This is a genomic window from Ornithinimicrobium humiphilum (assembly GCF_006716885.1).
GTDB classification, from domain to species: Bacteria; Actinomycetota; Actinomycetes; order Actinomycetales; family Dermatophilaceae; genus Ornithinicoccus; species Ornithinicoccus humiphilus.
The window spans coordinates 802,230-915,150 of the sequence record NZ_VFPU01000001.1 but is presented as its reverse complement, the minus strand read 5'-3'; the positions used below and the strand labels follow the sequence as shown (position 1 = coordinate 915,150).

Here is a 112,921-nt window from a genome sequence, read left to right as displayed (position 1 = left end):
AGGCCGAGCCGGCCGTGATCGTGCCGTCCTTGCGGAACGCCGGGCGCAGCGCCGCGAGCGACTCGACGGTCGTCTGGGCGCGGATGCCCTCGTCGGCGCGGAAGACCACCGGGTCGCCCTTGCGCTGCGGGATCTCGACCGGGACGACCTCGTCGTCCATCAGGCCCTGCTCCCACGCCGTGGCCGCCAGCTGGTGGCTGCGCGCGGCGAAGGCGTCCTGCTCCTCGCGGGTGAAGGCGCGGTCGGCGACGTTGGCGTCCTCGGTGAGGTTGCCCATGGCCTGGTCGGTGAAGGCGTCCCAGAGGCCGTCGTAGGCCATGTGGTCGCGCACCGTGACGTCGCCGTACTTGTAGCCCTGGCGCGACTTCTCGAGCAGGTGCGGGGCGTTGCTCATCGACTCCTGGCCGCCGGCGACGACGATCTCGACCTCGCCCGCGCGGACGAGCTGGTCGGCGAGCGCGATGGCGTTGATGCCCGAGAGGCAGACCTTGTTGATGGTCAGCGCGGGGACGTCCATGGGGATGCCGCCCTTGACGGCGGCCTGGCGGGCGGGGATCTGCCCGGCGCCGGCGGTGAGGACCTGGCCCATGATCACGTAGTCGACCTGGTCGCCCGAGATCCCGGCCTTGTCCAGGGCGCCCTTGATCGCGACGCCACCCAGGTCGGCGGCGCTCAGCCCGGACAGCGACCCGAGCATCTTGCCCATCGGGGTGCGGGCTCCGGCGACGATGACGGAGGTGGTGCGGTCGGTGCTCATGGCTGTCCTCCAGCGGCAGTGGTGGGAGCGGGGTTCTCCGGCCATCGTAGTGCGGCTGCGGAGCGCTCCCGACCACGGGAGGGAGGGGCGCGCGGCTTCCCCCACGTCAGCCGCCGTGCACCACCGAGCCGTCCAGCACGGTGGCCGAGACCGACATGCCCAGCAGCACCGAGGCCAGCTCCGCGGAGCCCGCGCCGGGCGGTCCCAGCGGGTCGACGTCGAGGAGCACGAGGTCGCCCGGCGCGCCCGGTGCCACCCGACGGCCGTCGACCGAGGCGGCGAGCGCCTCGCGCGGCGAGAGCTGCTGCTCGGGATGCCAGGACGGTCCGTCGACGGGCCCGCGGTGCACGGCGGTGGCCATCGCCAGCCAGGGGTCGAGCGCCGCCACCGGGGCGTCGGAGCCGAGCGCCAGCTCGATGCCGGCGTCGAGCATGCTCCGCAGCGCGAACGACCGGTGGGTGCGGTCGGGCCAGCACTGCTCCGTGACCGGGCGGTCGTCGAGGAGGTGGGCCGGCTGCACGCTGGCCCGGACCGGCAGCCGCGCCCAGCGCGGGAGGTCGGCGAGGTCGATCAGCTGGGCGTGCTCGACGGAGCCGGTCGCCCCGGTGGCCTCGAAGGCGTCGAGCACGGCCGCGCACGCGGCGTCGCCGATCGCGTGGAGGGCGGCGTGCAGCCCACCCTCGGTGGCCCGGCGCAGCAGCTCGACGAGCTGGTCGGCCGGCACGTTGGGGGCGCCGCTGGGGTGCGTCAGCTCCGCGGCGTCGGCGTAGGGCTGGCAGCACCAGGCGGTGCGGGTGTTGAGGGAGCCGTCCGTGATGACCTTGAACGGGCCCAGCGCCACCAGGCCGTCGGTCGCCCGGACCGGGTCACCGGTGCGCGCCCCCGCGGCCAGCACGTCGTCGAGCCCCTCGGGGTAGACGCCGGTGCGCACCCGCAGCGGCGGGGTCGACCCGGCTGTCCGCGCACGCCACTGCTCCCAGGGCCGACCGAACTCCAGGTCGACGATGCCCACGATCCCGCGCGCGAGGGCGTCGGCGACGGCACCGGCCACCGCGTGCTCCGCCTCCTCGGACGCGCCGGGCAGCTCGCGGAGCCGGTCGTAGAGAGGGAACCACTCCCCCTCGGACACGACCCCCTCGACCTGCGGGCCGCCGAGCAGCCGGAGGGCCGCCGAGCTGAGCCAGCCGTGGTGGGCGTCGCCGCTGATGAGCGCCACCGGCACGTCCCCGACGACGGCGTCGAGCGCCGCCACGGTCGCGGGCTGCGGCCAGCGCCCGCTGCGGTGGCCGTAGCCGACGAGGACACCGGTCGCCCCGACCCCCTCCGCCAGCCGGGCCGCGACCCGGTCGAGGACCTCGTGCGCCGACGCGGTGCCGGACGTGTCGAGCCGGGCCCGCACCAGGCCCCACTGGGTCATGTGCACGTGCTGGTCCCACAGGCCTGGGACCGCCCAGCGGCCCTGCCCGTCGAGCTCCGGGACGGCACCGCCCGAGGTCGCCCCGGCCCGGTCCTGCGCCTCGTCCCCGACCGCCGTGACCACGCCGTCCCGCACGAGCACGTCGACCGGTTCGGTGGATGCGCCGGGGGCGTCGTCGAGGGGCACCAGGCGCACGTCGCGCACGAGCAGGTCGGCCATGCTGCGCACTGTAGACCTGCGCCCGGGGCCGCCCTCCGGTGCCCGGGCGACACCGTGCGGCCCCACTCCCGCGGTGTCGGGGATCGGCCCTAGGCTGACCGCATGAGCGCTACCCCTGGCACCGGCACCGAGTCCACCGTCCTCGACGACCTGCAGCCGCTGCTGCTCGGCGTCGACCACGTCGGCATCGCCGTGCCCGACCTCGACGCCGCCCTCGCCTTCCACACCGAGGTGCTCGGCAACCGGCTCGTCCACGAGGAGGTCAACGCCGAGCAGGGGGTGCGCGAGGCGATGGTCGCGGTGGGCCCCGAGGACGGCGAGGGCCGCACGCTGCTCCAGCTGCTGGCGCCGACCGGCCCGGAGTCGACGATCGCCAGGTTCATCGACCGCTCCGGCCCCGGCCTGCAGCAGCTCGCCTACCGCGTGGCCGACGTCGAGAAGGCCTCGCAGGTCCTGCGCGACCGCGGCCTGCGCCTGCTCTACGACGAGCCCCGACGTGGCACCGCCGGGTCCCGCATCAACTTCATCCACCCCAAGGACGCGGGCGGCGTCCTCGTCGAGCTCGTGGAGCCCGCCGAGTGACCTCCTCCGACGTCGGCCGGGCCAGCCCGGCCGGGCCCGGCGCGGGCGAGGGCGCCGGGGTCGGGCCCGCGGCGGGTGCCGACGGGCCGCACGAGCCCGCGGCCTCGCAGGAGCCGGGCGCGCCCGTCACCGACGGTCCGCCGACCGGGGGGACCGGCCCCGCGCCGGCCGGGTCGCGCGGCGCCCACGCCGAGCCCGGGACCGGGGCGGCCGACGACGCGTCCGAGGAGCTGGCGGCGGGGGGCAGGTGGGGCCGCCTCTCCCCCGTCCGCGGCGCCCGCGCGGGCCGCGCGGCGGTCCAGCGCTGGCAGGACTACCGCGAGCGCCAGCTCACGCTGCTCGCCGAGAGCAACCGGCTGCAGCGGGAGCTGCGCGAGCAGGTGCGGGCCACCCCGCCCGCGAACGCCCCGGCAGGACAGCCCCTCGACCAGCCGGCCGCCCGGGCTCCGTGGTTCGCGTCCTCGCCCTTCTACGTCGGCTTCAGCTTCGCGCTCGGGGCGCTGCTGGCCTGGGTGCTGGTCCAGAACCTCACCCGCCTGACGTCGGTCTTCACCTTCCTGCTCGTCGCCCTCTTCGCCACGCTGGCGCTGGAGCCCGTGGTGCAGTGGCTGGCCCGGCGCGGCTTCGGCAGACCGGGCGCGGTCGTGGTCGTCTTCCTCGGCCTGGTCGGGGTCCTCACGGCCATCGGGATGCTCGTGGTCCCGCCCATCGCCTCGCAGGCCGCCACGCTCGTCGACCGGGCCCCGGAGCTGGTCCAGCAGCTCGCCGACGACCCGTGGATCGCCGACCTCGACGCGCAGTACGGCGTCACCGAGCGGATCACCGCCGAGGTCGAGCGGCTCGCCACCGACGGCGCCACGATCTCGACGATCTTCGGCGGCGTCCTCGGTGCCGCGGGCTGGGTCGCCGGGAGCCTGGTGGGCGTCCTGACGTCCGTCATCCTCACCCTCTACCTGCTGGTCACGCTCCCGCGGGCCAAGGACGCGGCCTACCACCTGCTCCCGCGCAGCCGCCGCGACCGGGTGAGCGCCATCGCCGAGGAGATCATGCGGCGGGTCGGGGGCTACGCCCTCGGCCAGACCGCGGTCGCGACGATCAACGCCATCTGCTCCTGGGTGATGATGCGGATCCTCGGCGTCCCCTTCCCCGAGACGCTCGCGGTGCTCGTCGGTCTGCTGGGCCTCATCCCGCTGGTCGGTGCCACGATGGGCGCGCTCGTGGTCGCGCTCGCGGCGCTGACGGTGAGCCCGACGACGGCGCTCATCGTGCTCGTCTACTACGTCATCTACCAGCAGTTCGAGAACTACGTCATCGTGCCCAACATCATGCGGCGGACGGTCTCGGTGCCGGGGGCGGTGACCGTGGTCGCCGTGCTCATGGGCGGCACGCTGCTCGGCGTGCTCGGCGCGCTCATCGCCATCCCGGTCGCGGCCGGCCTGCTCCTCATCTACCACGAGGTGCTGGTGCCGCGGCAGGAGCGGCTCTAGGCCTGCTCCTCCTCCGCGCCGTGGGGCCGTGTGGCCGTCAGGCCCACGAGCCGCCGGGCCGGCGCCGCTCGCGCGCGGCCCAGCAGACCGTGTGCCAGTGGCGCCGGTTGTCGACCTGGTGCATCGCGTCGGCGGGCCAGACGACGGTGTGCGCCACGTCGGCGCCCACCTCGCCCTGGCAGCCCGGGCACCGGTAGACCCGGCCCGTGTCGTTCGGGCGCACCTGGCGCGCCGCCCACACCTGCCCGGCCCAGCGCACCTCGACGGGTGCGCCGGGGTCGCGCCGCAGCGGGGGTGGGCCGCCTGACGCCCCCTTCCCCCGGACCGGCCGGCCCGAGCGCCGGGGACGGTTGGAACGTCCCACGGGGACCGTCAGGAGGTGAAGGGCCGGTCCAGGATGACGTGCTCGACCAGCAGCGGGGACGGCTCGACCGCCTCGCGCGGCAGGCCCGCGCTGCCCGAGGACAGCTCCTCGCACACCGCCAGCACCTCGTCGGCGCCGATCGCGTCGATCATCGCGAACGGGCCGGCCGGGTAGCCCAGGCCGTACTGCAGCGCGGTGTCGATGTCCTCGACGTCGGCGTAGCCCTCGTCGAGCATCCGGACGGCGTCGTTGAGGTGCGGCACGAGCAGGGCGTCGACGACGAGGCCGGCGCGGTCGCGGCAGACCACCGGCTCGGCGCCGACCTTGGTGACCAGCTCGCGCAGCACGGCGACCGCCGCGTCGTCGGTCGCGGTCGTGCGGCCGATCTCGATGACCTGGCCGTTGCCGGTGGGGGCGTGCACGCGCATCACCAGGGTGCGCTCCGGGCGGCCGGACAGCGCGCCCAGGGCGACCGCCGCCGCGCTGTTGACGGTGGCCAGGACCGTGTCGGGGCCGGTGATCTCGCCGAGCTCGGCGAAGAGGTCGTCGATGTCGCGGCCGGGGATCTCGAGCTCGTCGTCGTCCTCGAGGTCGTCGAGGTCGACCTCGGCCTCGAGGTCCTGCGCCTCGATGACGACGCCGACGCCGGCCAGGGCCGCGAGCGCGTCGGAGTCGTCGGCCTCGGAGACGTGGACCACGGCATACCCGCCGTTCTCCAGACGCTCGACGAGCTCCTCGGCGAGCGCGCCGTCGCCGACGACACCCACGGAGGTGACCCCGGACGGGGCGGCCTCGGCCGGGGTGAGCTCGTCGGGCACGACCTGGCCGCTGCCCGGCTTGGCGTAGGTGTAGAAGCCGCGGCCGCTCTTGCGACCGAGCAGGCCGGCGGTGACCATCCGGCCGAGCATCGCGCTCGGGGCGTGCATCGGCGAGCGGGTGTGGCCGTAGATGACCTCGCCGATGTGGTGGCAGACGTCGAGACCGACGAGGTCGACGAGGGTGAGGGGACCCATCGGCAGGCCGGCGCCGACACGCATCGCGGTGTCGAGGTCCTCGCGGGAGACGTGGCCCTGCTCGAGCATCCGCAGCGCGGAGGTGAAGTAGCCGAAGAGGAGGTAGTTGGCGACGAAGCCGGCGCGGTCGCCGACGACCACGGGCTTCTTGCCCAGGCGGCGCGAGAGCTCGACGACGCCGTCGACGACGGCCTGGTCGCTGCGCACCGTGGTGATGACCTCGACCAGCTTGAGCACCGGGGCCGGGTTGAAGAAGTGCATGCCGACGACGCGCTCCGGGTGGGCGGTGCCGGCGGCGATCTCGGTGATCGACAGGCTGGAGGTGTTGGAGGCCAGGACGGCGTCCTGCGCGACGATGCCGTCGAGCGTGCCGAAGACGTCGTGCTTGATCGACATGACCTCCGGCACGGCCTCGACGACGAGGTCCGCCTCTGCGAGGTCGTTCAGGTCGGTGCTGATGGTGATCCGGCCCAGGATCTCGGCCTGGCCGGCCTCGTCGAGCTTGCCCCGGGCGACGGCGCGGTCGGTGGAGGCCTGCAGGATCGCGCGACCGCGGTCGGCGAACTCCTGCGTGGTCTCGACGCCGACGACGGTCAGGCCGCCGCGGGCGAAGACCTCCACGATGCCGGCACCCATGGTGCCCAGTCCGATGACGCCGACGGTGCTGATCTCACGCATGCCCCGATCCTGCCAGACCGCCCCACCGCCCGTGGCGCGGGGCCCGGCCCCCACCGGGGTTAGGGTGGCCCGCGTGCGTGTCGTGATCGCCCGCTGCTCCGTCGACTACCAGGGGGCCCTGGAGGCCCACCTGCCGTTGGCGACCCGTCTCCTCATGGTCAAGGCGGACGGGTCGGTGCTGGTCCACTCCGACGGCGGCTCCTACAAGCCGCTGAACTGGATGGCCCCGCCGTGCTCGATGGCCGAGGTCGAGCCCGACGAGATGGAGCGGCAGGAGGGTGTCGAGGCGGTCTGGCTGGTCCAGCACGCCAAGCGCGACGACCTGCTCCGCATCCGCCTGCACGAGGTGCTCTCCGACAGCTCCCACGAGCTCGGGGTGGACCCGGGCCTGGTCAAGGACGGCGTCGAGGCGCAGCTCCAGGCGCTGCTGGCCGAGCACATCTCCACCCTCGGCGAGGGCTACACCCTGCTGCGCCGCGAGTACCCCACGGCCATCGGCCCGGTCGACATCCTGTGCAAGGACGCCACCGGGGCGACCGTCGCCGTCGAGATCAAGCGCCGCGGGGACATCGACGGCGTCGAGCAGCTGACGCGCTATCTCGAGCTGCTCAACCGCGACCCCCACCTGGCGCCCGTCCAGGGCGTCTTCGCCGCCCAGGTCATCAAGCCGCAGGCGCGGGTGCTGGCGACCGACCGCGGCATCCGCTGCGTGACGCTCGACTACGAGGCGCTGCGGGGTCGCGACGACGCGGAGTCCCGCCTCTTCTAGGAGCCTCCGCTCGCCCGGGACAGCGGCACGGGCTCTGGGGCAGGATGGGGACATGGTCCGTCGCGCCGCGATCGCCGCCCCGAACGCCCACGCCACGAGCGCGGCCGAGCAGGCGCTGGCCGCGGGCGGCACGGCCGTGGACGCCGCCATCGCCGCGATGGTCAGCGCGACGATCACCGAACCGGGCATCGTGGCGCCGCTGGGTGGCTGCTACCTCAACGTCTGGCCCGTCGACGGCGACCCGGTCGTGATCGACGCCAACGTCGAGATGCCCGGGCGTGACCAGCCCGGGGAGCGCTTCGGCGCCGGGCTGATCGAGGTGCGCTCCGACTACGGCGGCGGCATGACGACCTACGTCGGCCCCGGCTCGGTCGCGACGCCGGGCATGTTCGCCGGGATGGGCATGGCGCACGAGCGCTACGGCGCGGCGCCCTGGTCCGCCCTGCTGCAGCCGGCCGCCGACACGGCGCGCGCCGGCTTCGCGCTGAGCCGCACCGCGCAGTCCTACCTCGTGCTCGTCGCCGACACGATCCTGGCCTGGGACCCGGCCACCCGCGCCCTGCTCACCGTCGACGGCGCCGCCCCCGAGGTCGGGCACCCGGTCCGCGACGAGGCCCTCGCCTCCTCCCTGGAGCAGATCGGCGCCGAGGGGTGGCAGACCGTCTACACCGGCGACATCGCCCGTCGCATCGTCGAGGACATGCGCGAGCGCGGCGGCCTGCTCGGCGCGACCGACCTCACGGCATACCGGGCGGTGGCGCGTCCCGCCCTCCGCAGCCGCCTGGGGCACTGGGACCTCGCCTGCAACCCGCCGCCGTCGATCGGTGGACCGGTGCTCACGGCCATCCTGCGGCTGCTGCACGCCAGCGACAGCGAGATCACCCCGGCGCGCGCGGCGACCGTGATGAAGGACGTGCTCGACATCCGCCTGGACCGGATCGACACGGCCGCCGATCTCGCCGCGGCGGGTGCCGAGCTGCTCGACACCCTCCACACCATCGGCGCCACGGGCCTGCCCACGTCCGCGTCGACCGCGCACGTCTCGGTCGTCGACGAGTCGGGCATGGCGTGCGCGCTCACCGCCTCGGCGGGCTACGGGTCGGGCATGACCATCGCCGGCACCGGCCTGACCGCCAACAACGCGCTCGGCGAGCTGGAGCTCAACCGTCTGGGGCTGCACGCGCTCGCGCCGGGCACCCGCCTGGCGTCCAACATGGCCCCCACCACCGCGCGCCTCGAGGACGGCACGGTGCTGGCCATCGGCACCCCGGGCGCCGACCGCATCACGACGGCGCTGGCGCAGGTCATCATCCACGTCGCCCGGCACGGCGAGAGCCTGCAGACCGCCATCGACCGGCCACGGATGCACCCGCGGCGGCTGGAGGACGGCACCGACCGGATCGAGCACGAGCAGGACGAGGTCCTCGCCGCGAGCCTGGACGCCGCCGGCCTCCCCCGGCACGAGCACCCGCCGCAGTCGATGTACTTCGGCGGCGTCGGGGGCGCCCTGCTGCGCCCCGACGGCACCCTGGAGGCGGGCGCCGACCCGCGCCGGGCGGCGGCCACGCTCGTCACCTGAGCGGTCGGGTCGCTCCGGCACGCGCGGCGGCGCACCGCTGCCTACGGTGGAGCGATGAGCCAGAGCGAGCACGACAGCAACGAGGTCCAGCAGGCCAAGCAGGAGGCCGCCGAGCACGTGGTGCAGCGGGTGGAGTCCTGGCAGGACGGCGCCGAGGAGGAGACCGTCCGCGAGGAGCTCGCCGAGGGTATGGAGAAGGCCGGGATCGAGGTCGACGACGCCGATCTCCGCGAGACGGCCGAGCAGATCCACGCCACCGGGTCGGCGGACGACACCCCCGAGCCGCGCTGAGGCACCTCCCGCCGGGCCCCGTCATCGTGCGGGGCGCCCCGGCGGCCAGCCGGACGCCGGTCGGTGGCACCATGCCTGCATGGTCAACCTCACCCGGATCTACACGCGCACCGGCGACGACGGCACGACGGGGCTCGGCGACAACGGCCGCACCTCCAAGAACGACCCACGTCTGGTGGCGTACGCCGACAGCGACGAGACCAACTCCCTCATCGGGGTGGCCGTCGCCGCGGGCGGGCTCCCGGAGGAGATGGTCGCCACGCTGACCCGCATCCAGAACGACCTCTTCGACGTCGGCGCCGACCTGTCGATGCCGCTGCGCTCCAGCTACGACTGGGAGCCGCTGCGGGTGAAGGCGGAGTGGATCGACGAGCTCGAGGCCGACTGCGACCACTACAACGAGCAGCTGGAGCCGCTGCGCTCCTTCATCCTGCCGGGCGGGACCCTCGGCTCCGCCCACCTGCACGTCGCCCGCACCGTGGCGCGGCGGGCCGAGCGCGCCGCCTGGGCGGCCCTGGAGGCGCACGGCGACCAGCCCGCCGCCGAGGACGCCCCGCGCGGCGAGGGCGGCGTCAACCCGCTGGCGGCGAAATACCTCAACCGCCTCTCCGACCTGCTCTTCATCCTCGCCCGCGTGGCCAACCTGGGCACGGAGGGCGACGTGCTGTGGAAGCCGGGCGGCGGCCGCGTCGAGGCTCCCGAGAAGCGGCGCCGACGCTCCGCCTCGACCGACGAGGCGTAGGCCTCAGCGCTCGCCGGTGTAGATGCCGGTGAGCCGGAACCTCATACCCGGCTCCTCGAGCTCCTCGAGGGCGTGGGCGGTCCAGCCCGCGGTGCGCGCGGTGGCGAAGAGGGCCGGGCCGGCGTCGCGGGGCAGGCCCTCCACGACCGTCCAGAGCGCGAGCGGGAGGTCGACCGTCATCGGCCAGCCCCGCCGCTCGAGGAGCTCTCCGCGGACGAGGTCGACGGCATCGGTCACGGCCCGGTCAGCCCGGGCCGTCACCCGCCGGTAGAGCTCCTCCGCCCGCGGATCGACGTGCTGGTAGACACGGTGACCGAAGCCGATCGGCGGTCGGTCGGACGCGAGCGCCTGCCCGAGCACCGCGTGCGGGTCGTCCAGCGCCTCGCGCACCCAGCCGACCGCGGTCGCGGGCGCCATGGCGTGCAGCGGGCTGTCGGCGGTGGCGAGCGCGGCCAGGAGCGCGGAGTAGAGGTCGGCACCGCCGGAGACGGCGACACGGAGCGCGGTGGTCGAGACCGCCATGTCGTGGTCGGCGAGCAGCACGAGCGCGGCCTCCACGTCGGCGACGTCCGGGGCGCCGAGGCCGGCTGCAAGAGCCTCCGCGACCGAGCCGCCCGGTGGGCCGCCGAGCCCCGCGAGCATGAACCCCTGGCTGCGCTCCCCCGCCTGCACGACGGCCTCGGGGCGCCGGTCGTGCCGCCCGGGGTCGGTCGCGCCGGCGACGAGCACCGCGTGCTTGAGCCGGTCCAGCACCCCGGTGCGCGGCGGCAGCGCCTGCCGCAGGCGCTCCAGGGTCGCCCGCGAGCTCTCCCCCGGCTCCCGCGCCTGCGCCGCGTCCGTCGCCCACAGCAGCGCGCACACCTCCTCGAAGGAGGCGGTGCGCGACAGCTCGACGGCGTCACGTCCGCGGTAGGACAGCCGGTCGCCCTCGATGCGGGTCAACTGGGTGCGGACCTCGACGGGGTCGCCGGTGGCGCGGCGTGCCGGGCGTGAGAGGCCGCCGCGCAGCGCCTGGACGGCCGCCGCGTCGAAGAGGCTGCCGCCCGGGCCACCCCGCCGGACGGGCTCGAGCAGGCCGCGGCTGACGTAGGCGTAGACCGTCTCGACCTTGACCCCGAGCAGGCCGGCGACCTGGGCGGTGGTGAGGGTGGCGGCGGGGCGGCTCATCGCACCGCCGGGGTATGCCGTGCCGTCGGGGTGGTCGGACAGCGGCCGGGCCCCCTCCCGGGGCGGGAAACCACGACACATATTGATCGGATCAACGTTGACACGCCATCAACACTAGCGCGACGCTGATCGACATGGAACAGACACTTCTCGCCCCCGCCGGTCTCAAGGGCGTCGTGGTCGCCGACACCACGACCGGGGACGTGCGCGGCTCGGAGGGCTTCTACCACTACCGGCAGTACTCCGCGGTCGAGCTGGCGAGGACCCGCTCGTTCGAGGACGTGTGCCACCTCATGCTCGAGGGCGAGCTGCCCGACCCCGAACGCTCGCGCGCCTTCGCCGCCCGCCTGGCGGACGCGGCCGGCCTGCCGGCCGGGCTCGAGGCGCTGCTTCCCGCGATCGCGCGGTCCGGCCCGGACCGCGCCTCGCTCGCCCGGCTCCGCACCGCGGTCTCCCACCTGGGCGCGATCGAGGGCTTCGCGCCGACCTGGGGCGCCGACCCCGAGCAGGTCCGCGCCGACGTGCTGCGCCTCGTCGGGTCGGTCCCGACGATCCAGGCCGCGCTGCACCGGCTGCGGCGGGGCGAGCAGCCGCTGGCCCCGCGCCCCGAGCTGGGCGCGGCCGGCAGCTGGCTGTGGATGCTGAGCGGGCGCGAGCCGGAGCCCGCGCACCGGAACGCCATCACGGCATACCTGACGAGCACCGTCGACCACGGCTTCAGCGCGTCGACGTTCACCGCCCGCGTGGTGACCTCCTCCGGCAGCGACGTCGCCTCCGCGGTCGTCGGGGCCATCGGGACCTTCGCCGGGCCGCTGCACGGCGGCGCCCCCGATCGGGCGCTCGACGCGCTCGACGAGATCGGGACCCCCGACCGGGCGCGCGACTGGGTGCGCGAGCGGGTGGCCGCCGGCGACCGGATCATGGGCTTCGGGCACGCCGTCTACCGGACGATGGACCCGCGGGCGGCGATGCTGCGCGAGATCGCGCTCGAGCTCGGCGGGCCGCTGGTGGACCTCGCCGTGCAGGTGGAGGCCGAGGTCGTCTCGGCGCTGGCCGAGCTGAAGCCGGGCCGGGAGCTGCACACCAACGTGGAGTACTACGCGGGCGTGGTCATGGAGCGGTGCGGGATCCCGCGGGAGATGTTCACCCCGACCTTCGCCACGGCGCGGATCGTCGGGTGGGGCGCGCACATCCTCGAGCAGACGACGAGCCCGCGGATCTTCCGCCCCTCGGCCCGCTACACGGGGCCGGAGGCGCCGGCGCCGGTGCCCGTGGGCTGAGCGCGTCGGGAACGATCGCGACCGCCGTCCTGGCGCGAACCCGCTCGGGGAGACGGCTGGGAAATCGCTCGGGAGACGGGAGAGGGCCCTCGGGAGACTGTGTCTCTGCGGGGGCCTCAGGCGACGTTGCTCATCCAGCCCGGTGGGACGGCCTCCACCCAGGCGCGCAGCGCGGTGTAGTGCTGCTCGTCGAGGGCGAGGTCGAAGGTGGAGCTGCCGTAGCTGACGGGCACCTCGATGAGGCCCTCACGGCCGATCTCGCGGGCGGCGGTGCCGGTGACCGTGGTGGCGACGCCGAGGTCGAGGTTGCCGCGGATCCACGGACCCGCGGAAAGACCGCCCGGCCCGCGGAGGGCCAGACGGTCTTCGGTGAAGCGGAGCGTGCCGCGGCGCCAGGCACCCTCGGACGGGGTGCCGCGGTAGGCCACGGGCATCGGCGGACAGACGAGGCCCTGGTCGCCGAAGCGACGGAACATGGCCAGCCCCAGGCCCAGGATCACCAGCGCGCCGACGGCGGCCAGGATCACGAGGACGAGGCTCTGCGACATGGTGCCTCAGGCGGTGGGGGCGGAGGCCAGGCCGGCGGCGTCGACGTTGTCGGCGACGATGACCACGCGGTCGTGGTCGACCGACAGGAAGCCGCTGTCGATGGTGACGGTCTCGGTGCCACCGCCGGTGGCGATGCGGACGTCGCCGGTGACGAGGACGCCGAGGAGCGGCGTGTGACCCGGGAGGATGCCGAGCTCGCCCTCGATGCTGCGGGCGCTGACCATGGAGGCCTCGCCCTCCCAGACCTTGCGGTCCGCGGCGACCAGCTCGACCTTCAGTGCACTCACGTCGGTGTTGTCCTCTCGGGTGTTCGGCCAGACGGTCCCTCCAGTCTAGCGGTCCCGCGAGGCGCGACCGGACCCCTCCGGGGCGGGCGCGCGACCACCCGTCAGGCCAGCCCGAGGGCCGCGGCCTCCTCCCACAGCTCGGCCCGCACGCGAGGGTGCGCGGCGTGGTCGATGAGGGTGGCGGCCTGCTCCTTCTCGCTGCGGCCGAAGAGCGGGGCCACGCCCTGCTCGGTCACGATCGCAGAGGCCTGGAAGGAGGTCACCGGCTCGTCGAGCAGCGGCACGATGGAGGAGACGTCGGCCTTGGGGTGCCAGGACCGCAGCGCCAGGATCGCCTGTCCGTCCGGGGAGTGCAGGGCGCCGACGATGAAGTCGGTCTGCCCGCCGAAGCCGCTGTGGATCCGGGCGTCGATGCGCGAGGCGTTGGCCTGCCCGAAGAGGTCCACCTCCAGCGCCGTGTTGATCGACGTCATGGCGCGCTGCCGCGCGATGAGGGCGGGGTCGTTGGTGCGCTCGGTGCGCAGCAGGTGCACGCGGTGGTTGCCGTCGAGCCAGTCGTAGAGGTCCTGCGAGCCGAAGAGGAAGGACGTCGTCAGCGGATGCTCGGTGTCGAGCGCGCCGGCCGCGTCGAGAGCGAGCACGCCGTCGGAGAACATCTCCGTCCAGAGCCGCAGCCCGCGGTGGCCCGTGAGGGCGGCCAGGACGGCGTCCGGGACCGCCCCGATGCCCATCTGCAGGGTGGCGCCCTGCGGGACCATCGCCGCGACGCGCTCGCCGATCGTGCGCACGTCGTCACCGAGCGGGGGCGACGGGGGCGGGGTGGGCAGCGGGGTGCTGGTCTCGATGGCCAGGTCCACGTGCTCGATCGGCACGAGGGCGTCGCCGTGGGTGTAGGGCATCTTGTCGTTGATCAGCGCCACGACCAGCCCGCCCTGCTCGCGGCAGGCCTCGATCGCCGCCGGGAGGATGTTGACCTCGATGCCGAGCGAGAGCACGCCGTCACGCGGCGGGGCGCAGTGCAGCAGCACCACGTCCACCGGCAGGGTCCGGGCGAAGAGGACCGGCACCAGGGAGAGGCGGGACGGCACGTAGCGCAGGCCCGGGTGACGGCGCTGACCCGCCCCCACGAAGCTCGTCTCGATGACGACGCCCTCGCGCTCGGGCAGGCCGGGCGGCCCGTTGAGGCAGTTGAGCACGTAGCTCTCCACGTGCTCGTCGACGATGCGCACGAGCTCCCACGGGAGGCTGTGGTTCCCCGACGCGACGACGCGCGGGTTCTCGGGCAGACGGCGGAGGGCGGCCGCCAGGGCGGCCTCGTCGACGGTCATCACGAGATCCATTGTGCTACGACCGGGCGTAGGACGGGGAATCGGGTGGACGCCTGGCGCGGCGCACTCGTGGGCCGGTTGGCGACGCGCCGGTCCAGGTGCGCAGGTCTGTCGGTGTTCGAACATATGATCGAGGTATGCAGCAGCCGTTGGGGACGGTGCGGCCGCCGAGGGGGACGGAGTCGGCGGCCGGTCACTCCTGGCTGCAGGCGGACCGGCCCGACCGCGGGTGGGTCGCGGCGGACCTTCCGGTTGACGTAAGCCGGCCGGAGCTGGTGCAGGACGACCTCGTCGTGGAGTCCCTCGGGTGGATCTCCCGGGCGGTGTCGGATCTGGAGCGGTCCCGGTTGGTGATGGCCACGGAGGCCGTGGACCGGGGGTTGCACCTGGCCGAGGGGTTCTCGGTGGTGGACTGGCTCGCGCTGAAGTGCCCCGACCTGGAGCGGCGGGCGCTGATGGACCTGGCCCGTTTGGCGCAGGCCGGTCGTGAGCCGGTGCACGCACCGTTGATCGAACGCGTCAAGTCCGGTGACATGAGCTTGGCGCGGGCGGCGAGGCTGCACCGGGCCCTGCAACGGGTCCGGCCGGGCCTGCCGCCGGAGGAGTACGCCGCCGCGGTCGAGCTGCTCGCCGACGCCGGGTCCGACCCGGTGTTCGACGACAAGGACATCGGCAGGATCGTGGACCGGCTCGTCGCGTCCTGCGTGGACGAGCGGGACCACGAGGCGAAGGCCCGCAAGAAGCACGCCATGCGCGGGATCCACGAGTCGAGCCTGGCGGACGGGTCGGTGAAGCGGTGGATCATCACCTTCGGCGACGACGCCGACTACGAAGCCGCCAAGGCCATCATCGACTCCCCGCTCGCAGCGCCGGCGTCGAAGGAGGAGCAGGACGCCACGGGCGAGCTGGATCTGCGGACGGCGACCCAGCGGAAGTACGACGCGTTCCTGACCGTGCTCCGCCGTGGTGTCGCGGGGACCGCCGGTCAGCCGACCACCCCGAAGGCCACCCTGATGGTGACGCTCGACTTCGAGACGCTCAAGCGGCAGCTGTCCGAGACCGGTGGCCACCTGCCCGGTGTCGGCTCGACCCTGGCGGGGACCCCGGTGCGGGCGGAGGCGATCCGCAAGCTGGCCTGTGAGGCCGACATCATCCCCGTCGTCCTCGGCGGACCAAGCGAGATCCTGGACCAGGGCCGCCGCAAGCGCCTCGTCACCCCCGCACAGCGCGTCAGGTTGGCCGCTCGGGACCGGGGGTGCACGATTCCGGGGTGCACCGTGCCCGCGACCTGGTGCGACGCCCACCACGTCGTGCCCTGGGCGATGGGCGGGCGATCAGACCTGAGCAACTACGCCCTGTTGTGTCCGAGGCACCACACGTTCGTGCACGACCGCAACCTGACGGCGACCGTGACCGAGCTCGGGGTGAGGTGGCACCTGAGATGACCACGCCCCGAGCCCGGCCCCAACCGGCCGGGCGCTGAGGCATGTCCGACGCGCCCCGCAACGCTCACCAGCGGCGTGCGCGTCCTCGCCCCTCCCCCGGGACGCCGAAGGGCCGGCGGTCGTCGACCGCCGGCCCTTCGTCATACCTGTGTCAGGTGCTCAGCTGTTCTTCTCCAGCTCGGCGGCCTGGCGCTCGACGTCGTCGAGGCCACCGCACATGAAGAAGGCCTGCTCGGGCACGTGGTCGTACTCGCCGTCCGCGACCTTGGTGAAGGCCTCGATCGTGTCGGCCAGCGGGACCGTCGAACCCTCGATGCCGGTGAACTGCTTGGCGACGTAGGTGTTCTGCGACAGGAAGCGCTGGATACGACGGGCGCGACCGACGAGGATCTTGTCCTCCTCGGAGAGCTCGTCGATACCGAGGATCGCGATGATGTCCTGCAGCTCCTTGTAGCGCTGGAGGATCGACTTGATCCGGACCGCGGTGTCGTAGTGCTCGCGGGTGATGTAGCGCGGGTCGAGGATCCGGCTGGTCGAGGCCAGCGGGTCCACGGCCGGGTAGATACCCATCGAGGCGATCGGGCGGGAGAGCTCGGTCGTCGCGTCCAGGTGGGCGAAGGTGGTCGCCGGGGCCGGGTCGGTGTAGTCGTCGGCCGGCACGTAGATCGCCTGCATCGAGGTGATCGAGTGACCACGGGTCGAGGTGATGCGCTCCTGGAGCATGCCCATCTCGTCGGCCAGGTTGGGCTGGTAGCCCACCGCGGACGGCATACGGCCGAGGAGGGTGGAGACCTCCGAGCCCGCCTGGGTGAAGCGGAAGATGTTGTCGATGAAGAGCAGCACGTCCTGCTTCTGGACGTCACGGAAGTACTCCGCCATCGTCAGCGCGGACAGCGCGACGCGCAGACGGGTGCCCGGCGGCTCGTCCATCTGGCCGAAGACGAGGGCGGTCTGGCCGAGAACGCCGGCCTCCTCCATCTCGACGATGAGGTCGTTGCCCTCACGGGTGCGCTCGCCGACACCGGCGAACACCGACACACCACCGTGGTCGCGGGCGACACGGGCGATCATCTCCTGGATGAGCACCGTCTTGCCCACGCCGGCGCCGCCGAACAGGCCGATCTTGCCACCCTGCACGTAGGGCGTCAGCAGGTCGATGACCTTGATGCCGGTCTCGAACATCTGGGTCTTGGACTCCAGCTGGTCGAAGGCCGGCGCCTGGCGGTGGATGCCCCAGCGCTCGGTGACCTCGAGGGTCTCGCCCTCGGGGAGGTCGAGGACGTCACCGGTCGCGTTGAAGACGTGGCCGAGGGTCACGTCGCCGACGGGGACCATGATCGGGCCGCCGGTGTCCTGCACCGCCGCGCCGCGGACGAGGCCGTCGGTCGGCTGGAGCGAGATCGCGCGGACCATGTTGTCGCCGATGTCCTGGGCGACCTCGAGGTTGATGGTGCTCGTGCGGTCACCGATGGTGACCTCGGTCTTGAGCAGGTTGTAGAGCGCGGGCATCTGCCCGGGCGGGAACTCGACGTCGACGACCGGGCCGATGATCCGGGCCAGGCGACCCACGCCGCCCTGCGTCTGCTCCTGCACCGGAGCGTCAGTGGTAGCAGTCATGATGTCAGTGCTTCCTTCTCACTTGGCGTCGGCGAGGGCGCTCGCGCCGCCCACGATTTCGCTGATCTCTTGGGTGATCTCGGCCTGGCGAGCCTGGTTGGCCAGCCGGGTGTAGGTCTTGATGAGCTCCTCGGCGTTGTCCGTCGCCGACTTCATCGCCCGCTGGCGGGCGGCGAGCTCGGAGGCGGACGCCTGCAGCAGCGCGTTCCAGATGCGGGACGTCACGTACTTCGGCAGGAGCGCGTCGAGGACCGCAGGACCGTCCGGCTCGAACTCGTAGAGCGGGTAGATGTCCTCGTCGGTCACCGGCGAGTCGTCCTCGACGACCTCCAGGGGCAGCAGGCGCACGACCTGCACCTCCTGGGTCACCATGTTGACGAACCGGGTGGAGACGATGTGGAGCTCGTCCACGCCGCCGTTCTCGGAGCCCGCGATGAAGTCGGCGGTGAGCCGCTCGGCGATCTCGCGCGCCACCTCGAAGGTGGGGGCGTCGGAGAAGCCCGACCAGGACTGCTCGAAGTCACGCCCGCGGAAGCGGTAGTAGCCCTCGGCCTTGCGCCCGGTGAGGTAGGGCACCATCTCCTTGCCCTCGTCCTCGACCAGCAGCTCGCGCAGCTGCTCGGTGCGCTTGAGCACGTTGCCCGAGTAGGCACCGGCCAGGCCGCGGTCGCTGGTGATGATCAGGACGCCGGCGCGCTTGACGTTCTCGCGCTCGGTGGTCAGCGGGTGGTCCACGTCGGAGTAGCTGGCGACCGCCGACACCGCGCGGGTGATCGCGTTGGCGTACGGGGTCGTCTGGGCCACGCGCTGGCGGGCCTTGACCACGCGCGAGGCGGCGATGAGCTCCATCGCCCGCGTGATCTTCTTCGTCGACTGGACGGACCGGCTGCGCTGGCGGTACTCCCGCTGCTGCGCTCCCATATCTCGCCTCTCTTGTTCGGCTGGAGTCGTTGGTGGTGTCGGTGCTGGCCGTCGGGTATGCCGTCAGGCCCTCGGGAAAGGTGCCCGTCCGGGTGGGCGCGGGGCGCCCGCGCCCACCCGGCTCACGGCATACCTTGCGGTGATCAGCGGCGACGGACCTTGATCTGCTCCTGGTCGACGTCCTCTTCCGCCAGGCCGTCGATGTTCTCGAAGTCCTCGTCGGAGCCGGCCTTGACCTCGTGGCTGTCGTCCGCGCGGAACTCCTGCTTGAAGGCCTTCATGGCGTCGAGCAGGGTCGCCTCGGTGTCGTCACCGAGCTTGCCGCTCTCGCGGATGCCGTCGAGCAGGGCCTGCTGGTTGCGGCGCAGGTAGTCGATCCACTCGGCCTCGAAGCGGCGCACGTCGGAGACGGGCACCTCGTCGATGTGGCCGTTGGTGCCCGCCCAGATGACGGCGACCTGCTCCTCGACCGGGACCGGGGAGGACTGCGGCTGCTTGAGCAGCTCGACCATGCGGGCACCGCGCTCGAGCTGCGCCTTGGACGCGGCGTCGAGGTCGGAGGCGAACATCGCGAAGGCCTCCATCTCGCGGAACTGCGCGAGGTCGACCTTCAGACGGCCGGAGACCGACTTCATCGCCTTGATCTGCGCGGCACCACCGACGCGGGACACGGAGACACCCACGTCGATCGCCGGGCGGACGTTGGAGTTGAACAGGTCCGCCTGCAGGTAGATCTGGCCGTCGGTGATCGAGATGACGTTGGTCGGGATGTACGCCGAGACGTCACCGGCCTTGGTCTCGATGATCGGCAGACCGGTCATGGAGCCGGCGCCGAGCTCGTCGGACAGCTTCGCGCAACGCTCGAGGAGCCGCGAGTGCAGGTAGAAGACGTCGCCCGGGTAGGCCTCGCGGCCCGGCGGACGGCGCAGCAGCAGCGACACGGAGCGGTAGGCCTCGGCCTGCTTGGACAGGTCGTCGAAGACGATGAGGACGTGCTTGCCCTGGTACATCCAGTGCTGGCCGATGGCCGAGCCGGTGTAGGGGGCTAGGTACTTGAAGCCCGCCGCGTCCGAGGCCGGGGCCGCCACGATCGTGGTGTACTCCAGCGCGCCGTTCTCCTCGAGGGTGCCGCGCACGCCGGCGATGGTCGAGCCCTTCTGACCGATCGCGACGTAGATGCAGCGCACCTGCTTGTTCGGGTCGCCGGACTCCCAGTTGGCCTTCTGGTTCAGGATCGTGTCGACCGCGACCGTGGTCTTGCCGGTCTGGCGGTCACCGATGATCAGCTGACGCTGACCACGGCCGACCGGGATCATCGCGTCGATCGCCTTGATGCCGGTCTGCAGCGGCTCGTGGACCGACTTGCGGGCCATGACGCCGGGAGCCTGCAGCTCCAGCGCACGGCGGCCCTCGGTCTGGATCTCGCCCAGGCCGTCGATCGGGTTGCCCAGCGGGTCGACGACGCGGCCCAGGTAGCCGTCGCCGACGGCCACGGACAGGACCTCACCGGTGCGGCGCACCGGCTGGCCCTCCTCGAGGCCGGAGAAGTCGCCCAGGACGATGACACCGACCTCGTGCACGTCGAGGTTCAGCGCCAGACCCAGCGTGCCGTCCTCGAACTGCAGCAGCTCGTTGGTCATGACCGAGGGCAGGCCCTCGATGTGGGCGATGCCGTCGCTGGCGTCGACCACGCGCCCGACCTCCTCGCGGGAGGCGGCGCTCGGCTCGTAGGACTGGACGAACTGGTCCAGTGCGTCGCGGATCTCTTCCGGACGGATCGAAAGCTCCGTCATGTCTCTTCTCCTCGTCGTCGGTCCGTGCTCGTCATCTGCGGACCAGTGGCTGGGGTGGGGTATGCGGTGGGGGTGCCGGGGGGTGTGGTGCTCAGCTGGTCATCCGCCGGCGGGCGTCGGCCAGCCGGTGGCGGACCGTGCCGTCGATGACCTCGTCGCCGATCTCCACCCGGATGCCACCGACGACGTCCTCGTCGATGACCACGTTGGTGTGGACCTGGCGGCCGTACTGCGCGCTGAGCGTGCGTGCCAGCCGGTCGTGCTGCTCGGGGGTGAGCGGCACCGCGCTGACGACGGTGGCCGTGACCTGGTCCTGGCGGGCAGCCGCCTGCTCCAGGTAGGCCTTCAGCGCGTGGTCGAAGCGGCGCCCGCGGGTGCTGGCGACCGCCATCTTGGCCAGGCGGACCGTCTCCGGCGCCGTCTTGACCGACAGCAGCCGGTCGACGAGCGTCGCCTTGCTGCCCGCGTCGGCGCGCCGGTTGCTCAGCGCGGCCTGCAGGTCGGGCGTCGCCTCGACGATCCGACCGAAACGGAACAGCTCGTCCTCGACCTGGCCCAGACGGCCGAGGCCCTGGGCGTGGGCGAGGTTGGCCTCGACGGCCAGCTGCTCGAGCGCGCTGACCAGGTCAGCGGGCTCGGGCCAGCGCTGGGCGACGACGGCCCGGACGACCGCCAGGGCCTCGTCGTGGATCTTGCCCGAGAGCAGACGCTCGGCCAGCGCGGCCTTGTCCTGCCCCTCGCGGGACGGGTCCCCGAGGTTGCGGCGCAGCACCGGGTTGGCGTCCACGGTCGTGGCCACCGCCCACAGCTCCTCCGCCAGGCGGGTCCCGTCGCCGGCCTGCAGCACCTGCTCGAGGGCCGAGGCGGCCTCCTGGTAGGCCCTGCGGTAGCCGGTGTTCACAGGGAACCCTGCTCGCCGTTCGCGCCCAGCTTCTCCGGGCGGACCGAGCCGGCCTCGAGGTCGGCCAGGAAGCGGTCGACGATCCCGCGCTGACGGGCCTCCTCCTCCAGCGACTCCCCGACGATCTTGCTCGCCAGGGCCGTGGAGATCTCGCCCACCTCACCACGCAGCTGGACCAGGGCCTGCTGACGCTCGGCCTCGATCTGCTTGTGGGCCGTCTCGGTGATGCGAGCGGCCTCGGCCTGCGCCTGGCCCCGCATCTCCGCGACGATCTGGGCACCCTGCTCCTTGGCCTGCTCGCGGATGCGAGCGGCCTCGGCGCGGGCCTCGCCCAGCTGGTCCTCGTACTGCTTCTTCGCGGCAGCCGCCTCGGCCTGGGCCTGCTCGGCAGCCTGCATCCCGCCCTCGATCGCGGCCGTGCGCTCGGCGTAGACCTTCTCGAGGCTGGGCACGATCTTCTTCGCGACGAAGAAGTAGAACAGGCCGAAGACGATCAGACCGAAGACGAGCTCCGGCAGGTAGGGCAGGATCGGGACGGCGTCCTCCCCGGCGCCCATCGGCTGGGCCTGCTCGGCTGCCTTCAGGACGCCCGACGCGATCGTGGTGTAGTCCACGCGCGGCTCCTCACGTATACGTGTTCCCTGCGCGGCCGGTCAGGCCGGGAGCGCAGCGGAACTGGTCTGGAATGGGCGGAAGCGGCGTCGTCAGCTGACGAAGAACGCGATGAAGAAGAGGACCAGGCCGAAGATGGCCAGCGCCTCGGCGAGCGCGAAGCCCAGGATGGCGATCGGCTGCAGCTTGCCCTGCGCCTCGGGCTGGCGGGCGACGCCGTTGATGTAGGCAGCGAAGATCAGACCCACGGCGATGGCCGGGCCGATGGCGGACACGCCGTAGCCGAGAAGGGTGATGTCACCAGTCACGTCGAATCTCTTTCTGTGTGATGTCCCGGCGAGGCGGCGCCACGCCGGAGGCTTCGTAGCTATTCAGTTGTGGGGTCGGGCGTCGCGGCCGGGGCCGCGGGAGCGGGATCCGCTCAGTGCTCGTCCGCCAGGGCGCCACCGATGTAGGAGGCGGCCAGGAGGGCGAAGACGTAGGCCTGGAGGAACTGGACCAGGCCCTCGAAGGCGGTCAGCGCGACGCCGAGGATCCACGCGGGGATCGCGACGGCCATGAGCGCCGGGTCGTAGGTCTTGAAGAGGTACCAGCCGCCGATGATGAAGACCACCAGCAGCATGTGGCCGGCGAACATGTTGCCGAAGAGTCGCAGGGCCAGCGTGAGCGGCCGCGTGATGAAGAAGGTGATCAGCTCGAGCAGCAGGATGAACGGCTTGATCCAGCCGGGGAGACCGCCCGGGAGCAGCGAGCCGAGGTACTTGCCCACGCCGCCCTGCTTGCGGATGCCCACCCAGTGGTAGACCACGTACACGATGAGCGTCAGGGCGATCGGGAAGCCGACGCGCGCCATCGTGGGGTTCTGGAACGGCGGGATGATGCCGAACAGGTTGTTGAGCAGGATGAAGGTGAACAGCGAGAAGATGAACGGCACGAAGGGCAGGAAGTCCTTGCTGCCGATCATGTCGCGGGCCACGCCGTTGCGGGCGAAGTTGTAGACCTGCTCGGTCACCCACTGGCTCTTCGACGGCACGATGGCCGCGCGGCGGGTGGTCAGCCACAGCCAGGCCATGAGGACCACGGTGGCGATGGCCAGCAGCAGCATCGGCCGGGTGAAGTAGTAGTCCGTGCCCGGGATGGCGAACAGGGGCTGCCAGAAGTCACCCGGCGTGGGCGGGAAGTGGGAATCCTCGGCCATCGGCACGATCAGCCCAGCGGCCGTAGCGGTCGCGCTCACGCGTACTCCTTCTCACAGGTTTCGACGGGTGTCGGGGCGAGCTCCCCAGCAGGGAAGGACGCCGATGGCTCCGAACGGCACACGGACGTCATGACCTACCGTACCGGAGCCAGATCACGTACAAGGACAGCACCATCCCCACGACGACCCCCACCGGCATGACGAACCAGGTGTCGAGCAGCCGGTCCAGCAGGAACCCCAGCCCGCCGAAGGTCAGCGGGCCGGCGAGGAGGTAGGCGATCACGGCGTTGCCGAGGTCGGTCTGCCGGGCCATGCCGGGGACGTCGGCCTCGGAGCCGCCGTAGGGGGACGGGACGGGGGTGGGACGCTCGACCGAGGGGTCGGGCGCCTCGTCGCGGGGCTGCTCGCTCATCGGGTCTCCCCCGGGAGGGTGACGTCGAGGGGCGTGCGGATCCGCAGGTAGCCGACGACCAGGCCGGCCTGGAAGACCATACCGACGAGGATGAAGGCGATCGCCAGCGGGACCACCTCGAGCCAGGTCGTCTGGCCGAGCGACCAGATGACGGCGGCGAGGGCCGCGAGCTGGAGCACGAAGACGCCGAAGGCACCGGCCATCGTCGAGGCCGTGGGGCCGGTGAGGACGCCCTTGATGCCGACCACGCCGAGGACGAAGACCACGACGGAGAGCACGGCGCCCAGGAGCGCCGAGACGGCAGCCCAGGGGCCGGCGGCGGCCCACGTCAGCAGCGGCACGAGGACCACCAGGGGGGCGCTCGGGACCAGGCCGCCCAGCAGCATCGAACGCAGCGGCGTCCGCCGCGGGCGCGTCGGTGCGGGGGAGGTCATGCAGAGGGCTCCTCGGGTCGGCGGGCAGCGCTTGTGAAAGTTATCACAAGGTCTGTCCGTCCGGCGAAACCGCAGGTGGGGAGGCCCTCGGCCCACCCTGCCAGGGCCGCCGCGTGAGCACGATCGCGACCACGAGGAGCAGCAGGATGCCGATGCCCGAGACCCACGCGGGGAGGTAGGCGAAGGACACCGAGCCGACCGCGATGAGGGCGGCCCAGAGGTAGAGGAGGAGCACCGCCCGGCGGTGGCTGTGGCCGATGTCGAGCATGCGGTGGTGCAGGTGGCCGCGGTCGGGCTTCCAGGGCAGCTGACCGGCGCGGGTGCGGCGCAGCACCGCCAGGACCATGTCGACGAAGGGCAGCCCCAGGATGGCGACCGGGATCGCCAGCGGCAGCAGCAGCGCGGCCGCGGCGGAGGCGCTGGCGAGCGAGGAGCTCGGGTCGACCGAGCCCGTCATCGAGATCGTGGCCGCGGCCAGCAGCAGGCCCAGCAGCAGCGCCCCCGCGTCGCCCATGAAGAGGCGGGCGGGGTGGAAGTTGTGCGGCAAGAAGCCCGCGCACACTCCGATGAGCGCCGCGCTGATGAAGGTGGCCATCGAGAAGACGTTGGGCGGGTCGAAGTTGGCGCTCACCAGGTAGGACCAGCCGAAGAAGGCCGAGGCCGCGATGAGGACCACCCCGGCCGCGAGCCCGTCGAGGCCGTCGATGAAGTTGACGGCGTTGGTCGAGATGACGACGACGAGGATCGTCAGCGTCACCATGACCGGCTCGGGCAGCACCGTGACCCCGCCGATGGGCAGGGAGAGCAGCTGGACGCCGAAGAACGCCATGACGCCGCCGGCGATGACCTGCCCGGCGAGCTTGGTCATCCAGTCCAGCTCGCGGATGTCGTCGAGCGCGCCCAGGAGGGTGATGATCGCGGCGGCGAGCAGCACGCCCCAGAGCTGGGGCGAGGAGTCGAAGAGCTGTCCGAGATAGGGCAGCTGCTCCCCCAGCGCCACGGCGGCGGCGAAGCCCACGAGCATGGCGACGCCGCCCAGGCGCGGGATCGGCACCGTGTGCACGTCCCGGTCGCGGACGGCGGTGATGGCGCCGGTGGCGAGGGCGAGGCGCCGGACCAGCGGGGTCGCCAGGTAGGTCACGACCGCCGCGGTCAGCAGCACCAGTAGGAACTCGCGCACGTCGCCTCTCCTGCCGTCCGCCCCGCCGGTGCGCGCCCCGACCCGCGGGGCGCGCTCCGGACGTCAGGCCTGGGCCGGCTCCGGATAGGCCGGGTGGGCGGTCATCAGCTCGGTGACCTGCGCCCGGATCTCGACGGCCACCGGGTGGTCCGGGGTGCCGTCGGTCTCGGTGACCGCGCGGTGGATGAGGTCGGCGATGACGCGCATCTCCTCGGTCCCCATGCCCTGGGTGGTCACCGAGGGGCTGCCGACACGGATGCCGGAGGCCACGTTGGGCTTCTCGGGGTCGAACGGGATGGCGTTCTTGTTGAGCACGATGCCGGCCGCGTCGCAGCGGGCCTCGGCGTCGATGCCGGTGACGCCGACGCCGCGCAGGTCGTGCAGCGACAGGTGGGTGTCGGTGCCGCCGGTGATGGGGCGGATGCCCTTCTCCCCCAGCGACTGCGCCAGCACGGCGGCGTTCTCGACGACCTGGCGCGCGTAGTCCTGGTAGGCCGGGGTGGCGCACTCGGCGAAGTTGACCGCCTTGCCCGCGACGCCGTGCATGAGCGGACCGCCCTGCATCATCGGGAAGACCGCGCGGTCGATCTTCTTGGCGTGCTCCTCCTTGCACACGATCGCGCCGCCGCGGGGGCCGCGCAGCACCTTGTGGGTGGTGAAGGAGACGACGTCGGCCCAGGGCACCGGCGAGGGGATGGCCTTGCCCGCGACGAGACCGATGAAGTGGGCCGCGTCGACCCAGAAGATCGCGCCGACCTCGTCGGCGATGGCGCGGAAGCGCTCGAAGTCGATGAGGCGCGGGATGGCCGAGCCGCCCGCGAGGATGATCTTGGGGCGGTGCTCCTTGGCAAGCGCCTCGACCTGGTCGTAGTCGATGTCCTCGGTCTCGGGGTGCACGCCGTAGTGGACGGCGTTGAACCACTTGCCGGAGAAGCTCACCTTGAACCCGTGCGTGAGGTGGCCGCCGTGGTCGAGCGACATCGCCAGCACGGTGTCGCCGGGCGAGGCGAAGGCGCCGTAGACGGCCTGGTTGGCGCTGGCGCCGGAGTGCGGCTGGACGTTGGCGTGGTCGGCGCCGAAGAGGGCCTTGGCCCGCTCGATCGCCAGCTTCTCGACCTTGTCGACCTCCGAGCAGCCGCCGTAGTAGCGCGCGTCCGGATAGCCCTCGGCGTACTTGTTGGACAGCGTCGAGCCCAGGGCCGCGAGCACGGCGGGGCTGGTCTGGTTCTCGCTCGCGATGAGCTGCAGGCCGCTGCGCTGGCGGTCGAGCTCGGAGACGAGCAGCTCGGCGATCTCGGGGTCCTGCTCCAGCAGGGCCCCGAAGCTCGGGCCGTAGTAGGTGTCAGGGTTCACCGGGGTGGTCATGGGAGCCACTCTAGGGGGTGGTCGGGGCCGCGCCGTCAGGGCGTCAGGGTGCGCACGGAGCCCGGCGGGACGGTCACGCCGCTGGGCACCACGCTGCCGACGAGACGGGCTGGCTCCCGGCCCGTGGCGCCCTCGTCTCCAGGCTCCTCGTCGGTGTCCTGCGCCTGCTCGTCGACGTGCGCCTCGACCGCTGCCGCGTGCGCGGCAGCGGCCGCCTCGGGGCTGTCGTGCAGGACGGTCGTGCCGATCACCTGACGGAGCTGGTCGGCGCCCAGCGCGCCGTGGCGCAGCACGACCGCCTCCTCGCCGGTGCAGTCCACGATGGTCGAGGGCAGCCCGCCGGTGCGGGGACCGTCGTCGAGGTAGACGCTCACCGCTCCCCCGAGCTGGTCCAGGGCCTCCCGGCCGGTGGTCGCGGCCGGGCGCCCCGTGACGTTGGCGCTCGTCACGGCCATCGGGCCGACGTCGGCCAGCAGCTGCAGCGCGACCTGGTCGTCGGGCATCCGCAGCGCGACGGTGCCGTTGGTCTCCCCCAGGTCCCACTGGAGCGAGGGCTGGGCCTTGAGCACGACGGTGAGCGGCCCGGGCCAGAACTGGCGCATGAGGATGCGGGCGTACATGGGGACGTCCACGGCGAGGCCGTCGACGGTCCGCGGGTTGGGCACGAGCACGGGCGGGGGCATGTCCCGGCCCCGGTGCTTGGCGGCCAGCACCATGGCGACGGCCACCACGTCGAAGGCGTCGGCACCGACGCCGTAGACGGTGTCGGTGGGCAGCACGACCACCTTGCCGTCGCGCACCGCGGCCGCGGCGGCCTCGACCGCCTCCGTGCGGGCCTGCGGGTCGGTGCAGTCGTACAGCCTGTCCTGCAGCGACGGCGCGGCGCCATCGGCCATGGGGGCTCCTCCTCGGGTGTCCTGCTCCTCGTCCGGTCCGCCGACCGGTCCGGGGACCAGTCTGTCATTGCGGGCCGGAAGTGCCGTCCTCGGTCGCAACCTTGGACAGGGGGTGTCCGTTGAGGTTGCAGGCCTGTCCTGGCTCCGCAAGAGTTCTCTCACGCCGGCGGCGCACAAGCGCCGACGACCCCTGAAGGAGAGTGACTCATGCGCGGAAGCGGACTGATCTGGACGATCGTGGGCATCCTGCTCATCATCGCCTTGCTGATCTGGATCTTCTGAGGGCTTTCGCCCCAGTTCACACACGGGTCCGCCCCGGGTGCCGCAGGGCACCCGGGGCGGACCCGCGTCCGGACCCGGCGGTCAGGCGCGGACGGCGCGCGTGACGCGCGGCAGGCCCGCGAGGTCGCGGTGGTCCTCCACCTCGCGCCACGCCCCCTGGGCGGCCAGCAGCGCCGGCAGCGCCTCGCCCTGGACGTCGGCGTGCTCCATGAGCAGCACCCCGCCCGGCCGCAGCAGCTCGGCCGCGCGGGCGGCCACCTCGACCGGCACCGTCAGCCCGTCCTCGCCCCCGCCGTAGAGCGCCAGCGAGGGGTCGTGCTCGCGCACCTCGACGTCGATCGGCACGGCGTCCGGCGGGATGTAGGGCGGGTTGCTCGTCACGACGTCGACCTGCCCCAGCCAGTCGCCGAAGGCGTCCTGCGCGCGACCGAGGCGCAGCTCCACCCCCGAGCCGGCCGCCTCCACGTTGCGCGAGGCGTAGGCGTGCGCCTCCTCCGACAGCTCGACGGCCCCCACCCGGGCGTCGGGTCGCGCGCGGGCGACGGCCAGCGCGATCGCGCCGCTGCCGGTGCACAGGTCGACGACCGTGGGCCCCTCGCGTCCGTCCAGCGCGCGGAGCGCGAGCCCGACGAGCACCTCGGTCTCGGGCCGGGGCACGAAGACGCCCGGCCCGACGTGAAGGTCGACCCCACCGAAGTGGGCCGAGCCCGTCAGGTGCTGCAGCGGCACCCGGCGGCGACGGCGCTCCACCAGCTCGAGGTAGGCCGTTCGCGTCTCCTCGGGCAGCTCCTCGCCGAGGATGCGGGCCCGCCGGAGGTCACCGAGCTCACGGCCGCTGGCGTGGGCGAGCAGCAGCTCGGCGTCCACGGCCGGGCTGGCGACCCCGGCGCCGGAGAGCGTCGCGGTGGCGGACCGCAGGACCTGGTCGATCCTCACGCGCCGTCCAGACCGGCCAGCCGGGCGGCCTCGTCGGCGTCGACGGCCGACTGCACGACCGGGTCGAGGTCGCCGTCGAGCACCTGGTCGAGGTTGTAGGCCTTGTAGCCGGTGCGGTGGTCGGCGATGCGGTTCTCGGGGAAGTTGTAGGTGCGGATGCGCTCGCTGCGGTCGACGGTGCGGACCTGGCTGCGGCGCTGCTCGCTCGCCGCCGCCTCGGCCTCCTCGACCGCCATCTGGTGCAGCCGGGCGCGGAGCACGCGGAGCGCGGACTCCTTGTTCTGCAGCTGCGACTTCTCGTTCTGGCAGGAGACGACGAGACCGGTCGGCAGGTGCGTGATGCGCACGGCGGAGTCGGTGGTGTTGACCGACTGCCCGCCCGGGCCGGAGGAACGGAAGACGTCGATCTTGAGGTCGTGGGGGTCGAGCTCCACCTCGGCGGGGTCGTCGATGTCGGGCATGACGAGCACCCCGGCCGCGGAGGTGTGGATCCGGCCCTGGCTCTCGGTGACCGGCACGCGCTGCACACGGTGCACGCCGCCCTCGTACTTGAGCCGGGCCCACGGCGCCTCGCCCGGAGCCGGCGTGCCGGTGGCCGAGATCGAGACTCGGGCGTCCTTGTAGCCGCCGAGGTCCGACGGCGTGCCGTCGAGCACCTCGGCGCGCCAGCCACGGCGCTCGGCGTAGCGGAGGTACATCCGCAGCAGGTCGCCGGCGAAGAGCGCCGACTCCTCGCCGCCCTCCCCCGCCTTGACCTCGAGGATGACGTCGCGGTCGTCGTCGGGGTCGCGGGGCACGAGCTGGCGGCGCAGCACCTCGGTGGCGGCGGCCGCGGCCTCCTCCAGCGCGGGGATCTCCTCGGCGAAGGACGGGTCGTCGGCGGCGAGCTCGCGGGCGGCCTCGAGGTCGTCGGTGGCGCGCTCCCACGCACGGTAGGCCGCCACGGTGGGCGACAGCGCGGCATACCTCTTGTTGAGGCGCTTGAGCGCCGTCGGGTCCGCGTGCACCGCGGGGTCGGCGAGCTGCCGCTCGATCTCGGCGTGCTCGTCGAGGAGCGGGCGGGCCGACCCGAAGGGTGAGGTGCTCACGCCATACCTCTTTCGCTGCGTGCCCGTCGGAGGGCGGGGCGTCGTGGGGGAAGGTGCGGGAAAAGGCGAACGCCGGCCCCGTGACGATGTCACGGGGCCGGCGTCGGAAGACTTACTTGCCGGCCTTCTTGCCGTAGCGCTCCTGGAAGCGGGCGACACGACCACCGGTGTCCAGGATCTTCTGCTTGCCCGTGTAGAACGGGTGGCAGCTGGAGCACACGTCGGCGCTGATCTTGCCCGAGGTCGAAGTGCTGCGGGTCGTGAACGTCGCGCCGCAGGTGCAGGTCACCTGGGTCTCGACGTACGCCGGGTGGATGTCCTTCTTCATGATTCTCCTAGGGTGGTGGTTCCCCCGGGTCGGCAGCGCCGGGTGCGCGCCGTGAACCGGTGGGCCAACTGGGACATTCTGCCAAACCGGCGGCGGGGCGGCAAAATTCCGCACCCGCCGCCGATGGAGCAGCTGGTCAGTCCTCGTCGTCCAGGCGGGCCGAGGCGGTCTGCTGGACCTGGGTGAGGAACTCGTAGTTGTGGCGGGTCTTCTTGAGCCGGTCGATGAGCAGCTCGATGCCCTGCTGCTGGTCGAGGGCGGAGAGCACCCGGCGCAGCTTCCACATGATCTTGAGCTCCTCGCCGCTCATGAGGATCTCCTCACGACGGGTGCCCGAGGCGTTGACGTCGACCGCGGGGAAGGTGCGGCGGTCGGCGAGCTGGCGCGAGAGCCGCAGCTCCATGTTGCCGGTGCCCTTGAACTCCTCGAAGATCACCTCGTCCATCTTGGAGCCGGTCTCGACCAGCGCCGTGGCGAGGATGGTCAGCGAGCCGCCGTTCTCGATGTTGCGCGCCGCGCCGAAGAACTTCTTGGGCGGGTAGAGCGCCGAGGAGTCGACGCCGCCGGAGAGGATGCGGCCCGAGGCCGGGGCGGAGAGGTTGTAGGCGCGGCCCAGGCGGGTGATGCCGTCGAGCAGCACCACGACGTCCTGGCCCAGCTCGACGAGGCGCTTGGCCCGCTCGATCGCCAGCTCGGCCACGATCGTGTGGTCGGTCGCCGGGCGGTCGAAGGTCGAGGCGATGACCTCGCCCTTGACGCTGCGCTGGAAGTCCGTGACCTCCTCCGGACGCTCGTCCACGAGGACGATCATCAGGTGGACCTCGGGGTTGTTCGTCGTGATCGCGTTGGCGATGGCCTGCATGATCATCGTCTTGCCCGCCTTGGGCGGGGAGACGATCAGGCCGCGCTGGCCCTTGCCGATCGGGGCGACCAGGTCGATGACCCGGGTGGTGAGGTTCTTCTGGTCGGTCTCCAGCCGCAGGCGCTCCTGCGGGTAGAGCGGGGTCAGCCGGGAGAACTCGGGGCGGTTGCGCGCCGCCTCCGGGGGCTGGCCGTTGACGCTGTCCAGGCGCACCAGGGCGCTGAACTTGCCGCGGTCGCGCTTGTTGCCGGTCGCGGAGACGGTGTGCTGGTTGTGCCCGTCGTCCTCGGGAGCCTTGATGACACCGGTGACGGCGTCACCCTTGCGCAGGCCGTGCTTGCGCACGATGCTCATCGGCACGTAGACGTCGGTCGGGCCCGGCAGGTAACCGGTGGTCCGGATGAAGGCGTAGCTGTCGAGCAGGTCGAGCACGCCGCCGACCGGCACGAGCACGTCCTCGTCGGAGTAGCCCTCGTCGTCGTCGCGCTGCGAGCCGCCCGAGGTGCCGTTGGGGGCGTCGCTGCCGCGCCCGCGCTTGCGGTCACGGCTGCGCTGGCGGTTGCGACGGCGACGACCGCCGCGCTCGCCGTCCTCGTCGTCGCCCTGCTGGTCACCGTGCTGCTGGCCGCCCTGCGTGCGCTCCTGCTGACGGGCGTCCTGCTCGGCGCGGCGGTCCTGGCGCTCGGCGCGGTCCTGCTGGCCCTGCTCGCCGCGGTCCTGACGGTCCTGGCGGCCCTGACGCTCGCCGCGGTCCTGCTGCGGGGCGCGCTCGCCACGCTCCTGCTGCGGGGCGCGCTCGGCGCGCTCTCGGACCTCGGCCTGCGCGGCGGTCTCGGCCTGCGGCGCGGCGGCCTGCTCACGACCCTCGGCGCTGCGGGGAGCACCGGCGTGGGAGCCGGCGCGCCGGGTGCGACGGGTGCGCCCCTCTCGCTCGGCCTGCGCACGGTCGAGGGCGGCCTCCAGGCCGCTCGCCGGGTCGGCCCCCGGGGCGGGGGTCTCGGCGCGGGCCGGCTCGGCGGCCGGCGCGGTCTTCGTCTCGGGCGCCTCGGCCGGGGCGGCGTCGGTGCCGGCCCGCTCGGAGGTGCGGGCCGGGGCCGTCCGCGGGGCCGCGGCCGGAGCAGCAGCGCCGCCGCCCCGACGCTCGCGGATGGCCGAGACGAGGTCGGCCTTGCGCATCTTCGCGTTGACGGCGATACCCATGCTGCTGGCGAGCTGCTGCAGCTCGGCGAGGCGCAGGGTGCTGAGCGAACCGGTCTTGGTCGCTGCAGACTCGGTGATCTCGGTCACGTGGTTGTCCTTCCCCCTCGACCGACCGCTGGCCGGACTCACGGGGTTCTCGGGGTGATGGTCCGGTGTCTCGACGACGACCGGAGGTGACGTGCCACGGACGGACAGGCTCGACGGCCAGCACAGAAACGGGACGTCGGGCGTCGACTCGCGGTCCGTGGGGGTGGAGTGCTCCGGAACCGACCGCCACCGGCGGCCGCCCATGCTCACGGGAGCGTGCCCAACATAACACGGAGCCCCCGCCGCGCCACACCCCCCACCAGCGCGTCGAGGGCCTCCCGTGCTAGCGCACGCGGGCCGCGCGCACGATGTCGCCGAGCACCGCCGAGGCGGTCGCGTCGCCACCCGCGCCGGCGCCGTGCAGGCGCAGCGTCCCGGCGGAGCGGGCCTCGACGATGAGCACGTTGGCCCCCTCGCGGGCCTGGGCCAGCGGGTCGTCCTGCGGAAGCGCGACCGGACGCACCGCGACCTCGACCCGGTCTCCCCCGCCGGCGGAGGACCGCCAGGCCGAGGCGACGAGCTTGATGACCGTGCCGTTGGCCGCGGCCTGCTCGAAGTCGGTGTCGGTGAGGTGGGTGATGCCCTGGCGCTGCACGTCGTCGAGCGTGACGGGCAGGCCCCACGCGGTGCGGGCCAGGAGCACGATCTTGGCCGCGGCGTCGAGGCCCTCGAGGTCCTCGGTCGGGTCGGCCTCGAGGTAGCCCAGCTCGCCGGCCTGGCGCACCGCGTCCTCGAAGGGCACGCCCTTGCGCGCGACGAGGTCGAGCACGTAGTTGGTGGAGCCGTTGACGATGCCGGAGATCGAGGCGATCTCGTCGCCGGCCAGGCTCTCGCGCACGACCGCCATCACCGGGACGGCGGCCATGACCGCCGCCTCGTAGTGCAGGTCGGTGCCGTGCTCGGCGGCGAGCGCGTGCAGCTCGGGCCCCTGCTGGGCGATCAGCTGCTTGTTGGCGGTGACCACGGGCACGCCGCGGACCAGCGCGCGCTCGATCAGGGAGCGGGCGGGCTCCAGCCCGCCCATGACCTCCACGACCAGGTCGGCGCCGTCGACCAGGGCGACGGCGTCGTCGGTGATCAGCGCCGGGTCGACGCCGTCGCGGACGCGGGAGGTGTCGCGGACGGCGACACCCACCAGCTCGAGGGGACGCCCGACCCGCGCCGCGAGCAGCTCGGCACGCTCGCCGAGCAGGCGCGCGACGGCGGCACCGACGGTGCCGCCGCCCAGCAGCGCCACGCGCAGCGGGGCGGAGACGTCGGTCGTGGCGGTGTGGGACGTGGGCTGGGGCGTGGGCACGGGCGCGCTCCGGTCGTCGTCGGGGTGGGAGGTCGGGGTCGGCGTCACATGCGCTCGGGCGCGGACACGCCGAGCAGCTGCAGACCGTTGGCGAGCACCTGGCGGGTGGCGTCGTTGAGCCACAGACGCGTGCGGTGGAGGTCGGTGATCTCCTCGTCGGCGGTCGTGGGCCGGACGCGGCACTCGTCGTACCACTTGTGGAAGTGGCCGGCGAGCTCCTCGAGGTAGCGGGCGACCCGGTGCGGCTCGCGCAGCTGGGCGGCCTGGGCGACGATCCGGGGGAAGTCGCCGAGGGTGGCGAGCAGGGCCGCCTCGGTCTCGTGCTGCAGCAGCGACGGGTCGAAGCCGTCCTCGCGGCGCACGCCGTCCTCGCCCGCGAGCCGCGCGACGTTGCAGGTGCGCGCGTGGGCGTACTGGACGTAGAACACCGGGTTGTCGTTGGAGCGCTTGCGGAGCTCCTCGCCGTCGAGGTCGAGCGGGGTGTCCGCGGGGAAGCGCGCCAGGGAGTAGCGGACCGGGTCGGTGCCGATCCACTCGATGAGGTCGGAGAGGAAGACCGCGTTGCCGCGGCGCTTGCCCATCCGCTCGCCGCTGATGTTGATCAGCTGGCCGATGAGGACCTCGATGTTCTTCTCCGGGTCGTCGCCCGCGCAGGCGGCGATCGCCTTGAGCCGGCCGACGTAGCCGTGGTGGTCCGCGCCGAGCATGTAGATCTTCTCGGGGAAGCCGCGGTCCTTCTTGTCGAGGTAGTAGGCGGCGTCGGCCGCGAAGTAGGTGGGCTCGCCGTTGGCGCGGATGAGCACGCGGTCCTTGTCGTCGCCGAAGTCGGTGGTGCGCAGCCACACCGCGCCGTCCTGGTCGAAGACGTGGCCCTGCTCGCGCAGCCGGGCGACGGCCTCCTCGACCTTGCCGCCCTCGTGCAGGCGGGACTCGGGCATCCACACGTCGAACTCGACGTTGAAGGCGCGCAGCGTGTCCTTGATCTGCTCGAGCATCCAGGCGTAGCCGAGCTCGCGGGCGACGGAGACGCGCTCCTCCTCCGGCAGCTCGAGCACGTCGGGGCGCTCGGCCAGCAGGCGCTCGGCCAGCGGGACGACGTACTCGCCCGGGTAGCCGCCCTCGGGGATCTCGTCGCCGGTGGCGCGCGCCAGGATCGAGCGCGCGAACTTGCCCATCTGCGCACCGTGGTCGTTGATGTAGTGCTCGGTCGTCACCGAGGCACCGCTGGCGCGCAGCAGCCGGCCCAGGGCGTCACCCAGGGCGGCCCACCGGGTGTGACCGATGTGGGGCGGGCCGGTCGGGTTGGCGGAGACGAACTCGAGGTTGACGACGTGCCCGGCGAGGGTGTCGTTGGTGCCGAAGCGCTGGCCCTCCTCCACGATCGTGCGGGCCAGGCTGCCCGCGGACGCGGCGTCGAGGGTGATGTTGAGGAAGCCGGGCCCGGCCACGTCGACGGCGGCCACACCGGGCACCTGGCGCAGGCGCTCGGCGAGCTGCTCGGCGAGCTGGCGCGGCGGCATACCCGCGCCCTTGGCGAGCTGGAGGGCGACGTTGGTCGCCCAGTCACCGTGCTCGCGGCTGCGCGGACGCTCCACCCGGACGGCGCCCCGGTCGGGCACGGGAACGGCGAGACCGTCGGAGGCGGCCTCCGTCAGGACTGCGTGGATGGCGTCGGCGAGCTGCTCGGGGGTCACCCCGCAAGTCTAGTTGCCCGCAACGGTGCCCTCGGACGGGGCGTTCTGCCCCACCCGCGTCGGCTGCTACAGTTTGTCGCTGTTGCCCCCGTAGCTCAGGGGATAGAGCACCGCCCTCCGGAGGCGGGAGCGCAGGTTCGAATCCTGCCGGGGGCGCCTCTCGAGGGCCGCCGTCCGCACCAGCGGGCGGCGGCCCTCTCGCTCGTCCGGGGCCCGCCCCGTCCCGGTGCGACGCGGGTCTCCGTCGCGCGACGGAGACCCGATCTCCCACCGGGGTGGGATGTGGCCGGTGGGGCCCGGCTGGTTGACTGCCGCCCATGACCGACGCTCGCGAGGGCGGCACCGGCATCAGCGTCCGAGGTCTCACGAAGACCTTCGGGCCGCTCCGGGCCGTCGACGACCTGACCTTCGAGGTCCGGCCCGGAAGGGTGACCGGATTCCTCGGGCCCAACGGGGCCGGCAAGACCACGACCCTGCGCATGGTGCTGGGCCTGATCCGCCCGACCTCCGGCGAGACGCTCATCGGGGGCCGGCGCTACGCCGACCTCGAGAACCCGATGCGGGTGGTCGGCTCGGCCCTGGAGGCCACCGGCTTCCACCCGGGCCGCTCCGGCCGCGACCACCTGCGCGTGCTGGCCGCCACCCACGGCATCCCCGACAGCCGCGTCGACGAGCTGCTCGAGCTCGTCGGCATCCCGGCGGCCGCCCGCAAGCGCGCCGGCGCCTACTCCATGGGTATGCGGCAGCGCCTCGGCCTGGCCGCGGGGCTGCTCGGCGACCCCGAGGTGCTCGTCCTCGACGAGCCGGCCAACGGCCTGGACCCCGAGGGCATCCGCTGGATGCGCGGGTTCCTGCGCCACCTGGCGCACGAGCAGGGCCGCACCGTCGTCATCAGCTCCCACCTCCTCTCCGAGGTCGAGCAGACCGTCGATGACGTCGTGATCATCGCCAACGGCCACCTGGTGCGCCAGGGCACGATGGACGAGCTGCACGGCGACCCGGCCGTCCTCGTCCGGACGCCCGACGCGCCCCGGCTCGCGGAGGCGCTGCGCACCGCGGGCCTGACCGCGCAGGCCGGCGACGCCCCGGGCACGCTGCGGGTGCTCACCGCCGACCCGGCCCGCGTCGGCGACGTCGCGCTCGCCGCCGGCCAGCCGGTCCACGAGCTGCGCCCGCTGCGCACCGACCTCGAGCGACTCTTTCTCGAGCTCACCGAGGCCCCGGAGCACAGCAACCGCAACCGCCAGACCGCACCGCCGCCCGCCGGGACCCCGCACGAGCTGTCGGGGCCGGCCACCTCCGAGGAGGCTCCCCGATGACCGGGCTCGTCCGCTCCGAGCTGCTCAAGTCGTTCTCCACCCGGATGGCGTGGGGCATGCCGCTGGCGCAGTTCATCCTCGCCGCGGTCTTCGCCGCCATCACCGGGGCCTTCCTGCTCTTCGTCGAGATGCCCGGCGCCGACGGCCAGCTGGTCCCGGGTCGCGAGCTGTTCGACGACACCGTGCTGACGCGGATGATCTACACCGGCGGCCTGCAGGTGGGCTACCTGCTCGCGATGGTGCTCGGCATCCTCACCATGGGCTCGGAGTACCGGCACAAGACCCTCACCGCCACCTTCCTGGCCTCCCCCCGGCGGGGCCGCGTGGTCGCCTCCAAGATCGTGGCGCTGTCCATCGTCGTCGTTCTCAACGGGCTGGCGCACGTGCTCGGTGCGGTGGTGGGTGGCGGCATACCCCTGCTCATCGCGGGCGTCCCGCTCTTCCCGGAGCCGCTCGACCTCGGCACGGTGCTGCTGCGCCTGCTGCTCGTCCTCGTCCTGTGGGGCCTCATGGGTCTGGGCCTCGGCGTCCTGCTGCCCAACCAGGTGGTGGCGCTCTTCGTCGGCGTCGCCTTCGCCTTCCTCGTCGAGCCGCTCCTCAGCCTCGGCATCACCTTCGTCGACGCGCTCGCCGACGCCGCCCGGTTCTTCCCGAGCCAGGCGAGCACCGCGGCGCTCAGCGTCTTCGAGGGCATCGACCCGGCGGCGGCGCAGACCATGGGCTTCAACCCCGACCAGCTCTCCTGGTGGGTCGCGTCCCTCACGCTGCTCGTCTACGCGGCGGTGATGACCGTCATCGGGTGGGTGCTGACCGCCCGCCGCGACGTGACCTGACCTGGGTCGTGGGGGCCTCCCGGCCCCCTCCGGACGACCGGGGGGACGGCAGCGCGACGTGCCGTCCCCCCGTCGCCCGACCGAGCCGGGCAGGGGCTAGGCTTGACAGGGGTGCAGTGTCGATGTCTGCACCTGAGGCAGCCCCCCGGATGTGAGAGTAGGCGCAAACCCAGTGGCCAACCCCCCGAGCGACAACACCCTCGCGGACTTCGGAGCCAACGAGTGGCTCGTCGAGGAGATGCGAGAGCGCTTCGATCAGGACCCCGGGTCGGTCGACCCGGCCTGGCGCAGCTTCTTCGAGGGGGGTGCCCCCAGCGACAACGGTCGCGCCAGCACCCCCGCGCCGGCCGCCGAGCGACGACCGGACCCGACGCCGGCAGCCGCGGACAAGATCCGCACCGCTCCCCCGCGCGCCAAGGTGGGTCAGGCACCCCTGCGCCAGGCGTCCCCGGCGACGTCCGCCGCGCCGAAGGCCGAGACCGACACCAAGGCCGTGGAGGCGCGCACCGCGTCGCGCCCGCAGGCCGCCAAGTCGGCCCCCACCGCCGCTCCCTCCTCCAGCACGCCCTCGAAGCCCGCGGCCAAGAGCTCTGCTCCGGCCAAGGAGGCCCCGATGACCCGTGACGCCCCGTCCCCGAAGAAGACGGGCCCGCAGACCGACGTGACCCTCACCCCGCTGCGCGGCGCGACCGCCCGGGTGGTCACCAACATGGAGGCCAGCCTGGAGGTGCCCACCGCCACCAGCGCCCGCAACCTCCCGGCCAAGCTGCTCATCGACAACCGCACGGTCATCAACAACCACCTGGCCCGCTCCCGGGGCGGCAAGGTGTCCTTCACGCACATCATCGGCTACGCCATGGTCAAGGCCCTGCGCGCGATGCCGGAGATGAACAACGGCTTCACCACCACCGAGGACGGCAAGCCGGCCCTCGTGGTGCCGGCGCACGTCAACCTCGGCCTGGCCATCGACGTGCCCAAGCCCGACGGCACCCGCCAGCTCCTCGTGCCGAGCATCAAGAGCGCCGAGACGATGAGCTTCCACGAGTTCTGGTCGGCCTACGAGAAGATCGTCCGCAAGGCGCGTGACAACAAGCTCACGATCGAGGACTTCCAGGGCACCACGATCTCGCTGACCAACCCCGGCGGCATCGGCACCCTGCACTCCGTGCCGCGCCTGATGAAGGGCCAGGGCACGATCATCGGCGTCGGCGCGCTGGACTACCCCGCCGAGTGGCAGGGCGCCGCCCCCGAGCGCATCGCGCTCGCCGGCGTCAGCAAGATCCTCACGCTGACCTCGACCTACGACCACCGCATCATCCAGGGTGCGCAGTCGGGCGAGTTCCTGCGCCAGATGCACCAGCTGCTGCTGGGCGCCGACGGCTTCTACGACGAGATCTTCACCTCGCTGCGGATCCCCTACCAGCCCATCCGCTGGAACCCCGACATCGCCGCCACCCACGACGACGACATCTCCAAGGCCAGCCGCATCCAGGAGCTCATCCACGCCTACCGCGTGCGCGGGCACCTCATGGCCGACACCGACCCGCTGGAGTACGTCCAGCGGAGCCACCCCGACCTGGAGATCGAGAACCACGGCCTGACGCTGTGGGACCTCGACCGCGAGGTCCCGACGGGCGGCTTCGGCGGCAAGAAGCGCCTCACGCTGCGCCAGATCCTGGGCATCCTGCGCGACTCCTACTGCCGCACCATCGGCGTGGAGTACATGCACATCCAGAACCCCGAGGAGCGGGCCTGGTTCCAGGAGAAGCTCGAGGTCCCGTTCCAGAAGCCGACCCCGGCCGAGCAGCTGCGCATCCTGCGCCGCCTCAACGCCGCAGAGGCCTTCGAGACCTTCCTGCAGACCAAGTTCGTCGGCCAGAAGCGCTTCAGCCTCGAGGGCGGCGAGTCCGTCATCGCGCTGCTCGACCGCATCCTGAGCAACGCCGCCGAGGAGGGCCTCGCCGAGGTCACCATCGGTATGCCGCACCGCGGCCGCCTCAACGTCCTCGCCAACCTCGCGGGCAAGTCCTACGGGCAGATCTTCCGCGAGTTCGAGGGCAAGTCGGCCCCCGGCTCGGTCCAGGGCTCCGGCGACGTGAAGTACCACCTCGGCACCGAGGGCGAGTTCCACAGCGAGGAGGGCAAGAGCACGCGGGTCTACCTCGCCGCCAACCCCTCGCACCTGGAGGCCGTCAACCCGGTCCTGGAGGGCATCACCCGCGCCAAGCACGACCGCCTCAAGCTGCAGCAGGAGGACGGCGACCAGGACTACTCGGTGCTGCCCGTGCTCATGCACGGCGACGCCGCCTTCGCCGGCCAGGGGGTGGTGCTGGAGACGCTGCAGATGTCGCAGCTGCCCGGCTACCGCACCGGCGGCACGATCCACGTGATCATCAACAACCAGGTCGGCTTCACCACCTCGCCCTACAACTCGCGCTCCTCGGTCTACTGCACCGACGTGGCCCGGACCGTGCAGGCGCCGGTCTTCCACGTCAACGGCGACGACCCCGAGGCCGTCGTCCGCGTGGCCGAGCTGGCCTACCAGTACCGCCAGCGCTTCCACAAGGACGTCGCGATCGACCTCGTGTGCTACCGCCGCCGCGGTCACAACGAGGGCGACGACCCCTCGATGACCCAGCCGCTGATGTACGACCTCATCGAGGCCAAGCGCTCGGTCCGCAAGCTCTACACCGAGTCCCTCATCGGTCGTGGCGACATCACGATCGAGGAGGCCGAGGCCGCGCTGCGCGACTACCAGAAGCAGCTGGAGCAGGTCTTCGTCGAGACCAAGAAGGCGCTCAAGGGCGAGGGTGACGGCACCCACGGCCTGGAGCGCCCCCAGGCCCAGGACGAGGGCGACATGGCGACCCGCCAGCGCCCGACGGCCATCAGCGAGGAGACCCTGCACCGGATCGGCGACGCCTTCGCGGCGGTGCCGGACGGCTTCACGGTCCACCCCAAGCTGGCCAAGCTGCTCACCACCCGCGCGCAGATGGTGCGCGAGGGCGGCATCGACTGGGGCATGGGCGAGCTGCTCGCCTTCGGCTCGCTCGTGCTCGAGGGCACCCCGGTCCGCCTCTCCGGCCAGGACTCGCGCCGCGGCACCTTCGTCCAGCGCCACGCCGTCCTGACCGACAACGTCACCGCGGCCAGCTGGACCCCGCTGCACCACCTCTCCGAGGACCAGGCGTCCTTCGAGGTCTACGACTCGCTGCTCTCCGAGTACGCCGTGATGGGCTTCGAGTACGGCTACTCCGTGGAGCGCACCGACGCCCTCGTGCTCTGGGAGGCGCAGTTCGGCGACTTCGCCAACGGCGCCCAGACCGTGGTCGACGAGTTCATCTCCTCCTCGGAGCAGAAGTGGGACCAGCGCTCCAGCGTCGTGCTGCTGCTGCCGCACGGCTACGAGGGCCAGGGCCCCGACCACTCCTCCGCGCGCATCGAGCGCTACCTGCAGCTGTGCGCCGAGGACAACATGCGGGTCGCCTACCCCTCGACCCCGGCGTCCTACTTCCACCTGCTGCGCGCCCACGCGGTGGCCCGCCCGCGGCGTCCGCTCATCGTCTTCACCCCGAAGGCCATGCTGCGGCTCAAGGCGGCGGCCTCCAGCCCGGAGGACTTCACCACCGGCACCTTCGAGCCGGTCCTGCCCGACACCGTCGAGCTGGACAAGGGCAAGGTCGACCGCGTGCTCCTGGCCTCCAGCAAGCTGGTCTGGGATCTCGAGGACGAGCGCCGCATGCGTGAGGACGACCGGACCGCGATCCTCCGCGTCGAGCAGCTCTACCCGCTGCCCGGCGCGCAGATCGCGGCGCTGACCAAGCAGTACCCGAACGCCGAGCTGGTCTGGGTCCAGAACGAGCCGAAGAACCAGGGTGCGTGGCCGTTCATGGCGCTCAACCTGCCCGAGGCGCTGGCCCACCACGGCGAGGAGCGGCCGCTGCGCGTCGTCTCCCGCCCGGCGTCGGCCTCGCCGTCGACCGGCTCCGCCAAGGTGCACGCGGTCGAGCAGGAGGCGCTGCACGAGGAGGCCTTCAGCCGCCGCTGAGGCCGACCGACAGGTCTGAGACCGGAAGGGCTCCCCGCTCGGCGGGGAGCCCTTCCGGCGTTACCGGGGGAGGTGCCCGGGGTATGCGGTGCCCCGGCGCCTGCGCGTGGGCACGGGCGCCGCGGAGCGGCCCGACGACCACCCAGCAGGACGGCTCGTCGACGCGGGGGTCTGCCGTCAGCCCTTGCCGTCGCCCGCCTGCCAGGGGGCGACCCACACCTCGGCGCTGCGGACCACGTCCCAGCCGTCGAGGCCGGGCAGCAGCACGACCTCGACTCCCCCGCCCACCCCCAGCCGCAGCTCCTGCTCCGCGTCGAGGTCGGCGGCCGCACCCCACGAGGGCCACCAGGCCTGGGTGCGGGCCGCCTCCCCCGGAGCCAGCTCGACCGGGTCCGGCTCGACGTGGTCGCCGGCGGGCTGCGTGCTGGCGGGGTGGACGTTCAGGGCCAGGTCGACACCCTCGGACAGCAGCTGCACCGACGGCCAGCCCTCCACCCGGCAGGTGCGCGAGCCGACGTTGACCGCGGTGATCGTGGTCGCCACGTCGTGACCACCGGGCTCCGGGGTGCTGGCGACCGTCTCGAGCTCGTCGGGATGGCACAGGTCGCCGAAGGTCGGGCTGGCGGGCGCCGGCGGCTCGGTCGGGGGCTCGGGCGCAGCCGGTGCCTCCGGGGCCGCCGGGACCGGTTCCTGGGCGGCGACCTGCGGGCCGGGAAGGGCCGCCTCGAGGAACGGCCAGGCCGTCTGGACGGCGGTGGCGGTCGCCAGTCCCGTGAGCGCGACGCACAGCGCGGCCGTCCCCAGCCGCCGCGTGCCCGACCAACGGACCGCCAGCACCGCGGTGGCGAGCGCACCGGCCTCGAGGACCGAGCGGGACGGGAGGAGGCTCGCCAGCTCCCCGGTCCGACCCATGGCGATCCGGGTCCAGGGCTCGGCCGCCAGGAGGGCCGCGACGGCCCCCACGACGAGCGCTCCTCGGCGACGTCCCCCGCCCAGCCACCGGTGCACCCCGGCTGCGGTGCTGAGGGCGACGAGCGCGCTCAGGACCAGCGCGAGGACGAAGAGCTCGCGGTCGCGGACCAGCACCTGCTGCTGGAGCTGGCCCAGGCCGGGGAGCAGCAGGAGCGCGACGGTGGCTGCCACCGCGGCCTCGGGGACCGGCCCCAGGCGCCCCTGCCGCACGGGCCGTCGGTCGCGTGGCGCCCGCCCCCACCGGTGGGTGTCGTGGTCCAGCCGCAGCATCGGCGCGTCGACCTCGGTCGGGCCCGACAACGGCGGCCTGGCCCGTCCGTCCGGATCCTCCGGCGTCCCCCCAGGAATGGTCACCCCGTCATCCGAGCAGAGCCGGCTGGGAGTTCGCCACGACCGTCCGGCGCGCGCCACCCCCAGGGGTCCTCATCTCGGCCCCCGCCGCGTCACTTCCGTCACGGCACGACGATAGAGCGGCCCTGGATGCGCCCGGCGTCGAGCAGGGCGTAGGCCTCCGGGGCCTCCTCGAGGGAGAACCGCCTGGTCACGGCGCGTCTCACGTCGAAGGCGCCCTCGGCCGCGAGCCGCACCACCTCCGGCAGGTCGCGACGGGTGCGGGCGCCGAACGAGCCGGTGATCGTGATACCCCGGCGCACCATCGCCGTGATGGGGATGGCGGCGGTGGCGGCACCCGCGGCGATGCCCACGACGACGAGCCGGCCGCCCTCCCGCAGCAGCGAGAACGCCAGCTCGACCGTCTCGGGGCGGCCGAGCACCTCGAGCACGATCTCGGCCCCGTCACCCCCGGTCGCCTCGAGCACCGCCTCCCGCGCGTCGGACGTCGTCGAGTTGACGGTGACGGTCGCGCCGAGGCCACGAGCGGCCTCGAGCTTGGCGTCGTCGACGTCGACCGCGACGATCGGGTCGGCAGCGAGGTGGCGGGCGAGCTGGACGATGCTCGACCCCACGCCGCCGACCGCCACGACCGCGACCGAACGGCCGGCCAGGTCGGTGCCGGCCCGGGCCAGGGCGCCGTAGGCGGTGAAGGCCGCGCAGCCGAGCACCGCCGACTCCTTCAGGGGCAGGCTCTCGGGCAGGCGAGCGAGGGCGCTCACCGGCACGACGGCGTGCTCGGCGAGCCCGGCCATGGAGTACATCGACAGCCGCGATCCGTCGGCGCGCGTCAGCCGCGACGTGCCGTCGAGCAGGTTGCCGCGCAGCCGGTTCTCGGCGAAGAAGGTCTCGCACATGTCGTCGCGACCGTCCTGGCACTGCCGGCAGGTGCCGCACGGCATGATGAACGCCCCGACGACCCGGTCGCCGACCCCGAGCGTGTCGACGCCCTCCCCCAGCTCCTCGACGTGGCCGGAGATCTCGTGCCCCAGGACGCCGGGTGCCGGGAAGGCGACCTCGCCCTTCAGCACGTGCAGGTCGGTGTGGCAGACCCCCGTGGCGGCGATCCGCACCAGGGCCTCACCGGGCCCCGGGCTCGGTGTCGGCACCTCCTCGACCGTCATCGGCGTCCCAGGTCCGTCCCACACCACAGCCCTCATGTCCGCCATCGTGGCACGTCAGGGGCCCGGCGCGCCGAGAGTCGTGCCAGGGTGGGCACCATGGACGACCGGCAGCTCCTCGCGTGGACCACCGAGCACCGCCTGCTCTTCGCCGACACGGTCGACGCGCTCGGCGAGGAGCACGCCGGTGACCCCACGCTGTGCGAGGGGTGGGACGTGCGCATGCTGGCCGGGCACATGCTGCAGCCGATCCGCGTCCCGTCGTGGCGCTTCCTCCTGACGGCCGCCCGGCTGCGCTCGATGGCCCGGGCCTGCGACGTGATCGCCGCCCGGCTCTCCGACCGTCCCCTGGCCGAGGTCGCGGCGGAGCTGCGGGAGAAGGCAGGAGTGGAGAACACGCCGTGGTACATCGGTGCGGCCGGCCCCTACGCCGACACCTGCATCCACCTGCGCGACCTGGCCCACCCGCAGGGCCTCGACGTCACGGTGCCCGTCGAGCGCTGGGTCGCCGTGCTCGACATCCTCGTCTCGCCACGGGGCCAGGCGTCCTTCCTGCCCCGCACGGGTTTCCTCGACGGCCTGCGCTGGACGGCCACCGACACCGACTGGGTCTGGGGCGAGGGTCCCGTCGTCGAGGGCACCGCCGAGACGCTGGCGATGGTCATGAGCGGGCGCACGGCCTACCTGGGGGACGTGCGGGGCGAGGGTGCCGAGCCGCTGGGGCGGCGGGCGATCGCCTAGCTCGCGGCGCGGAAGGTGTCGCGGTAGCGCGCGGGCGTCGAGCCCACCTGCCGCCGGAAGTGCTCGCGCAGCTGGGTCGCCGAGCCGTAGCCGACCCGCGCGCTGATCCGCTCGATCGACAGGTCGGTCTGCTCGAGCAGCTCCTGCGCAAGGCGGATCCGCTGTGCGGTGACCCACCGCAGCGGCGTGGTGCCGACCTCCTCCAGGAAACGCCGGGTCAGCTGGCGCGAGCTCATCCCGGCGTGCCGGGCGAGAGCGGCGACGTCGAGCGGCTCGTCGAGGTGGGCCGCGGCCCAGTCGAGGGTCTGGGCCAGCCCGGTGGCGGGTGACGGGGCGACCGGGCGGGGGACGTACTGCAGCTGGCCGCCGTGGCGCTGCGGCGGGGCGACCATCCTGCGGGCGATGGTCGCGGCGGCCGTCGAGCCGAGCTCGCGGCGCACCAGGTGCAGGCACGCGTCGACGGCCGCGCCGGTGCCGGCCGTCGTCACCACGTCGCCGAGGTCGATGTAGATCTCGTCGGCCGTCACGTCGACGTCGGGATGGGCGGCCGCGAGGTCGTCCGCGTAGAGCCAGTGGGTGGTGGCGCGACGCCCGGACAACAGCCCGGCCTCGGCGACGAGGAAGGCGCCGGAGCACAGGGCCAGGACCACCGCGCCGGCGGCGTGCGCCGCCCGCAGCGCCTCGAGCTCGGCGGCGGTCGCGGGATGGGGCAACGTGGCGGAGACGACGACGAGGTCGGCCCCCTCCAGCCCGTCGAGGCCGTGCGTGGCCGTGACGGACAGGCCCGAGCGGTGCTTGGTGTCCACGGGCCCGGGGCCGCTCGCCGCGCACACCCGGTAGTCGATGGCGGGCAGCCCCGCCGCGGTGCGGTCGATGCCGAAGACCTCGGCGGTGACGCCAAGCTCGAAGAGGGACGCGCGCTCGCGGACCAGGACGGCGACGGTGCTCAGGGGCATTCCGTCATGATGGCACGAATCCGTCGATAGATGTCATTTCAGACACTCACGGTCGATCCGCGTGCGGCACGAGAGTCGGAGCGTGACCCTGACACGCGCCTCGTCCTCTCCCTCCGCCACCGCCTCGCGCGGCGGCCTCGGTCGTGCCGGCGGTGTGGCCGCCGGCCTCTCCTCCGTCGTCGGCGCCGGATTGGTCGGCCTGCCGGCCGCGCTGCTCGTCGAGACGCGCGACGCCGCCGTCGTCACCTGGCTGGTCGCCGTCGCTCTCTGCCTGCCGATGATCGTGCTCTTCCGCGACACCGTGCGGCACTCGCCGGGCAGCTCGGACCCGCTGCGCACGACCGTCGCCGCCGGCCTGGGCCGGCGGTGGGGCGACACCGTGCCGCTGATGTTCGGGATGGTCGTCGTCGTGGGGCTGCCGGTCAACGCCGTGGTCGGCGCCCGCAGCCTGGTGGTCGCGACCGGGGTGGACGTGCCCGAGACCGCGCTCGTCGCCGCGATCCTCGCCACCGCCGTCGTCACCAACCTGGTCGGTGCCACGGCCGGAGCCCGGGTGCAGCAGGTCGGGGTGGTCGTCCTCGGCGTGGTCCTCGTCGGCCTCGTCGGGTGGGCGGCGGTGCACGCACCGGAGCCGGTCGACGTCATACCGTCCACGGCGACGCTGCCGGCGGTGCCGGCGGGCGTGCTGCTGGCCTTCTGGGCGTTCGTCGGCTTCGAGAACCTCACCTTCCTGGCTCGCGACCTGCGCTCGCCCCGGCGCGACTTCCTGCCCGTCGCGCTCATCACGCTCGCGCTGCTGACGACGCTGGCCGTCGGCCTGACGGTCGCGGTCGCACTGTCCACCCCGACGGCCGAGGTGGACCCCGTCACGGGCGTGGTCGACGCTGCGGCCAGGCTGCCGCTCGGCCGGGGCGTGGCCCTGGTCGTGGCCGCCGGCGTCGCCGTGGCCATCCTGCTCAACGCCCTCGCCTGGGTGCGCGGCGTCGCGCTCGTCCTGCGGGCCGCGGCCGCCGAGCGGCTGCTGCCGGGCTGGTTCGCCGGCACCGACCCCGCCGTCCCGCACCGCACGATCCTGCTGCTCACGGCCGGCTTCACCGTGACGGTCTCGGTGCTGCACCGCTGGCCGGACCTGGTCGTCGACCTGCTGGCCGCGGCGAGCGCCGTCTTCGTGGTGATCTACGCGGTCTGCATCGTCGCCTACGCCCGCGCGCGAGGTCCGCGCGGCTGGGCGCTGGCCAACCTCGCCCTGCTGCCGATCCTGCTGTGGTCGCTGGTCGACTCCGGCCCCCGCGCGCTCTACGCGGTCGTGGTGCTGGGCGTGGCGCTCGCCGTCACCCGCTGGCGCCGGAGCGGCTCAGCTCCAGCGGACCTTGGCGTGGCTGCGCCAGACCTGGTCGAGGACGCCGTCGGGGTCGTCGACCGAGCCCGGGGCGGCGCGGTTCCACACGGCGAGGTAGAGCCCGACGGGCGAGCCGGCGATGGGCGAGCCGAGCTCCTCCCCGTCGCGAGTCGTGGAGACGGCACCGTCCTCGGCGACCTGGACCGTCCAGGACCGGTCGGCGGCGCGGAGCGTGACGTCGAGCGGGCCCACCCCTGCGAAGCGTGACCGGCCGCGGGTAACGAAGCCGGTGAGCATCTCGTCGATCCCGTCCAGGGCCACCGCCTCCTCGATCCACGGGACGTCGTCGGGGGCCGGGGCCCGACCGAGCCGGGCGGCCACCGCGTCGGCGGCGTGGATCGTGGTCTCGTGGCACTGCCGGCGGGCCCAGAAGAACCGCGGCCGCGGGGCGTCCTTGAGGAAGACGTCGGCCTGCACGTCGTCGGGCACGGCGCGCAGCGTCTCCTCGAGGGCCGCCGCCCCCTCGCGCAGCCAGGACACCGGGTCGTCGACCTCCTGGCCCTCGGCGTTCCACGACGGCGGGTGGCACTCCTCCCCCCTCAGGTTGGCCCGCGCCCACCGGTGCACCATCCCCTGGTGAGCGACCAGCGAGCGCACGGTCCAGCGCGGGCAGGTCGGGACGTCGGCGTCCGGCCCGGCGGCGGAAGCCGCGTCGGCGAAGGCGTCGACCGCCGCGCGCAGGCCCTCGAGGTGCTCGTCCACGGTGCGGTGCTGCATACCCCTGATCCTGGCAGGAACGGGTGACGAGCGGTGTCCGCGACGCCTCGCGGCGCGCCGACGTGTGCGCGCCCGGAGCGCGCGGCAGGATCGGGGGCATGGCGCTCGAGATCCCCTGTCCCGCGTGCGGCACCCAGATGTATGCCGAGCACGCCCACAACCGCTGCCCTCGCTGCCGCTACGTCGAGCCGTGCTGCGACGGGGCGCCGATCGGTGCGTGCGAGGTGTCGGCGCAGCGGACGACCGACCCCTACCTCGAGGTGCGCTGACGTGCTGACCACGACGTTCACGGTGCGGACCGGCGGCGAGGAGGTCGTCGTCGACCTGACGCGGCGGTGCGAGGAGTTCGTCGCCGGGCAGGGAGACGGGCTGCTGCACGTGTTCGTCCCGCACGCCACGGCCGGCCTCGCGATCATCGAGACCGGCGCCGGTTCGGACGACGACCTGCTGGCCGCGCTCGACGACCTGCTGCCCGCCGACGGCCGGTGGCGGCACGCCCACGGCTCGCGCGGGCACGGTCGCTCGCACGTGATGCCGGCGCTGATCCCGCCCTACGCCACGTTGCCGGTCGACGGCGGCCGGCTGGCGCTGGGCACCTGGCAGAGCATCTGCCTCGTCGACCTCAACGTCGACAACGCCGAGCGGACGGTGCGGCTGGACCTCCTGGCCGGCTGAGAGGCACCCGTCGCGCGCATGTCCCTCTGGTTCATCGAGGCCAAGCCCACCGGCGCTCGCTACGTCGCACGTCGCGAGGGGAACAGCTATGCCTGGGTAGGCCTGCGGGGATCAGCCCCACCACCGGTGGACCTCGTCGAGGTCGGCCGCTGGGTCACGGATCTTGGCCTTAATGACCCGTCCGGTGACCGGTGGCGCACACGCATCGGCAGCGCTCCGGGGGATCGGGCAGGAGTGCCGGTGTGTCCGGCCCTGCTCGACAAGTACGCGGAGGCAGACGGCGGGCCCGGCTAGCGAAGGACGCGAAGCGGCACCAGCTCGCCCTCCTGGCCGTCCCAGGCCTCCCGTTTCACCTGGAGAGGCCCGCCGCCCTCGGTTTCACTGGCTGGATGACGACCGCAGCAGTGCTCCGTGACCACACGCTCGACCTCGTCCTCAAGGGCTATACCTTCGCCTCCGAGGCCCGATCCCGCTCCGACGACCCGCGCAAGGGCTCGCGGCTCCTGCTCCGGGCCCTCGGCCGGGGAGCGCTCCTCGTGCGGGGCGAGCAGGGCGTCGAGCTCTTCTACGACGACGCCAGGATGCAACGCCGTGGCGCGATGCCGGCGTTCGTCGGGGGCGGCCTCTTCGGGAAGGGCTCGGTCCACGGGCTGGACGACGAGGCGCACCGCAACCGCAAGGCGCTCTTCGTCCGGGCGCTCATGGACCCCGGCGCGGTGGACGCGCTCCTGGAGGGCAGCGCCCGCGAGTGGACCGAGACGATCCAGGAGCGGTGGCTCTCGGGCGGGAGCCGTTCGGTCTACGACGTCTCCGTCGAGGTCTACGGCCGATCGCTGCTGCGCTGGGCCGGCGTGGAGGCCGACCGCGAGACCCTGACGCGGCTGGCCCGGGACGAGGCCGCCATCGTCGACGGCTTCGCCGTGCTCGGCCCGGCCTGGCTGCGCACCCAGGTGGCGCGACGCCGGTGCGACGCGTGGTTCGCCGACCTGGTGCGTCGCGCGCGGGCCGGCGAGATCACCCCGGCCCCGGGGACCGCCTTCGACCTGGTCCTCCAGCACCGCGAGCTCGACGGCCAGCCGCTCGAGGACCACCTCGCGGGCGTCGAGCTGCAGAACGCCGTCCGGCCCGGCATCGCGGTCTGCCGCTTCGCCGCGTTCGCGGCGCTGGCGATGCACGAGCACCCGGAGTGGCGCGAGCGTGTCTACGCCGAGACCCGTGAGCGCGGCACCACCACCGGCGGCCCCCTCGCCGTCGCCTTCGCCGAGGAGGTCCGCCGCTACTACCCCTTCGTGCCGCTGCTGCCGGCGGTCGCCCGGCACGACCTCGAGTTCGAGGGCGAGCACCTCTCGGCGGGCGACCGCGTCCTGCTCGACATCTACGGCACCAACCGCGACGAGCGGCACTGGCAGGCGCCGGACACCTTCGACCCCGAGCGCTTCCTGGGCACGGGCGAGGTCTTCGCCGAGTACTTCGTGCCCCAGGGCGGCGGTCGCCCCGAGACCGGCCACCGCTGCCCGGGCGAGATGATCACCGTCGGGCTGCTGGCGCAGACGGTTGCCGAGCTGTCCCGGCTCGACGCGGAGGTCGCGCGCGACGGCCTGGACTGGTCGATCCACCGGCTGCCCACCGCTCCCCGCAACGGCGTGCTGCTGTCTCAGGTGCGACGCCGGGAGGGCTGAGACCGAGGGTGCCGGGCAGGCGGACGGTCGTCAGGCCGTCCCGCCCGGCACCAGCCGCGTGGGCAGCACCTCGGAGGCGGCCTCCTCGCGTCGCATGAGCCGCAGCAGGAGCTCGGTGGCGCGGACCGCCATCTCCGAGACCGGGTTGGTGACGGTCGTCAACGGCGGCCGGGTCATCCCCGCGGCCGCCGAGGCGTCGAAGCCGACGAGCGCGACGTCCTCGGGCACCCGGCGCCCGGCGGCGACGAGCTCGGACATCGCCGCCGCGGCCATGAGGTCGGAGGCGACGAAGAGGCCGTCGAGGTCGGGCGCCCGCTCCAGCAGCGCGCGCACCGCCCGGGCCCCACCCTCGGCGGTGAAGTCGCCGACCTCCACGAGATCGGTGGGCAGCCCGGCGGCCGCGAGCTCCTCGCTCCAGCCCTGGTGACGGTCGATACCGGCCGCCATGTCCAGCGGGCCCGTGACCGTGCCGATCCGATGGCAGCCGCGCTCCACGAGCCGGCGCGCGGCCAGCCGCCCGCCCTCGCAGTTGTCGACGTCGACGTAGACGAAGGTGTCGGCACCGGTCAGCGGACGGCCGACGAAGACGGTCGGCAGGCGGGTCTCGGTCAGGGCCGCGACGAGCCCGTCGCCGCGGTGCGCGCTGACGACGATGACCCCGTCGGTGTGCCCGCCGCGCAGGTAGCGCTCCATCCGCGCCCCGTCCCGGACGGGATCTCCCATGACCAGCACCATCTGCAGGCCGGTCGGGGCCAGGCGCTGGCCCACCCCGCGCAGCAGCCCGCCGAAGAACGGGTCGGCGAAGATCCGCTCGTCGGGCTCGTGCACGAGCACCGCGACCGAGTCGGGCTCGCGGACCACGAGCGAGCGGGCGGCGCGGTTGGGCCGGTAGCCGAGCTCGGCGATCGCCGCGGTCACCGCCTCGCGCGCGGACTCCCGGACGCGGGGGTCGCCGTTGACGACGCGCGAGGCCGTGGCCCGGGAGACGCCGGCGCGCGCCGCCACGTCCTCCAGGGTGGGCGACCGGCGTCCGTCCACGGCACTCCTCACTGCGGCGCGAGCCCGGGCCCGTCGTCCCGGATCGACCCCGATCCTGCCACGGCGCCATACCAGCGGGCGCTGGCCTTCGGGGTCCGGCGCTGGGTGTCGTAGTCGACCCGCACGATGCCGAAGCGCTTGGTGTAGCCCCACGCCCACTCGTAGTTGTCGAGCAGCGACCACACGAAGTAGCCGCCGACGTCGGCCCCGCGCTCCATCGCGTCGTGGACCGCCCGCAGGTGGCCGTCGAGGTAGCCCACCCGGCGCGGGTCGTCGACGAACCCCTCGGCGTCGGGCACGTCGTCGTCGGCCATGCCGTTCTCGGTGACGTAGAGCCGCACGCCGGCGGTGCCCGTGTAGTCCTTGTGCAGCCGCAGCAGCAGGTCGCCGAGGCCCTCGGGGGCGATCTCCCAGCCCATGTCCGAGACGGGTATGCCGCGCCGCACCGTCACCACGTGCTCGGAGCCGACCGCGGGCGACGGCGGGTCGTGGCGCCGGGCCTGCGCCGCCGTCGCGGCGGCGTGGTCGGGCTCGCAGCCCGCGGTCACCGTCTGCGTCGCGTAGTAGTTGACCCCGAGGACGTCGATCGGCGTCGAGATCACCTCGAGGTCGCCCTCGTGCACGAGGTCGTCCGGCCACAGCCCGTCGAGGTCCTCCATCACGTCGGACGGATAGGCGCCGAGCATCACCGGCTCGACGAAGAACCGGTTGGCCAGGCCGTCGATCCGCCGGGCGGCATCGAGGTCGCGCGGCGAGCTCGGGTCGAGCGGCCGGGTGTCGGTGAAGTTGAGCGTGAGCCCCAGCTGCAGCGAGGGGTCGCGCCGGCGCAGCTCCTGCACGGCCAGGCCGTGCCCGAGCAGCAGGTGGTGCGCCGCACGCAGCGCGGCGACCGGCTCGGTGCGCCCCGGGGCGTGACGGCCCTGGGCGTAGCCGAGGAAGGCCGAGCACCACGGCTCGTTGAGCGTGGTCCAGTGCCGCACCCGGTCGCCGAGGACGTCGTGCACGGCCGCGGCATACTCCGCCAAGCGGTATGCCGTGTCGCGCGCCGGCCACCCGCCCGCGTCCTCGAGCACCTGGGGCAGGTCCCAGTGGTAGAGCGTCAGCCAGGGCGTGATGCCGGCCCCGAGCAGCTCGTCGACCAGCCGGGAGTAGAAGTCGAGGCCCGCGGGGTTGACGGTGCGCCCGTCGGGCATCACGCGGGGCCAAGCCAGCGAGAACCGGTAGGCGTTGAGGTTGAGCTCGCGCATGAGCGCGACGTCCTCGGGATAGCGGTGGTAGTGGTCGCAGGCCACCGAGCCGTCGTGGCCGTGGAGCACCATCCCGGGCGTGCGGGCGTAGGTGTCCCAGATGCTGTCGCTGCGGCCGTCGACCGAGCCGGCGCCCTCGATCTGGTAGGACGCGGTCGCCGCTCCCCAGAGGAAGTCGGACGGGAAGGTCAGGGCGGTGCCGGCGGTCATTGCTTGACAGCTCCTTGCATGATGCCGGAGACCAGCTGGCGACCGGCGACGACGAACAGGACGAGCAGCGGGATGGTGCCGAGCACCGCGCCGGCGAGGACCAGCGAGTAGTCCACGAAGTGCGCCGCCTGCAGCTGCTGCAGGGCGATCGGGAGCGTTGGGTTGGAGGGACCGAGGACGATGAACGGCCAGAAGAAGTTGGTCCACGTCGCCACGAAGGTGAAGAGGAAGAGCATCGACGCGGCCGGTCGGGACGCGGGCAGCCCCACGTGCCAGAAGGTGCGGAACATGCTCGCCCCGTCGACCCGGGCGGCCTCGATGAGCTCGGCGGGCACCGCCTGGCGCAGGTACTGCGTCATCCAGAAGACGCCGAAGGCGGTGACCAGGCCGGGCACGATGACCGCGGTCAGCTCGCCGGTCCAGCCCAGCCGGGCCATGACCTGGTAGAGCGGGACGACGCCGAGCTGCGTGGGGACCGCCATCGTGGCGACGACGAAGACCAGCAGCGGCCCCGACCCGCGGAAGCGCAGCTTGGCGAAGGCGTAGCCGGCGAGCGTGGAGAAGAAGACGACCGAGGCCGAGACCGTCGTGGAGACGATGATCGAGTTGAGCGTAGCCCTCCAGAAGGGCACGGTGTCGAGCACCGTGGCGGCGTTGCGGAAGAAGTTGCCGCCCGGCAGCACCGGGAAGCGGTCGCGCGCCAGCACCGTCGAGTCGTGGCTGGCCACCACGACCGACCACCACAGCGGGAACATGCTGCCGAGCACGACGGCCGCGAGCAGCCCGTAGACGATCCAGCCCGGCTTCCTCACCGCCGGCCCCCGTCGTCGTGGGCGATCCGCCGGGTGAGCAGGAAGTTGAGGATGCCGAAGGTGACGATGATGAGGAAGAGCAGGACGGCGACGGCCGAGGCCGCCCCGAAGTCGGCCCGGGTCCAGCCCAGCTCGTAGAGGTAGATGGTCAGCGTCTGCCACTGCTGGTCCGCTCCCCCGCGGCCGTACTGGTCGTACATCTTGGGCTCGTCGAAGATCTGCAGGCCGCCGATGGTCGAGGTGATGACGACGAAGATGATCGTCGGGCGCAGCATCGGGACCGTCACCGACCAGAACGAGCGCCAGGCGTTGGCGCCGTCGAGGGCCGCCTGCTCGTAGAGGTCCTTGGGGATGGCCTGCATCGCCGCCAGCAGGATCAGCGCGTTGTAGCCGGTCCAGCGGAAGTTGACCATCGTCGCGATCGCGATGTGGCTGGCGAGCCGGTCGGAGTGCCACCGCACCGGCTCCAGCCCGACGGTCTCGAGCAGCAGGTTGACCAGGCCGAAGCGGTCGGCGAAGAGGTTGTTGAAGATCAGCGCGACGGCGACGGGCGCGACGACGTAGGGCAGCAGCACGCCCATCCGCCAGAACGTCCGGGCCCGCAGGTTGCGGTCCAGGAGCGCGGCGATGAGCAGCGCGGCGGCGATCTGCGGCACCGAGGAGAGCAGGAAGATGCTCACCGTGTTGGCCAGCGCCCTCCAGAACCCCCTGCCGGTGAGGATGTCGACGAAGTTCGTCAGCCCGACGAACTCGCCCCGACCCATGATCTGGTCCCAGTCGTGCAGGGCGACGTAGCCGGTGTAGAGCAGCGGGAACAGCCCGGTGACGAGGAAGAGGACGAAGAAGGGGGCGATGTAGAGGTAGGGCGAGACCGTCACGTCGAGCCGGGCCAGCCGGCCCCGCCGACCCCGGTGCGGGGTCGGCGGGACCGGGACCGCGGACGTCGCCGGTGGCGCCGTCGTCGCGGCTCCCACGTCAGCCCAGCGACTCCACGAACTCCACGAACTTCGCCCAGCTGCTGTCGGCGTCGTCCGTGCCGTCGACGTCGACGCGGGTGATGGCGTCGTTCATGGCCGAGTTGATCTCGAAGTACTTCGGGCCCTTGTGCGGCTGCATCGTGACCGCCTCGGCCCGGTCGGCGAAGATCTGCCCGGTCGGGGCGTCGTTGAAGAACGGGTTGGTGGACGTCAGGAGGGTCTCCGAGCTCAGGGCCTCGACCTGGCTCGGGAAGGTGCCCTTGGCCTCGAAGGCCTTGATCTGCTGCTCGGGGGCGGTCAGCCAGGCGGCCAGCTTCGTGGCCTCCTCGATGTTCTTGCCCTGCGCGGGGACGGTCAGGTAGGAGCCGCCCCAGTTGCCGCCGCCGCCGGGGAAGGTGTTGGCGACGTCCCAGCCCTCGACACCCTCGGCGTTGCCGGAGATGACGCCGAGCATCCAGCCCGGGCAGAGCATCGTCGCGAACTCGTCCTCCTGGAAGGAGGAGGTCCAGTCGGCGCTCCACTGGCCCAGCCCGGCGGACAGCTCGTCGTCGACCGAGGCCTTGAGGACCTGGTCGTAGAGGGACCGGACCTCGGGGTTGGTGGTGGCGACGACGTTGCCGTCAGCGTCCTCGTAGGCGTAGTCGACCTGGTTGATCATGCCCTGCCAGAGGGCACCTGCGGAGTCGTACCAGGCGGCGTCGGAGTTCTTGATGAACTCGCGGCCGACGGCGAAGTAGTCCTCCCAGGTGTCGCCGAGCAGCTCGGCGACCTCCTCGCGGTCGGTGGGCAGGCCGGCCGCCTCGAAGAGGTCGGCGCGGTAGCAGACGGCCTCGGGACCGATGTCGGTGCCGTAGCCGATGAGCTTGCCGTCCTCGAGCGTGACCGCCTCGGTCTTCCAGTCGATCCAGCGGCCCTCGACCTCGGGGTCGGAGAGGTCGGCGAACTTGTCGGGGTACTGCTTGAACTCGGTGACCCAGTCGACCTCGATCGCCTCGATGTCGGCGGCACCGGAGTTGGCGCCGAGGCTGTTGCGCAGGGCGGCGCGGGCGTTGTCGGCCGTGTCGGCCTTGACGTGCTCGACCTTGATGCCGGGGTTGAGGTCCATGTACTCCTTGACGAGCTCCTCGTAGCCGAACTCGTTGAAGGTCGCGACGGTGAGGGTGATGTCCTTGCCGCCGCCGCTCGCGCTGTCGCCGTCGCCGGCGTCGGCGTCCGAGCCGGAACCGCCGCACGCGCCCAGCACCAGGCTGGACGCGGCGCCGACGGCGAGCAGGTGGTAGCGGGTGGTCTTGCGGTTCATGCCGACTCCTTTGTCCGTGGCCGAGCACCCTGCCCATCCGCCGGGCCGATCCGTGAGAGCGCTCTCACGGCAGTCTGGGGGCTGTCGCGGAGCGGTGTCAAGCCCCGGCCCTTCCGGGTGCGCCGCGTCCGCACCCGCACCAGACTCGGTGCGGTGACCACGCACGAGGTCCGGGTGGGCATCTCCGGCTGGCGCTACGCCCCCTGGCGCGGCGGCGCCTTCTACCCGCGAGGGCTGCCCCAGCGCCGCGAGCTCGAGCACGCCACGGGCCTGCTGAGGACGATCGAGATCAACGGCTCCTTCTACTCCCTGCAGCGCCCGAGCTCCTACCAGGCCTGGGCGTCCCAGGCCCCCGAGGACTTCGTCTTCGCGGTCAAGGGCAGCCGCTACATCACCCACATGCTCAAGCTCCGCGACGTCGGGACGGCGCTGGCCAACTTCGTCGCGTCCGGGCCGCTGGCGCTCGGGCCCAAGCTGGGCCCGGTCCTGTGGCAGCTCGCCCCGCGGCTCCGCTACGACGCCGAGCGGCTGGACGACTTCCTCGCCCGGCTGCCCCGGACCCACGGCGAGGCGGCCGAGCTGGGGCGTGGGCACGACGACCGGCTGCGGGAACCGGCATACCTCGAGACGGCGGAGCCGGACCGCCCGCTGGAGCACGTGCTCGAGGTGCGCCACCCCACCTTCGACGGCAACGCCGAGTTCCTCGACCTGCTGCGACGTCACCGCGTCGGGGTGGTCGTCGCGGACGCCGCCGGGCTGTGGCCCTACTTCGACGAGGTGACCAGCCCGGTGGTCTACGTGCGGCTGCACGGCGACACCGAGCTCTACACCAGCGGCTACTCCGAGGAGGCGCTGCAGACCTGGGCGGAGCGGGTCCGACGCTGGTCGCGGGAGGCCGACGTCTACGTCTACTTCGACAACGACGCCAAGGTCCACGCGCCCCACGACGCCCTGCGCCTGGCCCGGATCCTGTGGGTCGGGCCGGTGCGATAACGTCCGGCCATGGGCTCCGACCACTCCCACTCCCACTCGCACGGCCACTCCCACGACCACGGCTCGGACGAGGAAGAGTTCAGCACGCTCTCCCCGATGGACGCCCGCGTCCGTGCGCTGGAGACGCTGCTGACCGAGCGCGGGCTGGTCGACCGGGCCGCGCTCGACGCGGTCGTCGAGCGCTACGAGCAGGAGGTCGGCCCCCACAACGGCGCCCAGGTGGTGGCCCGCGCGTGGACCGACCCCGACTACCGCGCCTGGCTGCTCGAGGACGCCGACGAGGCCATCGCCTCGCTCGGGCACGTCGGGCGCCAGGGCGAGCACATGGTCGTGGTCGAGAACACCCCCGAGCAGCACAACATGGTCGTCTGCACGCTGTGCTCCTGCTACCCGTGGCCCGTGCTGGGGCTGCCGCCGGTCTGGTACAAGTCGCCGGCCTATCGCGCCAAGGCGGTCATCGACCCGCGCGGCGTGCTCGCCGACTTCGGCGTGACGCTGCCGGAGGGCACCCGGATCAAGGTGTGGGACTCCACCGCCGAGGTCCGCTACCTCGTGCTGCCGATGCGGCCGGAGGGCACCGAGGGCCTGACCGAGGAGCGGCTCGCCGAGCTGGTCACCCGCGACAGCATGATCGGCACCGGCCTCGCCCTGCGCCCGGAGGAGGTCGCGCCGTGAACGGCGTCCACGACCTGGGAGGGATGCAGAGCTTCGGCCCGGTCCTGCCCGAGGTCGACGAGCCGCCCATCCACGAGGACTGGGAGCGCCGCACCCTGGCGGTGACCCTGGCCGTGGGTGCCCTGGGGCTGTGGAACATCGACCAGATGCGCCACCAGCGCGAGAAGCTCCCGCCGGCGCAGTACCTCTCGAGCAGCTACTACGAGATCTGGCAGGCCGCCCTCGAGAACACGATCGAGGAGCTGGGGCTGCTGGAGGACCCGCCGGAGGGCGTGCGGGCGCGCACGGCCGAGGAGCTCGTCACCGCCTTCTCCTCGCGCGGCAGCTACGTCCGGCCCACCGACCGCCCGGCCCGGTATGCCGTGGGCCAGCGGGTGCGCACCCGCAACCTCAACCCGGTCGGGCACACCCGGCTGCCGCGCTACGCCCGCGGCAAGGTCGGCACGGTGATCGCCGTGCGCGGACCGCACGTCTTCCCCGACCGCAACGCCGCCCCGCTCGGCACCCGCCCCGACCCCGAGCCCGAATGGCTCTACACGGTCGACTTCGACGGCCGCGAGCTGTGGGGCGAGGACGCCGACCCGACCCTGACCGTGTCCGTGGACGCGTGGGAGCCCTACCTGGAGGAGGTCGCGTGAGCGACGTGGACGCGGCGACGACCCTGGCGCAGATCGCCGCGAGCTGCGGCGACGCGCTCCCGCTGCCGCCGGCCGGCAGCGACGAGCAGGTCTTCGCCGAGCCCTGGCAGGCGCAGGTCTTCGCCATGACCGTCGTGCTGCACGAGAACGGCCTCTTCACCTGGCCCGAGTGGGCGCAGGCGCTGAGCCGCCGGGTCGCCGACGGCGCCCCCGACGGGAGCGACTACTACCTGCGCTGGGCCGACGCGCTCGAGGACGTGCTCGCGGCACGCGGCGTGGCCGCCCCCGCGGAGGTCGAGGCGACCACGCAGGCCTGGCACGACGCCGCGGCGCGCACGCCGCACGGGCGGCCGATCGAGCTCCAGCCGCGGTCCTGACGGTCCGGGTCCCGCCGGCAGCCCCGCCGGCCGGGCCCCTCAGTCCTGCTCGGCCAGCGCCGCGCGGTGCCGCGTCGCCAGCTCGGGGTAGTGCGAGATGCCACGCATCAGGCCGGCCCGCTCCTCCTCGGTGAGCTCGCGGCGCACCTTGGCCGGGACGCCGGCCACGAGGGAACCGGGCGGGATCTCCATACCCTCGAGGACCACGGCTCCCCCGGCGACCAGGCAGCCTTCGCCGATGACGGCGCCGTTCATCACGACCGCGCCCATCCCGACGATGGTGCCGCTGCCGACGGTGCAGCCGTGGAGCACCGCGGCGTGACCGACCGAGACGTCGTCGCCCACGACGGCCGGGTGGCCCGGGTCGGCGTGGACCACGACGTTGTCCTGGAAGTTGGCCCGCTCGCCCACGGTGATCTGCTCGTTGTCGCCGCGCAGGGACGCGCCGTACCAGACGCTGCTGCCCGCACCGATGGTCACGCTCCCGCTCACCACGCTGTGCGGCGCCAGCCAGGCGTCGGGGTGGATCTCGGGGCGGCGGTCGCCCAGGGCCAGCACCAGTCCGGTCGTCGTCATCGTCTCTCCTCGCACGGTGGTCCGGGCGCGGCCGCGCCCGCACCACCCATCCTGCCGGAGCGGGCGCCGGGGCGAACCAGGCGCCCCGGCACGACGCCGGTGTCAGCGCACCGGTGCCCGTCGCACGACCAGCCAGGCGAGGGCTGCGGCCACGAGGGCGACGGCGTAGCCCGTCGCCCCGCGGTCGCCGAGCTCGTCGAGCGCGGCCGCCAGCCCCGGCCGGGTCAGCGCGATCGCGAGGGGCACGAGCCCCCACACGAGCACGAGGGCGCTGACGCCCACCCACCACGGCCAGCGCAGGAAGAGCGCGACGACGAGGAGGGAGAGCATGGTGAGCATGGCGTAGCTGCCCAGGCCGGCGAGCCCGGCGAGCGCGAGCCCGCCCGCACCGTCGGCCCCGACCAGCGAGGCCGCGCCGTCGACGCCGCCGCCCACCACGAGGAGGACCACCGCGGCGACGAGCAGCGACCACAGCGCGGTGGCGGCCGTGGTGAGGAGCAGCCCGAGCGCGATCGAGCGACGGGTGGCGCCGGCGACGACCAGCACCCTGGTGCGGCACGCCAGGACGACGACGTTGGCGATGCCCGACAGGGCGACGCCGATCGCCACGAGCAGCAGCCACGAGATCAGCGGCGCCCCCACGCCGTCGGCGGTGAAGCCGACGAGGAAGCCGTCGACGTCGGCGTCGAGCTGCAACCGCCAGCCGCGCCACCAGCTCATCAGCGCCGCCAGGCCTGAGACGCCGAGCAGGACGCCGGTGGTGAAGAGCAGGTTGGTCAGGGCCTCGGCGGTGAGCAGCCGGCCGACGGCCCGCCACTGCGGCACGGCGCCCGGGGTCCGGGCGGTCGGGATCTCGGTGGTGGTCATGACGGGGTCCTTCCGGTGCTGACGTCGACGAGGACGTCGGTGAGCGAGGCGAGGCGACCGGCGGTCGAGTGCTGCTGGCGCACCTCGTCGGCGTCGCCGGCGGCGACGACCCGGCCGCGGTCGAGCACGACGACGTCCTCGAAGAGGTCCTCCACCTCGTCGAGCAGGTGGGAGGAGAGGACGATCGTGCGGGGGTGGGCGAGGTAGTCGGCCATCAGCTCGTCGTAGAAGGTCCTCCGCGCCACGGCGTCCATGCCCAGGTAGACCTCGTCGAGCAGGGTGACCTCGGCGCGCGAGGCGAGCCCGATCACCGCGCCCAGGATCGAGCGCTGGCCGCGGGAGAGGTGCTCGGGGGTCTTGCGCAGCGGCACCTCGAAGCGGTCGAGGAGGCGCTCGGCATACCCCTGGTCCCAGTGCGGGCGCAGCGCCGCCTGGATGCGGAGGGTATGGCGTATCCGCTGGTCCTCGAGCACCCCGCCGCGCTCGCGGACGAGGCAGACGCGCGAGGTGACGGACGGGTCCTCCCAGACCTCGCGCCCTCCGACCCGCACCGACCCGGTCTGGGCCGGGCGGAGCCCGGCGACGAGCGAGAGCAGGGTGGTCTTGCCGGCTCCGTTGCGCCCCACGAGCCCGGTGATCGTGCCGGGCCGGATCGTCAGGCTGACGTCCGTGAGGGCCTCGGTGCCGCGGAATCGGTGGGTGACGGCGTCGATCTCGACGCCCAGCGGCGTATTCACTGCTGCTCCTGGATGTAGGTGACGAGCTGGTCGGGTGTGATGCCGAGCGCGCGGGCCTCGGCGAGGACGGGAGCGAGGGTCTCGTCCCAGAAGGTGGCCCGGCGCTGCTCCTGCAGGCGCTGGCGCGCGCCGGGCGAGACGAACATCCCCAGGCCGCGGCGCTTGTGGAGCAGCCCCTCCTCCACGAGGGTGCTCATCGCCTTGGCCGCGGTGGCCGGGTTGATGCGGTGGGTGGTGGCGTACTGCGTGGTCGACATGACCTGGTCCCCCTCCTCCAGCGCCCCGGAGAGGATCGCGGTGCGCAGACGGTCGGCGATCTGCTGGTAGATCGGCGTCCGGTCGTCGAACGGCTCGACCGACTCGGCACTCATGGCGCGTCCTCTCCATGTTCTGTGGTTCATTACATGACTAATGAACCACAGAGGTCGGCACGCGTCAACCCCGCGCCGCTCCGGCGCGTGCGTGGGGCGGACCGGGCCTACCGTGGCGGGATGAGCGACTCCCAGCACGAGCACCACGACGGGCACGACTCCGACGACGCGCAGGGCACGGTCTCCGAGGGCGGCTCCGGCTCGCTCGGCGCCGAGACCTCGCAGGGCGGGGCCGACAGCGTGCCCGACACCCCGGACGTCAACACCACCACGGACACCGACGCGGTCGACATCAACGAGCCGAGCCAGGAGGGCGACGCCGAGCGCCGGCACGCCGACGAGAGCGACGTCGCGCCGGACTGAGCCCCTGCCCACCTCTGCCGGGTCGGCCCCGCGGTCAGAGGCGGTGGAGCGTCACCTCGGTGAGCTCGCCGCCACCGACTCGGCAGGTCAGGTAGGTGCACGACGGCTCGCGCCGCCGGTCCGTCGGCGAGCCCGGGTTGAGCAGCCGCAGACCGTCGTGCTCGCTGTCCCACGGGATGTGGCTGTGCCCGAAGACGAGCACGTCCAGGTCGGGATGGGCCGCGCGCATCCGCTCCTCGCGACGGGTCCTCGCGCCGGTCTCGTGCACCACGCCCCAGCGCAACCCGCCGAGCTCGACGCGCGCCACCTCGGGCAGCCGCGACCGCAGCTCGGCGCCGTCGTTGTTGCCCCAGACCGCCACCAGCCGGGCAGCCTTCTCCTCCAGGGCGTCGAGCAGGGCCGGTTCGACCCAGTCGCCGGCGTGGATGACGACGTCGGCCGCCGCGACCTCCTCCCACACCCGCACGGGCAGGTCGCGAGCCCGCTTCGGCACGTGGGTGTCGGCGATGATCAGGACGCGGAGGGGGTCGGTCACGGCCCCACGCTAGCCGGGACGGATGGCCCCCGGGGGCCTCGCGCTTGCGCAGGACGGCGGGCCGCTGTGCCAGGATGGCAGTCTGGAAGGGCCTCCGCCGCCCACCCGTGACCGCCGCCCGCCCCTCCAGGAGGAGCCGTCCCATGAGCGCACCGCCGTCCGCCCCCGACCGACCGGACACCGACGCGGGACCACTGGCCGGCATCCTGCGTCCCGTCTTCCTGCCAGCCTCGGTCGTGATCCTCGCGCTGCTGGCGGGCACCATCATCTTCAGCCGGGTCGCGGGCGAGACGCTCGACGAGGCGACCGCCCGGGTCAACGAGGTCGTGACCGACTCGGTCGGCTGGTGGTACGTCATCGCGGTCAACATCTTCCTCGCGTTCACGATCTACTGCGCGGTCTCGCGCGTCGGTCGGATCCGGCTGGGCCGGGACGACGAGCGGCCCGAGTTCGGCGTCGTCTCGTGGTTCCTCATGCTCTTCAGCGCGGGCATGGGGATCGGCCTGGTCTTCTTCGGCGTCGCCGAGCCGCTGTCCCACTACGTGCTCCCGCCGGAGGCCTTCGGCAACGAGCCCGAGTCCCTGGGTGCGGCCCAGGACTCGGTGGGCCTGCTCATGCTCCAGTGGGGCCTGCACCCGTGGGCCATCTACGCCGTCGTCGGCCTGGGCCTGGCCTACATGTCGTTCCGGCGCGGGCGCCCGCTCGCGGTGCGGTGGCTGCTCGAGCCGCTGCTGGGGCGCAAGCGGGTCGAGGGCTGGATCGGCCACGCCATCGACACCGTGGCGATCGTCGGCACGCTCTTCGGCGTCGCCACCTCCTTCGGCTTCGGCGTCAGCCAGATCCTCGGCGGGCTGGAGCACCTCGGGTGGGCCGAGAGCTCGCCGCTGCTCATCATCGGGCTCATCACCGGCATCACGCTCATCGCCGTCTGGTCGGTCGTCACCGGCGTCCACAAGGGCCTGAAGTGGTTGTCCAACACCAACATGAGCATCGCCGCCCTGCTCGCCCTCACGGTCTTCGTCCTTGGGCCCACGGTCTTCCTGCTGCAGGCCTTCCCCGAGAACCTCGGCAGCTATCTGGTGCAGCTGCCCGAGACCGCCTTCCACGTCGGCCGCTACTCCAGCGACGGTTGGGAGGCGGCGTGGACGATCGCCTACTGGGGCTGGTGGACGAGCTGGGCGCCCTTCGTCGGCATGTTCATCGCCCGGATCTCGCGCGGCCGCACCATCCGGGAGTTCGTCCTCGGCGTGCTGCTCGCCCCGACCCTCGTCAGCCTGCTGTGGTTCACGGTCTTCGGCGACAGCGCGATCCTCTTCCAGCAGGAGCAGGGCAGCCTGGCCACCCCCGACCCGGAGACCGGTGACCTGACCGTCGACAGCACGACCGCGCTCTTCCAGTTCTTCGAGTCGATGCCCGGCGGGCTCACCACGGTGCTCAGCGTGATCGCGATCGTCGTCGTCATCCTCTTCTTCGTCACGTCCTCCGACTCCGGGTCGCTGGTCATCGACATGCTCGCCAGCGGTGGGAGCACCAGCACCTCGCCGGTCACCCGCACCTACTGGGCCGTCCTGGAGGGCGCGGCCGCGGCCGTGCTGCTCGTGGCCGGCGGTGACGTGGCGCTGACGGCCCTGCAGACCCTCTCGGTCTCGACGGCCGCGCCCTTCTCGGTCATCCTCGTGCTCGGCTGTCTCTCGCTGCTCAAGGCCTTCCGCCACGAGGTGGCCACCATGCCGCTCTACGTCCAGGTGCTGGAGTCCACCCCGCAGGGTGTCCCGGCCGACGCCGCCCAGGTGCCGGTGGCGGCTCCCGGGGCGGTGCCGGCCGCGCGGCGCCGCTGGTGGGAGGAGCTGCGCGGGGTGTCGACCACCCTCGACGGCCTGCCCGTGCCGCCCGAGGCCGAGGGCGGGGACGGCCCCACCCCGCGGATCGTCAACCTGCGCCGGCTGCGGCAGGACGAGGTGCACGTCGACCCCGAGACCGGTGCCGTCGAGGTGGAGCCGCGCACCGAGGACCCGCTCGCCGGCGAGGTCTTCGACACCCCGGAGTTCGAGGCGTCGCAGGAGTTCGTCGACCAGCAGGCCGAAAGCGGCGAAGCCTCGGGGCCAGCCGCGGCGACCGATTCGTCCTCAGAGGAAGCGGAGCGACGTTAGACCGACCGGCTCAGTGACCTGGTGCCCAGAAGGCCAGGTCGGGGAGCACCTGCGGGTCGAGGGGGCCGTGAAGGATCATCGCGAGAACCCGGACCTCCGTGCCTCGTAGATAGGCCGCGACAAGCCTGTGATTGCCGTCGAGGATCAGGAGATCGTGATGGTTCAGCCGGTACAAGGGCGCCAGGATTGCCTGCGTGCCGAGGTGCCGCGCAGTGGCGTCCAGATGACGCTGGCGCGCAGGGTCGAGGTCGTGGAGTCGGGCGGCTGCCTCAGCGACCGTGATCGGGGGGCACGATGATGTTGCGTAATCGACCTCGCCGGCCCCGGTCTCGTCGAGGTACCAGGTCGTGCGGAGACCCCCGATCGATTCCGCGGACACCATTACCTGAGTCGTCACCGCTGGACGCAGCCGGAGAAGCGCCTCCCAGTCCAGCAAGGACCGGACTACGGGCGGACCGAACAGGTCGCGAAACGTCTCGATGTCGTCCACAGCACCGCTGGGGACCATCGATCAGGCCCCCGTCCTGGGAAACAGGGTGCGCCACGCGGTGTACAGACCATGGACGGTCAGCAGGACGCCGAAACCCCATAGCACTCTGGGCCATGTGCCGATGCTGAACGTAGGCAAGTTTTCTGGGGCAGCTTCTGCTGGGTGAAGCAGCGCGCTCGGGATCGCGATGGCGAGAGCGAGAATCGGCAGCCCGTAGAAGATCGTGAGGACCGGGATGGCCCAGATGTGCTTGCTAGTGCGCCGGGTCTGACGCTGGCGCCAGTAACCCTCCCACAGCTGTGGGGCGGCCGGCACCGACGCCATCCGGCGATGGAGCGCGGGTTCCAGCTCTTCCGCCGCGTAGGTTCCGATGCGTCCGATCGTGCGGTGGTGGTCGAGCCACTGGCTGCCCAGGGAGACGCTGATGATCGGCAGGAGCAGGAGAACCAAGGGTGTGAAGCCCCCGATCACCGCCGCTCCCAACCCGGCTGCAGCGCTGATCGCACCCGCTTGGATAGTCTGCTGCGTCGTGGAACGCCGGGCGATCTCCGCTGCGCACCTGTCGAGCTGCGCGTTGACGATCGAGACGAGGTCGGTGCCGTCGCCCTTGGTTCCGTCGACCGCAGCCTGCGTCCTCGACCGGTCGATCCGCACCCGTTTGGTCCACGGACCGCTGTCGCTCCTGCCGTTGAAGACCATGCCAGGAGGGTGCCACGGGGCAGGCTGGAGGTCTAGGAAGGGCTGGCGAGAGGTTCACGCTGGCCACGGTGCTTTGTCCGCCGGCGCGCCCAGCAGCCGGCGACGCTCCGCCTCGATCACGCGACGGGCGAGGTCGGCCTCGCTCACGTCATACGCCTCGGGCGCGCTCTGCGCGGTGTCGCTGATGCGGGCGAAGGCGTGGAAGATGTCGCTCTTGCCCGAGAGGATCTCGACCATCCGCTCGTCGACGCTGTCCTCGGCGAGCAGCCGGTGCACCTGGACCGACTCCAGCTGACCCATGCGTCGGGCACGGGCGATCGCCTGCCACTCGGTCGTGGGCTTGACCTGCGGCTCGCAGATGACGACCACGGAGGCGGCCTGGATGTTGAGCCCGACCCCGCCGACCTGGATCTGGGCGACGAGCACCGCCCCGCCCCGGGCGACCGAGAACTCGTCGACCACCTCCTGCCGGCGCTCGGCCGGCAGCGAGCCGGTCAGCGGGCCGAAGACCCGGCCGGGCAGCGCCCTGGCGACCGCGTCGAGCACCTCGCGGAAGTGGGAGAAGACGATCACGCGGCGACCGTTGTCCTCGGCCTCCTCGACGATCTCGACCAGCCGGGCCAGCTTCGCCGAGGCCGCGCCCGAGCGGAAGGCGGCCCGGCGCATGTCCTGGAAGCTCCCCCTCTCGACCGCCTCGCGGTAGGCCTCGTGGTCGGCTGTCGACAGCTCCAGCCAGTCGTCGACCTCGACGAGCTCGGGCAGCTCGACGAGCACGTCCTCGACGTTGCGCCGCAGGTAGACCGGCGCCACCGCCCGACGGAACTCCACCGGCGTGGCGGTCTCGACGTCGAGGAGGTCCGGCTGCAGCATCTCGACGAGGGAGGCGAACTCCTCGACCCGGTTCTCCAGCGGCGTGCCGGTGAGCAGGACGACGTGCTGCGTGCGGGCGGCGAGCGCCCGGACCCGGCGCGACCGGCCGGCGCCGGGGTTCTTGACGTAGTGCGCCTCGTCGACGACGAGCGCGTCGAGCTCGAAGCCGTCGAGGTGCTCCTGGATCCGGCCGAGGGTGGAGTAGGTGGTCACGGCCACGCCGCCGTCGCGCCGCCACCGCCGGGCCTCGGCGTCCCTCTCCGGTCCGTGCAGCCGCCGGACGTCGAGCTCGGTGCGCAGCGCGATCTCCCTGGTCCAGCCGGTCAGCACCGAGGCGGGGCAGACGACGAGGAACCAGCGCCCGCGGTCCGCGGCGAGGTGGGTGAGGACCGCGAGCGCCTCGATCGTCTTGCCCAGGCCCATCTCGTCGCCGATGAGCACCTTGCGCCGGACGAGGGCGAAGCGGGCGGCGAAGCTCTGGTAGCCGCGCAGCGAGACCCGCAGCAGCCTGGTGTCCAGCGCCTGCTCGCGCACCGCCTCGACCACGTCGTCGGGCAGGTCGCCGTAGGTGCCGGTTTCCTCGACCAGGCCTAGCTCGGAGAGCAACGAGAAGTAGTCGGTCGGGCGGCGCAGGAAGTCGTCCCACGCCTCGCCCGTCATCGCCCGGTCCAACGCGTCCGCGAGCTCCCGGGCCCGGCCGGGCAGTGGCGCCAGCAGCTCGAGCAGGTCCTTCGGGGTGGCGCCGTAGCCCAGCACGGCCAGGTGGGTGGCCCCGGGCGGGATCGTCGCGGCCAGCGGCTCGAGCGACTGGGCCAGGGCGATGACGTCGGTGGTCTTCGCCGCCTGCCGCAGCACCTCCCAGGTATGCAGTGCCGTCAGCAGGCGCGTCGCCTCCGGGGTGCGGTCGTGCGGGTCGACGGTGACGCTCGCGCCGTCCCGCGCCAGGGTGGCCAGGGTCGCCGCGGCGCCCTGGATGCGCCGGGCCGTCACCTCTCCGACGCCGGGCAGCGACGCCAGGGGCGCGCCGCGCTCCAGGACGTCCTGGACCGTGGTCAGACCGGCGGCCTCGAGGGCACCGACCCGGATCCGCTCGTTGGTGGCCTCGCGCAGCCGTTCGACGGGCATCTCCTCCAGCAGTCGTCGGGCGACGGCCTCGCGCACCGCCCCGCCGGCGGCGAGCACCTGCTCCCGGGCCGCCTGCTCCCGCGGGATCACGGACGCCAGCAGCGGCAGGGCGGCGACCAGCCCTCCGCCCTCGAACGCCACGACCTCGGCCCGGTCCGGGGGCCGTCCGAGCGCGTCACGCAGGCCGACGGAGGGCGAGAGCGCCTGGGTCAGGGACATCGGGAATGCTGGCTCGCGCCCCTGGGCGTCGCAGCGGTCGAGCAGCCGGCGCAGCCCCTCCCCCGCCCAGAGCGGGTGCCGCGTCAGGAGCCGCTCGGCCGCCTCCCTCGCCTCCTGGCGCCGCGCGGGCCCGGTGAAGAGGCGGCGCACCGGCCCGAGCACCCGCGTGCGCTCCACGTCGGCGGGCACCGTGCGGGCCAGCTCGTCGAGGAGCCCGGCCTGCTGCTCGTCGAGCTCGACCAGCCCGGCCGCGCCCGCCACCCGGCCCAGACCCTCCTCGTCGCCGGGAGCGAGCGGGAGCACCCGCCAGTGCACCTGCCCCGGCGGGTGGACCTCGACGACGCGACCCGCGAACGCCTCGCGGGCCTGCTCCCCGGCGCCCGAGGTGGCGGCTCGGTGCTCGACGACGCGGCGGGCCACCGGTGCGAGCAGGCCGGCGTCCGCGACGACCTCGCGCAGCCGCGCGCGCTCCTGCCGGTCCATGACCTCGGAACCCTATCGGGCGGCAGCGGCTCCCCCAGGCCGATGAGTCCCTCGGCCGACCGGTGTCTACCTCCTCGAGCGACCTGCAGCGAAACGAGGAGAGTGCCGTGCGGACCCTGATCGTCACCGAGTTCATCACCCTGGACGGGATCGTCGACTCCCCCGGCGGCGGAGACCACCCCGAGGCGGGGTGGACCTTTCGGGCCGTCGACCACGACGACGCGGTCTACGAGCTCAAGGACCGGGAGCAGCGCGAGGCGGGCTGCCTGCTGCTCGGCCGCGTGACCTACGAGGAGTTCGCGCCCCACTGGCCGTCGATGGAGGAGTTCGCGCGCTACAACTCCCTGCCGCGCTACGTCGTCTCCCGCACGCTGGACGAGACCGACCCCACCTGGCCCGGCGAGGTGCTCCGGTCCCTCGACGACGTCCGCCGCCTCAAGGAGGGCGAGGGCGACCCGATCTACGTCCACGGCAGCGCCACCCTCGCCCGCTCGCTCGCGGCCGAGGGCCTGGTCGACCGATACCACCTGCTCGTCTTCCCGCTCCTCCTCGGCAGCGGCAAGCGGCTCTTCGGCGAGGGCGGCACGCAGCGGCTCCGGCTGGTCGAGTCGGCCACCTACGGCAACGGCGTGACGCTGGCCTGCTACGCGGTGCGCCGCTGACGTCGCCGTTCATCCTCCGCGGCCGCCGTGCCGTTCCTACACTCGCGGTATGTCGTTGCCCCGGACCCTCGCCCGCGTCGCCCTGGGAGCCGCCATGGTCGGCGCCGGGATCCTGCACCTGACCACGCAGCGCGAGGAGTTCCAGGCGCAGGTGCCCGAGTGGTTCCCGCTCGACGAGGACCTGACGGTCGTGGGCTCCGGCGTGGTCGAGATCGGGCTGGGCGCGGCCTTCCTCGCGCTGCCACGCCGCAGGCGGCTGGTCGGCGGCCTGCTCGCGACCTTCTTCGTGGCGATCTTCCCCGGCAACGTGGGCCAATACGTCGAGGGCATCGACGCCTTCGGGCTCGACACCGACCGCAAGCGGCTGGTGCGGCTGTTCTTCCAGCCCCTGCTCGTGCTGTGGGCGCTCTACGGTGGTGGGTTCTTCTCCCGTCGCGGACGCCACTCGGGCTGAGCCAGGCCTACACGTCCTCGTCCAGCGCGTCGAGCGCCGCGAGCGCGTCCTCCCACCGCGTCCGACGCCCGGTCTCGTCCTGCTCCCACCAGGGCGTGCCGCGCTCGCCGAGACCGTGCTTGGCCAGGTCGACGCGGCGCCGGGCCGGCGCCGGGTCCTCCCCAGCCCGCTTCAGCGACCGCACGCCGGAGCGGCCACGACCCAGGTGCGACAGGAGCCGCTCCGCGACCTCGTCCGGGAGCGCGGGGTCCTGACGCCGCCAGCGCCGGCCGTCGACGACCAGCCAGTGCTCGTCCTCGTCGGGCCCGTCCTCGCCGCTCACGCCGAGGGGACCTCGGCGGCAGCCTCGACCGGGGTCCGCAGCACCTTCTCCATCGGCCGGCCCTTGGCCAGCTCGTCGACGAGCTTGTCGAGGTAGCGGATCTGCCGCATGAGCGGGTCCTCGATCTCCTGCACCTGGTAGCCGCAGATGCTGCCGGTGATCAGGGACGCGGCGGGGTTGAGCTCGGCCGCGGCGAAGAAGTCCGGGAAGAGGGTCCGCTCCTGCAGGTGGTGCTCGAGCGCGGCCTCGTCGAAGCCGGTCAGCCACTCGATCACCTGGTGCAGCTCGGCGACCGTGCGACCCTTGCGCTCCAGCTTGGTGACGTAGTGGGGGTAGACGTCGGCGAACGCCATACGGAAGATGCGGCTCATCCCGTCAGCGTAGGCCGCCCTGGCGCCGGACGGGACCCGTCCGGCGCCAGCAGCGTGCGACCTCAGTCGATCTTGAGCTCGCCCATCTCGTCCCAGCCGTTCCCGTCGACCTGGCGGGAGACGATCCGGGGCGTGGCGGTGAGGTGCGGGCGCATCGCGTCGATGCCCTGCTGGAAGTGCGGGCTCTGGACGTGGGCTGTCGCGCCCTCGTCGGTGAACCCCTCGACGAGCACGAACTCGGAGGGGTTCTCCAGGCTCCGCGACCACTCGAAGAAGAGGTTGCCCTCCTCGGCGCGGCAGGCGGCGGTGTAGTCCGCGACGATCTCCGTCCAGCTGTCGACGGACTCGGGCTTGACCGGGAACTTCACGACGATGAGATACATGGCCTCATCCTCCCAGGGTGGCGTTCTGCTCGGCGAGGGACCGGAGGTAGCGCGCGAGGGCCAGCGGGGCCGAGCGCGGCGCCACCTGCTCGATCGCGGCGTTGTAGTTGGTGTTGGTGTTGACGTCGTAGGTGAGGATGCGCCCGTCCTGCGACTCGATGAACTCGATGCCGCAGACCTCGATCGCGTTGGCCCGCGCGAACGCCAGGTAGCGCTCGATGATCGGGTGGTCGAAGCCCTCGCGCAGCGAGAAGAGCTGCTGCCCCGGCTCCGGCGCGATGGTGGCCCCCGGCGGCATGATCGGCTGGCCGGTCGTCGGGTCGATCTCGCAGGCGTCGGCGGGGCACAGCTGGAAGCCGCCGCGCGCGGTGTCGGCCTCGATGGCGTAGACGAACTCGCCGCCCACGATCTCCACGCGGGTGATGCTCGGGCGGGCGGCCACGACATACTCCTGGACCAGCGTGATGCCGTCCTGCGGCTCCTCGAACTCGGCCGAGGCGACGTGCGCGGCCAGCGCGTCGTGGTCGTCGAAGCGGCGCACGCCCAGGCCCTTGCCGCCCTGGTTGTGCTTGATGACGAAGGGCGCGGGGATGGAACGGGCCGCCTCGACCACGTTGGCCCGCCCGATCGCGGCGACGGTGCGCTGGGTCTCGATGCCGGCCGCGCGGAGCCGGGTGAGCTGGTCGACCTTGCTCATCTCCGGGTTGAGCGGGGTGAGGATCTGGGTGAGACGACGAAGACGATCGAGCTCAGCAGCGGCGAGCGCGGCAGGAAGGCACCGTCCTCGTTGCGCCACGACGAGCGCGGCGAGACCGGCCCGGACCAGCGCCCTGCTCTCGAGCGGGGACAGCTCGGCCTCGGGCACCGGCTCGGCGGTCTCCCCCTCCTCGTCGACGACCTGCTCGCGCGGGACGTCCTGGCGCACGAGCCGCGGCTCGAGCACCTTGTCGATGAGCAGTCCGGCCAGCGCCATGAGCAGGAGGGCCGAGACGACGTTGAAGTAGTAGTTGGACAGCGGCGTCACGGGGTCGCCCGGGTTGGGCAGGCTGCCCGTGACCGCCGTGGTGATGCCGGCGAAGAGGGCGCCGAGCGAGGTCACGACCAGCGAGGTCGAGTAGCTGGCGCCGGTCGCGGCGAAGCCGCCGAGCAGGCCGGCCACCGGGTGACGGCCGGCGGCGAAGACCATCGCCGCCAGCGGCGGGATGTCCACGAAGGCGGCGTCGGGCATGATCGAGCCGAGCACGCCGACCACACCCACGGCGTAGGGCAGCGCCCACGGCGGCGAGGAGGCGAAGGTCTTGCGGATGAGCGCGGCGAGCAGGCCGGACTTCTCCGCGACGCCGACCGCCAGGATGATCGGCAGCACGGTGACCAAGAGGTAGACGAGGAGCAGGAACGGGTCGGGCAGCTTGTTGCCGGCACGCTCGATGCCGTTGAGGATGCGGTCGGTCCGGGTCGTGGCCGCAGACGTGGCGGTCACGGTCGGCCTCTCGGGTCGGGTGTCTGGGGGCGGGGTCGTGCCGGGGTTCGGGGCAGGGACGGGGTATGCGGTGTGCCGGATGGGTTCGAGGCGCCGGTCCGGGACGCGGCGGGCCTCAGTCGAAGTGGTGCTCGACGTCGGTGGCGTCGCCGGCGGCCTCGAACTCCTCGTGCACGGCCGCGCGCAGCTGCGGGTCGGCGAGGTAGTCGAGCGCGGTCAGGGCCAGGCCGACGGCACCGTCGAGCGCCGCCTCGCGGGCGGCTTTGCTGGCGGCCGCCTCGGCGAAGCCGCGGGTGTGCAGGGCGACCTCGGGCGAGGAGATCTTGATCAGCGGGTGGATGCCGGGCACGCGATAACTGACGTTGTCGAAGTCGGTCGAGGCGGCGATGGTCTCGGAGACCGTGCCGGCGGGCAGGGGGTCGCGGCCGCGACGCCGCTGGGCCTCGACCCACCGGTCGGTGAGTGCGCCGTTGGTGCGCACCGGCAGCGAGGGGGCGTGCTCGTCCCAGTGGATCTCGACGGTGGTGCCGGTCATGAGCGCGGCGCCCTCGGCGATGTCGTCGTGGCGGCGGCTGAGGTCCTGGAGCGTGTCGGGATACTTCGACCGGGCGTAGAGGTCGACGACGGTCCGCTCCGGGATGACGCTGGCACGGGCCCCGCCGGAGGCGATGACGGCGTGGACGCGGTCCGAGGGCGGCAGCTGTTGGCGCAGCAGACCGACGGCCTGGTAGGCCAGCGTCGCCGCGTCGAGGGCGTTGCGGCCCATGAAGGGCTGGGCCGAGGCGTGGGCCGGCTTCCCGGAGAAGGTCGGTCAGGAGGCGGCGACCGAGCCACACCTGGTCGGCCAGGTCGTAGCCGTAGGGGTGCACCATGATCGCGGCGTCGACGTCGTCGAAGGCGCCGCCGCGGGCCATGAGCTCCTTGCCGGAGTGGCCCTCCTCGGCGGGCGCGCCGAGGAGCACGACCCGGCCGGGCACCGCACCGGGCTGCTCGCGGAGCAGGTCGGCCAGCCGAGGAAGGCACCGACGCCGGTCGCGGCGATGACGTTGTGACCGCAGGCGTGCCCGACCTCGGGCAGTGCGTCGTACTCGGCCAGGATCGCGATCGTCGGGCCATCGCCCGCCCCCACCTCGGCACGGAAGGCGGTCTCGACCCCGCCGGCGCCGGTGGTGACGGTCGCCCCGGCACGCTCGAGGACCTCGACGAGCGTCCGCGCGCTGCGGTGCTCCTGGAAGGCCGTCTCGGGGTGGGCGTGCAGCGAGGCGACGACGTGCTCGAGTGCCTCGCGGTGGGCCTCGACGTGCTGCTCCAGACGGGCGGCCACGGCCTCGTGGGCGCCGCTGTGGGCGCTCGTCGTCGGGGTGGCGGACGCCATCCGGGCAGCGGTCTCCCCGCTCAGGTGGTCGAGGTAGGCACGGCTCGGCTGCGTTCGATCCATGTGACGCCAAGCTAGGCGAAAGTACGCCGGGTTATGCATCGAACCGGCACCTGCGCCCGCAGGGCGGGGCGATCAGCCCTGGTCGGCAGGGCCCATCGAGGCCAGCATCTGGTTGATGCGGTCCATCTCGATCCGCTGGTCGGAGTCGATCTCGCGGATGAGATTGTTGAGGCGGACCTCACCGCTGAAGTCGCCCGCCCACAGCTCCTCGACCATGGTCAGGGCGCCCTCGTGGTGGGCGTACATGAGCTCGAGGAACATCCGGTCGAACTCCTCGCCGGACGCGGCCTCGAGCGCCGCCAGCTGCTCCTCGGTGATCACGCCGGGCATGGTCGCCATGTCGACGTGCCCCGCATGCCCTCCGGACTTCTCGTCGAGACGCAGGACCTCGAGGCGGTGCTCGTCCAGCCACTCCTCCATGAGCCGGATCTCGTCCTCCTGGCTGAGGTGGAGCCGCTCGGCGAAGAGCGGGACGTCCTCGCGCGACGAGCGGTCCGGCACGAGCGCCGTCATCTGCAGCGCCTGCCCGTGGTGGGCGATCATGTGGCGGACGAAGTCGACGTCGTCGGTCGTGATCTCGGGCTCGGCGATGCTCGGCATCTCGGTCAGGAGGACCGGGTCCTCCCCGGGCGCGCCGGCCTGGAGGATCGGGGTGTCCGGCATGGCCTGCTCCTCCTCGCCGGAGCAGCCGCCGAGCACGATCACGGCAGCGAGGACCGCTGCCGCGGCCGTCGATCTGCGCACCACGAAATCGCCTCCTCGCGAACCTTGGTCGACCCGGAGCCCACGGCTCCGGGCAGTAGAGGCCGACTGCACGGAGCCGGCCCGGGGTCACCCTAGCGCACGCCGTGTTACATGGCGGAAACGTTGCGGCGCAACCCTTCCTGCCCCTAGGCTCAACCGCAGCCACGTCCCCCAGCGAGGGCACCTGCGACGGAGCAGGAGGTGCGTGGCCCCTGCAGGCAGGTCTGCGGCCCCGGCGCCCTGGCCCAGACCCGACGAAAGGTCCGTACCCAACGATGCGTATCCACCGAACGTCGAGACGAGCCGCGCGGGGGCGCGGATTCCTCTCGCTGATCGCCTCCGCGGCGCTGCTGGTCGGGATGGTCCCCGCCGGTGCCAGCGCGGCCGACGCGAGCTACCCCGACACCAGCGACCCCCGCTACTCGCTGACCGGTGACAACACCGCCGGCAAGGGCATGGAGCTGCTCGCGCACGTCCCGCGCCAGGCCCCGCTCAACACCAGCTACCACTCCGACATGGCGTTCACCCGCGACCACGTCATCCAGGGGCACTACAACGGCTTCAACGTCATCGACGTGTCCAACCCCGCGAAGCCCGTCGTCAAGGCGACCGTCCTGTGCCCGGGCGGCCAGGGTGACGTGAACGTCCACGGCAACCTGATGTTCACCTCCGTGGAGCAGACCAGCGGCCGCGTCGACTGCGGGTCGCAGGGCGCCGGCAACGCGAACACGCCGAACCCCGAGCGCATGCGCGGCGTCCGCATCTGGGACATCTCCGACCTGACGAAGCCGCGTCAGGTGGCCGTCATCCAGACCTGCCGCGGCTCGCACACCAACCGGCTGGTCGAGGACCCCAACGACCCCGACCACGTCTACATCTACAACAACGGCACCTCCAGCCAGCGCAACGTCAACGAGGCCGTGCACACCCCGAACGGCTTCGAGGCCGGCCGCTGCCAGCAGACCAGCGCGACCAGCCCCAACCCCTCGCAGTGGATGATCGAGATCATCAAGGTGCCGGTGAAGAACCCCGCCGCCGCCGAGGTCGTCAAGGAGTGGCGTCTCTTCGCCGACGAGGAGACCGGCGCGGTCAACGGCCTGCAGAACGGCCCGACCCGCTCCGGCCACCCGTGCAGCACCACGCCCAACCCGGCCAACCCGGCGTCCAACTCCTGCTCGCCGGCCGGCACCGGCTACTCGCCGAGCCCGAACACCAACACCTGCCACGACATCACGGTCTACCCGGAGATCGGGCTGGCCGCCGGCGCGTGCCAGGGCAACGGCATCCTCATCGACATCTCGAACCCGGCCGACCCGGTCCGCCTCGACGTCGCCTCGGACGAGAACTTCTCCTACTGGCACTCGGCCAACTTCAACAACGACGGCACCACCGTCATGTTCACCGACGAGTGGGGCGGTGGCGGCGGTGCCCGCTGCATGCCGCACCACCGCATGGAGTGGGGCGCCAACGCGATCTTCACCATCGACCGCAGCGGCCCCAAGCCCCAGCTCGAGTTCCAGAGCTACTACAAGCTCCCGGCCGCCCAGAACACCAGCGAGATCTGCGTCGCCCACCAGGCGAACATCCTCCCGGTGCCCGGCCGTGACATCGCGGTCCAGGCCTGGTACTCCGGCGGTGCGTCGATGTTCGACTTCACCGACCCCGCCAACCCGCGGGAGATCGGCTACTTCGACTACGGCAACGGTGACGGTGGCGAGGGCTACTGGTCGGCCTACTGGTACAACGGCCAGGCCTACGGCAACGGCATCATCCGTGGCCTGGACGTGCTCAAGGTCAACCCGACCGCCGACCTGACGGCCAACGAGCTGGCCGCCGCGAGGACGGTCAAGCTCGCCGAGCACAACGCGATGTCGATGCGCCAGTACGTCTGGGAGCCGAGCTTCGAGGTCGTCCGGGCCCACCTGGACCAGGTGAAGCGTGACGGCGACATCAAGGCCAACAAGCTGGCCAACGTCGAGAAGATGGTCGACAAGGCCCAGGAGGCCTCCGGCAAGAACGCCAAGAACGCGATCGCGCAGCTGCGCGCCGCGTCCAACCAGCTCGACACCCGCGACCCGTGGCAGGCCAAGCTGCACGCCGCGCTCCAGTCGCTGATGGCCGACCTGGCCTGACAGCACCACCGCTGCGCACCGCAGCGGCCCCCAGCCGGGGCGTCCGGTCGTCGCACCGGGCGCCCCGGCGCTGTCGTTCAGCGCCGTTGCAGCATCCCCGCGACGTACTCCGCCTGGCCGAGGTGCTTGGCGGCGTCCTCGAGCACCGAGCAGATGCGCACCTGCGCGGTGACGGGCGGGTCCCACGCCTCGTCGACGACCCGGGCGTAACCCTCGGCGTCCAGGCCGTGCAGCAGACGCCGGGTGAGGCCGGCGACGGCCACCGCATACCCCTGCAGCAGAGCTGGATCCGCCACCCGGAACGCCCCGACCTCCTCGGACGACTGGCCGTAGCCGGTGGCCCGCGGCCGGTAGGGCAGCGCGAGGCGCTCCTGCCAGCCCTCGGCGGTCCAGACCTGCTCCTCCCCCGCGATCTGCGCCAGCTGGGCGTCCTGCTGGCGGCTGAGGTGCCAGAGCAGCCAGCCGACCGGGTTGGCCCCGGGATCGGGGCGCCAGCGTAGGTCCTCGGCGGTCAGGCCGTCCAGGACCTGGCCCACCCCCTCCTCGATGCGCGTGAAGCCGTCGAGCAGGACGGCGCGGACGAGAGCGGTGTCGGTGCCCATGACCCGCATGCTGCCACCGGTCGGGGCGCCCGCGCAGGCGAACGGCGTCGCTCACGCCGCGCCGGGGCCGCGCCGCAGCAGGTCTTCGATCTCGTCCTCCCACCCCGCCGAGGCCGGGGAGGCGGAGCCGACGAGCCAGGTGGCACCGGCGTCGGCGTACTCCTGCGCGGGCACACCGCGCCGGTGGTGCGCGACGACGTCCCAGCCCTCGCGCGGCTGCTCCCCGTCGAGGGCGAGGTAACGGGCCAGCTCGTCGGGGGTCGGGTCGTGCGGCGACCCCACGGGCACGACGCCGTCCCAGCGGCGGGCGCGCTCCAGCGGACGCCGGTTGGGCACGACGCCACCGACCCAGACCGGCGGGCGCGGCCGCTGCACGGGGCGCGGCAGCAGGTCGGCCTCGACCCGGTGGTGCTTGCCGGCGAAGCTCGTCGGCCCGCGCAGCAGGGAGTCGATCAGCTCGAGGCCCTCGTCGAGCATCGCGGCCCGGACGCGCGCGTCGGCCTCCTCCCCCAGGTCGGAGAAGTCGCGGTCCGCGGGAGCGCCGAGCCCCACGCCCAGGACCGCCCGGCCGTCGCTCAGGTGGTCGAGGGTGGCGAGCTGCTTGGCGACGACCACGGGCCGGCGGCGCGACAGCGGGGTCACGAGCGTCCCCAGCCGCACGCGCGTGGTCGCGAGCGCCACCGCGCCGAGCATCACCCAGGGGTCGAGCGGCGCGACCCGGCCGCGCCACTGCACGTGGTCCCACAGGAAGACGCCGTCGAAGCCGGCGGCCTCGGCCTCCCGGGCCCAGGCGACCACCCGGGCCGCGTCGGTGAAGGGCGGCAGGCTCACGGCATACCTCATGGGCGGCAGCCTAGCCGCGCCGCACGGACCCCTGGCTGGCATGTGCAGCCAGGCTGTACGTTTGGAGCACCCCACTCCATGTCTGCCCGGCACACCGGTGTCCCGGGCAAGGAAGGCAGGTATGCAGAAGAAGATCCTCGCCCTGGTCGGGTCGGTCGCGGTCATCGCGCCGACGGCCCTGGGCACGGTGGGCGCCGCGGCGGCCACCGACGAGAACCCTCCGGTCACCCTGGTCGACGGCGTCACGGCGCCCGTCTACGACTACGCCGACGCGATCCGCGAGACGGTCTGGGTCGACGCGCCCGACCTCGACGGTGACGGTCAGCGCGAGCGCGTGGCGACCGACATCATCCGGCCGCGCGAGCTCGACGGCTCCGCCAAGGTGCCGGTCATCATGGACGCCAGCCCGTACTACCTGAGCTCCGGCCGCGGCAACGAGGCCGAGCGCAAGCAGTACGACGCCAACGGCGTGCCGACCAAGTTCCCGCTGTTCTACGACAACTACTTCGTGCCGCGCGGCTACGCCTTCGTCGCGGTCGACATGGCCGGCACGGCCCGCTCCACGGGCTGCACCGACCAGGGTGGCCTGTCCGACATCGAGTCGGTCAAGGCCGTCGTCGAGTGGCTCAACGGCGACGCCATCGCCTACGACGCCGAGGGCAAGACCGTCAACGCAGACTGGTCCAACGGCAAGACCGGCATGATCGGCAAGTCCTACGACGGCACGCTGGCCAACGGCGTGGCCGCCTCTGGCGTCGAGGGCCTGCGCACGATCGTGCCGATCGGCGCGATCAGCTCCTGGTACGACTACAACCGCTACCAGAACGCCGTGAAGTCGTTCAACTACCCCAGCTCGCTGTCCCGCAGCATCGCCAACAACCGGACGATCCCGACCGACTGCAGCGCGCGGCTCAACTGGATGAACGCCAACGACGGCGACGAGACCGGTGAGTACACCGACTTCTGGGCCGAGCGCGACTACCGCGAGGGCCCGTACTACGACGCCTCCAAGGTCAAGGCCAGCGTGTTCATCATGCACGGCCTGCAGGACAACAACGTCAAGATGCGCAACGCCTCGAAGTGGTGGGAGGACCTCGGCGAGCACGGTGTCACCCGCAAGATGTGGCTGACCCGCCTGGGCCACGTCGACCCGTTCGACTCCGAGCGCGAGGTCTGGGTCGACACCCTGCACCGGTGGTTCGACCACGAGCTCATGGACATCCCCAACGGCATCCTCAAGGAGCCGGCGGTGAGCGTCGAGGTCGCCCCCGACCGCTGGGAGCACTCGAAGACGTGGCCGATCTCCTCGGCCCGCACCCAGGCCCTGCGCCTGCACTCCGACGGCACGATGATGCTGGGCAAGCAGGACCGTGGCACGGCCAGCTACACCAACCTCGGCACCATGTCCGAGAACGCCGCGATCGCGCTGGGCGACAACGCCAACCGCCTGCTCTTCCTGACGGGCACGACCAAGCACGAGCTGCGCGTCTCCGGCACCCCGACCGTCGACCTGAACGTCACCCACCCCTCGGCGGTCGGTCAGGTCTCGGTCATGCTCGTCGACTACGGCCGCATGGACCGCATCCTGTCCACCGGTGACGGCGCCATGACGACGACCACCGAGACCTGCTGGGGCGAGTCCACCGCGCAGGACGACGCCTGCTACTACGAGATGGCCAAGCGCATCGGCCCGACCGAGCTGCAGGTCCTGGCCCGCGGCTGGGCCCGTCTCGACGGCGCCGGCACCCACCAGGTGCAGGTCGAGCTGCAGGCCAACGACGTCGTCGTCCCGGCCGGCCACCAGCTCGGCCTGGTCATCAGCGGCGCCCGCAACGGCGTCGTGACGGTCGACTCCTCGCGCAACACCTACACGGTCGACCTGTCCCAGAGCCAGCTCAACCTGCCGGTCTCCGGCCCGATGAGCGGCTTCGGCCCCGGCAAGCTCACGGCGAAGGACACCGAGAACCTGAGCCCGGGCACCCTGCCGGCGATGAACCGCATGGTGTTCCCGGTCTGATCCCGGACTGACGCCGCACGCAGCAGGTCCCCCGTCCCGAGCACTTCCGGGGCGGGGGACCTGCCACGTTCGGGGCCGAGGGCGGCCGAGCCGGGTCAGGCCTCGATGACCACAGGCACGACGAGCGGGTTGCGGCGGTGCCGGCGCATCGCCCAGCGGGAGACGGCCCGCGCGATGCGCTGCTCGAGCTCGTGCGGGTCGCCGATCCCCTGGCCGGCCGCCTCGGCGAGCGCCTTCTCGATGTCGGGGATGGCGGCCTCGAACATCTTCTCGTCGGTCCCGAGGCCGCGCGCCAGGAAGTCCGGCGGCTCGGTGAGCCGGCCGGTCTCCGCGTCGACGAGGGCGACCACCGTGACAGTGCCCTGCTGGCTGAGGGTGAGCCGGTCGCGCAGCTCGTCCTCGGTGACGTCGCCGACGGCCCCGCCGGAGACGTAGACGTAGCCGGCGCGCACCTTGCCGGTGACAGCGACCTTGCCCTTGACGAGGTCGACCACGACGCCGTCGTCGACGACCACGACCCGGGAGGGGTCGATGCCCGTGCGGATCGCCAGGTCGGCGTTGGCGCGCAGGTGGCGCCACTCGCCGTGGACCGGCATGACGTTGCGCGGCTGGATGATGTTGTAGCAGTAGACGAGCTCACCCGCGCTGGCGTGACCCGACACGTGCACCTTGGCGTTGCCCTGGTGGACGACCTTGGCGCCCCACCGGGTCAGGCCGTTGATGATGCGCGAGACGGCGTTCTCGTTGCCCGGGATGAGCGAGCTGGCCAGCAGCACCGTGTCACCCTCGCCGACGTGGATCTGGTGGTCCCGGTTGGCCATCCGCGACAGCGCCGCCATCGGCTCGCCCTGGGAGCCGGTGCAGACCAGCGTGACCCTGTTGGGCGGCAGGTCGTCGAGGGCCTTGGCGTCGACGATGAGGCCGCGCGGGACCTTGAGGTAGCCCAGGTCCTGGGCGATCTTCATGTTGCGCACCATCGAGCGCCCGACGAAGGCGACCTTGCGCTTGTGCGCGGCCGCCGCGTCGAGCACCTGCTGGATGCGGTGCACGTGGCTGGCGAAGCTCGAGACGACGATGCGGCCCGGCGCGGTGCGGAAGACCGTCTCGATGGCCGGCGCGAGGTCCTTCTCGGCCATCGTGAAGCCGGGCACCTCGGCGTTGGTGGAGTCGACCATGAAGAGGTCCACGCCCTCCTCGCCGAAGCGCGCGAAGGCGCGCAGGTCGGTGATCCGGTCGTCGAGCGGGAACTGGTCCATCTTGAAGTCGCCGGTGTGCAGCACCGACCCGGCGGCGGTGCGGACCATGACGGCGAGCCCGTCGGGGATGGAGTGGTTGACCGCGACGAACTCGCAGTCGAACGGCCCCAGGGAGAGCCGGTCGCCCTCGGCGACCTGGTTGGTCCGCGGCTTGATGCGGTGCTCCTTGAGCTTGGCCGTGATCAGCGCCAGCGTCAGGCGCGAGCCGATGACCGGGATGTCGCCGCGCTCCTTGAGGAGGTAGGGCACCCCGCCGATGTGGTCCTCGTGGCCGTGCGTGAGCACGACGCCCACGACGTCCTGCCACCGGTCCTTGAGGTAGGAGAAGTCGGGCAGGATCACGTCGACGCCGGGCTGGTGCTCCTCGGGGAAGAGCACGCCGCAGTCGATGACCAGCAGCTTGCCGCGGTGCTCCAGGACGGCCATGTTGCGGCCGACCTCGCCCAGGCCCCCGAGCGCCACCACCCGGAGGCCGTCGCGCGGCAGCTTGGGGGGAGCCTTCAGCTCGGGATGGGGGTTGCTCATGCGTCTCCTCGGGAGTCGGGGGTAGGGGGTCTGCGGCGGGTCTGGTGCCCACCGGTCTCACGCCCGACCCTACTCGTGCCGAAGGCCGCCCGCGCCCCGTCGCGAGCGGCCCCCGGCCAGGATCAGCGGACCGTCACCTGGTGGCGCCCGGCGGGTATGCCGTTCAGGCCCAGGGCGGGGGCTGCGGCAGCTCCACCTCGGTGGACAGCCCGGCGTCCCGGCCGCGGGCGACCCAGAGCAGCAGCTGGCCGGGCGTGCCGGCGACGACGGGCCCGCCACCGGACAGCGTCATCTCGTCCAGCCCCTCCGGCCGCAGCGTGAGGGCCGGAGCGTCGCCGCCGGCGTCCCACTCGCGCACGCCGCGCCGCAGCGTGCGGGCCACCCACCCGGGGTCGGCCTGGTCGAAGGTGTAGTCGGTGTCGAGGTCGACGTGGTGGAAGACCACCTCGAGGATGCGCATGGCGATGACCTGGTGGCCCTGCACCGGCGTGCCGGTGCGGGTGCGGACCTCCGCCTCGCCCGCCGGCCCGGTGAGGGCGGCGGCGTGCTCGCGGAAGCGGAAGGCCGTGTCGCGCACGTCGGCGTGGATCTCCTCCAGCGGCCGGCTGGCGCCCTCGGCGATCTCGGCGTCGCGCTGCTCGTCCGAGGCGTAGGCGGGCCGCTCCTGCCCGTCGACGGCCCACTGCACGAGGTTGCACAGGGCGTCGGCGTTGCGGGCGACATGGGTGAGCAGGGTGGCGACGTCCCAGCCCTCGCAGAGCGTCGCGCGGGAGGGGTCGGTGAGGCGGGTGCAGGTGGTGAGGAGCCGGTCGGTCTCGACGTCGAGCAGCTCGAGGTTGGCGGCGGCGCGGTTGGTCATGGCTGCTCCTTCTGCTCCCGCAGGAGCGCGACGTCCGAGACGACGGCGATGTGGTGGGTCATGGCGGCGGCGGCGGCCGCCCCGTCGCGCCGGCGGATCGCCTCGGCGACCGCACGGTGCATCTCGAGCGACTCCTGGGGGCGCCCCGGCTGGGAGAGCGACTCGATGCGCGTCTCCAGGATGAGCTCGCGGATCTCGGCCATGAGCCGCTGGAGCACCCGGGAGTGGGCCGCGCTCGTCACCGCCTCGTGGAAGGCCCGGTCGCCCTCCAGCCCCCTGCTGCCCGCGGCGACCTGCTGCTCCATCTCGGCCAGCGCGGCGTCGATCTCGGCCATGTCCTCGGCGGTATGACGCTCGGCGGCGAGCTCGGCGAGCTTGGCCTCCAGCGCCGACCGCGCGTCGATGACGTCCGGGAGCGTGTCCTGGTGGTGACGGACCGCCTCGACGAGGGACCGTTCGGGGTCGGGCGGGGCCGTCACGACGATCCCCTCGCCGTGCCGGACGTGGACCTGGCCCACGACCTCGAGGGCCACGAGCGCCTGGGCCAGGGAGGCCCGGCTCACGCCGAGGGCCTGCGCCAGCTCGCGCTCGGGAGGGAGCCTGTCTCCGGGCTCCAGGCCCTGCGTGCGGATGTGGTCGACGAGCAGCTCGACGATCTGCTCGTAGAGGCGGGGCCGGTGCACCCGCGCCGGGGCCGCGACGCTGCGGTGCGTCGCGGGTGGCTGCGTCATTGCGTCCATGCGGCGCAGTGTATTGACAACTGGCCTACTTGCCTATTGGCTAGGCCACTGATCCAAGGAGGCCAGACAACTGATGTTTGAGACTGACGGCAACGACGCCGCCGCGGGGCGGCAGGGCCCGCTCGCGGGCACGGTCGTGGTGGACCTGACCCGCGCGCTCGCCGGCCCGCACGCGGGGATGATGATGGCCGACCTCGGCGCCCGCGTCATCAAGGTCGAGACCCCCGGCACCGGCGACGACACCCGCTCCTGGGGCCCGCCCTTCGTGGAGGGTTCCGACGGCGAGGCGGTCGCGACCTACTTCCTGTCGTGCAACCGCAACAAGGAGTCCATCGCCCTGGACCTGAAGTCCGACGACGGCCGTGAGGTGCTCACCGCCCTCGTCCGCCGCGCGGACGTGCTCATGGAGAACTTCCGCCCGGGCACCCTGGACCGGCTCGGCTTCTCCCCCGAGCGGCTGGCCGATCTCAACCCCCGCCTGGTCGTCCTGTCGATCTCCGGCTTCGGCCACGACGGCCCCGAGGGCGGCCGCGCCGGCTACGACCAGATCGCCCAGGGCGAGGCCGGCCTGATGTCGCTGACCGGCTCCGGGCCGGACGACCCGCAGCGCGTCGGCGTGCCGATCGGCGACCTGCTCTCGGGCATGTACGGCGCCTACGGCGTGCTCGCCGCGCTCCTCGAGCGCGAGCGCACCGGCCGCGGCCAGGTCGTGCGCACCTCGCTGCTGGCCTCGATCATCGGCGTCCACGCCTTCCAGGGCACCCGGTGGACCGTCGCCGGCGAGGTCCCCCGCGCCCAGGGCAACCACCACCCCTCGATCGCCCCCTACGGCCTCTTCCGCTGCGCCGACGGCGCGGTGCAGATCGCCTGCGGCAACGAGAGCCTGTGGCGCCGGCTGTGCGCCGAGTTCGGGCTCGACCCCGACGCCGAGGGCCTGGCCACCAACGCCGAGCGCGTCGCCCGCCGCCAGCAGGTCATCGACCTGCTCGAGAGCACCTTCGCCGACATCGACGGGGAGACCCTGCTGGCCCGCCTCTCCGGCGCGGGCGTCCCCGCCGGCAAGGTCCGCAACCTCCAGGAGGTCTACGAGTGGGAGCAGACCCGCTCCCAGGGCCTGCTCGTCGACGTCGAGCACCCCACCCTCGGCGAGGTCACCCTCCCCGGGCCGCCGCTGCGCTTCTTCGCCCCCGACGGCACGGAGACCACCCCGTCCGAGCACACCAGCCCGCCGCTCCTCGACCAGCACGGTCAGGCCCTCCGCGCCTGGCTGCAGGAGGGCTGACGTGGCCCGGCTGAGCGCGACCGAGGTGCTCGACGCCGCCCTCGACCCCGGCAGCTTCGTCTCCTGGGACACCGAGCCGGTGCAGCCCGACCTGGGTGAGGACTACGTCGCCACGCTGGCCCGCGCCCGCGAGCGCAGCGGCGTCGACGAGGCCGTCATCACCGGCGAGGCCACCCTGGCCGGCCGCCGGGTGGCGGTCGCCGCCGGCGAGTTCGGCTTCCTGGCGGGGTCGATGGGCGGCGCCGCGAGCGAGCGACTCACGCTCGCCTTCGAGCGCGCCACCCGCGAGGGCCTGCCGATGCTGACCTCCCCCTCCTCCGGAGGCACCCGCATGCAGGAGGGCACGCCCGCCTTCCTGCAGATGGTCAAGCTCGGCCAGGCCGTGGCGGCCCACCGCAGGGCGGGCCTGCCCTACCTGGTCTACCTGCGCGACCCCACGACCGGCGGCGTGCTCGCCTCCTGGGGCTCGCTCGGCCACCTGACCGTCGCCGAGCCGGGCGCCCTCATCGGCTTCCTCGGCCCCCGCGTGCGCGAGATCATCCACGGCGAGCCCTTTCCCGAGGGCGTCCAGCTCGCCGAGAACCTCTCCCGCCGTGGCGTCATCGACGGGGTCGTGCCGCTCGAGGGCGTGCGCCCGCTCGCCATCGCCGCGCTCGACGTCATCCTCGGCGACCAGCGCCCGGCCGCCCGCGAGGCCTCCGACGCCGAGCCCCTCGACCTCGAGGAGCTCGTCGCCCGCCCCGCGTGGGAGTCGGTCACCTCGACCCGCCGCCCCGAGCGTCCCGGCCTGCGCGAGCTGCTGGCCACGAGCGCCGAGACCTTCATCCCGCTCAAGGGCACCGGGTCGGGCGAGTCCGACCTCACGGTCATCATGGGCCTGGCGCGCTTCCCCGGTTTCTCCTGCATCCTCGTGGGCCAGGACCGCAAGGCCCAGCAGGACGCCTACCTCGGCCCGGGCGCCCTGCGCGTCGCCCAGCGCGGATTCGCGCTCGCCGAGGAGCTCGGCCTGCCCCTGCTCACGGTGATCGACACCCCGGGCGCCGACCTGTCGACCGAGGCCGAGCACGGCGGGATGGCCGGCGAGATCGCCCGCTGCCTGGCGGCGCTCGCCACGGTCGAGGTGCCGGTCGTCTCGGTCATCCTCGGCGAGGGCACCGGCGGCGGTGCGCTCGCGCTCATGCCGGCCGACCGCACCGTCTGCGCCGAGCACGGGTGGATCGCGCCCCTTCCTCCCGAGGGGGCCAGCGCGATCGTGCACCGCACCGGTGAGCGCGCGGCCGAGATGGCCGAGGCCCACCGCATCCGTGCCACGGACCTCCTCACGCTCGGCGCGGTCGACGAGATCGTCCCCGAGCGTCCCGATGCTGCCGACGAGCCGGAGGCCTTCTGCCACCGGGTCGTCGACGCCGTCGCCACCCATCTGGCCGAGCTGCTGCCGGTCCCCCAGGAGGACCGGATGCGGGCGCGCCACGAGAGGTACCGACGGATCCACTGACCCCACCCACCCGGTGGGCAGTGGCACACGAACCGGCCCCACCCCATACCCCTGCGGGGTGGGGCCTCACCTTGCAAAGGAGCACATTCTGATGAACATCCGCACGCCCCTGCTTCCCCTGGCCGTGGCCGTCTCGCTCGGCGTCAGCGCCTGCGCGGCCCCCGGTTCCGGCAACAGCGGTGGTGAGGGCTCCGGGGGGAGCGGAGACACGGCGGCCGCGGAGTGCGGCGACGTGACCCTGCGCCTGTCGCACCAGTGGCCCGAGCCGACCACCGACGAGGGTGACTTCCGCTCGGTCGTCGCCCAGCGCTTCGCCGACGAGATCTCCGAGGCCACCGACGGCCAGGTCGAGGTCACGGTCTACCCCAACAGCACGCTGTCCAAGGCGACCGAGCAGTACGACGCCATGATGAACGGCTCGATCGACATGTCGGTCTTCCCGCTCGACTACGCCTCGGGCCGCGTCCCGGAGTGGTCGATCACCCTCATGCCCGGCCTGATCCGCAACCACGACGACGTCCTGAAGTGGGACCAGGGCGAGATCGGCGCCGCGGTCGAGGAGAACATGAAGGAGAACGGCCTCGTCCTGCTGACCAACGTGTGGAACGCCGGCGCGATCGGCGTCAAGGGCGACCCCATCCTGCGTCCGGAGGACGTCCAGGGCGGCATGACGATGCGCGCCGCGGGCACCTACGTGGAGAAGATGCTCGAGGCCGCCGGCGCGGGCATCACCTCGCTGCCGAGCTCGGAGATCTACACCGGTATGCAGACCGGCGTGCTCGACGCGGCCGTCACCTCCACCGGCTCGTTCGCGTCCTACAACCTGCAGGAGCAGGTCGACTCCTACACCTCCCCGACCACGCACACCTTCTGGTTCATGTACGAGCCGCTGGTCATCACCACCTCCTCCTTCGAGAAGCTGTGCGCGGAGCAGCAGGAGGCCGTGCTCGAGGTCGGCCAGGGCCTGCAGGACTACGCCTACGACGCCTCCCGCGAGGACGACGCCCGCGTCGAGAAGATCTTCGCCGACGCCGGTGTCGAGGTCGTGCAGATGAGCGAGGAGGACTACGAGGCCTGGATGCCGCTGGCGCAGGAGCAGTGGGAGGCCTACACCTCCGCCGTCGACGGCGGCCAGGAGCTGCTCGACCTCGCGCTGAAGGTCCGCGAGGGTCGATGAGCACGCCGACCGCCACCACCTCCGGACGACGGGCGCCGCTCGTCGTCCGGGCGGTGGGCCGCCTCTCGGAGCTGACGGGCTACCTGTCGGCCCTCGCGCTGATCGCCGCGACGCTGGTCACCTCGCACGGCGTCTTCATGCGCTACGTGCTGAAGAAGCCGACCATCTGGCAGACCGAGACCACGATCTACCTGCTGATGATCGTGGCCTTCGTCGGCGCGGCCTACGGCCTCAAGCACCACGCCCACGTCGGCGTCGACCTGCTCATCGAGAAGGTCCCCACCCGGCCGCAGCTGGTCGTCCGCCTCGTCACGGCCGTGGCCTGCCTCGCGGTGGTCCTCGTCGTGATGTGGACGGCCTACCAGGGCTGGTACGAGGCCTACCTCTACGACCACCGCTCGCCCACGGCCTTCCGCTTCCCGCTGTGGATCGCCTACGCGATCCTGCCGCTCGGCATGCTGCTGGTCGCACTGCAGTACCTCGCGATGATCCTCGAGGGCGTGCTCGGGCTGGCGGGCCGGCTGCCGCTGTCGGAGGTGTCGCTGCTCAGCGGCACCAGCGAGCTGGCGCACGTGCAGTCCGAGCTGGAGCTCGACCGTGAGCTCCACCCCGGCCAGGGGACTCCCGAGGAGACCGGGTCCGACGACGAGAGGAGCGCACGATGAGCTCACTGGGCCAGGGCGCCGTCATCGGCCTCATCGCGATGGTGCTCTTCATGACGGGTATGCCGATCGCGTTCGCCCTCGCGATCACCGCGCTCGTCTCCATCCTGCTCTTCCTCGGGCCGGACCAGTTCGACCTCTTCGGCAAGATGGTCTTCGACTCGCTCAACGACTTCGGGCTCCTCGCGATCCCGCTGTTCGTCCTCATGGGCAACATGTTCGGCGGGTCGCAGGCCAGCAAGCAGCTCTTCGAGGCCGGCGAGGCCTGGCTGTCGCGGATCCGCGGCGGCCTGGCGATGAGCTCGGTGGCCGCGTCCACGCTGTTCGCCGCGCTCACCGGCTCCTCCCCCGCCACGTCCGCCGCCATCGGCCGGGTGGCCGTGCCCGAGATGGCCGCGCGCGGCTACTCGGCACGGATCGCCACCGGTGCCGTCGCGGCCGGCGGCACGCTGGGCATCCTCATCCCGCCGAGCGTGACGCTGATCCTCTACGGCATCGCGGCCGAGCAGTCCATCGGGCAGCTCTTCGCGGCGGGCATCGTGCCCGGTCTGGTCATCTCGGTGATGTTCTGCATCTGGGTCTACATCGCCCAGAAGATGGAGGACCGCAAGCCGCTGAAGGACCTCGGCTGGGGCGACATGGAGCACGAGGTGCCGGAGCGCCGCACCTACACCTGGGCGGACCGCTTCAAGGCCCTCGGCAAGACCCTGCCGTTCGCCGTGCTCATCCTGGTCATCCTCATCGTGCTCTACCGCGGCATCGCGACGCCGAGCGAGGCGGCCGCCATCGGCGTGCTCCTGGTCTTCGTCATGGTGGCCTTCCTCTACCGCGGGCTCACCGGGCGCCAGTTCACCGACGTGCTGCTGGAGTCGACCAACCAGAGCACGATGATCCTGCTCATCACCGCCTTCTCCGCGGTGATCGCGACGGTGCTGAGCTATCTGCGCGTCCCGCAGGACCTCGCGGCGGCCGTGACCGATGCCGAGCTCAACAAGTGGGTCGTGCTGATCCTCATCAACCTGATCCTGCTCGTCATGGGCTTCTTCCTGCCGCCCGTGTCGATCATCGTCATGACCACGCCGATCCTGCTGCCGCTGGTCCTCGGCCTGGGCTTCGACCCGATCTGGTTCGGCATCATCATGACGATCAACATGGAGATGGGCCTGATCACGCCGCCGGTGGGTCTCAACCTCTACGTGCTGAAGGGCATCGTGCCCAAGGTGCCGCTGAAGGAGATCCTCATCGGCTCGCTCCCCTACGTCGGGGTGCTGGGCCTGGCGATCGCGCTGTTCTCGATCTTCCCCGAGATCGTGCTCTTCGTCCCCCGGCTGCTCTACTGAGCGGTCCAGGACGACCACGTAGGGCGGGTGCCGGTTCGGCACCCGCCCTCCGGCGTCTCCCGAGGGTGACCGGAACTCCCCGCGGGCGGTGCTGCACGGCATACCCTGACGTCGTGCGCGACCCCGAGATCACGCTCCGCTTCCTCGCCGCCCCGACCGACGCAGGTCAGTCCGGCAGCGTGAGCGCGGGCAGGGTGCTCGAGTGGATCGACAAGGCGGGGTATGCCGCGGCCGCCCGGTGGAGCGGGGGCTACACGGTCACCGCCTACGTCGGCAACGTGCGCTTCAGCCGGCCCGTCGAGGTTGGCGACCTCGTCGAGGCACGGGCGCGGGTCGTGCTCACCGGCCGCACGAGCATGCACGTCACGGTGCAGGTCAGCTCGGGCCCGCCGACGACCGGTGGCCTGGAGCCGGCGACGCAGTGCCTGATGATCTTCGTCGCCGTCGACGGCGAGGGGCGGCCGACCCAGGTGCCGACCTTCGAGCCGCGGTCGATGGAGGAACGCCTGCTGGAGCAGTGGGCGCAGCGTCGCGCCGAGGTGCGGGCCGAGGTGCAGGCGGCCATGGAGCGGCAGACCTACAGCGACGCGGGCACGGCGCCGCGGGAGGTGCTGCGGTTCCTCGCGGCGCCGACCGACGTCAACTGGGGCGGCAAGGTGCACGGCGGCATCGTCATGAGGTGGATCGACGAAGCCGCGCACGTGCTCGTCACGCGGTGGACGCAGAACCCGCGCAACGTCGCGATCTTCACCGGCGGCGTGCGGTTCTACCAGCCGCTGCGCATCGGCGACCTGGTCGAGGTGGAGGCCAGGCTGCTGCATACCGGGCCGCACTCGATGCACGTGGGCGTGCACGTGCGCTCCGGCGATCCGGCCACCGGCGAGCTGCACCAGACGACCTTCTGCCGGACCGTCTTCGTCGTGCTCGACGACTCAGGTCGGGCGGCCGAGGTGCCGCGCTGGGAGCCGGTGAGCGAGGAGGACCGGGCGCTCGACGAGCACGCGGTCGAGCTGGTGCGGATCCGGCAGCGCTTCGGGGAGTGAGCGGGCCCGGCGCCGCGTGGGCGACGCCGGGCCTCTCGCTCGGACCGGGTGGCTCAGACCTCGATCTCGAGCAGCTCGCGCAGGTTGTCGTCGAGCTGGGTGAGGTAGGTCTCCTCGAAGCCGAACAGGCCGAAGTGGCCGGCGATCGAGGGCAGCACGCGCAGCTCGCTGCCGGGCGTGAGCTCTTGCTCGCGGCGGCAGTCGCGGACGGGGAAGAACATGTCCTCGTCGATCGGCATGACGAAGGTCTTGGCGGTGATGCGCCCGAGGGCCGCCGCGAGGTCGCCGCCGGTGTTGCGGGCGACGTCGCCGCGCTGCCACTTCCACGCCATCGACAGCAGCGCGTTGGGGTCCATCGCGGCGAAGGTCGGCCGCAGGAAGCGGTCGCGGAACTCCACGAAGGTGTCCCAGGTGACGTCCGGCAGTTCCACGTTGCGCCAGAACTCGGTGCGCCAGAACTCCGTCGACAGACCCATGACGGCCCAGATGTCGGCGTGCCGGCGCAGGCCGTCGGCGACATCGGCGGGCGAGGAGTAGCTGCCGCCGTTCCAGCCCGGGTCGGAGGTGATCGCGTCCATGAGCGTCTGGGTGAAGAGGAAGTCGTGCGGCGTGTTCTGCGCGGTGCCGGCGATCGGCGCGGCGCGCAGCACCTTGTCCGGGAAGCGGACCGCCCACTCCCACGTCTGCTGGGCGCCCATCGACCCGCCGACGACCAGGGCGAGCCGCTCGATCCCGAAGACCTCGCGCAGCAGCTGCTCCTGGGCGCGGACGTCGTCACCGATCCGCACGTGCGGGAAGGCCGACATCGCGATCTCGCCGTCGGTGTTGTGCGGCGAGGTCGAGCAGCCGTTGCCGATCTGGTTGACGACGACGATGAAGTACTTCTCCGGGTCGAGCGCGCGGCCGGGGCCGATGTAGGTCAGCTCCCACGTCTGGTGCGTCCCGGAGAACCACGTCGGGACGAGGATCGCGTTGTCCTTGGCGTCGTTGAGCGTGCCGTAGGTCGCGACGGCGAGCTGCAGGTCGGGGATGGCCCCGCCCTCCTCGAGCTCGAAGCGGCCCAACGAGTGCAGGTCGTAGGGACCCTGCACCTCCGGTGAGTAGAACGGGTTCTCCAGTGCCATCTCTGTCTCCTCGTCGAGCAGGTGTGCAGTGCAGGTCTGCGGTGTGCTCGGGAGCGTAGCGGCGGCACCCGGCCCGCGGGTGGAGGTCGAGGGTGTCCGGCAGAATGCCGAGAGGTGGCACGTCAGCCGTGAACCCGACCGAGAGGCAATCCACCGTGGAGATCACCCAGTCGTTCATCGACGGCGAGTCGGTGCCCAGCGCCGACACCTACGACAACATCGACCCCGCCACCGGCCGCTCCCTGGGGCCGGTCGCCCGCTCCGGCACGGAGGAGGTCGACCGCGCCGTGCAGGCCGCGGCCGCGGCCCAGCCGGCCTGGAACGCCACCCTGCCGGAGCACCGGTCGGCGGTGCTGAGCCGCGTCGCCGACCTGGTCGACGCGAACGCCGAGGCGCTGGCCCGCCTGGAGTCGGAGGACACCGGCAAGCCGCTCGGCCAGGCCCGGACCGACGCGACGGTCTGCGCCCGCTACTTCCGCTTCTACGCGCACGCGATCGACACCTACTACGGCGAGACCATCCCGCTGGCGGCCGACCAGCTCGTCTACACCCGCCGCGAGCCCTTCGGCGTGGTCGGCTCGATCATCGCGTGGAACTACCCGATGCAGCTGCTGGCCCGCGCGGTCGCTGCTGCCGTGGCCACCGGCAACGCGACGATCATCAAGCCGGCCGACGAGACGCCGCGCACCGCGGTCGCCATCGCGCGCCTGGCGATCGAGGCGGGTATGCCGCCGGGCATCTTCAACGTCGTCACCGGCATCGGCGCGGAGGCGGGTGCGGCGCTGACCGCCCACCCGGGCGTCGCGCACCTGGGCTTCGTCGGCTCGACGCAGATCGGGTCGACGATCGCGCACGCCGCGGCGGACCGGGTGGTGCCGACCGTGCTCGAGCTCGGCGGCAAGTCGGCGCAGATCGTCTTCCCCGACGCCGACCTCGACACCGCCGCGACCTTCCTGACGAAGGCGATCCTGCAGAACGCCGGCCAGACCTGCTCCGCGGGATCGCGCCTGCTCGTGCACCACTCGATCCACCAGGAGCTGCTGTCGAAGGTCGCCGACCACTTCGGCAAGGTCTCGATCGGCCCCGGCCGCGAGGACCCCGACCTCGGGCCCCTGGTGTCCGCCAAGCAGCAGGGTCGGGTCCGGGGCATGGTCGAGACCGCGCTGGAAGGCCCCGGCGAGGTGATCGTGGGCGGCACCGTCCCCGACGAGGAGCGGCTCGCCGGCGGGGCCTACTTCTCCCCCACGCTCATCGACGGCGTGGACCCCGCCTCGCAGATCGCTCAGGAGGAGGTCTTCGGGCCGGTGCTGGTGTCGATGCAGTTCGACACCGAGGAGGAGGCGGTGGCGCTCGCCAACGGCACCGACTACGCCCTGCTCGGCGCGATCTGGACGAAGGACCTGAGCCGGGCGCACCGGATGGCCGCCGCCGTCCAGGCGGGGCAGGTCTACGTCAACACCTATGGCGCCGGAGGCGGTGTGGAGCTGCCGTTCGGCGGGTTCAAGAAGTCGGGCTACGGCCGGGAGAAGGGCCGCGAGGCGCTCGACGCCTACACCCAGACCAAGACGGTGATCGTCAAGCTCTGACACGGCATACCTCAGCAGACAGAGTGTCCGGTTGTGGTCGTGATAGCGACCACAACCGGACACACTGATTCGAGGGTCAGAGGAAGCGGCGGACGAACTCGCGCGTGCGCTCCTGCTGCGGGTGTTCGAGCACCTGGCCGGGCGGGCAGGTGACCGATCGGTGTCGTCATGGCGACACGACCGGTCCCACTGTCGTCCCGTCGGGGTCCTAGAGTGACCAGCGTGACGCTCCACGACATACCTCTGACCACGCTCGACGGCCGCCCGACCACGCTCGGCGAGCACGCCGGCCGCGTCCTGCTCCTCGTCAACGTCGCCTCGCGCTGCGGGCTCACCCCGCAGTACGCCGGGCTCGAGCAGCTGCAGGAAGAGTACGGCGACCGCGGGCTGACCGTCGTCGGCTTCCCGTGCAACCAGTTCGGCGGGCAGGAGCCGGGGACCAACGAGGAGATCGCGGAGTTCTGTTCGGCGACCTACGGCGTGACCTTCCCGATGATGGACAAGGTCGAGGTGAACGGCGAGGGGCGACACCCGCTCTTCGTCGAGCTGACGCAGGTCGCGGACGCCGAGGGCGAGGCCGGCGACGTCACCTGGAACTTCGAGAAGTGGCTCGTCGACGGGGATGGCGAGCCGGTCGCACGCTTCCGCCCCCGGACCGAACCGACCGACCCGGCCGTCGTCGGGGCCATCGAGGACGCCCTGGCGCGCCTGGGCGACGCCTGAGCGTCTAGCCCCGTGCCCCGTCCGACCTCGGCGGGTAGGTCAGTCTGGTCTCGGCCATGTTGATGAGCGTGGTGCTCTCCGGCGTCTCGTCCATCGTCCACCACTTCATGCCCGAGCTGTCGTCGTAGAGGTAGACGTAGGTGCGTCCGTAGAACTGGCCAGCCCGGCCGAAGGTCTCGATCACGCGCGCGGCACGGACGAAGTCGTCCTGGTCCAGGCCGGGCGTGCGTCCCAGCACGACGTACCAGTGCGGGGCGGTCTCGGCATACGTCCTCGCCCAGGTCCAGGACAACGACGCGGCCCGCTCGAACCACCACGTGAGGTCCCGCTCGTCGACCTGCGCGCTCATGCCGTGCCTCCTGCGACCGGTCAGCCTCTGCTGCTGACCTGACAAGGTCATCCTCCAAGGCAGGTCCGACACACCTGCCCTGCTCGGTGGCAGGATCGGGTCATGCCTGCACCGCACACGCCGTTGCTCGGACGGCTGGCCGGGTACTTCACCGAGGTCATCACCACCGACGCCCTCCGCCTGCTGCTGGACGACCCGCCCTCGAGGGCGGCCCTCCTCGACCTCGTCGGCGACGCGGTCGGCGTGGACCTGAGCATGGTGCGGTCCGTCGAGCGGGAGCGGGGCATCGAGGGCGGGTGGCGGCTCGACCTCGAGGGTCTCGATGCCCAGGGCCGCCCGCGCCTCATCGTGGAGGCCAAGATCGGCCACCTGATCACCCTTGACCAGATGCGCACCTATCTCGCCCATCAGCAGCAGGCCCTCGGGGGCGAGCGTGGCGTCCTCATGCTCCTGGTCCCCGCCACCCGGGTCTCCGAGGGACGCATGGTGCTCGACACCCTCGAGCCCGACCTCCCTCCGACCATCCGCACGGTCGTCCTGTCCTGGGAGGAATGCCTGCAGGCCATGGCGGACGCGCTCGACACAGCCGGCTCCGGACCCGTCTCACCTGCCGCGGATGTCGCGCAGCTCCAGGCGGTCTGCCGTGCCCTGTCCGGCTGGGTCGTGCCGGCGGCAGCGGTCACCGACCCCGAGCACGGGCAGCACCTGCGGACGGTGCTGAACCGGCTTACCGAGCGGCTCAGGTCCGATCTGGCGTGGACCGGGCCGCTGGTGAACCGCAACCCCGCTCACGTGTATCGCTACGTCAGCGTCGGCCACGTCGACAACTACCTCAGCATCGGGCTGGCGATCGGGCTCGAGGAGCTGGGCGGATCACCCTTCTGGCTGTGCATCCCGCAAGCCAGCCCGCAGTTCGAGGCGTGGCGAAGGACGCTGCGCCTGTCCGCCCACGGGGAAGAGCTGCGCGAGATGGGCGAGGCCGTGTGGCTGCCGCTCCACCTCGCGCCCGACATGGCCGGCGACACACTGGTCGAGCACCTCGCCGCCCAGACGCTGGCCGTTCTCACGCTGCTGGAGCAGACAACCGCGACAGGCGCCTGACTCAGACCTCCTCGCCCAGCGACCTCACGCTGATCCCGTCGGAGTCGACCAGCAGCAGCGCCGGCTCCTGCGCGTCACCACCGCGGACGACCACGACGGTCTCGCCGCGGTGCCGGTCCGCCAGGTCCTGCAGCCCGTCGGACTCGTCGTGGAGCAGCTCATGATCGCTGCGCAGGGGCACGCCGAGGTCCTCGGCAAGGGTCTCGACCGGGCCATCACCGGGCACGTCGTCGGCGACGTAGACGGTCTGGACGTGCTCGCGGTAGAGCTGGGACGCGAGCCAGGGCACGTCGCCGAGCGCGGGCGGGTTGACGACGACGATCCGCGCTGCGCACTGCAGGTCGCTCATGGCTCGAACCTAGCCCTCACCGCCCCGCACGGCTAGGTCCGTCCCGGGCGCACGGCATACGCCACAATCTGCGCATGTCCCGTGAGATCACCGCGCCGGTCGAGCTCTGCCTGCCCGACGGCTCCCTCAACCCCGACGCCGTCGGCTGGAGCCGCCGGCCGCTGCACACCGCCAACCTCACCGGGTGGGGGCGGACCAAGCGGTGGGAGTACTGGGGCATCGTGACCCCGCGCCACGTCATCGGCGTCGTGGTCTCGTCGCTCGACTACGCCGGGGTGCACAGCCTCTACGTGCTCGACCGCGAGACCCACCGCGAGCTCACGCCGGAGGCGGTGGTGCCGCTCGCGCGCGGGGCGCAGTTCCCGGGGGTATCCGGTGCCGGCACCGCCTACGGGCGTGGGCCCGGGCTGGAGATCGCGATCGACCAGCAGCCGGATGCCACGGCGATCCGCGCGACGGCCGAGAGCGTGGCGCTGGACCTGCGGATCGGGCCGGGACAGGAGTCGCTGGGCGTGGTGGTGCCGTGGAGCACAAAGCGGTTCCAGTACACGGTCAAGGACCTCGGACGCCCGGTCGAGGGCACGATCACCGTCGACGGTGTCGAGCACGCCGTGACCCCGGCGGACTCCTTCGCGGTGCTCGACCACGGTCGTGGGCGCTGGCCCTACTCGATGACCTGGAACTGGGCCGCCGGCAGTCGCCCCGGCGGTGATCTCGGGATCCAGCTCGGCGGCAAGTGGACCGGTGGCACCGGCCAGACCGAGAACGGGATCTTCGTCGACGGCCGGCTGCACAAGATCCACGAGGAGCTGACGTGGACGTACGACCGCACCACCTGGATGGCGCCCTGGACGATCGAGGGCCCGCGGGTGAGCGTGACGCTGACGCCCTTCCACGAGCGGGTGGCGCGGACCAACCTGCTGGTCGTGGCGGGCGAGACGCACCAGTGCTTCGGCACGTTCAGCGGGTGGGCGGTCGACGACGACGGCCGGAAGGTGGAGCTGGACGGCCTCGTCGGCTGGGCCGAGGAGGCGCACAACCGCTGGTGAGCGCTTTGGGTGCGGCTCCCGTGGCCATCCCACTGCGGAGCCGACGCCATCGAGCACCCCGTGACGCCCGTCCCGGCACCCGGACATGCCTCATCGCCCGGCCGGTTGGGGCCGGGCTCGGGGCGGGGTCATCTCAGATGCCACCGGACACCGAGCTCCGTCACGGTCGCCGTCAGGTTGCGGTCGTGCACGAAGGTGTGGTGCCTCGGACACAGCAGGGCGTAGTTCGAAAGGTCTGATCGCCCGCCGAGGGCCCAGGGGATGACGTGGTGGGCGTCGCACCAGGTCGCGGGCACGGTGCACCCCGGGATCGTGCACCCCCGGTCCCGTGCTGCGAGCCGGACCCGCTGTGCTGGGGTGACGAGGCGCTTGCGGCGGCCCTGGTCGAGGATCTCGCTTGGTCCGCCGAGCACGACGGGGATGATGTCGGCCTCGCACGCCAGCTTGCGGATCGCCTCCGCCCGCAACGGCGCCCCGGCCAGGGTCGAACCCACCCCGGGCAGGTGACCGCCGGATTCGGACAGCTGACGCTTGAGCGTCTCGAAGTCCAACGTCACCATCAACGTCGCCTTCGGTGTCGTCGGCTGACCAGCCGTGCCGGCCACCCCGCGGCGCATCACGGTCATGAACGCGTCGTACTTGCGCTGGGTCGCCGTCCGCAGGTCCAGCTCACCGGTGGCGTCCTGCTCCTCCTTGGTCGCCGGTGCCGCCAGCGGGGAGTCGATGATGGCCTTGGCGGCTTCGTAGTCGGCGTCGTCGCCGAAGGTGATGATCCACCGCTTCACCGACCCGTCTGCCAGGCTCGACTCGTGGATCCCGCGCATCGCGTGCTTCTTCTTCGCCTTGGCCTCGTGGTCACGCTCGTCCACGCACTGCGCCACGAGCCGGTCCACGATCCTGCTGATGTCCTTGTCGTCGAAGAGCGGGTTGCTCCCGGCCTCGGCCAGCAGCTCCACGGCGGCGGCGTACTCCTCCGGGGGCAGGCCCGGCCGCACCCGCTGCAACGCCCGGTGCAGCCTCGCCGCCCGCGCGATCGACAGCTGTCCATCCTTGACGCGTTCGAGCAACGGCGCGTGCACCGGCTCCCGACCCGCCTGCGCCAACCGCGCCAGGTCCATCAACGCCCGCCGCTCCAGGTCCGGACACCGCAGCGCCAGCCAGTCCACCACCGAGAACCCCTCGGCCAGGTGCAGGCCCCGGTCCACGGCCTCCGTGGCCATCACCAACCGGGACCGCTCCAGGTCCGACACGGCCCGGGAGATCCACCCCAACGACTCGACGACCAGGTCGTCCTGCACCAGCTCCGGCCGGCTCACGTCCGCGGGCAGCCCCGCCAGCAGCCAGGACTGACCGCCCGCCGACTCCGTCCCCCTCGGCGGCCGCACCGTCCCCAGCGGCTGCTGCATACCTCGATCATATGTTCGAACGCCGACAGACCCAGACACCTTGATCGGCGCGTCGTAGAAATGGGCCCGTGAGGGTGGCAGAGGTAGAACCCTGCGCCGACGCAGCCGATCCGCGACTCCGGCCCGTCACGCCGACCGGCCCACCGCGCCGGCCGCCGGGACCCCGATCACCCCGGCCCTCAGTCCAGCGCGAGCATCGCCACGTACGAGCTGAGCGTCTTGCCGTGCCCGTCGAGCACCGGCGCGCCGGTGACACCACCGCCCAGCACCCCGGGCAGCAGGAGCACGACCGCCTCGAGCTGCGGCAGCTCTGTCCGGGAGATCTCCCCCGTCAGCAGCTCACCGAAGTGCGTCGCCACCCGGCCCGGCGACAGCGCCCGCAGCACCGTCTCGTAGTCGCCCGGATCGCGCACCACGACCGCGACCACGAGCGTGTCGCCCTTGTCTCCGGTCCGGACGTCGGCGACGTCGTCGAGAATTCTCGAAGGACTCACCGCGCACCTCCGACCATCGTGACCGTCGGGTGCACGAGCTCTCTGGGCAGCAGGCACGACCGGATCGCCAACACCTCCGTGGTCGAGGTCCGTGCCCCGCCGCCACCGGCGGGCCCGTTCGTGTAGAGGCTCTCGACCTCCCAGCCGACCGCCCGTGCCTCGCGCTCCGTCGCGACCGAGCCCGTGACGCGCAGCCGCACCTCGAGCGCCTCCTGCGGTGGCACCAGGCCCCGGAACGCCGAGCCCGTCCCGATCAGCTCCACCGTGACGCTGCCCGCATCGATCGCGTGCACCGCCGCGAGCCGCTCCACGACGATGTCGCGCGCCAGCTCGGCTCTGGCCAGGGCACGCGGCCCGGCATACGTGATCTGCCCTTCCCCGCGCCAGGACCCCCGGAAGCCGAGGGTCACCTTGAGCGCATCCGGCCGGGGGCGCCCGGACGCGCCGGAGACGGCGACGCGGTCGGGCCCGACCTGCTCCAGGCGCACCTGGCTGAAGTCGGCCGTGACGTCCGGGGTCAGGTAGGCAGCAGGGTCGCCGACCTCGTAGAGCAGTTGCTCCGTGGCGGTGCGCACGGTCAGCAGACCGCCGCTCTCCTCGAGCTTCCCCAGCACGGCGGACCCGTCAGCCGCGACGTCGGCGAACGGAAAGCCCAGCTCGGCCAGGCGGGGCACGGGCTTGGTCACCGGGTCGGCGTAGTAGCCGCCGGTCAGCTGGCCCGCGCACTCCAGGAGGTGGCCGACGACGGTTCCTCGCCCGAGCAGCTCCGGGTCACCGTCCAGGGCCCAGCCATGGGCGTGGGCGATCGCACCGAGATAGAGCGACGGGTCCGCCAGACGCCCGCCGATCACCACGTCGGCGCCCGCGTCGAGGGCGTCGCGGACCGGCCCGGCGCCGACATATGCGTTGGCGGAGACGAGCTCGCCCGGCTGCTCGGACAGCGGCAACCCGTTCTCCCACACCACGGGATCGGCCTCCCGCACCGCCTGCAGGACGTCGTCACCGGTGATGACCGCCACGCGCGCCCGGCCGCCGCCGATCTCGTCGGCCAGCCGACCCGCTGCCAGAGGGTCGGCCGCGCCTCCGTTCGTCACGATCCGGGTATGCCGTTCCAGCGCGGTCGGCAGGGTGGCCGCCAGTCGGTCCGCGAGCAGCGGGTCGTGGCCGACCCCACGTCCGGACAGCTTGCGGTCGTTGGCGGCGGCGATCGTGCGCTCCCCGAGCACCTCGAAGACGAGGAAGTCGAGGTCCGCACCCGCGACGAGGGCCGCGGCCGGGTCGATCCGGTCTGCGCTGAAACCCGCGCCTGCTCCCAGTCGGACGGTCACCGCGCCCTCCTCAGCTCGCCCACAGCGGGATCTGACCGATCGCGATCGCGACGACCAGCATGAGGATGCTCAGCAGCCAGGCCCAGCCGAAGAGCGCCTTGATGTGCTTGCCGATGTCCACGCCGGCCAGGCCGACCAGCAGGTAGAAGGAGCCGGTCAGCGGGCTGATCGGGAAGCCGACCGTCTCCTGACCGAGGATCGACGCCTGCGCGATGGCCTCGGTCGGCACGCCGTGCGCCTCGCCGAGCGCGGTCAGCACCGGCATGACGCCGAAGTAGTAGGCGTCCGGCCCGAACAGCAGGCTGAGCGGCACCCCGAGGATGCCGACGATGAGCGGCAGGCCGGGGGCGGCCGAGGCCGGCACGACCCCGGCGGCGGTCTCCGCCATCGCCTCGATCATCCCGGAGCCCTCGATGATGCCGAGGAAGGCACCGGCCGCGAGCAGCGTGGTCGCCATGAGCATGGCGCCCATCGAGTGGGCCTCGATGCGTGCGGTCTGCTGCTTCAGGCCGGGGTAGTTGACGACCAGCGCGACGACGACGGCCACGAGGAAGGTCAGCTCCGGGGAGGCCCAGCCCATGACCAGGACGACGAGCACGGCGACGGTCAGCGCCACGTTGAACCAGAAGAGCCGTGGACGACGCAGCGCCGCGTCCTCGTCGGAGAGAGCCAGCGGGTCGACCGCGGGCTCCACCTCCGCGGCAGACCCGGCACCCGACCCGGCAGCGGCGCCCGGTCCGGCAGCGGCGCCCGGTCCGGCAGCGGCGCCGGGCCCGGCAGCGGCCCCCACCTCGGCCTCGACGGCGACCGGAGCCAGGTCACCCAGCCGACGGTGCTCGCGACGACCGAGGAACCAGGCGATCGCGAGCGCGCCGACGATGCCGACGACCTGCGCGGGGATGAGCGGCACCCAGAGCTCGTTGACGTCGATCCCGGTGGCCGTGGCGGCGCGGGCCGTCGGACCGCCCCAGGGCAGGAGGTTCATCACGCCGGCACCCAGGCCCGTGCAGACCGTGAGCGTCAGGCGGCTCATGCCGAGCCGGTCGTAGAGCGGGAGCATCGCCGGGATGGTGATGAGGAAGGTCGTGGCGCCGGCACCGTCGAGGTGCGCGAAGATCGCCAGCGCCGTGGTCGCGACGGTGATCGTCGCGGGCGCGTTGCCCGCCCACCGGACGATGCGGCGGATGACCGGGTCGAACATCCCGGCGTCGCGCATGAGCCCGAAGTAGGTGATGGCGAAGATGAACATCGCCGTCGTGCCGGCGACCCCGCCGAGCCCGTCCTTGACGAAGCCGGTGATCTCGGCCGGACCGAAACCGGCGACGAGCGCGGCGACGACGGGGACGCCCGCGAGGGCGACGACCGCAGCCACGCGGCTGGTGAGCAGCAGCCCGAGGATCACGGCGATCATCAGGTAGCCGATGGTGGAGAGCATCGTCGGTCCCTTCCGGTGGACGGTCGCCGACCAGTCTGGGCAGCACGATCTCTCCACGTCCATCGCCAATTCCGGATAGATTCATGCACAATGCGCATGGACCTGTCTCCCACCCAGCTGCGGGCGGTCGTCACGCTCGCCGACCACGGGACCTTCACGGCGGCCGCGGCGGCCCTCGGCGTCAGCCAGCCGTCGCTGAGCCGCGCCGTCGCCGAGTGCGAGCGCCGGTTGCGGACCCGCCTCTTCGAGCGCACCACCCGGAGGGTCCGGGTGACCCCCGAGGGCCGCGAGGTCCTCGAGCTGGCCCGCCGGCTGGTGCGGGACTACGACGACGGCCTGCGACACCTCGCCGGTTACCTCGCAGGCACGCACGGATCCCTCCGCATCGCCGCCCTCCCCTCGCTCGCAGCCACCCTCCTCCCGCCCTTCGTCCTCACCATGCGCACCCGCTACCCAGGCGTGCACGTCGCCATCGACGACGCACTGGGTGGCAGCGTCCAGGAGCGCCTGGCCCGCGGGGACGCCGACGTGGCCGTCACCGCCCGCTCGCAGCAACCGCGCGCCGAGCAGCTCGAGATCCCGCTGGCCCGCGACGAGTTCTTCGCTGCCGTGCCGGCCGACGATCCCTGGTCCGGTGCCGACCACCTCCCGTGGACGGCCCTCGCGGAGCGCCCCCTCGTCGTCTTCACCGGGGCGAGCACGATCCGCGGCCTCGTGGACAGCGCTCTCGCCCGGCACCGGGTCGAGGTCGGCGAGGTCGTCGAGGCGAGCAACGTCGGCACCGTCGGCGGCCTCGTGGCGGCGGGACTGGGCACCGCCGTGGTGCCCGGGTTCGTCCTGCCGCTCCTCGCCTTCGCCGACCTGCACTACATACCCCTGCGTCCCCGTGTCACGCGCCACATCGTGGTCGCCCACCGCAGCGAACGACCCCTCGGTCCACCCGCCCGCGCCTGGCTCGATCTCCTCCTGGACCCCGGCACCGAGCGCCCCGGGCTCCCCGGCGTCACCTGGGCCGTGCACGCCCGCAACCACGCCTGACGAGCCCCTCCCGGCCACCCGCCTCACCCCCCGCCACGGGCCCTCCCACGTGCCACTTCGGTTTGCATACTCATGCAAACCCCTGTTTGCGTATTCAGGTCCTCGACCACGAAAGGCCTGCTCACGCATGTCCAGCACGACGCCAGACACGACGGAGAAGCAGGGTGGCCTCGTCGGTGCCCTCCAGGTGCTCGAACGGATCGGCAACAAGCTGCCCCACCCGTTCTGGCTCTTCCTGATCCTCGGCGGGATCATCCTCGCGGCGAGCGCGATCCTTGGCCGGATCGGCGTGAGCGCGGTCTCCCCCGCCGACGGCGAGACGGTCGCGGTCGTCAACCTCCTGACCCCCGAGGGGCTGCGCCAGATCGTCACCGAGGCGGTGCCCAACTTCACCGCCTTCCCGCCGCTCGGGCTGATCATCGTCGTGATGCTCGGCGTCGCGGTCGCGGAGTGCTCCGGCCTCCTCGCCGCCGCCATCCGCGCGGTCGTCGCGAAGGTCTCGCCGCGCTGGCTGACCTTCGTCCTGGCCCTGACCGGCGTGACCGGCTCGGTCGCCTCCGACGCGATCTACGTCGTGCTCATCCCCCTCGGCGCCGCCGCCTTCAAGGCCGTCGGCCGCAGCCCGGTCCTCGGTGCGGTGGTCGCCTTCGGCTCGGCGAGCGCCGGCTACAACGCCTCGCTGCTGGTCACCGGCACCGACGCGATCCTGGCCGGCCTGTCGACCAGCGCCGCGCAGCTCGTCGAGGAGGGCTACGTCGTCTCGCCGGTCGCCAACTACTTCTTCTCGATCGCCTCGGCGATCGTCCTCGCGCTGATCATCACCGCGGTGACCGAGCTGCTGCTCACCCGCACCACGCGCGGCCTCGACGACGACAGCGACGACGCGGAGGGTCTGGACGACCTGAATGTCGCCGAGGACGAGAGCAAGGGGCTGCGCAGGGCGGGCCTGACCGCCCTCGTCCTGCTCGCGGCATACTTCGCGGCGCTGTTCGTCCCCGGCTCCCCGCTCCGGGGTGAGGAGGGCGTCCTCGACAGCCCGCTGCTGACCGACATCGTCGTGCCGATCGCGATCATCTTCGCCGGGGCGGGGCTGGCCTACGGCCTCACCACCCGCAGCATCACCAGCGCCGGCGACGTCCCGTCGATGATGGGCAAGGGCATCGTCAGCCTGGCGCCGGTGCTGGTCCTCTTCTTCGCCGCGGCGCAGTTCGTCGCCTACTTCAAGTGGTCCAACATCGGCCCGATCATCGCGATCGAGGGCTCGTCGATCCTGCAGTCCTGGAACCTGCCGCCGCTGTGATGTTCGCCGGGCTCGTCCTGCTCGTCGCCGTCCTCAACTTCTTCATCACGAGCGGCTCGGCGCAGTACGCCCTCATGGCGCCCGTCATCGTGCCGATGTTCATGCTGCTCGACGTCGCGCCCGAGGTCACCCAGATGCTCTTCCGCATGGGTGACTCCCCCACCAACGTCATCAGCCCGATGAGCCCCTACTTCGCGCTGGCGCTGGGCTACATCCAGCAGTACCACCGCAAGGCCGGCATCGGCACGCTCTTCTCCCTCACCCTGCCGATCTCGATGGCCATCCTCGTCGGCTGGTTCCTGTTCTTCTCCCTCTGGTATGCCGTGGGCCTGCCCCTCGGCCCCGGTGTCCCCGTCCGCTGACCCCCACCTCCCCGAGGAGCTGACCCCTGCATGACCTCTGCCGCAGCCGTTCGTGACTACGTCGAGACCCACATCGACGAGGTGCTCGCCGACCTCGACCGCCTGGTGCGCCTCGAGACGCCCAGCAGCCGCCGCGACCTCCTCGAGGCCGCGCTCCCCCAGATCGAGGCGTATGCCGTGGAGCGGCTGGGCGAGCCCGTCGCCCGGGCGCGGCACGACGGCGGCGAGCGCGGCGACGTGCTCGACCTGACCTGGGCCGGCTCGCCCGGCGTCGCGGGGACGGTGCTGAGCCTGTGCCACTACGACACGGTGTGGCCCGAGGGGACGCTGGCCACCTGGCCGCTGACCCGGGACGGCGACGTGCTGACCGGCCCGGGCGTGCTCGACATGAAGGCCGGCATCGTCCAGACGGTGTGGATGCTGCGGGCGCTGCGCGAGCTCGGGGCGTCGCACCCGGCGGTCCGTCTCATGCTCACCGGCGACGAGGAGATCGGCTCCGCCGTCTCCCGGCCGCACATCGAGGCCGCAGCGGCCGGGTGCCTCGTGACGCTCATCAGCGAGCCGAGCGCGGGCGGGGCGGTCAAGGTGCAGCGCAAGGGCACGGTCTTCGCCGACGTCACCGTGACCGGGCTCGAGTCGCACGCCGGGCTCGACCCCTACGCCGGCGCGAGCGCGGTGCACGAGATCGCCAAGCTCATCCCCAAGATCGTGGCGCTGGCGGACCGCTCGAAGGGCACGACGGTCAACGTCGGGACGGTGGAGGGCGGCAGCGGCCGCAACGTCATCGCCGGTCAGGCACGGTGCGCCGTCGACGTGCGCGTGCAGGACCCGGACGAGGCCGAGCGGGTCGCGAGCGCGCTCGAGGCGCTGCAGGTCGAGGACGAGCGCTGCTCGCTCGAGATGTACGTCGACCACAACCGTCCGCCGATGAACCCCACGCCCCGCACCGAGGAGATCGTCGCGCTGGCCCACCGGGTCGGTGAGGACCTCGGGTTCCCGATCGAGACGCAGGCGGTCGGCGGCGCGAGCGACGGCAACTTCATCGCCGCGCTGGGCCTGCCGGTCATCGACGGCCTCGGCGGCATCGGCGCCGGCCCGCACGCCCGCCACGAGCACATCACGGTGAGCGGCCTGCCTCGGCAGACGGCGCTGATGGCCGGGATCGTGGAGCTGCTGGCGGCGGAGTAGGCAGGGCGATGAGGCGGGGCGCGGTGCGGTCGCACCGGCCCCGCCTCGTCATCCGCCCTGGCCCGTCGGCACCTCGTGCCCCTGCGCGATCAGGGTCAGCGCGGCCATGTGACGCTCGAGCGCCTGCCGCCCCGCCGGGGTCAGGCTCACCCACGCGACGCGGCGAGCGTCGCCACGCTCGGGCGAGGCGCTCTTGGTGATCGAGACGTAGCCCACCTCCGTCATCGCCTTCAGATGACGCGAGAGCTGCGACGCCGGCAGCTCGAGCGCAGCCTCGAGCTGCCGGAACGCGACGGCGTCGGCACTCCGCAGCAGCCCGCAGATCCGCAGCCGGGCCGGGAAGTGGATCAGCTCGTCGAAGACGGCCTCGTCCACGCTCACGCCCGCAGGGCCTCTCGTGCCCAGCGGTCCGAGACGCGCGCCGCGGCCCAGGTGGTCGCCGCTGCGCCCAGCGCCGGCAGTACGACCCAGACCGACCGGTCGAGCGAGACCAGGGCGAGGGAGACGGAGTAGAGGACGAGGGTAGCCAGCAGCCAGAGCGCGCCGAGGGAAACCTGACGCGCGCCTGCCGCACGGAGGCGGATGCCCGTCCTGGCCCGCACCACGGAGACGATCACCACGGCGGCGACCAGCGCGAAGACGTAGTTGCTGGTCCGATCGCCCACGGCCGGCGAGGCGACCCACAGGCCGACGACGAGACCGAGGAACGCCGGCGCCCACCACGGCGTCGCGGTGAGGTCGGCCAGCCGGGAGCGGTCGTCGTCGAGCTGTCGGAGCAGGTCGGTGGCGTGGTCGGGAGAGAACGTCATGGGGAGACCCTACGAAGTTTGTTGCATCAGGTGCAAGTTACTTTGCGCAAGTGACCTAGGGGCGCCGTGCCGAGGGGCGCATCCTGGTCATGACGGGGCGGGCGGGCAGGCAGGTTGACCTACCCGTCCGCGACATGGTTCGCCTGGCCCCAGTCGCCCTGAGCCTCACTCAGCAGCCGTGTCGGCCGCCTCGGTCGAGCGCAGAGGGCCGTCCTGCGATGACAGCGCATTGGAGGACAGGCTCCCCACCTCTGCCACCTCGACGTTCTCGTCGCGCATCTTGGGCGGGGCGGCGGACCAGGCCTTCAGGTTCTGCAGCACATCCATGTAGAAGGCATCGCTGAGGTCCAGGACCGAATCGATGAACGTCCCCCGCCCTCGTCCTCGCTTGCTGCCCATCGGGGCAGCAAGAGCGATGCGGAACGACTTGATGTCGCGCTTCGGGTCCGCGATCAGCAGAGACGGGTTCTCCCGAACAGCACCGAGCATCTCCGTGGTGCCACGCCCGCGAGAGTTGGCCATGAAGGCCTCCAGTCGCACCGAGTCTGGCGCATTCTTCAGCTGACGAATCAGCCAATTGACGCGCGTCTGGGGGCGTCCTTGCCGAGGCGCGTCGATGTCGGTGTGACACGTGACCTGACCGGCGCGCAGATCGGCGGAGATGTGCAGCGGGCCCACGGCGTCCGGAATGCGAATCGCTCCCGTGAGCACCCCCTCCGACTCAAGGGCGGAGAGAAGGGTCTGCGGCCGCAGCGCCGGGTCGGCCAGTTCTTTCCGGGACAGCAAGGGCGTCACGTCCGTCCCCAGGCGACGCCCCAGTCGCAAGCTGGCATAACGAAGCAGGGCGTCGAACCTCGCCACGACGTCCACGCCGCCCTTGTCGTTCGCGCGGAACGTGCTGGCGTTGACGGCCTGCCGTACCTTGACCCACTCGCTGCCCATGTCATCGAACTCCATGGCGCCGGAACGCGGGTGTTCCAGGTACCGGATGAGCTCACCGAGTATCCAGGCCTGCTCGGGGTCGGAGACACCACGGTGCTCCTTCTGCACGACTGCCGTGGACAGCAGGAGACTCCAGGACCAGTGGTGGATGGCCACCTTCCGCAACTTGCGTTTGTCCACCTTGGTGGGGTGCTGGACGGGGGTGGGGGGAATCTCATTGCTGATCGTCAACAGCGCATCGAAACCCTGCTCCTTCGCGACATCGAGATATGCCTCGAGCTGCTCGGAGTTCAGTTCGTTCTTGCCCGTCTTCACCTCGACGAGAGCCGTCCACTGCTTACTACCGCGGGACACCCGGATCAGGCCATCCGGATAGATGCGCCGGCCGTTGAGATCGAAAGGCACCTCGATGTACGCCTCGACCTTCCCTGCCGGCACTCCGAGCGGCTTGAGCATGGCCCTGCTGAAGTCCGGGACCGCCGTCATCACCGCGAGCAGCGCCGAGGTCGCCCTTCGCTCCTGCTCCTCGGCGCCAGAGATCCCTGAGGTCGGAATCAGGCGCGCTTCGTTCCACGATTCTTCCGCCATGTGTTTACCCTCCTGCCGGGCAGCATAGCCACGAGCACCGACGATTCAGGGCGACCCACCATGACTGGGCGATCCCATTTAAGCCGGTCAGGCCGTTGCGGCAGTGGGGGCTGCGGGATCCTGATGCCGCAGCCACCTCTGGACCATTTGCTACGTTGCCCTCGTGGATGAGCGCGTGGTCTTGGCCGAACTGCGGCAGTTCGTGGCCGAGCGCGACTGGAGCCAGTTCCACTCGCCCGCCAACCTCGCGAAGTCGATCTCGGTCGAAGCCGGTGAGCTCTTGGAGCAGTTCCAGTGGAACGACGATGCCGACCTCGCCGCAGTCTCCGAAGAACTCGCGGACGTGCTCACCTACTGCTACCTGCTCGCAGACCGACTCGGCCTCGAGCCGCACCACATCATGCTCAAGAAGCTCGAGCAGACACGCACCAAGTACCCCGTCTCGAAAGCCTCTGGACGAAGCACGAAGTATGACAAGCTTTAGGTTTCACAACTTCGATTTCACCCAGTCTTCGGTCATGGGGGCCGATGCGGCGGAGCCGATGATGTCGAACTGGCCAGTGGTCTACCTGATCCACAGCCCCAGCGACATCTACGTGGGAGAAACGGGAGGCGCGACCGGGCGGCTCTTCCAACACCTGCAGTCGGATGCGAAACGGCACCTCGAGGAGGTGCGCCTCGTGCTCGACAAGAGCTTCAACAAGTCGGTCTGCCTCGACCTTGAGTCGTACCTGATCCGACTCCTCAGCGGCGACGGGCGCTACGCCGTGCTCAACAGGAACGAAGGAATCACCAATCGCGAGTACTACCAGCGCGGTGACTACCAGAAAAAGTTCGACGAGATCTTCGAGGAACTGCGGGCTCTGGGGTACTTCACCCGATCCATCCCCGAGATCGAGAACACGGACCTCTTCAAGCTCTCCCCGTACAAGGCTCTGAACACGGAGCAGGCGGTGGCCGTCAACGAGGTCATGGAGGGGTTGGTGGAGGACCTGGAGACCGACCGTCGAAGCGTCTCGGTGATCCAAGGTGGCCCAGGAACGGGCAAGACGGTCGTGGGCATCTACCTCATCAAGCTGCTTCGTGACCTCGCAACGTTCGACCCTTCGGACGAGGTGCACGGCGATTCGGTCTTCTCCGACTACTTCCTTCAGGGCTCGCGCGACCTGTTCGAGAACCTCCACGTCGGACTCGTCGTTCCTCAGCAGTCACTCCGGAAGTCCATCCAGAAGGTCTTCCTGCGCATTCCAGCTCTCCGCGACGTTCGTGTCCTGTCCGCCTTCGACGTGGCCGAGTCGCCAGAAGACTTCGACGTCGTGGTGGTCGACGAGGCCCACCGCCTGACCCAGCGGGCCGCACAGGCGCACGGCACACTGACCAAGAGGTATGTCGACATCGTTCGATCGATGCGTGGTGAAGACGACCTGACGGTGACGCAGCTGGACTGGATCCGACACCGCGCCCGTCACGTGGTGCTGCTCCTCGACTCGGGACAGAGCGTCCGACCCGCTGATCTCGACGCAAGCACCTTGGACGCAGTGTGCGCCGAGGCGCGGGCACACTCCCGGCTATACCCCCTGACCACCCAGATGCGAGTCGCAGGTGGGTCGGCCTACGTGGAGTGCATCGCTGCCGTCATGTCGGGCAAGACGCCCAGCCCAGCACCTGACGACTTCGCGTACGACCTTCGGATGTTCGACGACCTCGCCGAGATGCACCAGGCGATCCGGGCGCGGGATGCCGATGTGGGTCTGTCTCGACTCGTTGCTGGGTATGCGTGGAAGTGGGTGAGCGCAAAGGACAAGCAGGCCGCAGACATCGAGATCGACGGGGTCAGGCTGCGCTGGAACGGCACCGCGACCGACTGGATCAACTCCCGTCGTGCGCTCGAGGAGGTCGGGTCGATCCACACCGTGCAGGGCTACGACCTGAACTACGCAGGCGTCATCATCGGCAAGGACCTTCAGTACGATCCCGGCGCCGGCAGGCTGGTCATCAGTCGAAATGACTACTTCGACAGCAAGGGCAAGGCCAACAACCCGATGGTCGGGAAGGTCACCACCGACGCTGACCTCGAGCGCTACATCACCAACATCTATCGGGTCCTGCTGACGCGGGGCATGCGTGGCACCTACATCTACGTCGTGGACCCAGTACTCCGCGACTACCTGCGAACCGCGCTGAACACCTACCTGAACCGTCATTGACCGCGGCCGAGCCCAGACGAAGTCCGAGCCCGGCCTAGGTTCGGTCAGAGCGCCTGGTAGTAGTCCCGGATGACGCGAGCCATCAACTTGCGACGCTCCACGAGAAAGTCCTTGTAGTTACCCGAGTTGATCTCGTCGAGACGCTCGGGGATCGCGTTCTCCCGCAGGTTCGCGGCGAGGTCTCCCGCATCCCTGATCTCTCCCAGGCGCAACATGCCGGTCTCGATCTGCTCGGCGATGTCCGCCATGTACGCCGCCGGCGGCTTGTTGCTGATGCTGATGTTGATCGAGGTCTCCGTCAACGCGTAGTTCGCCACCTGGTTGTAGTCGCCGCGGTCCGGGTAGCCGTTCTTCTGCAGGTAGTCCTTTGGAACGATGTGGTGGATGTCGCCCGACTGCTGGAGCATGGCCGCCACAGTGATGCCCTTGGACAGGAACCCCCGCGAGTTGGCGCAGACCTGCGCGGCGAGGAACGTCTGGAAGAACGGACTGACCGTGCTGGTGGTCTCCAGGGCCGCCGGCAGGCTCACGGTCCAGAACGCGTCCGAGAGCTCGGACTCCTCGATCTGCTTGAGGTAGTTCGCGGCCCCCTGCTCTCGAATGCGCCGGATGTCCTGCTCCCAGGTCGACTCGAAGCTGCCCGAGTGGCGCCCTGTCAGCATGGACATGACGAACCAGCGCTTCACGATGCGCTTCCGCTCGCCTTCTGGCATCTCCTTGTCCTCGCGAAGCCGCAGGTAGAGGGCATAGGCGAAGTTGAGAGCGTTCCGCGAGTTCACCATGCCGGAGGTGATGAACCCCGCCGACTTGATGAGCATGAGGAAGTTGTCGAAGTGGAAGTTGTTGACGATCTGCAGCAGCGACCGCTCGAGCTTTTCGTAGGCCACTGGAATGCGGCTCTCGTCGACCTTTCGGGTGTCAGGGTCCCGCCCTGACAGCTCGCTCACGATGCTGGCCGCCTTGCCGCGGCTGAAGCCGACCAGCCCGGCGACCCGGATGATGTCGCCGTACTGCGGGTCGTAGAGATCCTCCGACTCGTCCTTGAGCCAGCTGATCGCACCGAGGTACGGCGACGCGGCGAACTCCTGATCGTTCTCCTTGATGTCGTCATACGCGTGCGGCGCTACGGCGAGGTGGCAGAAGTAGTCGATGAGCTTGCGCAGGTTGCGTCCGCGGTCGCCATACGTCGCGATCTTGCTCATCGCGAAGTCGGCGCTGCTCAGCGGCACACCCTTGGAATTGATGCGGATGAAGATCTCGGCGACGGTCTCGACATCGAGGTCGTCTGCGAGCCCGATAATGCCGATCTGCGCGTTCTGGATGCGTCCTAGGCGGGCGAGGTTGGTCTCGAAGGTCCTCGGGTCGACCTCGGGATTGCGCTCGAGATACTGACGCGCGAAGGACAGCGGCGACTCCGAGTTGAAGTACTCGCTGATGTCAGCGATCCACTGCGGGTTCTTGCCGATGACCGGCGTCAGAGTCGCGAACTCCTCGGTCATCGGGTTGAAGGCGATCTTGATGCGCACCGACTTGTACCGCTTGTTGATCACCGGGAGGCCAGCCACCGCAGCCCGCAGTGCGGTGATCCGCTGTTGCCCATCGATCAAGATCTGCTGGTGGGCAGCTACATGGCCCCCCTTCAGCTTGGCGCCGACGGACTGCCACGTGATGAGGTATCCCACCGGGTAACCCTTGTAGAGCGAGTCCATGAGGTCACGGACCTTGATGCTGTCCCACACGAAGGGGCGCTGCAGCTCCGGGATGGCGATCCGGTCGCTTCGCACGTCCGCCAAGAGCTGCGTCACGGCCGACTGGGTCACCGAATACATCGTCATGTGGTTACTTCCTCTGTCACGGACTGGATTCGACGGGCGCCGCCGGACCCACGCCACGTTGCGTAGACCGCCTTACCGACTCAAGCCCGAATCTCGCATTCTCACGAGCGCACCACTTTCCGTCAATGGCCGGAAGTGCTTATCCGTGGCAGCCCCACCTGCGCGCTGGCCCCGTTCACACCTTCGTGCCCGGCAACCTCGCCGCCTGCTCGATCCACGACCGCAGCTGCGCCTCGTCCAGCTCGTCCTCCTCGTGGATGTCGAGGTAGCGCACCTCGTCGTGCTTCGACGCCTTCGGCGGCACCGGGTCCAGCGACGTCCCCTGCCAGAACTGCACCTGCACGTATTTCGTGTAGCAGCGGAAGGACAGGAACCACCGGTCCTCGTGCGCCCCGTAGAACGGCTGGTTCCACTTCACGGCCTTGCGCACGTCCGGCACGGTGGTGGTCACGAGCTCGTCGAGCCGCCGCCCGATCTCGCTCTTCCAGCCCGGCATGGCCGCGACGTACGCCTGCACCGGCCCGTCCCCCTCGCCCTTGGGGATCTGGGGGTTTCCGCCGGAGAGCAGCTTGGGTCCGGCGTCGTCCTTCTTCGGGTTCACGATCGTCCTCCCGGTCGACTCGGTCTGCGATCGAGCCAGCCTCGGTCCGGGGGCTGCAGCACCGCAGTAGCGTCGCTTCCGTGACGGACATCGACGAGGCCAACCGCAGGGTCCTGGCAGCCTGGATCGGTGCTCCGACCTGGTGGCCGAGGGGGTGCGCCGCTGGCTGCTCGACTCCCGTCGTCTACCGCGGGCGACCCGGTTGACGACCCCCGCATCTCCTACTCCGACGTCACCCGGGGTGACGTCCTCCGATCCGCGGTGGACCGCCTTGCCGGGCTGCGCGATCCCGGCTCGGAACCCGCCGACCACCTGCTCGACCGGGTTGCCGGTCTCGAGCAGGAGCTGCGGGACGCCTCGGCGCTCGACTACGCCGCCGCCAAGGAAGGGGACCTTGGCCGGGCCGTCGACGCCCAGCGCCGTATGCAGTCGCTCCACGTCGAGGCGGCTGACGCCTGGGAGCGGCTGGCCACCCGGGGCACGGAGGTTTGGCACGTCGTCGCCGCGCTGCACCGAGCCGCCGCGCACCGCGACGACGCATGTCGGGCCGAGATCGCGCTCTACAAGCTCGAGCGCCCCTGACCGCCAGGGGTCACACCAGCCACTGCCCATCGCGCATGAGCTCGCGGCCCGCCAGCTCGTTGGCCTCCCGCCATGCCTGGATCCTCCGCGGCCTCACCTGGAACCACACGAACCCCTGCTCCACCCGCGGGTCGAAACCCGTCCGAGACGCGAACCGGTCAGCCTGCCCGGTCGGCAGCGCGTCCATCGGCATTACCTCGACCGTCCCGTCGACCAGCACCACGTCCCGCGTAGGTCCCAGCGCCAGCCTGACCGTCACGGTCCGCACCAGGTTGCGCCCTGTCACGCTCCGCTCGGAGGTGGACAGCAGCACGGTCTCGCCGTCCCAGTCGAACGACAACGGCACGAGGTATGGCGTGTCCCCGTCCGTCGTCGCGACCCACAGGTCGACGTCGGTCGCCAGCCGCTCCTCGGTGTCCCGGCGACGGGTGGCCGCGTCCCGAGGCGGTGCAGGCTCGGTCGTCTCCGTCAAGCCATCCACCCTAGGAGGAGCCGCCTCACCTGCGCTTCTCCGTTCCTGATCGGCTGCGTGCCAGACGTCCGCCAACCCGCCGGCCCACGGCATACCCCCTCGCCCCTCTGCTAGCGTCGTCGGGCGGGTCGACCGGCCCGTCGGTCGCAGGGGCCGAATCGCACGACACGGGGGCCTCGCGGCTTGCCTGGAACTGGAGTACGTCAATGAAGACCCGAGCACACATCGCCGTGGCCGCTCTCACGCTGTCGGTGGTGCTCACCGGCTGCGGCGGCAACGACGACGAGGCGCAGGCGGCCGAGGCGATCTCGGCCTCGATGATGGAAGAGAGCGACGAGGACTTCACCGTCGACCAGGCGCAGGCCGACTGCGTCGGCGAGGGCATGGTCGACCGCGTGGGCGTCGACAAGCTCAAGGAGTACGGCATGCTCACCGACGACCTCACCGTCAACGACAGCGTCACCGACGTGACGATGGAGGAGGCCGACGCCGACAGCGCCGCCGACGTCCTCGTCAACTGCGTCGACGCGCAGGCGATCATCGCCGAGCAGATGGGCGCCGACGACT

General features: G+C 72.0%; 108 protein-coding genes, 1 tRNA gene and 3 pseudogenes (2 of these 112 only partly in view). 44 read left to right on the top strand and 68 right to left on the bottom strand.

Going from position 1 to position 112,921, the window contains the following annotated elements; genetic code table 11:
* Together FB476_RS04190 and FB476_RS04185 are read right to left on the bottom strand one after the other, a co-directional pair.
* A protein-coding gene (locus FB476_RS04190; protein ID WP_141817672.1) for an acetyl-CoA C-acetyltransferase crosses the window boundary here: on the bottom strand, window positions 1–757 show its 5' portion. The gene continues 449 nt to the left of window position 1, outside the view; 757 of the gene's 1,206 nt are visible here — the first part of the coding sequence; the start codon lies at window positions 755–757; the stop codon falls past the left edge of the window.
* Between the two features lie 106 nt (window positions 758–863).
* The gene (locus FB476_RS04185; protein WP_141817671.1) at window positions 864–2,393 is read right to left on the bottom strand and encodes an amidohydrolase; all 1,530 of its coding nucleotides are present in this window, start codon (window positions 2,391–2,393) and stop codon (window positions 864–866) included.
* Window positions 2,394–2,495: 102 nt separating this feature from the next.
* Here FB476_RS04185 and mce point away from each other — a divergent pair, with 102 nt between their 5' ends.
* Together mce and FB476_RS04175 are read left to right on the top strand one after the other, a co-directional pair.
* Window positions 2,496–2,975, top strand: a complete 480-nt coding sequence (gene mce / locus FB476_RS04180) for a methylmalonyl-CoA epimerase (RefSeq protein ID WP_141817670.1) — start codon at window positions 2,496–2,498, stop codon at window positions 2,973–2,975.
* On the top strand, window positions 2,972–4,462 hold the full coding sequence (locus FB476_RS04175; RefSeq protein WP_238329542.1) for an AI-2E family transporter: 1,491 nt from the start codon (window positions 2,972–2,974) through the stop codon (window positions 4,460–4,462). Before mce ends, FB476_RS04175 begins: the two co-directional genes overlap by 4 nt.
* 37 nt (window positions 4,463–4,499) lie before the next feature.
* Here FB476_RS04175 and FB476_RS04170 read toward each other — a convergent pair whose 3' ends face one another.
* The gene (locus FB476_RS04170; RefSeq protein WP_141817669.1) at window positions 4,500–4,826 is read right to left on the bottom strand and encodes a hypothetical protein; all 327 of its coding nucleotides are present in this window, start codon (window positions 4,824–4,826) and stop codon (window positions 4,500–4,502) included.
* A gap of 8 nt (window positions 4,827–4,834) precedes the next feature.
* A complete protein-coding gene (locus tag FB476_RS04165; RefSeq protein WP_141817668.1) occupies window positions 4,835–6,517 on the bottom strand; it encodes a 3-hydroxyacyl-CoA dehydrogenase family protein in 1,683 nt (560 codons plus the stop codon).
* Window positions 6,518–6,590: 73 nt separating this feature from the next.
* Here FB476_RS04165 and nucS point away from each other — a divergent pair, with 73 nt between their 5' ends.
* From nucS to FB476_RS04145, 4 genes are all read left to right on the top strand, one after another.
* Window positions 6,591–7,286, top strand: coding sequence for an endonuclease NucS (gene nucS / locus FB476_RS04160; RefSeq protein WP_141817667.1), 696 nt, complete (start codon window positions 6,591–6,593; stop codon window positions 7,284–7,286).
* Between the two features lie 52 nt (window positions 7,287–7,338).
* A complete protein-coding gene (locus tag FB476_RS04155; RefSeq protein WP_141817666.1) occupies window positions 7,339–8,865 on the top strand; it encodes a gamma-glutamyltransferase in 1,527 nt (508 codons plus the stop codon).
* A gap of 54 nt (window positions 8,866–8,919) precedes the next feature.
* Window positions 8,920–9,156, top strand: coding sequence for a hypothetical protein (locus FB476_RS04150; protein ID WP_141817665.1), 237 nt, complete (start codon window positions 8,920–8,922; stop codon window positions 9,154–9,156).
* A gap of 79 nt (window positions 9,157–9,235) precedes the next feature.
* Window positions 9,236–9,898 (top strand): cob(I)yrinic acid a,c-diamide adenosyltransferase, encoded by a 663-nt coding sequence (locus FB476_RS04145; RefSeq protein WP_141817664.1) that lies wholly within the window; start codon window positions 9,236–9,238, stop codon window positions 9,896–9,898.
* A gap of 3 nt (window positions 9,899–9,901) precedes the next feature.
* Here FB476_RS04145 and FB476_RS04140 read toward each other — a convergent pair whose 3' ends face one another.
* Window positions 9,902–11,146, bottom strand: coding sequence for a citrate/2-methylcitrate synthase (locus FB476_RS04140; protein WP_141817663.1), 1,245 nt, complete (start codon window positions 11,144–11,146; stop codon window positions 9,902–9,904).
* 53 nt (window positions 11,147–11,199) lie between these two features.
* On the opposite strand from FB476_RS04140, the gene FB476_RS04135 reads away from it, so the two are divergent.
* Window positions 11,200–12,345 carry a citrate/2-methylcitrate synthase gene (locus tag FB476_RS04135; RefSeq protein ID WP_141817662.1) on the top strand — a complete coding sequence of 382 codons (1,146 nt, stop codon included), beginning with the start codon at window positions 11,200–11,202 and terminating at the stop codon, window positions 12,343–12,345.
* A gap of 116 nt (window positions 12,346–12,461) precedes the next feature.
* On the opposite strand, the gene FB476_RS04130 is transcribed toward FB476_RS04135, so the two are convergent.
* The 3 genes from FB476_RS04130 to FB476_RS04120 form a co-directional block, all read right to left on the bottom strand.
* Window positions 12,462–12,893, bottom strand: coding sequence for a DUF2550 family protein (locus tag FB476_RS04130; RefSeq protein WP_141817661.1), 432 nt, complete (start codon window positions 12,891–12,893; stop codon window positions 12,462–12,464).
* Window positions 12,894–12,899: 6 nt separating this feature from the next.
* Window positions 12,900–13,181, bottom strand: a complete 282-nt coding sequence (locus tag FB476_RS04125) for a F0F1 ATP synthase subunit epsilon (protein WP_141817660.1) — start codon at window positions 13,179–13,181, stop codon at window positions 12,900–12,902.
* Between the two features lie 101 nt (window positions 13,182–13,282).
* Entirely contained in the window at window positions 13,283–14,509 is a 1,227-nt protein-coding gene (locus tag FB476_RS04120; RefSeq protein WP_202877004.1) for an acetyl-CoA hydrolase/transferase family protein, read from the bottom strand.
* 137 nt (window positions 14,510–14,646) lie between these two features.
* Between FB476_RS04120 and FB476_RS04115 the strand changes: the two genes are divergently transcribed.
* Entirely contained in the window at window positions 14,647–15,954 is a 1,308-nt protein-coding gene (locus FB476_RS04115; protein WP_141817658.1) for an HNH endonuclease signature motif containing protein, read from the top strand.
* A 159-nt stretch (window positions 15,955–16,113) separates the two neighbouring features.
* Here the strand turns inward: FB476_RS04115 and atpD are convergent, their stop codons facing one another.
* From atpD to FB476_RS04025, 18 genes are all read right to left on the bottom strand, one after another.
* Entirely contained in the window at window positions 16,114–17,571 is a 1,458-nt protein-coding gene (gene atpD, locus FB476_RS04110) for a F0F1 ATP synthase subunit beta (RefSeq protein WP_141817657.1), read from the bottom strand.
* 18 nt (window positions 17,572–17,589) lie between these two features.
* Window positions 17,590–18,492 carry a F0F1 ATP synthase subunit gamma gene (locus FB476_RS04105; protein WP_141817656.1) on the bottom strand — a complete coding sequence of 301 codons (903 nt, stop codon included), beginning with the start codon at window positions 18,490–18,492 and terminating at the stop codon, window positions 17,590–17,592.
* Between the two features lie 143 nt (window positions 18,493–18,635).
* The gene (atpA, locus tag FB476_RS04100; protein WP_141817655.1) at window positions 18,636–20,285 is read right to left on the bottom strand and encodes a F0F1 ATP synthase subunit alpha; all 1,650 of its coding nucleotides are present in this window, start codon (window positions 20,283–20,285) and stop codon (window positions 18,636–18,638) included.
* A 91-nt stretch (window positions 20,286–20,376) separates the two neighbouring features.
* Window positions 20,377–21,186, bottom strand: coding sequence for a F0F1 ATP synthase subunit delta (locus FB476_RS04095; RefSeq protein WP_141817654.1), 810 nt, complete (start codon window positions 21,184–21,186; stop codon window positions 20,377–20,379).
* Window positions 21,183–21,743, bottom strand: a complete 561-nt coding sequence (locus tag FB476_RS04090) for a F0F1 ATP synthase subunit B (protein ID WP_141819833.1) — start codon at window positions 21,741–21,743, stop codon at window positions 21,183–21,185. Before FB476_RS04090 ends, FB476_RS04095 begins: the two co-directional genes overlap by 4 nt.
* 147 nt (window positions 21,744–21,890) lie before the next feature.
* Window positions 21,891–22,106, bottom strand: a complete 216-nt coding sequence (locus FB476_RS04085; RefSeq protein ID WP_141817653.1) for an ATP synthase F0 subunit C — start codon at window positions 22,104–22,106, stop codon at window positions 21,891–21,893.
* 113 nt (window positions 22,107–22,219) lie between these two features.
* On the bottom strand, window positions 22,220–23,035 hold the full coding sequence (gene atpB, locus FB476_RS04080; RefSeq protein WP_337678335.1) for a F0F1 ATP synthase subunit A: 816 nt from the start codon (window positions 23,033–23,035) through the stop codon (window positions 22,220–22,222).
* An 88-nt stretch (window positions 23,036–23,123) separates the two neighbouring features.
* A complete protein-coding gene (locus FB476_RS04075; protein WP_202876894.1) occupies window positions 23,124–23,408 on the bottom strand; it encodes a hypothetical protein in 285 nt (94 codons plus the stop codon).
* Window positions 23,405–23,842, bottom strand: coding sequence for a hypothetical protein (locus tag FB476_RS04070; protein WP_141817652.1), 438 nt, complete (start codon window positions 23,840–23,842; stop codon window positions 23,405–23,407). Before FB476_RS04070 ends, FB476_RS04075 begins: the two co-directional genes overlap by 4 nt.
* Window positions 23,843–23,885: 43 nt before the next feature.
* A complete protein-coding gene (locus tag FB476_RS04065) occupies window positions 23,886–25,022 on the bottom strand; it encodes a glycosyltransferase family 4 protein (RefSeq protein WP_141817651.1) in 1,137 nt (378 codons plus the stop codon).
* Window positions 25,023–25,085: 63 nt separating this feature from the next.
* Window positions 25,086–26,387 (bottom strand): serine hydroxymethyltransferase, encoded by a 1,302-nt coding sequence (locus tag FB476_RS04060; protein WP_141817650.1) that lies wholly within the window; start codon window positions 26,385–26,387, stop codon window positions 25,086–25,088.
* A gap of 35 nt (window positions 26,388–26,422) precedes the next feature.
* Complete coding sequence (locus FB476_RS04055; protein WP_141817649.1) at window positions 26,423–27,283, bottom strand: L-threonylcarbamoyladenylate synthase; 861 nt, start codon at window positions 27,281–27,283, stop codon at window positions 26,423–26,425.
* A gap of 363 nt (window positions 27,284–27,646) precedes the next feature.
* Window positions 27,647–28,501 carry a peptide chain release factor N(5)-glutamine methyltransferase gene (gene prmC / locus FB476_RS04050; RefSeq protein ID WP_141817648.1) on the bottom strand — a complete coding sequence of 285 codons (855 nt, stop codon included), beginning with the start codon at window positions 28,499–28,501 and terminating at the stop codon, window positions 27,647–27,649.
* A complete protein-coding gene (gene prfA, locus FB476_RS04045; protein WP_141817647.1) occupies window positions 28,498–29,589 on the bottom strand; it encodes a peptide chain release factor 1 in 1,092 nt (363 codons plus the stop codon). The genes prmC and prfA overlap by 4 nt, the downstream gene beginning before the upstream one ends.
* A 112-nt stretch (window positions 29,590–29,701) precedes the next feature.
* Complete coding sequence (rpmE, locus tag FB476_RS04040; protein WP_141817646.1) at window positions 29,702–29,917, bottom strand: 50S ribosomal protein L31; 216 nt, start codon at window positions 29,915–29,917, stop codon at window positions 29,702–29,704.
* Between the two features lie 136 nt (window positions 29,918–30,053).
* On the bottom strand, window positions 30,054–32,066 hold the full coding sequence (rho, locus tag FB476_RS04035) for a transcription termination factor Rho (RefSeq protein ID WP_238329541.1): 2,013 nt from the start codon (window positions 32,064–32,066) through the stop codon (window positions 30,054–30,056).
* 283 nt (window positions 32,067–32,349) lie between these two features.
* Entirely contained in the window at window positions 32,350–33,363 is a 1,014-nt protein-coding gene (locus FB476_RS04030; protein WP_170233515.1) for a homoserine dehydrogenase, read from the bottom strand.
* Window positions 33,364–33,407: 44 nt separating this feature from the next.
* Window positions 33,408–35,057 (bottom strand): arginine--tRNA ligase, encoded by a 1,650-nt coding sequence (locus FB476_RS04025; RefSeq protein ID WP_141817643.1) that lies wholly within the window; start codon window positions 35,055–35,057, stop codon window positions 33,408–33,410.
* 84 nt (window positions 35,058–35,141) lie between these two features.
* Here FB476_RS04025 and FB476_RS04020 point away from each other — a divergent pair.
* From FB476_RS04020 to FB476_RS04005, 4 genes are all read left to right on the top strand, one after another.
* Window positions 35,142–35,213: transfer RNA gene (locus FB476_RS04020), tRNA-Arg, on the top strand.
* Between the two features lie 161 nt (window positions 35,214–35,374).
* Window positions 35,375–36,376: an ABC transporter ATP-binding protein gene (locus FB476_RS04015; protein ID WP_141817642.1), complete on the top strand. Its 1,002-nt coding sequence runs from the start codon at window positions 35,375–35,377 to the stop codon at window positions 36,374–36,376.
* On the top strand, window positions 36,373–37,209 hold the full coding sequence (locus tag FB476_RS04010) for an ABC transporter permease (protein WP_141817641.1): 837 nt from the start codon (window positions 36,373–36,375) through the stop codon (window positions 37,207–37,209). Before FB476_RS04015 ends, FB476_RS04010 begins: the two co-directional genes overlap by 4 nt.
* Window positions 37,210–37,447: 238 nt before the next feature.
* Entirely contained in the window at window positions 37,448–41,257 is a 3,810-nt protein-coding gene (locus tag FB476_RS04005) for a multifunctional oxoglutarate decarboxylase/oxoglutarate dehydrogenase thiamine pyrophosphate-binding subunit/dihydrolipoyllysine-residue succinyltransferase subunit (RefSeq protein WP_238329726.1), read from the top strand.
* 177 nt (window positions 41,258–41,434) lie between these two features.
* On the opposite strand, the gene FB476_RS04000 is transcribed toward FB476_RS04005, so the two are convergent.
* Both FB476_RS04000 and FB476_RS03995 read right to left on the bottom strand, forming a co-directional pair.
* Window positions 41,435–42,583: a DUF4232 domain-containing protein gene (locus tag FB476_RS04000; RefSeq protein ID WP_141817639.1), complete on the bottom strand. Its 1,149-nt coding sequence runs from the start codon at window positions 42,581–42,583 to the stop codon at window positions 41,435–41,437.
* Window positions 42,584–42,681: 98 nt separating this feature from the next.
* A complete protein-coding gene (locus FB476_RS03995) occupies window positions 42,682–43,779 on the bottom strand; it encodes a zinc-binding dehydrogenase (RefSeq protein ID WP_141817638.1) in 1,098 nt (365 codons plus the stop codon).
* 60 nt (window positions 43,780–43,839) lie between these two features.
* On the opposite strand from FB476_RS03995, the gene FB476_RS03990 reads away from it, so the two are divergent.
* Window positions 43,840–44,481, top strand: coding sequence for a maleylpyruvate isomerase family mycothiol-dependent enzyme (locus FB476_RS03990; protein WP_141817637.1), 642 nt, complete (start codon window positions 43,840–43,842; stop codon window positions 44,479–44,481).
* Here the strand turns inward: FB476_RS03990 and FB476_RS03985 are convergent.
* Window positions 44,478–45,437, bottom strand: coding sequence for a GlxA family transcriptional regulator (locus FB476_RS03985; RefSeq protein WP_141817636.1), 960 nt, complete (start codon window positions 45,435–45,437; stop codon window positions 44,478–44,480). The genes FB476_RS03990 and FB476_RS03985 overlap by 4 nt on opposite strands.
* Window positions 45,438–45,498: 61 nt before the next feature.
* On the opposite strand from FB476_RS03985, the pseudogene FB476_RS16865 reads away from it, so the two are divergent.
* Window positions 45,499–46,632 (top strand): annotated as a pseudogene (locus FB476_RS16865) (amino acid permease); the annotation flags it as partial.
* A gap of 159 nt (window positions 46,633–46,791) precedes the next feature.
* On the opposite strand, the gene FB476_RS16860 reads toward FB476_RS16865, so the two are convergent.
* Window positions 46,792–47,553 carry a maleylpyruvate isomerase family mycothiol-dependent enzyme gene (locus tag FB476_RS16860; RefSeq protein WP_238329540.1) on the bottom strand — a complete coding sequence of 254 codons (762 nt, stop codon included), beginning with the start codon at window positions 47,551–47,553 and terminating at the stop codon, window positions 46,792–46,794.
* Window positions 47,554–47,651: 98 nt separating this feature from the next.
* On the opposite strand from FB476_RS16860, the gene FB476_RS16855 reads away from it, so the two are divergent.
* The 3 genes from FB476_RS16855 to FB476_RS03965 all read left to right on the top strand — a co-directional run bounded on the left by FB476_RS16855 (window position 47,652) and on the right by FB476_RS03965 (window position 49,907).
* The gene (locus FB476_RS16855) at window positions 47,652–47,822 is read left to right on the top strand and encodes a hypothetical protein (protein ID WP_238329539.1); all 171 of its coding nucleotides are present in this window, start codon (window positions 47,652–47,654) and stop codon (window positions 47,820–47,822) included.
* A 1-nt stretch (window position 47,823) separates the two neighbouring features.
* Window positions 47,824–48,228, top strand: a complete 405-nt coding sequence (locus FB476_RS03970) for a secondary thiamine-phosphate synthase enzyme YjbQ (protein WP_238329538.1) — start codon at window positions 47,824–47,826, stop codon at window positions 48,226–48,228.
* A gap of 389 nt (window positions 48,229–48,617) precedes the next feature.
* A complete protein-coding gene (locus tag FB476_RS03965) occupies window positions 48,618–49,907 on the top strand; it encodes a cytochrome P450 (protein WP_141817633.1) in 1,290 nt (429 codons plus the stop codon).
* A 30-nt stretch (window positions 49,908–49,937) separates the two neighbouring features.
* On the opposite strand, the gene FB476_RS03960 is transcribed toward FB476_RS03965, so the two are convergent.
* From FB476_RS03960 to FB476_RS03940, 5 genes are read right to left on the bottom strand one after another with little or no spacing between them, the layout of a single operon-like run.
* Window positions 49,938–50,945 carry a LacI family DNA-binding transcriptional regulator gene (locus FB476_RS03960; protein WP_238329537.1) on the bottom strand — a complete coding sequence of 336 codons (1,008 nt, stop codon included), beginning with the start codon at window positions 50,943–50,945 and terminating at the stop codon, window positions 49,938–49,940.
* Between the two features lie 8 nt (window positions 50,946–50,953).
* On the bottom strand, window positions 50,954–52,402 hold the full coding sequence (locus FB476_RS03955; RefSeq protein WP_141817631.1) for a GH1 family beta-glucosidase: 1,449 nt from the start codon (window positions 52,400–52,402) through the stop codon (window positions 50,954–50,956).
* On the bottom strand, window positions 52,399–53,214 hold the full coding sequence (locus FB476_RS03950) for a carbohydrate ABC transporter permease (protein WP_337678334.1): 816 nt from the start codon (window positions 53,212–53,214) through the stop codon (window positions 52,399–52,401). Before FB476_RS03950 ends, FB476_RS03955 begins: the two co-directional genes overlap by 4 nt.
* The gene (locus tag FB476_RS03945) at window positions 53,211–54,188 is read right to left on the bottom strand and encodes a carbohydrate ABC transporter permease (protein WP_141817630.1); all 978 of its coding nucleotides are present in this window, start codon (window positions 54,186–54,188) and stop codon (window positions 53,211–53,213) included. Before FB476_RS03945 ends, FB476_RS03950 begins: the two co-directional genes overlap by 4 nt.
* Window position 54,189: 1 nt before the next feature.
* The gene (locus FB476_RS03940) at window positions 54,190–55,491 is read right to left on the bottom strand and encodes an ABC transporter substrate-binding protein (RefSeq protein WP_141817629.1); all 1,302 of its coding nucleotides are present in this window, start codon (window positions 55,489–55,491) and stop codon (window positions 54,190–54,192) included.
* A 153-nt stretch (window positions 55,492–55,644) separates the two neighbouring features.
* On the opposite strand from FB476_RS03940, the gene FB476_RS03935 reads away from it, so the two are divergent.
* From FB476_RS03935 to FB476_RS03920, 4 genes are read left to right on the top strand one after another with little or no spacing between them, the layout of a single operon-like run.
* The gene (locus FB476_RS03935; protein WP_202876892.1) at window positions 55,645–56,484 is read left to right on the top strand and encodes a DUF72 domain-containing protein; all 840 of its coding nucleotides are present in this window, start codon (window positions 55,645–55,647) and stop codon (window positions 56,482–56,484) included.
* A gap of 9 nt (window positions 56,485–56,493) precedes the next feature.
* Window positions 56,494–57,159, top strand: a complete 666-nt coding sequence (gene nthA / locus FB476_RS03930) for a nitrile hydratase subunit alpha (protein WP_141817628.1) — start codon at window positions 56,494–56,496, stop codon at window positions 57,157–57,159.
* Window positions 57,156–57,797, top strand: coding sequence for a nitrile hydratase subunit beta (gene nthB / locus FB476_RS03925; RefSeq protein ID WP_141817627.1), 642 nt, complete (start codon window positions 57,156–57,158; stop codon window positions 57,795–57,797). Before nthA ends, nthB begins: the two co-directional genes overlap by 4 nt.
* Entirely contained in the window at window positions 57,794–58,174 is a 381-nt protein-coding gene (locus FB476_RS03920) for a nitrile hydratase accessory protein (RefSeq protein ID WP_202876891.1), read from the top strand. Before nthB ends, FB476_RS03920 begins: the two co-directional genes overlap by 4 nt.
* Before the next feature lie 39 nt (window positions 58,175–58,213).
* Here the strand turns inward: FB476_RS03920 and FB476_RS03915 are convergent, their stop codons facing one another.
* The 4 genes from FB476_RS03915 to FB476_RS03900 all read right to left on the bottom strand — a co-directional run bounded on the left by FB476_RS03915 (window position 58,214) and on the right by FB476_RS03900 (window position 60,725).
* Window positions 58,214–58,750, bottom strand: a complete 537-nt coding sequence (locus FB476_RS03915; RefSeq protein WP_141817625.1) for a gamma carbonic anhydrase family protein — start codon at window positions 58,748–58,750, stop codon at window positions 58,214–58,216.
* A gap of 102 nt (window positions 58,751–58,852) precedes the next feature.
* Window positions 58,853–59,617 (bottom strand): hypothetical protein, encoded by a 765-nt coding sequence (locus tag FB476_RS03910; protein WP_141817624.1) that lies wholly within the window; start codon window positions 59,615–59,617, stop codon window positions 58,853–58,855.
* Complete coding sequence (locus FB476_RS03905) at window positions 59,614–60,354, bottom strand: ABC transporter ATP-binding protein (protein WP_141817623.1); 741 nt, start codon at window positions 60,352–60,354, stop codon at window positions 59,614–59,616. The genes FB476_RS03910 and FB476_RS03905 overlap by 4 nt, the downstream gene beginning before the upstream one ends.
* Window positions 60,351–60,725 carry a GntR family transcriptional regulator gene (locus FB476_RS03900; RefSeq protein WP_141817622.1) on the bottom strand — a complete coding sequence of 125 codons (375 nt, stop codon included), beginning with the start codon at window positions 60,723–60,725 and terminating at the stop codon, window positions 60,351–60,353. The genes FB476_RS03905 and FB476_RS03900 overlap by 4 nt, the downstream gene beginning before the upstream one ends.
* 120 nt (window positions 60,726–60,845) lie before the next feature.
* On the opposite strand from FB476_RS03900, the gene FB476_RS03895 reads away from it, so the two are divergent.
* Window positions 60,846–61,088, top strand: a complete 243-nt coding sequence (locus tag FB476_RS03895; protein ID WP_141817621.1) for a hypothetical protein — start codon at window positions 60,846–60,848, stop codon at window positions 61,086–61,088.
* Window positions 61,089–61,122: 34 nt separating this feature from the next.
* Here FB476_RS03895 and FB476_RS03890 read toward each other — a convergent pair whose 3' ends face one another.
* Window positions 61,123–61,623, bottom strand: a complete 501-nt coding sequence (locus FB476_RS03890; RefSeq protein WP_141817620.1) for a metallophosphoesterase family protein — start codon at window positions 61,621–61,623, stop codon at window positions 61,123–61,125.
* 143 nt (window positions 61,624–61,766) lie between these two features.
* On the opposite strand from FB476_RS03890, the gene FB476_RS03885 reads away from it, so the two are divergent.
* Window positions 61,767–63,773, top strand: coding sequence for a BCCT family transporter (locus FB476_RS03885; protein WP_141817619.1), 2,007 nt, complete (start codon window positions 61,767–61,769; stop codon window positions 63,771–63,773).
* Window positions 63,774–63,783: 10 nt separating this feature from the next.
* On the opposite strand, the gene FB476_RS03880 is transcribed toward FB476_RS03885, so the two are convergent.
* The 3 genes from FB476_RS03880 to FB476_RS03870 are packed head-to-tail and all read right to left on the bottom strand — an operon-like array spanning window position 63,784 to window position 67,659.
* Window positions 63,784–64,263: a hypothetical protein gene (locus tag FB476_RS03880; RefSeq protein ID WP_141817618.1), complete on the bottom strand. Its 480-nt coding sequence runs from the start codon at window positions 64,261–64,263 to the stop codon at window positions 63,784–63,786.
* Window positions 64,264–64,284: 21 nt separating this feature from the next.
* A complete protein-coding gene (locus tag FB476_RS03875) occupies window positions 64,285–64,962 on the bottom strand; it encodes a hypothetical protein (RefSeq protein WP_141817617.1) in 678 nt (225 codons plus the stop codon).
* A gap of 54 nt (window positions 64,963–65,016) precedes the next feature.
* Window positions 65,017–67,659 (bottom strand): DEAD/DEAH box helicase, encoded by a 2,643-nt coding sequence (locus tag FB476_RS03870; RefSeq protein ID WP_141817616.1) that lies wholly within the window; start codon window positions 67,657–67,659, stop codon window positions 65,017–65,019.
* Window positions 67,660–67,766: 107 nt separating this feature from the next.
* Here FB476_RS03870 and FB476_RS03865 point away from each other — a divergent pair, with 107 nt between their 5' ends.
* Both FB476_RS03865 and FB476_RS03860 read left to right on the top strand, forming a co-directional pair.
* Window positions 67,767–68,321, top strand: coding sequence for a dihydrofolate reductase family protein (locus FB476_RS03865; RefSeq protein ID WP_141817615.1), 555 nt, complete (start codon window positions 67,767–67,769; stop codon window positions 68,319–68,321).
* A 49-nt stretch (window positions 68,322–68,370) separates the two neighbouring features.
* The gene (locus tag FB476_RS03860) at window positions 68,371–68,775 is read left to right on the top strand and encodes a DoxX family protein (protein WP_141817614.1); all 405 of its coding nucleotides are present in this window, start codon (window positions 68,371–68,373) and stop codon (window positions 68,773–68,775) included.
* Between the two features lie 7 nt (window positions 68,776–68,782).
* On the opposite strand, the gene FB476_RS03855 is transcribed toward FB476_RS03860, so the two are convergent.
* The 7 genes and pseudogenes from FB476_RS03855 to FB476_RS03825 all read right to left on the bottom strand — a co-directional run bounded on the left by FB476_RS03855 (window position 68,783) and on the right by FB476_RS03825 (window position 73,516).
* On the bottom strand, window positions 68,783–69,097 hold the full coding sequence (locus FB476_RS03855) for a 2-polyprenylphenol hydroxylase (RefSeq protein WP_141817613.1): 315 nt from the start codon (window positions 69,095–69,097) through the stop codon (window positions 68,783–68,785).
* On the bottom strand, window positions 69,094–69,468 hold the full coding sequence (locus tag FB476_RS03850; RefSeq protein WP_141817612.1) for a DUF2200 domain-containing protein: 375 nt from the start codon (window positions 69,466–69,468) through the stop codon (window positions 69,094–69,096). Before FB476_RS03850 ends, FB476_RS03855 begins: the two co-directional genes overlap by 4 nt.
* Before the next feature lie 62 nt (window positions 69,469–69,530).
* Window positions 69,531–69,851, bottom strand: a complete 321-nt coding sequence (locus tag FB476_RS03845) for a putative quinol monooxygenase (protein WP_141817611.1) — start codon at window positions 69,849–69,851, stop codon at window positions 69,531–69,533.
* A gap of 4 nt (window positions 69,852–69,855) precedes the next feature.
* Entirely contained in the window at window positions 69,856–71,331 is a 1,476-nt protein-coding gene (locus FB476_RS17165) for an AbgT family transporter (protein WP_337678333.1), read from the bottom strand.
* A gap of 115 nt (window positions 71,332–71,446) precedes the next feature.
* Window positions 71,447–72,127: pseudogene (locus FB476_RS17160) on the bottom strand (zinc-binding metallopeptidase family protein); the annotation flags it as partial.
* A gap of 15 nt (window positions 72,128–72,142) precedes the next feature.
* Window positions 72,143–72,769 (bottom strand): zinc-binding metallopeptidase family protein, encoded by a 627-nt coding sequence (locus FB476_RS17155; RefSeq protein ID WP_337678332.1) that lies wholly within the window; start codon window positions 72,767–72,769, stop codon window positions 72,143–72,145.
* 72 nt (window positions 72,770–72,841) lie between these two features.
* Entirely contained in the window at window positions 72,842–73,516 is a 675-nt protein-coding gene (locus tag FB476_RS03825) for a DUF305 domain-containing protein (protein ID WP_141817609.1), read from the bottom strand.
* Window positions 73,517–73,788: 272 nt separating this feature from the next.
* Here FB476_RS03825 and FB476_RS03820 point away from each other — a divergent pair, with 272 nt between their 5' ends.
* Window positions 73,789–75,645: an LVIVD repeat-containing protein gene (locus tag FB476_RS03820; protein WP_202876890.1), complete on the top strand. Its 1,857-nt coding sequence runs from the start codon at window positions 73,789–73,791 to the stop codon at window positions 75,643–75,645.
* Window positions 75,646–75,722: 77 nt separating this feature from the next.
* Here the strand turns inward: FB476_RS03820 and FB476_RS03815 are convergent, their stop codons facing one another.
* Both FB476_RS03815 and FB476_RS03810 read right to left on the bottom strand, forming a co-directional pair.
* A complete protein-coding gene (locus tag FB476_RS03815; protein WP_141817608.1) occupies window positions 75,723–76,247 on the bottom strand; it encodes a mycothiol transferase in 525 nt (174 codons plus the stop codon).
* A gap of 51 nt (window positions 76,248–76,298) precedes the next feature.
* Entirely contained in the window at window positions 76,299–77,090 is a 792-nt protein-coding gene (locus FB476_RS03810) for an LLM class flavin-dependent oxidoreductase (protein ID WP_170233514.1), read from the bottom strand.
* A 121-nt stretch (window positions 77,091–77,211) separates the two neighbouring features.
* On the opposite strand from FB476_RS03810, the gene FB476_RS03805 reads away from it, so the two are divergent.
* Window positions 77,212–79,107 (top strand): CocE/NonD family hydrolase, encoded by a 1,896-nt coding sequence (locus tag FB476_RS03805; protein ID WP_170233513.1) that lies wholly within the window; start codon window positions 77,212–77,214, stop codon window positions 79,105–79,107.
* 95 nt (window positions 79,108–79,202) lie between these two features.
* Here FB476_RS03805 and FB476_RS03800 read toward each other — a convergent pair whose 3' ends face one another.
* From FB476_RS03800 to FB476_RS03790, 3 genes are all read right to left on the bottom strand, one after another.
* Window positions 79,203–80,888, bottom strand: a complete 1,686-nt coding sequence (locus tag FB476_RS03800) for a ribonuclease J (RefSeq protein WP_141817605.1) — start codon at window positions 80,886–80,888, stop codon at window positions 79,203–79,205.
* A 163-nt stretch (window positions 80,889–81,051) separates the two neighbouring features.
* Window positions 81,052–81,747 (bottom strand): maleylpyruvate isomerase family mycothiol-dependent enzyme, encoded by a 696-nt coding sequence (locus FB476_RS03795; protein WP_141817604.1) that lies wholly within the window; start codon window positions 81,745–81,747, stop codon window positions 81,052–81,054.
* A complete protein-coding gene (locus FB476_RS03790) occupies window positions 81,744–82,478 on the bottom strand; it encodes a FadR/GntR family transcriptional regulator (RefSeq protein ID WP_141819817.1) in 735 nt (244 codons plus the stop codon). The genes FB476_RS03795 and FB476_RS03790 overlap by 4 nt, the downstream gene beginning before the upstream one ends.
* Window positions 82,479–82,560: 82 nt before the next feature.
* Between FB476_RS03790 and FB476_RS03785 the strand changes: the two genes are divergently transcribed.
* The 6 genes from FB476_RS03785 (at window position 82,561) to FB476_RS03760 (ending at window position 89,486) form a co-directional block, all read left to right on the top strand.
* On the top strand, window positions 82,561–83,769 hold the full coding sequence (locus FB476_RS03785) for a CaiB/BaiF CoA transferase family protein (protein WP_141817603.1): 1,209 nt from the start codon (window positions 82,561–82,563) through the stop codon (window positions 83,767–83,769).
* A gap of 1 nt (window position 83,770) precedes the next feature.
* On the top strand, window positions 83,771–85,264 hold the full coding sequence (locus tag FB476_RS03780) for a carboxyl transferase domain-containing protein (protein WP_141817602.1): 1,494 nt from the start codon (window positions 83,771–83,773) through the stop codon (window positions 85,262–85,264).
* Window positions 85,265–85,355: 91 nt separating this feature from the next.
* Window positions 85,356–86,441 (top strand): TRAP transporter substrate-binding protein DctP, encoded by a 1,086-nt coding sequence (dctP, locus tag FB476_RS03775; RefSeq protein ID WP_141817601.1) that lies wholly within the window; start codon window positions 85,356–85,358, stop codon window positions 86,439–86,441.
* Window positions 86,438–87,106, top strand: coding sequence for a TRAP transporter small permease subunit (locus tag FB476_RS03770; protein ID WP_141817600.1), 669 nt, complete (start codon window positions 86,438–86,440; stop codon window positions 87,104–87,106). Before dctP ends, FB476_RS03770 begins: the two co-directional genes overlap by 4 nt.
* The gene (locus FB476_RS03765; protein WP_141817599.1) at window positions 87,103–88,443 is read left to right on the top strand and encodes a TRAP transporter large permease; all 1,341 of its coding nucleotides are present in this window, start codon (window positions 87,103–87,105) and stop codon (window positions 88,441–88,443) included. Before FB476_RS03770 ends, FB476_RS03765 begins: the two co-directional genes overlap by 4 nt.
* Window positions 88,444–88,556: 113 nt before the next feature.
* Window positions 88,557–89,486, top strand: coding sequence for an acyl-CoA thioesterase (locus tag FB476_RS03760; protein WP_141817598.1), 930 nt, complete (start codon window positions 88,557–88,559; stop codon window positions 89,484–89,486).
* 53 nt (window positions 89,487–89,539) lie between these two features.
* On the opposite strand, the gene FB476_RS03755 is transcribed toward FB476_RS03760, so the two are convergent.
* Window positions 89,540–90,610, bottom strand: a complete 1,071-nt coding sequence (locus tag FB476_RS03755) for an alpha/beta fold hydrolase (protein WP_141817597.1) — start codon at window positions 90,608–90,610, stop codon at window positions 89,540–89,542.
* A gap of 155 nt (window positions 90,611–90,765) precedes the next feature.
* Here FB476_RS03755 and FB476_RS03750 point away from each other — a divergent pair, with 155 nt between their 5' ends.
* A complete protein-coding gene (locus tag FB476_RS03750; protein WP_337678331.1) occupies window positions 90,766–92,196 on the top strand; it encodes an aldehyde dehydrogenase family protein in 1,431 nt (476 codons plus the stop codon).
* A gap of 222 nt (window positions 92,197–92,418) precedes the next feature.
* A complete protein-coding gene (locus tag FB476_RS03745; RefSeq protein ID WP_141817595.1) occupies window positions 92,419–92,919 on the top strand; it encodes a glutathione peroxidase in 501 nt (166 codons plus the stop codon).
* A 4-nt stretch (window positions 92,920–92,923) separates the two neighbouring features.
* Here the strand turns inward: FB476_RS03745 and FB476_RS03740 are convergent, their stop codons facing one another.
* Entirely contained in the window at window positions 92,924–93,268 is a 345-nt protein-coding gene (locus FB476_RS03740; protein WP_141817594.1) for a hypothetical protein, read from the bottom strand.
* 102 nt (window positions 93,269–93,370) lie between these two features.
* On the opposite strand from FB476_RS03740, the gene FB476_RS03735 reads away from it, so the two are divergent.
* On the top strand, window positions 93,371–94,369 hold the full coding sequence (locus FB476_RS03735; protein WP_141817593.1) for a hypothetical protein: 999 nt from the start codon (window positions 93,371–93,373) through the stop codon (window positions 94,367–94,369).
* Window position 94,370: 1 nt separating this feature from the next.
* On the opposite strand, the gene FB476_RS03730 is transcribed toward FB476_RS03735, so the two are convergent.
* Window positions 94,371–94,718, bottom strand: a complete 348-nt coding sequence (locus FB476_RS03730) for a hypothetical protein (RefSeq protein WP_141817592.1) — start codon at window positions 94,716–94,718, stop codon at window positions 94,371–94,373.
* A 74-nt stretch (window positions 94,719–94,792) separates the two neighbouring features.
* On the opposite strand from FB476_RS03730, the gene FB476_RS03725 reads away from it, so the two are divergent.
* Complete coding sequence (locus tag FB476_RS03725) at window positions 94,793–95,767, top strand: DUF2804 domain-containing protein (RefSeq protein ID WP_202876888.1); 975 nt, start codon at window positions 94,793–94,795, stop codon at window positions 95,765–95,767.
* Window positions 95,768–95,895: 128 nt separating this feature from the next.
* On the opposite strand, the gene FB476_RS03720 is transcribed toward FB476_RS03725, so the two are convergent.
* The 4 genes from FB476_RS03720 to FB476_RS03705 all read right to left on the bottom strand — a co-directional run bounded on the left by FB476_RS03720 (window position 95,896) and on the right by FB476_RS03705 (window position 100,430).
* Complete coding sequence (locus FB476_RS03720) at window positions 95,896–97,173, bottom strand: HNH endonuclease signature motif containing protein (protein ID WP_141817590.1); 1,278 nt, start codon at window positions 97,171–97,173, stop codon at window positions 95,896–95,898.
* Window positions 97,174–97,352: 179 nt separating this feature from the next.
* Window positions 97,353–97,667 carry an AtuA-related protein gene (locus FB476_RS03715; RefSeq protein WP_141817589.1) on the bottom strand — a complete coding sequence of 105 codons (315 nt, stop codon included), beginning with the start codon at window positions 97,665–97,667 and terminating at the stop codon, window positions 97,353–97,355.
* On the bottom strand, window positions 97,664–98,995 hold the full coding sequence (locus tag FB476_RS03710; RefSeq protein WP_141817588.1) for an acyclic terpene utilization AtuA family protein: 1,332 nt from the start codon (window positions 98,993–98,995) through the stop codon (window positions 97,664–97,666). The genes FB476_RS03715 and FB476_RS03710 overlap by 4 nt, the downstream gene beginning before the upstream one ends.
* A 10-nt stretch (window positions 98,996–99,005) precedes the next feature.
* The gene (locus tag FB476_RS03705; protein ID WP_141817587.1) at window positions 99,006–100,430 is read right to left on the bottom strand and encodes a CitMHS family transporter; all 1,425 of its coding nucleotides are present in this window, start codon (window positions 100,428–100,430) and stop codon (window positions 99,006–99,008) included.
* Window positions 100,431–100,526: 96 nt separating this feature from the next.
* Between FB476_RS03705 and FB476_RS03700 the strand changes: the two genes are divergently transcribed.
* The 3 genes and pseudogenes from FB476_RS03700 (at window position 100,527) to FB476_RS03690 (ending at window position 104,318) form a co-directional block, all read left to right on the top strand.
* Window positions 100,527–101,468, top strand: a complete 942-nt coding sequence (locus tag FB476_RS03700; protein ID WP_170233512.1) for a LysR family transcriptional regulator — start codon at window positions 100,527–100,529, stop codon at window positions 101,466–101,468.
* A 127-nt stretch (window positions 101,469–101,595) separates the two neighbouring features.
* Window positions 101,596–103,130 (top strand): annotated as a pseudogene (locus FB476_RS03695) (AbgT family transporter).
* A gap of 30 nt (window positions 103,131–103,160) precedes the next feature.
* The gene (locus FB476_RS03690) at window positions 103,161–104,318 is read left to right on the top strand and encodes a M20/M25/M40 family metallo-hydrolase (protein WP_141817585.1); all 1,158 of its coding nucleotides are present in this window, start codon (window positions 103,161–103,163) and stop codon (window positions 104,316–104,318) included.
* Window positions 104,319–104,366: 48 nt separating this feature from the next.
* Here FB476_RS03690 and FB476_RS03685 read toward each other — a convergent pair whose 3' ends face one another.
* From FB476_RS03685 to FB476_RS03675, 3 genes are all read right to left on the bottom strand, one after another.
* Window positions 104,367–104,699: a transcriptional regulator gene (locus tag FB476_RS03685; RefSeq protein WP_238329536.1), complete on the bottom strand. Its 333-nt coding sequence runs from the start codon at window positions 104,697–104,699 to the stop codon at window positions 104,367–104,369.
* Window positions 104,696–105,127, bottom strand: a complete 432-nt coding sequence (locus FB476_RS03680) for a hypothetical protein (RefSeq protein ID WP_141817584.1) — start codon at window positions 105,125–105,127, stop codon at window positions 104,696–104,698. The genes FB476_RS03685 and FB476_RS03680 overlap by 4 nt, the downstream gene beginning before the upstream one ends.
* A 165-nt stretch (window positions 105,128–105,292) precedes the next feature.
* Window positions 105,293–106,657: a hypothetical protein gene (locus FB476_RS03675; RefSeq protein WP_141817583.1), complete on the bottom strand. Its 1,365-nt coding sequence runs from the start codon at window positions 106,655–106,657 to the stop codon at window positions 105,293–105,295.
* A 163-nt stretch (window positions 106,658–106,820) separates the two neighbouring features.
* On the opposite strand from FB476_RS03675, the gene FB476_RS03670 reads away from it, so the two are divergent.
* A complete protein-coding gene (locus FB476_RS03670) occupies window positions 106,821–107,141 on the top strand; it encodes a nucleotide pyrophosphohydrolase (RefSeq protein WP_141817582.1) in 321 nt (106 codons plus the stop codon).
* 34 nt (window positions 107,142–107,175) lie between these two features.
* Window positions 107,176–108,864, top strand: coding sequence for a DUF2075 domain-containing protein (locus FB476_RS03665; protein WP_238329535.1), 1,689 nt, complete (start codon window positions 107,176–107,178; stop codon window positions 108,862–108,864).
* Between the two features lie 44 nt (window positions 108,865–108,908).
* Here the strand turns inward: FB476_RS03665 and FB476_RS03660 are convergent, their stop codons facing one another.
* Both FB476_RS03660 and FB476_RS16610 read right to left on the bottom strand, forming a co-directional pair.
* Entirely contained in the window at window positions 108,909–110,699 is a 1,791-nt protein-coding gene (locus tag FB476_RS03660; RefSeq protein WP_141817580.1) for a GmrSD restriction endonuclease domain-containing protein, read from the bottom strand.
* A gap of 175 nt (window positions 110,700–110,874) precedes the next feature.
* The gene (locus tag FB476_RS16610; RefSeq protein ID WP_238329534.1) at window positions 110,875–111,300 is read right to left on the bottom strand and encodes a DUF1801 domain-containing protein; all 426 of its coding nucleotides are present in this window, start codon (window positions 111,298–111,300) and stop codon (window positions 110,875–110,877) included.
* Between the two features lie 261 nt (window positions 111,301–111,561).
* On the opposite strand from FB476_RS16610, the gene FB476_RS16605 reads away from it, so the two are divergent.
* Complete coding sequence (locus tag FB476_RS16605; protein WP_202876887.1) at window positions 111,562–111,882, top strand: hypothetical protein; 321 nt, start codon at window positions 111,562–111,564, stop codon at window positions 111,880–111,882.
* 10 nt (window positions 111,883–111,892) lie between these two features.
* On the opposite strand, the gene FB476_RS03650 is transcribed toward FB476_RS16605, so the two are convergent.
* Window positions 111,893–112,363: a pyridoxamine 5'-phosphate oxidase family protein gene (locus FB476_RS03650; protein ID WP_420359349.1), complete on the bottom strand. Its 471-nt coding sequence runs from the start codon at window positions 112,361–112,363 to the stop codon at window positions 111,893–111,895.
* Between the two features lie 197 nt (window positions 112,364–112,560).
* On the opposite strand from FB476_RS03650, the gene FB476_RS03645 reads away from it, so the two are divergent.
* Window positions 112,561–112,921 carry the 5' portion of a hypothetical protein gene (locus FB476_RS03645; RefSeq protein WP_141817577.1) on the top strand. 149 nt of this gene lie beyond the right edge of the window, so 361 of the gene's 510 nt are visible here — the first part of the coding sequence; its start codon is at window positions 112,561–112,563; the stop codon falls past the right edge of the window.

Bases quoted from the DNA above. Each gene is read 5' to 3' on its own strand.
- FB476_RS04185 (WP_141817671.1), bottom strand. From the start codon at position 2,393: ATGGCCGACCTGCTCGTGCGCGACGTGCGCCTGGTGCCCCTCGACGAC.
- mce (WP_141817670.1), top strand. From the start codon at position 2,496: ATGAGCGCTACCCCTGGCACCGGCACCGAGTCCACCGTCCTCGACGAC.
- FB476_RS04165 (WP_141817668.1), bottom strand. From the start codon at position 6,517: ATGCGTGAGATCAGCACCGTCGGCGTCATCGGACTGGGCACCATGGGT.
- FB476_RS04155 (WP_141817666.1), top strand. From the start codon at position 7,339: ATGGTCCGTCGCGCCGCGATCGCCGCCCCGAACGCCCACGCCACGAGC.
- FB476_RS04150 (WP_141817665.1), top strand. From the start codon at position 8,920: ATGAGCCAGAGCGAGCACGACAGCAACGAGGTCCAGCAGGCCAAGCAG.
- FB476_RS04145 (WP_141817664.1), top strand. From the start codon at position 9,236: ATGGTCAACCTCACCCGGATCTACACGCGCACCGGCGACGACGGCACG.
- FB476_RS04140 (WP_141817663.1), bottom strand. From the start codon at position 11,146: ATGTGTCGTGGTTTCCCGCCCCGGGAGGGGGCCCGGCCGCTGTCCGAC.
- FB476_RS04135 (WP_141817662.1), top strand. From the start codon at position 11,200: ATGGAACAGACACTTCTCGCCCCCGCCGGTCTCAAGGGCGTCGTGGTC.
- FB476_RS04130 (WP_141817661.1), bottom strand. From the start codon at position 12,893: ATGTCGCAGAGCCTCGTCCTCGTGATCCTGGCCGCCGTCGGCGCGCTG.
- FB476_RS04120 (WP_202877004.1), bottom strand. From the start codon at position 14,509: ATGACCGTCGACGAGGCCGCCCTGGCGGCCGCCCTCCGCCGTCTGCCC.
- FB476_RS04115 (WP_141817658.1), top strand. From the start codon at position 14,647: ATGCAGCAGCCGTTGGGGACGGTGCGGCCGCCGAGGGGGACGGAGTCG.
- atpD (WP_141817657.1), bottom strand. From the start codon at position 17,571: ATGACTGCTACCACTGACGCTCCGGTGCAGGAGCAGACGCAGGGCGGC.
- FB476_RS04105 (WP_141817656.1), bottom strand. From the start codon at position 18,492: ATGGGAGCGCAGCAGCGGGAGTACCGCCAGCGCAGCCGGTCCGTCCAG.
- atpA (WP_141817655.1), bottom strand. From the start codon at position 20,285: ATGACGGAGCTTTCGATCCGTCCGGAAGAGATCCGCGACGCACTGGAC.
- FB476_RS04090 (WP_141819833.1), bottom strand. From the start codon at position 21,743: ATGGGCGCCGGGGAGGACGCCGTCCCGATCCTGCCCTACCTGCCGGAG.
- FB476_RS04075 (WP_202876894.1), bottom strand. From the start codon at position 23,408: ATGAGCGAGCAGCCCCGCGACGAGGCGCCCGACCCCTCGGTCGAGCGT.
- FB476_RS04070 (WP_141817652.1), bottom strand. From the start codon at position 23,842: ATGACCTCCCCCGCACCGACGCGCCCGCGGCGGACGCCGCTGCGTTCG.
- FB476_RS04060 (WP_141817650.1), bottom strand. From the start codon at position 26,387: ATGACCACCCCGGTGAACCCTGACACCTACTACGGCCCGAGCTTCGGG.
- FB476_RS04055 (WP_141817649.1), bottom strand. From the start codon at position 27,283: ATGGCCGATGGCGCCGCGCCGTCGCTGCAGGACAGGCTGTACGACTGC.
- rpmE (WP_141817646.1), bottom strand. From the start codon at position 29,917: ATGAAGAAGGACATCCACCCGGCGTACGTCGAGACCCAGGTGACCTGC.
- FB476_RS04015 (WP_141817642.1), top strand. From the start codon at position 35,375: ATGACCGACGCTCGCGAGGGCGGCACCGGCATCAGCGTCCGAGGTCTC.
- FB476_RS04010 (WP_141817641.1), top strand. From the start codon at position 36,373: ATGACCGGGCTCGTCCGCTCCGAGCTGCTCAAGTCGTTCTCCACCCGG.
- FB476_RS04005 (WP_238329726.1), top strand. From the start codon at position 37,448: ATGCGAGAGCGCTTCGATCAGGACCCCGGGTCGGTCGACCCGGCCTGG.
- FB476_RS03995 (WP_141817638.1), bottom strand. From the start codon at position 43,779: ATGAGGGCTGTGGTGTGGGACGGACCTGGGACGCCGATGACGGTCGAG.
- FB476_RS03990 (WP_141817637.1), top strand. From the start codon at position 43,840: ATGGACGACCGGCAGCTCCTCGCGTGGACCACCGAGCACCGCCTGCTC.
- FB476_RS03985 (WP_141817636.1), bottom strand. From the start codon at position 45,437: ATGCCCCTGAGCACCGTCGCCGTCCTGGTCCGCGAGCGCGCGTCCCTC.
- FB476_RS16860 (WP_238329540.1), bottom strand. From the start codon at position 47,553: ATGCAGCACCGCACCGTGGACGAGCACCTCGAGGGCCTGCGCGCGGCG.
- FB476_RS16855 (WP_238329539.1), top strand. From the start codon at position 47,652: ATGGCGCTCGAGATCCCCTGTCCCGCGTGCGGCACCCAGATGTATGCC.
- FB476_RS03965 (WP_141817633.1), top strand. From the start codon at position 48,618: ATGACGACCGCAGCAGTGCTCCGTGACCACACGCTCGACCTCGTCCTC.
- FB476_RS03955 (WP_141817631.1), bottom strand. From the start codon at position 52,402: ATGACCGCCGGCACCGCCCTGACCTTCCCGTCCGACTTCCTCTGGGGA.
- FB476_RS03940 (WP_141817629.1), bottom strand. From the start codon at position 55,491: ATGAACCGCAAGACCACCCGCTACCACCTGCTCGCCGTCGGCGCCGCG.
- nthA (WP_141817628.1), top strand. From the start codon at position 56,494: ATGGGCTCCGACCACTCCCACTCCCACTCGCACGGCCACTCCCACGAC.
- FB476_RS03915 (WP_141817625.1), bottom strand. From the start codon at position 58,750: ATGACGACGACCGGACTGGTGCTGGCCCTGGGCGACCGCCGCCCCGAG.
- FB476_RS03910 (WP_141817624.1), bottom strand. From the start codon at position 59,617: ATGACCACCACCGAGATCCCGACCGCCCGGACCCCGGGCGCCGTGCCG.
- FB476_RS03900 (WP_141817622.1), bottom strand. From the start codon at position 60,725: ATGAGTGCCGAGTCGGTCGAGCCGTTCGACGACCGGACGCCGATCTAC.
- FB476_RS03895 (WP_141817621.1), top strand. From the start codon at position 60,846: ATGAGCGACTCCCAGCACGAGCACCACGACGGGCACGACTCCGACGAC.
- FB476_RS03885 (WP_141817619.1), top strand. From the start codon at position 61,767: ATGAGCGCACCGCCGTCCGCCCCCGACCGACCGGACACCGACGCGGGA.
- FB476_RS03875 (WP_141817617.1), bottom strand. From the start codon at position 64,962: ATGGTCTTCAACGGCAGGAGCGACAGCGGTCCGTGGACCAAACGGGTG.
- FB476_RS03870 (WP_141817616.1), bottom strand. From the start codon at position 67,659: ATGGACCGGCAGGAGCGCGCGCGGCTGCGCGAGGTCGTCGCGGACGCC.
- FB476_RS03860 (WP_141817614.1), top strand. From the start codon at position 68,371: ATGTCGTTGCCCCGGACCCTCGCCCGCGTCGCCCTGGGAGCCGCCATG.
- FB476_RS03850 (WP_141817612.1), bottom strand. From the start codon at position 69,468: ATGAGCCGCATCTTCCGTATGGCGTTCGCCGACGTCTACCCCCACTAC.
- FB476_RS03845 (WP_141817611.1), bottom strand. From the start codon at position 69,851: ATGTATCTCATCGTCGTGAAGTTCCCGGTCAAGCCCGAGTCCGTCGAC.
- FB476_RS17155 (WP_337678332.1), bottom strand. From the start codon at position 72,769: ATGGATCGAACGCAGCCGAGCCGTGCCTACCTCGACCACCTGAGCGGG.
- FB476_RS03820 (WP_202876890.1), top strand. From the start codon at position 73,789: ATGCGTATCCACCGAACGTCGAGACGAGCCGCGCGGGGGCGCGGATTC.
- FB476_RS03815 (WP_141817608.1), bottom strand. From the start codon at position 76,247: ATGGGCACCGACACCGCTCTCGTCCGCGCCGTCCTGCTCGACGGCTTC.
- FB476_RS03810 (WP_170233514.1), bottom strand. From the start codon at position 77,090: ATGAGGTATGCCGTGAGCCTGCCGCCCTTCACCGACGCGGCCCGGGTG.
- FB476_RS03805 (WP_170233513.1), top strand. From the start codon at position 77,212: ATGCAGAAGAAGATCCTCGCCCTGGTCGGGTCGGTCGCGGTCATCGCG.
- FB476_RS03800 (WP_141817605.1), bottom strand. From the start codon at position 80,888: ATGAGCAACCCCCATCCCGAGCTGAAGGCTCCCCCCAAGCTGCCGCGC.
- FB476_RS03795 (WP_141817604.1), bottom strand. From the start codon at position 81,747: ATGACCAACCGCGCCGCCGCCAACCTCGAGCTGCTCGACGTCGAGACC.
- FB476_RS03790 (WP_141819817.1), bottom strand. From the start codon at position 82,478: ATGACGCAGCCACCCGCGACGCACCGCAGCGTCGCGGCCCCGGCGCGG.
- FB476_RS03785 (WP_141817603.1), top strand. From the start codon at position 82,561: ATGTTTGAGACTGACGGCAACGACGCCGCCGCGGGGCGGCAGGGCCCG.
- dctP (WP_141817601.1), top strand. From the start codon at position 85,356: ATGAACATCCGCACGCCCCTGCTTCCCCTGGCCGTGGCCGTCTCGCTC.
- FB476_RS03770 (WP_141817600.1), top strand. From the start codon at position 86,438: ATGAGCACGCCGACCGCCACCACCTCCGGACGACGGGCGCCGCTCGTC.
- FB476_RS03765 (WP_141817599.1), top strand. From the start codon at position 87,103: ATGAGCTCACTGGGCCAGGGCGCCGTCATCGGCCTCATCGCGATGGTG.
- FB476_RS03755 (WP_141817597.1), bottom strand. From the start codon at position 90,610: ATGGCACTGGAGAACCCGTTCTACTCACCGGAGGTGCAGGGTCCCTAC.
- FB476_RS03740 (WP_141817594.1), bottom strand. From the start codon at position 93,268: ATGAGCGCGCAGGTCGACGAGCGGGACCTCACGTGGTGGTTCGAGCGG.
- FB476_RS03735 (WP_141817593.1), top strand. From the start codon at position 93,371: ATGCCTGCACCGCACACGCCGTTGCTCGGACGGCTGGCCGGGTACTTC.
- FB476_RS03730 (WP_141817592.1), bottom strand. From the start codon at position 94,718: ATGAGCGACCTGCAGTGCGCAGCGCGGATCGTCGTCGTCAACCCGCCC.
- FB476_RS03725 (WP_202876888.1), top strand. From the start codon at position 94,793: ATGTCCCGTGAGATCACCGCGCCGGTCGAGCTCTGCCTGCCCGACGGC.
- FB476_RS03720 (WP_141817590.1), bottom strand. From the start codon at position 97,173: ATGCAGCAGCCGCTGGGGACGGTGCGGCCGCCGAGGGGGACGGAGTCG.
- FB476_RS03705 (WP_141817587.1), bottom strand. From the start codon at position 100,430: ATGCTCTCCACCATCGGCTACCTGATGATCGCCGTGATCCTCGGGCTG.
- FB476_RS03700 (WP_170233512.1), top strand. From the start codon at position 100,527: ATGGACCTGTCTCCCACCCAGCTGCGGGCGGTCGTCACGCTCGCCGAC.
- FB476_RS03690 (WP_141817585.1), top strand. From the start codon at position 103,161: ATGACCTCTGCCGCAGCCGTTCGTGACTACGTCGAGACCCACATCGAC.
- FB476_RS03680 (WP_141817584.1), bottom strand. From the start codon at position 105,127: ATGACGTTCTCTCCCGACCACGCCACCGACCTGCTCCGACAGCTCGAC.
- FB476_RS03675 (WP_141817583.1), bottom strand. From the start codon at position 106,657: ATGGCGGAAGAATCGTGGAACGAAGCGCGCCTGATTCCGACCTCAGGG.
- FB476_RS03665 (WP_238329535.1), top strand. From the start codon at position 107,176: ATGGGGGCCGATGCGGCGGAGCCGATGATGTCGAACTGGCCAGTGGTC.
- FB476_RS03660 (WP_141817580.1), bottom strand. From the start codon at position 110,699: ATGACGATGTATTCGGTGACCCAGTCGGCCGTGACGCAGCTCTTGGCG.